Annotated in this window: 97 protein-coding genes, 1 tRNA gene and 1 riboswitch (2 of these 99 cut by a window edge); of the genes, 44 read left to right on the top strand and 54 right to left on the bottom strand. The window is 61.1% G+C overall.

The annotated features are described in order from the left end of the window. Nucleotides 1–576, bottom strand: the start of a protein-coding gene (locus DWB85_RS06620) for a TonB-dependent receptor (protein ID WP_162846036.1). The gene continues 1,563 nt to the left of window position 1, outside the view; 576 of the gene's 2,139 nt are visible here — the first part of the coding sequence; the start codon lies at nucleotides 574–576; the stop codon falls past the left edge of the window. A 63-nt stretch (nucleotides 577–639) separates the two neighbouring features. Next, nucleotides 640–742: riboswitch (TPP riboswitch) on the bottom strand. A gap of 65 nt (nucleotides 743–807) precedes the next feature. Continuing rightward, entirely contained in the window at nucleotides 808–1,314 is a 507-nt protein-coding gene (locus DWB85_RS19850) for a DUF4124 domain-containing protein (RefSeq protein ID WP_133300575.1), read from the bottom strand. Nucleotides 1,315–1,542: 228 nt separating this feature from the next. Between DWB85_RS19850 and DWB85_RS06610 the strand changes: the two genes are divergently transcribed. Further along, nucleotides 1,543–2,397, top strand: a complete 855-nt coding sequence (locus tag DWB85_RS06610; protein WP_117953420.1) for a phytanoyl-CoA dioxygenase family protein — start codon at nucleotides 1,543–1,545, stop codon at nucleotides 2,395–2,397. Between the two features lie 8 nt (nucleotides 2,398–2,405). After that, nucleotides 2,406–3,950 carry an acyl-CoA carboxylase subunit beta gene (locus DWB85_RS06605; protein WP_117953419.1) on the top strand — a complete coding sequence of 515 codons (1,545 nt, stop codon included), beginning with the start codon at nucleotides 2,406–2,408 and terminating at the stop codon, nucleotides 3,948–3,950. Nucleotides 3,951–3,993: 43 nt separating this feature from the next. Here the strand turns inward: DWB85_RS06605 and DWB85_RS06600 are convergent, their stop codons facing one another. Further along, a complete protein-coding gene (locus tag DWB85_RS06600) occupies nucleotides 3,994–5,082 on the bottom strand; it encodes a DUF2855 family protein (RefSeq protein ID WP_117953418.1) in 1,089 nt (362 codons plus the stop codon). A 54-nt stretch (nucleotides 5,083–5,136) separates the two neighbouring features. Then, complete coding sequence (locus DWB85_RS06595) at nucleotides 5,137–6,555, bottom strand: DUF3336 domain-containing protein (RefSeq protein WP_117953417.1); 1,419 nt, start codon at nucleotides 6,553–6,555, stop codon at nucleotides 5,137–5,139. A 218-nt stretch (nucleotides 6,556–6,773) separates the two neighbouring features. Between DWB85_RS06595 and DWB85_RS06590 the strand changes: the two genes are divergently transcribed. The 7 genes from DWB85_RS06590 (at nucleotide 6,774) to DWB85_RS06560 (ending at nucleotide 18,917) form a co-directional block, all read left to right on the top strand. Further along, the gene (locus DWB85_RS06590) at nucleotides 6,774–8,477 is read left to right on the top strand and encodes a class I adenylate-forming enzyme family protein (RefSeq protein ID WP_117953416.1); all 1,704 of its coding nucleotides are present in this window, start codon (nucleotides 6,774–6,776) and stop codon (nucleotides 8,475–8,477) included. Between the two features lie 28 nt (nucleotides 8,478–8,505). Further along, the gene (locus DWB85_RS06585; protein ID WP_117953415.1) at nucleotides 8,506–10,617 is read left to right on the top strand and encodes a molybdopterin-dependent oxidoreductase; all 2,112 of its coding nucleotides are present in this window, start codon (nucleotides 8,506–8,508) and stop codon (nucleotides 10,615–10,617) included. Between the two features lie 61 nt (nucleotides 10,618–10,678). Then, on the top strand, nucleotides 10,679–11,698 hold the full coding sequence (locus DWB85_RS06580; RefSeq protein WP_117953414.1) for an SDR family NAD(P)-dependent oxidoreductase: 1,020 nt from the start codon (nucleotides 10,679–10,681) through the stop codon (nucleotides 11,696–11,698). Between the two features lie 193 nt (nucleotides 11,699–11,891). Further along, a complete protein-coding gene (locus DWB85_RS06575; protein WP_117953413.1) occupies nucleotides 11,892–13,493 on the top strand; it encodes a MopE-related protein in 1,602 nt (533 codons plus the stop codon). A gap of 148 nt (nucleotides 13,494–13,641) precedes the next feature. Then, nucleotides 13,642–16,380, top strand: coding sequence for a M1 family metallopeptidase (locus tag DWB85_RS06570; RefSeq protein ID WP_117953412.1), 2,739 nt, complete (start codon nucleotides 13,642–13,644; stop codon nucleotides 16,378–16,380). Further along, a complete protein-coding gene (locus tag DWB85_RS06565; RefSeq protein ID WP_117953411.1) occupies nucleotides 16,361–18,052 on the top strand; it encodes an HAD family hydrolase in 1,692 nt (563 codons plus the stop codon). Before DWB85_RS06570 ends, DWB85_RS06565 begins: the two co-directional genes overlap by 20 nt. Then, on the top strand, nucleotides 18,045–18,917 hold the full coding sequence (locus tag DWB85_RS06560; protein WP_162846035.1) for an NAD(P)H-binding protein: 873 nt from the start codon (nucleotides 18,045–18,047) through the stop codon (nucleotides 18,915–18,917). Before DWB85_RS06565 ends, DWB85_RS06560 begins: the two co-directional genes overlap by 8 nt. A gap of 10 nt (nucleotides 18,918–18,927) precedes the next feature. Here the strand turns inward: DWB85_RS06560 and DWB85_RS06555 are convergent, their stop codons facing one another. Next, complete coding sequence (locus DWB85_RS06555) at nucleotides 18,928–19,692, bottom strand: SDR family oxidoreductase (RefSeq protein WP_117953409.1); 765 nt, start codon at nucleotides 19,690–19,692, stop codon at nucleotides 18,928–18,930. Nucleotides 19,693–19,852: 160 nt separating this feature from the next. Here DWB85_RS06555 and DWB85_RS06550 point away from each other — a divergent pair, with 160 nt between their 5' ends. Then, on the top strand, nucleotides 19,853–21,520 hold the full coding sequence (locus DWB85_RS06550; RefSeq protein ID WP_117953408.1) for a WS/DGAT/MGAT family O-acyltransferase: 1,668 nt from the start codon (nucleotides 19,853–19,855) through the stop codon (nucleotides 21,518–21,520). 39 nt (nucleotides 21,521–21,559) lie between these two features. Here the strand turns inward: DWB85_RS06550 and DWB85_RS06545 are convergent, their stop codons facing one another. Further along, on the bottom strand, nucleotides 21,560–22,942 hold the full coding sequence (locus tag DWB85_RS06545) for a DsbA family protein (protein WP_117953407.1): 1,383 nt from the start codon (nucleotides 22,940–22,942) through the stop codon (nucleotides 21,560–21,562). 42 nt (nucleotides 22,943–22,984) lie between these two features. Further along, a complete protein-coding gene (locus DWB85_RS06540) occupies nucleotides 22,985–23,629 on the bottom strand; it encodes a glutathione S-transferase family protein (protein ID WP_117953406.1) in 645 nt (214 codons plus the stop codon). A gap of 193 nt (nucleotides 23,630–23,822) precedes the next feature. On the opposite strand from DWB85_RS06540, the gene DWB85_RS06535 reads away from it, so the two are divergent. After that, nucleotides 23,823–24,371 carry a DUF2058 domain-containing protein gene (locus tag DWB85_RS06535; RefSeq protein ID WP_117953405.1) on the top strand — a complete coding sequence of 183 codons (549 nt, stop codon included), beginning with the start codon at nucleotides 23,823–23,825 and terminating at the stop codon, nucleotides 24,369–24,371. A gap of 102 nt (nucleotides 24,372–24,473) precedes the next feature. Beyond that, nucleotides 24,474–25,253 carry an SDR family NAD(P)-dependent oxidoreductase gene (locus DWB85_RS06530; RefSeq protein WP_117953404.1) on the top strand — a complete coding sequence of 260 codons (780 nt, stop codon included), beginning with the start codon at nucleotides 24,474–24,476 and terminating at the stop codon, nucleotides 25,251–25,253. 26 nt (nucleotides 25,254–25,279) lie between these two features. Here DWB85_RS06530 and DWB85_RS06525 read toward each other — a convergent pair whose 3' ends face one another. Beyond that, nucleotides 25,280–26,446, bottom strand: a complete 1,167-nt coding sequence (locus DWB85_RS06525) for a MalY/PatB family protein (RefSeq protein ID WP_133300574.1) — start codon at nucleotides 26,444–26,446, stop codon at nucleotides 25,280–25,282. A 242-nt stretch (nucleotides 26,447–26,688) separates the two neighbouring features. Here DWB85_RS06525 and DWB85_RS06520 point away from each other — a divergent pair, with 242 nt between their 5' ends. Further along, nucleotides 26,689–28,185, top strand: coding sequence for a S10 family serine carboxypeptidase-like protein (locus tag DWB85_RS06520; protein ID WP_162846034.1), 1,497 nt, complete (start codon nucleotides 26,689–26,691; stop codon nucleotides 28,183–28,185). A 177-nt stretch (nucleotides 28,186–28,362) separates the two neighbouring features. Here DWB85_RS06520 and DWB85_RS06515 read toward each other — a convergent pair whose 3' ends face one another. Together DWB85_RS06515 and DWB85_RS06510 are read right to left on the bottom strand one after the other, a co-directional pair. Next, nucleotides 28,363–28,758, bottom strand: coding sequence for a hypothetical protein (locus tag DWB85_RS06515; protein ID WP_117953401.1), 396 nt, complete (start codon nucleotides 28,756–28,758; stop codon nucleotides 28,363–28,365). A gap of 173 nt (nucleotides 28,759–28,931) precedes the next feature. After that, nucleotides 28,932–30,767, bottom strand: coding sequence for an ABC transporter ATP-binding protein (locus DWB85_RS06510; protein ID WP_117953400.1), 1,836 nt, complete (start codon nucleotides 30,765–30,767; stop codon nucleotides 28,932–28,934). Between the two features lie 156 nt (nucleotides 30,768–30,923). On the opposite strand from DWB85_RS06510, the gene egtB reads away from it, so the two are divergent. Both egtB and egtD read left to right on the top strand, forming a co-directional pair. Further along, nucleotides 30,924–32,165 (top strand): ergothioneine biosynthesis protein EgtB, encoded by a 1,242-nt coding sequence (gene egtB, locus DWB85_RS06505; RefSeq protein WP_117953399.1) that lies wholly within the window; start codon nucleotides 30,924–30,926, stop codon nucleotides 32,163–32,165. A 14-nt stretch (nucleotides 32,166–32,179) separates the two neighbouring features. Further along, complete coding sequence (egtD, locus tag DWB85_RS06500; protein WP_117953398.1) at nucleotides 32,180–33,175, top strand: L-histidine N(alpha)-methyltransferase; 996 nt, start codon at nucleotides 32,180–32,182, stop codon at nucleotides 33,173–33,175. A gap of 49 nt (nucleotides 33,176–33,224) precedes the next feature. Here the strand turns inward: egtD and DWB85_RS06495 are convergent, their stop codons facing one another. Further along, entirely contained in the window at nucleotides 33,225–34,304 is a 1,080-nt protein-coding gene (locus tag DWB85_RS06495) for an SMP-30/gluconolactonase/LRE family protein (protein ID WP_117953397.1), read from the bottom strand. A gap of 275 nt (nucleotides 34,305–34,579) precedes the next feature. Between DWB85_RS06495 and DWB85_RS06490 the strand changes: the two genes are divergently transcribed. Further along, nucleotides 34,580–35,785: a protein kinase domain-containing protein gene (locus DWB85_RS06490; RefSeq protein ID WP_117953396.1), complete on the top strand. Its 1,206-nt coding sequence runs from the start codon at nucleotides 34,580–34,582 to the stop codon at nucleotides 35,783–35,785. A gap of 8 nt (nucleotides 35,786–35,793) precedes the next feature. On the opposite strand, the gene mmuM is transcribed toward DWB85_RS06490, so the two are convergent. From mmuM to DWB85_RS06465, 5 genes are all read right to left on the bottom strand, one after another. Then, nucleotides 35,794–36,708: a homocysteine S-methyltransferase gene (mmuM, locus tag DWB85_RS06485; protein WP_117953395.1), complete on the bottom strand. Its 915-nt coding sequence runs from the start codon at nucleotides 36,706–36,708 to the stop codon at nucleotides 35,794–35,796. Between the two features lie 42 nt (nucleotides 36,709–36,750). Then, entirely contained in the window at nucleotides 36,751–38,487 is a 1,737-nt protein-coding gene (locus tag DWB85_RS06480) for a DUF885 domain-containing protein (protein ID WP_117953394.1), read from the bottom strand. 61 nt (nucleotides 38,488–38,548) lie between these two features. Continuing rightward, nucleotides 38,549–39,499 carry a crotonase/enoyl-CoA hydratase family protein gene (locus DWB85_RS06475; protein ID WP_275399903.1) on the bottom strand — a complete coding sequence of 317 codons (951 nt, stop codon included), beginning with the start codon at nucleotides 39,497–39,499 and terminating at the stop codon, nucleotides 38,549–38,551. 38 nt (nucleotides 39,500–39,537) lie between these two features. Beyond that, on the bottom strand, nucleotides 39,538–40,608 hold the full coding sequence (locus DWB85_RS06470; protein ID WP_117953392.1) for an MBL fold metallo-hydrolase: 1,071 nt from the start codon (nucleotides 40,606–40,608) through the stop codon (nucleotides 39,538–39,540). 36 nt (nucleotides 40,609–40,644) lie between these two features. After that, nucleotides 40,645–41,670, bottom strand: coding sequence for a TIGR03617 family F420-dependent LLM class oxidoreductase (locus DWB85_RS06465; RefSeq protein WP_117953391.1), 1,026 nt, complete (start codon nucleotides 41,668–41,670; stop codon nucleotides 40,645–40,647). Between the two features lie 344 nt (nucleotides 41,671–42,014). Here DWB85_RS06465 and DWB85_RS06460 point away from each other — a divergent pair, with 344 nt between their 5' ends. The 7 genes from DWB85_RS06460 to DWB85_RS06430 all read left to right on the top strand — a co-directional run bounded on the left by DWB85_RS06460 (nucleotide 42,015) and on the right by DWB85_RS06430 (nucleotide 50,820). Next, entirely contained in the window at nucleotides 42,015–43,637 is a 1,623-nt protein-coding gene (locus DWB85_RS06460; RefSeq protein WP_117953390.1) for a mechanosensitive ion channel family protein, read from the top strand. A 13-nt stretch (nucleotides 43,638–43,650) separates the two neighbouring features. After that, complete coding sequence (locus DWB85_RS06455) at nucleotides 43,651–44,763, top strand: peptidase M42 (protein WP_205422675.1); 1,113 nt, start codon at nucleotides 43,651–43,653, stop codon at nucleotides 44,761–44,763. Then, a complete protein-coding gene (locus tag DWB85_RS06450) occupies nucleotides 44,763–46,214 on the top strand; it encodes a RimK family protein (RefSeq protein ID WP_117953389.1) in 1,452 nt (483 codons plus the stop codon). Before DWB85_RS06455 ends, DWB85_RS06450 begins: the two co-directional genes overlap by 1 nt. Further along, on the top strand, nucleotides 46,211–47,338 hold the full coding sequence (locus DWB85_RS06445; RefSeq protein WP_117953388.1) for a peptidase C39 family protein: 1,128 nt from the start codon (nucleotides 46,211–46,213) through the stop codon (nucleotides 47,336–47,338). The genes DWB85_RS06450 and DWB85_RS06445 overlap by 4 nt, the downstream gene beginning before the upstream one ends. 107 nt (nucleotides 47,339–47,445) lie before the next feature. Beyond that, nucleotides 47,446–49,287, top strand: a complete 1,842-nt coding sequence (locus tag DWB85_RS06440) for a DUF3604 domain-containing protein (RefSeq protein ID WP_239017238.1) — start codon at nucleotides 47,446–47,448, stop codon at nucleotides 49,285–49,287. Further along, nucleotides 49,284–49,499, top strand: a complete 216-nt coding sequence (locus tag DWB85_RS06435) for a hypothetical protein (protein WP_117953387.1) — start codon at nucleotides 49,284–49,286, stop codon at nucleotides 49,497–49,499. Before DWB85_RS06440 ends, DWB85_RS06435 begins: the two co-directional genes overlap by 4 nt. Nucleotides 49,500–49,704: 205 nt before the next feature. Continuing rightward, nucleotides 49,705–50,820 (top strand): Fic family protein, encoded by a 1,116-nt coding sequence (locus DWB85_RS06430; RefSeq protein WP_117953386.1) that lies wholly within the window; start codon nucleotides 49,705–49,707, stop codon nucleotides 50,818–50,820. 366 nt (nucleotides 50,821–51,186) lie between these two features. Here DWB85_RS06430 and DWB85_RS06425 read toward each other — a convergent pair whose 3' ends face one another. The 3 genes from DWB85_RS06425 to DWB85_RS06415 are packed head-to-tail and all read right to left on the bottom strand — an operon-like array spanning nucleotide 51,187 to nucleotide 53,438. Further along, on the bottom strand, nucleotides 51,187–51,582 hold the full coding sequence (locus DWB85_RS06425) for an SMEK domain-containing protein (protein ID WP_117953385.1): 396 nt from the start codon (nucleotides 51,580–51,582) through the stop codon (nucleotides 51,187–51,189). A gap of 52 nt (nucleotides 51,583–51,634) precedes the next feature. Next, nucleotides 51,635–52,858: a type II toxin-antitoxin system HipA family toxin gene (locus DWB85_RS06420; RefSeq protein WP_239017237.1), complete on the bottom strand. Its 1,224-nt coding sequence runs from the start codon at nucleotides 52,856–52,858 to the stop codon at nucleotides 51,635–51,637. After that, nucleotides 52,851–53,438 carry a helix-turn-helix domain-containing protein gene (locus DWB85_RS06415; protein WP_117953503.1) on the bottom strand — a complete coding sequence of 196 codons (588 nt, stop codon included), beginning with the start codon at nucleotides 53,436–53,438 and terminating at the stop codon, nucleotides 52,851–52,853. Before DWB85_RS06415 ends, DWB85_RS06420 begins: the two co-directional genes overlap by 8 nt. A 211-nt stretch (nucleotides 53,439–53,649) precedes the next feature. Between DWB85_RS06415 and DWB85_RS19940 the strand changes: the two genes are divergently transcribed. Further along, nucleotides 53,650–53,946, top strand: a complete 297-nt coding sequence (locus tag DWB85_RS19940; protein WP_205422677.1) for a Fic family protein — start codon at nucleotides 53,650–53,652, stop codon at nucleotides 53,944–53,946. Here DWB85_RS19940 and DWB85_RS06405 read toward each other — a convergent pair. Genes DWB85_RS06405 through tnpA form a run of 4 tightly spaced genes read right to left on the bottom strand, consistent with a single transcriptional unit; the run spans nucleotide 53,933 to nucleotide 56,420 of the window. Continuing rightward, nucleotides 53,933–54,244: a hypothetical protein gene (locus tag DWB85_RS06405; protein WP_117953383.1), complete on the bottom strand. Its 312-nt coding sequence runs from the start codon at nucleotides 54,242–54,244 to the stop codon at nucleotides 53,933–53,935. The two genes, DWB85_RS19940 and DWB85_RS06405, sit on opposite strands and share 14 nt — an antisense overlap. Then, nucleotides 54,234–55,841, bottom strand: coding sequence for an IS66 family transposase (tnpC, locus tag DWB85_RS06400; protein ID WP_476707471.1), 1,608 nt, complete (start codon nucleotides 55,839–55,841; stop codon nucleotides 54,234–54,236). Before tnpC ends, DWB85_RS06405 begins: the two co-directional genes overlap by 11 nt. Then, complete coding sequence (gene tnpB / locus DWB85_RS06395) at nucleotides 55,825–56,172, bottom strand: IS66 family insertion sequence element accessory protein TnpB (protein ID WP_117953381.1); 348 nt, start codon at nucleotides 56,170–56,172, stop codon at nucleotides 55,825–55,827. The genes tnpC and tnpB overlap by 17 nt, the downstream gene beginning before the upstream one ends. After that, nucleotides 56,172–56,420 carry an IS66 family insertion sequence element accessory protein TnpA gene (tnpA, locus tag DWB85_RS06390; RefSeq protein ID WP_420820256.1) on the bottom strand — a complete coding sequence of 83 codons (249 nt, stop codon included), beginning with the start codon at nucleotides 56,418–56,420 and terminating at the stop codon, nucleotides 56,172–56,174. The genes tnpB and tnpA overlap by 1 nt, the downstream gene beginning before the upstream one ends. Between tnpA and DWB85_RS06385 the strand changes: the two genes are divergently transcribed. The 4 genes from DWB85_RS06385 to DWB85_RS06370 all read left to right on the top strand — a co-directional run bounded on the left by DWB85_RS06385 (nucleotide 56,420) and on the right by DWB85_RS06370 (nucleotide 58,971). Beyond that, on the top strand, nucleotides 56,420–56,761 hold the full coding sequence (locus tag DWB85_RS06385) for an ATP-binding protein (RefSeq protein WP_117953379.1): 342 nt from the start codon (nucleotides 56,420–56,422) through the stop codon (nucleotides 56,759–56,761). The genes tnpA and DWB85_RS06385 overlap by 1 nt on opposite strands. A 2-nt stretch (nucleotides 56,762–56,763) precedes the next feature. Next, entirely contained in the window at nucleotides 56,764–57,081 is a 318-nt protein-coding gene (locus tag DWB85_RS06380; protein ID WP_117953378.1) for a hypothetical protein, read from the top strand. Between the two features lie 296 nt (nucleotides 57,082–57,377). Continuing rightward, nucleotides 57,378–57,716 carry a helix-turn-helix transcriptional regulator gene (locus tag DWB85_RS06375; RefSeq protein WP_117953377.1) on the top strand — a complete coding sequence of 113 codons (339 nt, stop codon included), beginning with the start codon at nucleotides 57,378–57,380 and terminating at the stop codon, nucleotides 57,714–57,716. Next, complete coding sequence (locus DWB85_RS06370) at nucleotides 57,706–58,971, top strand: type II toxin-antitoxin system HipA family toxin (RefSeq protein ID WP_117953376.1); 1,266 nt, start codon at nucleotides 57,706–57,708, stop codon at nucleotides 58,969–58,971. Before DWB85_RS06375 ends, DWB85_RS06370 begins: the two co-directional genes overlap by 11 nt. 1 nt (nucleotide 58,972) lies before the next feature. On the opposite strand, the gene DWB85_RS06365 is transcribed toward DWB85_RS06370, so the two are convergent. Genes DWB85_RS06365 through DWB85_RS06355 form a run of 3 tightly spaced genes read right to left on the bottom strand, consistent with a single transcriptional unit; the run spans nucleotide 58,973 to nucleotide 63,322 of the window. After that, complete coding sequence (locus DWB85_RS06365; protein WP_117953375.1) at nucleotides 58,973–59,365, bottom strand: M48 metallopeptidase family protein; 393 nt, start codon at nucleotides 59,363–59,365, stop codon at nucleotides 58,973–58,975. Continuing rightward, nucleotides 59,325–62,243 (bottom strand): type I restriction endonuclease subunit R, encoded by a 2,919-nt coding sequence (locus tag DWB85_RS06360; RefSeq protein ID WP_117953374.1) that lies wholly within the window; start codon nucleotides 62,241–62,243, stop codon nucleotides 59,325–59,327. Before DWB85_RS06360 ends, DWB85_RS06365 begins: the two co-directional genes overlap by 41 nt. Then, nucleotides 62,240–63,322 carry a Fic family protein gene (locus DWB85_RS06355; protein WP_117953373.1) on the bottom strand — a complete coding sequence of 361 codons (1,083 nt, stop codon included), beginning with the start codon at nucleotides 63,320–63,322 and terminating at the stop codon, nucleotides 62,240–62,242. Before DWB85_RS06355 ends, DWB85_RS06360 begins: the two co-directional genes overlap by 4 nt. Nucleotides 63,323–63,566: 244 nt before the next feature. On the opposite strand from DWB85_RS06355, the gene DWB85_RS06350 reads away from it, so the two are divergent. Further along, nucleotides 63,567–64,919, top strand: a complete 1,353-nt coding sequence (locus tag DWB85_RS06350) for an HNH endonuclease signature motif containing protein (protein WP_117953372.1) — start codon at nucleotides 63,567–63,569, stop codon at nucleotides 64,917–64,919. 145 nt (nucleotides 64,920–65,064) lie between these two features. On the opposite strand, the gene DWB85_RS06345 is transcribed toward DWB85_RS06350, so the two are convergent. The 4 genes from DWB85_RS06345 to DWB85_RS06330 are packed head-to-tail and all read right to left on the bottom strand — an operon-like array spanning nucleotide 65,065 to nucleotide 71,547. Next, nucleotides 65,065–66,813 (bottom strand): UvrD-helicase domain-containing protein, encoded by a 1,749-nt coding sequence (locus DWB85_RS06345; RefSeq protein ID WP_117953371.1) that lies wholly within the window; start codon nucleotides 66,811–66,813, stop codon nucleotides 65,065–65,067. A 14-nt stretch (nucleotides 66,814–66,827) separates the two neighbouring features. Beyond that, nucleotides 66,828–68,693: an ATP-dependent nuclease gene (locus DWB85_RS06340; RefSeq protein ID WP_117953370.1), complete on the bottom strand. Its 1,866-nt coding sequence runs from the start codon at nucleotides 68,691–68,693 to the stop codon at nucleotides 66,828–66,830. After that, entirely contained in the window at nucleotides 68,690–69,964 is a 1,275-nt protein-coding gene (locus DWB85_RS06335; RefSeq protein WP_117953369.1) for a restriction endonuclease subunit S, read from the bottom strand. Before DWB85_RS06335 ends, DWB85_RS06340 begins: the two co-directional genes overlap by 4 nt. After that, a complete protein-coding gene (locus tag DWB85_RS06330; RefSeq protein ID WP_117953368.1) occupies nucleotides 69,961–71,547 on the bottom strand; it encodes a type I restriction-modification system subunit M in 1,587 nt (528 codons plus the stop codon). Before DWB85_RS06330 ends, DWB85_RS06335 begins: the two co-directional genes overlap by 4 nt. A 268-nt stretch (nucleotides 71,548–71,815) precedes the next feature. Between DWB85_RS06330 and DWB85_RS06325 the strand changes: the two genes are divergently transcribed. Together DWB85_RS06325 and DWB85_RS06320 are read left to right on the top strand one after the other, a co-directional pair. Further along, nucleotides 71,816–72,598 carry a type IV toxin-antitoxin system AbiEi family antitoxin gene (locus DWB85_RS06325; protein WP_117953367.1) on the top strand — a complete coding sequence of 261 codons (783 nt, stop codon included), beginning with the start codon at nucleotides 71,816–71,818 and terminating at the stop codon, nucleotides 72,596–72,598. Beyond that, nucleotides 72,595–73,380 carry a nucleotidyl transferase AbiEii/AbiGii toxin family protein gene (locus DWB85_RS06320; protein ID WP_205422671.1) on the top strand — a complete coding sequence of 262 codons (786 nt, stop codon included), beginning with the start codon at nucleotides 72,595–72,597 and terminating at the stop codon, nucleotides 73,378–73,380. The genes DWB85_RS06325 and DWB85_RS06320 overlap by 4 nt, the downstream gene beginning before the upstream one ends. 120 nt (nucleotides 73,381–73,500) lie before the next feature. On the opposite strand, the gene DWB85_RS06315 is transcribed toward DWB85_RS06320, so the two are convergent. From DWB85_RS06315 to DWB85_RS06280, 8 genes are all read right to left on the bottom strand, one after another. Continuing rightward, nucleotides 73,501–73,577, bottom strand: a tRNA-Arg gene (locus DWB85_RS06315). Nucleotides 73,578–73,645: 68 nt separating this feature from the next. Continuing rightward, nucleotides 73,646–74,929, bottom strand: coding sequence for an acetyl-CoA hydrolase/transferase family protein (locus DWB85_RS06310; RefSeq protein ID WP_117953366.1), 1,284 nt, complete (start codon nucleotides 74,927–74,929; stop codon nucleotides 73,646–73,648). A 4-nt stretch (nucleotides 74,930–74,933) separates the two neighbouring features. Then, nucleotides 74,934–75,335, bottom strand: a complete 402-nt coding sequence (locus tag DWB85_RS06305; protein WP_133300573.1) for a hypothetical protein — start codon at nucleotides 75,333–75,335, stop codon at nucleotides 74,934–74,936. A 60-nt stretch (nucleotides 75,336–75,395) separates the two neighbouring features. Further along, the gene (locus DWB85_RS06300; RefSeq protein ID WP_117953364.1) at nucleotides 75,396–75,767 is read right to left on the bottom strand and encodes a hypothetical protein; all 372 of its coding nucleotides are present in this window, start codon (nucleotides 75,765–75,767) and stop codon (nucleotides 75,396–75,398) included. 61 nt (nucleotides 75,768–75,828) lie between these two features. After that, nucleotides 75,829–76,257, bottom strand: a complete 429-nt coding sequence (locus tag DWB85_RS06295; RefSeq protein ID WP_133300572.1) for a hypothetical protein — start codon at nucleotides 76,255–76,257, stop codon at nucleotides 75,829–75,831. Beyond that, a complete protein-coding gene (locus DWB85_RS06290; protein ID WP_117953362.1) occupies nucleotides 76,257–77,207 on the bottom strand; it encodes an alpha-L-glutamate ligase-like protein in 951 nt (316 codons plus the stop codon). The genes DWB85_RS06295 and DWB85_RS06290 overlap by 1 nt, the downstream gene beginning before the upstream one ends. Beyond that, a complete protein-coding gene (locus tag DWB85_RS06285; protein WP_239017235.1) occupies nucleotides 77,207–78,724 on the bottom strand; it encodes an inactive transglutaminase family protein in 1,518 nt (505 codons plus the stop codon). The genes DWB85_RS06290 and DWB85_RS06285 overlap by 1 nt, the downstream gene beginning before the upstream one ends. Then, nucleotides 78,724–79,353, bottom strand: a complete 630-nt coding sequence (locus DWB85_RS06280; protein WP_117953361.1) for an ATP-dependent zinc protease family protein — start codon at nucleotides 79,351–79,353, stop codon at nucleotides 78,724–78,726. The genes DWB85_RS06285 and DWB85_RS06280 overlap by 1 nt, the downstream gene beginning before the upstream one ends. Nucleotides 79,354–79,519: 166 nt before the next feature. Between DWB85_RS06280 and DWB85_RS06275 the strand changes: the two genes are divergently transcribed. The 4 genes from DWB85_RS06275 (at nucleotide 79,520) to DWB85_RS06260 (ending at nucleotide 83,130) form a co-directional block, all read left to right on the top strand. After that, nucleotides 79,520–79,831, top strand: coding sequence for a DUF4124 domain-containing protein (locus tag DWB85_RS06275; RefSeq protein WP_117953360.1), 312 nt, complete (start codon nucleotides 79,520–79,522; stop codon nucleotides 79,829–79,831). 93 nt (nucleotides 79,832–79,924) lie between these two features. After that, a complete protein-coding gene (gene tdh, locus DWB85_RS06270; protein WP_117953359.1) occupies nucleotides 79,925–80,950 on the top strand; it encodes an L-threonine 3-dehydrogenase in 1,026 nt (341 codons plus the stop codon). Between the two features lie 13 nt (nucleotides 80,951–80,963). Next, nucleotides 80,964–82,154: a glycine C-acetyltransferase gene (locus tag DWB85_RS06265; protein ID WP_117953358.1), complete on the top strand. Its 1,191-nt coding sequence runs from the start codon at nucleotides 80,964–80,966 to the stop codon at nucleotides 82,152–82,154. 10 nt (nucleotides 82,155–82,164) lie between these two features. Then, the gene (locus DWB85_RS06260; RefSeq protein ID WP_239017234.1) at nucleotides 82,165–83,130 is read left to right on the top strand and encodes a YheT family hydrolase; all 966 of its coding nucleotides are present in this window, start codon (nucleotides 82,165–82,167) and stop codon (nucleotides 83,128–83,130) included. Nucleotides 83,131–83,179: 49 nt separating this feature from the next. Here DWB85_RS06260 and DWB85_RS06255 read toward each other — a convergent pair whose 3' ends face one another. Next, nucleotides 83,180–83,443 carry a DUF4242 domain-containing protein gene (locus DWB85_RS06255; protein WP_117953356.1) on the bottom strand — a complete coding sequence of 88 codons (264 nt, stop codon included), beginning with the start codon at nucleotides 83,441–83,443 and terminating at the stop codon, nucleotides 83,180–83,182. Nucleotides 83,444–83,503: 60 nt separating this feature from the next. Continuing rightward, entirely contained in the window at nucleotides 83,504–86,458 is a 2,955-nt protein-coding gene (locus tag DWB85_RS06250) for an ATP-binding protein (protein ID WP_117953355.1), read from the bottom strand. 184 nt (nucleotides 86,459–86,642) lie between these two features. Here DWB85_RS06250 and DWB85_RS06245 point away from each other — a divergent pair, with 184 nt between their 5' ends. Next, nucleotides 86,643–87,791, top strand: coding sequence for a hypothetical protein (locus DWB85_RS06245; RefSeq protein ID WP_117953354.1), 1,149 nt, complete (start codon nucleotides 86,643–86,645; stop codon nucleotides 87,789–87,791). Between the two features lie 8 nt (nucleotides 87,792–87,799). Here DWB85_RS06245 and DWB85_RS06240 read toward each other — a convergent pair whose 3' ends face one another. The 3 genes from DWB85_RS06240 to DWB85_RS06230 form a co-directional block, all read right to left on the bottom strand. Next, a complete protein-coding gene (locus DWB85_RS06240; protein ID WP_117953353.1) occupies nucleotides 87,800–88,207 on the bottom strand; it encodes a hypothetical protein in 408 nt (135 codons plus the stop codon). Nucleotides 88,208–88,385: 178 nt separating this feature from the next. Beyond that, complete coding sequence (locus DWB85_RS06235) at nucleotides 88,386–89,813, bottom strand: DUF3482 domain-containing protein (protein WP_117953352.1); 1,428 nt, start codon at nucleotides 89,811–89,813, stop codon at nucleotides 88,386–88,388. Further along, nucleotides 89,810–91,168, bottom strand: a complete 1,359-nt coding sequence (locus DWB85_RS06230) for a DUF2868 domain-containing protein (RefSeq protein ID WP_117953351.1) — start codon at nucleotides 91,166–91,168, stop codon at nucleotides 89,810–89,812. Before DWB85_RS06230 ends, DWB85_RS06235 begins: the two co-directional genes overlap by 4 nt. Nucleotides 91,169–91,239: 71 nt before the next feature. Between DWB85_RS06230 and DWB85_RS06225 the strand changes: the two genes are divergently transcribed. The 3 genes from DWB85_RS06225 to DWB85_RS06215 all read left to right on the top strand — a co-directional run bounded on the left by DWB85_RS06225 (nucleotide 91,240) and on the right by DWB85_RS06215 (nucleotide 93,371). Then, a complete protein-coding gene (locus DWB85_RS06225) occupies nucleotides 91,240–91,683 on the top strand; it encodes a DUF4440 domain-containing protein (RefSeq protein ID WP_117953350.1) in 444 nt (147 codons plus the stop codon). Between the two features lie 109 nt (nucleotides 91,684–91,792). After that, nucleotides 91,793–92,404 carry a hypothetical protein gene (locus DWB85_RS06220; protein ID WP_117953349.1) on the top strand — a complete coding sequence of 204 codons (612 nt, stop codon included), beginning with the start codon at nucleotides 91,793–91,795 and terminating at the stop codon, nucleotides 92,402–92,404. A 52-nt stretch (nucleotides 92,405–92,456) separates the two neighbouring features. Further along, on the top strand, nucleotides 92,457–93,371 hold the full coding sequence (locus DWB85_RS06215; RefSeq protein WP_162846033.1) for a prenyltransferase: 915 nt from the start codon (nucleotides 92,457–92,459) through the stop codon (nucleotides 93,369–93,371). A gap of 23 nt (nucleotides 93,372–93,394) precedes the next feature. Here the strand turns inward: DWB85_RS06215 and DWB85_RS06210 are convergent, their stop codons facing one another. Further along, nucleotides 93,395–94,129: a trypsin-like peptidase domain-containing protein gene (locus tag DWB85_RS06210; RefSeq protein ID WP_117953500.1), complete on the bottom strand. Its 735-nt coding sequence runs from the start codon at nucleotides 94,127–94,129 to the stop codon at nucleotides 93,395–93,397. Nucleotides 94,130–94,280: 151 nt separating this feature from the next. Beyond that, nucleotides 94,281–95,468, bottom strand: a complete 1,188-nt coding sequence (locus DWB85_RS06205) for an acyl-CoA dehydrogenase family protein (protein ID WP_117953347.1) — start codon at nucleotides 95,466–95,468, stop codon at nucleotides 94,281–94,283. Between the two features lie 401 nt (nucleotides 95,469–95,869). Between DWB85_RS06205 and DWB85_RS06200 the strand changes: the two genes are divergently transcribed. Further along, nucleotides 95,870–96,343 (top strand): ester cyclase, encoded by a 474-nt coding sequence (locus DWB85_RS06200; RefSeq protein WP_205422670.1) that lies wholly within the window; start codon nucleotides 95,870–95,872, stop codon nucleotides 96,341–96,343. Nucleotides 96,344–96,409: 66 nt separating this feature from the next. Here DWB85_RS06200 and DWB85_RS06195 read toward each other — a convergent pair whose 3' ends face one another. The 5 genes from DWB85_RS06195 to DWB85_RS06175 form a co-directional block, all read right to left on the bottom strand. Continuing rightward, nucleotides 96,410–98,335: a protein kinase domain-containing protein gene (locus tag DWB85_RS06195; RefSeq protein WP_117953345.1), complete on the bottom strand. Its 1,926-nt coding sequence runs from the start codon at nucleotides 98,333–98,335 to the stop codon at nucleotides 96,410–96,412. Nucleotides 98,336–98,354: 19 nt separating this feature from the next. Further along, nucleotides 98,355–99,596, bottom strand: a complete 1,242-nt coding sequence (locus tag DWB85_RS06190) for a 2-oxo acid dehydrogenase subunit E2 (protein ID WP_117953344.1) — start codon at nucleotides 99,594–99,596, stop codon at nucleotides 98,355–98,357. A 25-nt stretch (nucleotides 99,597–99,621) separates the two neighbouring features. Then, a complete protein-coding gene (locus DWB85_RS06185; protein WP_117953343.1) occupies nucleotides 99,622–100,599 on the bottom strand; it encodes an alpha-ketoacid dehydrogenase subunit beta in 978 nt (325 codons plus the stop codon). 3 nt (nucleotides 100,600–100,602) lie between these two features. Continuing rightward, nucleotides 100,603–101,781 (bottom strand): thiamine pyrophosphate-dependent dehydrogenase E1 component subunit alpha, encoded by a 1,179-nt coding sequence (locus DWB85_RS06180; protein WP_117953342.1) that lies wholly within the window; start codon nucleotides 101,779–101,781, stop codon nucleotides 100,603–100,605. Between the two features lie 107 nt (nucleotides 101,782–101,888). Then, nucleotides 101,889–102,878, bottom strand: coding sequence for an LLM class flavin-dependent oxidoreductase (locus DWB85_RS06175; protein ID WP_117953341.1), 990 nt, complete (start codon nucleotides 102,876–102,878; stop codon nucleotides 101,889–101,891). Between the two features lie 205 nt (nucleotides 102,879–103,083). Here DWB85_RS06175 and DWB85_RS06170 point away from each other — a divergent pair, with 205 nt between their 5' ends. From DWB85_RS06170 to DWB85_RS06160, 3 genes are all read left to right on the top strand, one after another. Then, nucleotides 103,084–103,629 carry a DUF3833 domain-containing protein gene (locus DWB85_RS06170; RefSeq protein ID WP_117953499.1) on the top strand — a complete coding sequence of 182 codons (546 nt, stop codon included), beginning with the start codon at nucleotides 103,084–103,086 and terminating at the stop codon, nucleotides 103,627–103,629. Between the two features lie 94 nt (nucleotides 103,630–103,723). Next, nucleotides 103,724–105,253, top strand: coding sequence for an AbgT family transporter (locus tag DWB85_RS06165; protein ID WP_117953340.1), 1,530 nt, complete (start codon nucleotides 103,724–103,726; stop codon nucleotides 105,251–105,253). A 30-nt stretch (nucleotides 105,254–105,283) separates the two neighbouring features. Further along, nucleotides 105,284–108,535 (top strand): amidohydrolase family protein, encoded by a 3,252-nt coding sequence (locus DWB85_RS06160; RefSeq protein WP_117953339.1) that lies wholly within the window; start codon nucleotides 105,284–105,286, stop codon nucleotides 108,533–108,535. A 27-nt stretch (nucleotides 108,536–108,562) separates the two neighbouring features. Here the strand turns inward: DWB85_RS06160 and DWB85_RS06155 are convergent, their stop codons facing one another. From DWB85_RS06155 to DWB85_RS06140, 4 genes are all read right to left on the bottom strand, one after another. Next, complete coding sequence (locus DWB85_RS06155) at nucleotides 108,563–112,135, bottom strand: S8 family serine peptidase (protein WP_117953338.1); 3,573 nt, start codon at nucleotides 112,133–112,135, stop codon at nucleotides 108,563–108,565. A gap of 155 nt (nucleotides 112,136–112,290) precedes the next feature. Beyond that, nucleotides 112,291–113,004 carry a YebC/PmpR family DNA-binding transcriptional regulator gene (locus DWB85_RS06150; RefSeq protein WP_117953337.1) on the bottom strand — a complete coding sequence of 238 codons (714 nt, stop codon included), beginning with the start codon at nucleotides 113,002–113,004 and terminating at the stop codon, nucleotides 112,291–112,293. A gap of 70 nt (nucleotides 113,005–113,074) precedes the next feature. Further along, a complete protein-coding gene (locus tag DWB85_RS06145; RefSeq protein WP_117953336.1) occupies nucleotides 113,075–114,436 on the bottom strand; it encodes a wax ester/triacylglycerol synthase family O-acyltransferase in 1,362 nt (453 codons plus the stop codon). A 207-nt stretch (nucleotides 114,437–114,643) separates the two neighbouring features. Then, a complete protein-coding gene (locus DWB85_RS06140; protein ID WP_239017233.1) occupies nucleotides 114,644–114,988 on the bottom strand; it encodes a nitroreductase/quinone reductase family protein in 345 nt (114 codons plus the stop codon). A gap of 143 nt (nucleotides 114,989–115,131) precedes the next feature. Between DWB85_RS06140 and DWB85_RS06135 the strand changes: the two genes are divergently transcribed. Continuing rightward, nucleotides 115,132–115,343, top strand: the start of a protein-coding gene (locus DWB85_RS06135) for a flavin reductase family protein (RefSeq protein WP_162846032.1). 457 nt of this gene lie beyond the right edge of the window; 212 of the gene's 669 nt are visible here — the first part of the coding sequence; its start codon is at nucleotides 115,132–115,134; its stop codon lies off the right edge, out of view.

Raw genomic sequence — 115,343 nt, 5'->3', positions numbered from 1 at the left:
CGCTATGCGGCCGCTGAGCGTATCGCCCAGGGGCCCGCTGATCACCGCGCCGTAGTTATAGGCACCGTAGTTGCCGACACCTCCGCTCAGCAGCGCTTCAAACTCATCGGTTGGGGCGTTGCTGTTGATTTTGATCATGCCGGCGTGAGCGCTGGCGCCGAAACGGGTACCCTGGGGACCGCGCAGCACTTCCACCTGGGAGACATCGAACAGCATGCCGGCGTTGGCCGCGCTACCCAGTTCCAGGTCATCGACCATTACGCCCACGGAGGGATAGTATTTGGGCTCGGCGTACTGCTCCAGGTCACCCACGCCGCGGATCTGGACAAAGCGGCTGCGAGAGGCGCCTGTGGACCAACTGACGTTGGGGGCGGCACTGAGAATGTCCTCCAGGTGCCGCGCACCGCGTTCTTCGATCTGCAATTCACCCAGGACACTGACGCTGGCAGCACTGCTCATCAGTTCACTGGCGCGGAAATCTGCGGTGACAATCACCTCTTCCAGTTCGCCGGCGGCCTGGACGCCACTGGCGGCCAACACGAGGGCAAGGACGGGGGTTCGGCTGAATGAGTTCATCGTGGTCTCCATGGAAAATCAGAGACCCGGATAGCGGTGGAGAGCTAACGGCCGGAGTCGGTGCCCCGGGCAGATACCTATTCCTACGCCGGTGTTATCCGGATCAGGTTCAAAGGGTCTGTTGCAGGCAACATCTCAGGCTCGCTGGCCACCCCTTAGGAAGGCTGGGATTCTAGACCATCTGCCCGGCTGCGGCAATGCGCAGCCAAGCCGGCGCTTTCGGTATCGACGCTAACGGGGCAGGATGGGCCGCATCAACTGGGAGTTACCCTCCAGCGGATGACCTGGCGCTGGCGGCACCTGCACCGGGGGACGGTGCATGGGCGGCTCCGGCCTGGGCCGGTAGCCCGGGCGCCAGGGCGGGCGCCCGGGCGGATAGTAATAACCGCCGGTGCCGCTCCAGCTGCTACTGTAATGATCGACCAGGTCGGGCTGCGCCGCCGGCCGGCTGGCCGCCTCCCGGGCGGCTATTTCGCGCATTTCCACCCGGTGTTTTTCCCGGGCCCGACGGTCCTCGGCCATGCGATCCGTGGTTTGCCGCATGTCCTCCAGGCGCTGGGTGTAGGCCTCCGGATCCTGGGCCGGCGGCACCTCTAGCGACAGCTCCTCTACTTCCTGTTCACCGGCGGGCGGGGTGTCGGAGAAGCTCACCGCACCCGACTCGTCTACCGTGCGATATACCGTCTGCGCCTGGGCTGTCGCTACCGCGAACAAGAGCATGGGAATCAGTCTTTTCATACAGCGCAATACCTCCGTTACCTCGCAGGAAATTATAGACCAGGCAAACAGCAACCGGGAGGCATCGCCTCCGGGCGGCCTGCTTGTCCAGGGTCTGTTAACACCAGCCGAGCTGGCCCTGGGATCCGATCCAGCGCCTGCCTTTTTTTGTCGCGAGACCTGCCGGTGCGGGTATAATCCTGCCCCACCCGAACCGCTGCGGTTATAAGGTCCACACAGGCTCGACTTTTGACAACGTACTCCGATTTCCACCGTTCCCACCTGAATGAGAGCGATGACATCCTGCGCAGGCGCTATTCCGAAGACGGCTACCTGCTGCTAAAGCGTGCGGTCCCTGCGCGACACTGCAAGGCACTGCTCTCCGACTTGCTGGCGGTGCTGGACCCGCACGTGGTATTCGATCTCGCCCTGGGCAAACCGGTATTGCATGGCGAGCCGTTTTACGAAACCGATGCAATATGGGACGAAGTCTACCCGCGGGTCCAGCAGCTGGAATCCTTTCACCGCTTCTTCCACCAGGACTGGATGCTGGACATCATGGCCCGCATCCAGGGCTGCGAGCCCTGGGTGTACCCGATAAAAATGGCCAGGATCGCCACCCCGCGCATGCTGGGTTATGAAACGCCGCCACACCAGGATGCCTACTCACACCACGCCGGCCCCACCATGGCCGGGGTGTGGGTGGCCCTGCACGATGTGGACGCCAGCATGGGCCGGGTGACGGTGCTCCCCGGGTCCCACAAGGACGGCGTGCGCGAGGTGTTCCAGGCCCAGGGAGTTGGCGGCGTCCAATGCCGCATCCATGATCACGAAACCCACTGGCACGTATCGGATTTCGAGCAGGGCGATATGCTCGTATTCAACTCGGCCACGGTGCACAGGGCCGAAGCCAATACCGCACAGGACAAGGTCCGGCTAAGCGTGGACACCCGTTTCTGCAACTACGGTGCGCCGGTATTTTCCACCAACCTCGAGCCCCATCACGGCTGGCGGATTCCCTCTCTGAACTGGGAATCCATCTACCGGGACTGGCAAAGCACCCAAGACCAGTACTACTGGCGTAACTATCCTCACTGTTTTTAGGGCCAGCGATGACAAACACTAGCGACAAACCATTCAACCCCGGCCAGGGCGACCTCAGCAAGCTGGAAGAACTGCGTTCCCAGCTGGACATGACCCTGGACGCCGCACGACCGGAGGCGGTCGGCAAACGCCACGCCAAGGGCTACCGCAGCGCGCGCGAAAATCTCGCCGACCTGGTGGATGAGGGCTCGTTCATCGAGTATGGCCAACTGGCAGTGGCCGCCCAGCGCGCCCGGCGCAGCCTCGAGGACCTGCGCAGCAATACCCCCGCCGATGGCGTCATCACCGGGCTGGCGACAATCAACGCCGCCCAGTTTGGCGAGGACAAAGCGGCCGCCGCTGTTATCGTCAATGACTACAGCGTTCTCGCCGGCACCCAGGGTTTTTTCCACCATCGCAAGCTGGACCGCATTGTTCAGGTGGCGCTGGAACGACAACTGCCAGTGGTAATGTATACCGAGGGTGGCGGCGGGCGTCCCGGTGATACCGACATCCAGATCGGTGGCGGCACCCTGGACGTGAGCTCCTTCGTGGAATGGGCGCGCCTGTGCAACAGCCTGCCGACTATCGCGGTCAACAACGGTTATTGCTTCGCGGGTAACGCCGCCCTGTTCGGCTGTGCCGACATCCGCATCGCCACCCGTGACTCCTGGATCGGCATGGCCGGCCCGGCAATGATCGAGGGTGGCGGCCTGGGCCAGTTTTCCCCCCAGGAAATCGGCCCCATGGAGGTGCAGGGCAGGAACGCCGTGGTCGACCTGGTCGCCGATGACGAGGCCGCCGCCACCGCGCTGGCAAAACAACTGCTCGCCTATACCCAGGGCGATGTCGCCGACTGGGCCTGCGCCGACCAGGATGCCCTGCGTACCGTCATGCCAGCGGATCGCCGCTATGCCTATGATGTGCGCGGTATTATCGCAACCGTCGCCGACGCGGGCAGTTTTATCGAGCTGACCCGGGCCTACGGCGGCGCTGTGATCACCGCTTTCATTCGCATCGAGGGCAGGGCCATGGGGCTGCTGGCAAATGACTGCCGCGTTCTCGGCGGCGCGGTCGATTGCGATGCGGCGAAGAAGGCCGGCCGGTTTATCGCGCTTTGCGACAAGCTGGGCCTGCCGCTGCTGTCACTGTGCGATACCCCGGGATTCATGGTCGGCCCGAACAGCGAGGCCCAGGGCGCCGCCCTGCACATGGCCAGCCTGTTCAGGGCCGGCGCTGCGCTGCAGATTCCCATCGTTACTGTCATCCTGCGCAAAGCCTATGGCCTGGGTGCCATGGCGATGGCCGGAGGCAGCCTCAAGGTGCCGGTGCTTACCGCCGCCTGGCCCACCGGCGAAACCGGCCCCATGGGCCTGGAGGGCGCCGTAACCCTGGGCTTCCGCAAGGAACTGGAGGCGGTAGCAGATGCAACTGAGCGCGAGGCCCTGTTCAACCAGCTGGTGGACGACATGTACCAGCGCGGCAAGGCCACCGAGTCAGCGGCCGCCACCGAAATCGATGCCGTTATCGATCCGGCGGAAACCCGCAAGGTGGTATTGCGCGCCCTCGCCTGAGTCTGGGGCCTGTTCACACCAACTCAGTTAGTGTGAACAGGCCCTAGTCCAGAGAGATGATCTGGCCGCTGGCGGGATCGGCCTTACCCGCCAGCACTTTCTGGTAGGCCGATTGCACCGCTTCGCGGCCGCGGCTGTGCTCGATGTTCAGCCAGCCGTCACAGAACTGGCGGAACCCCGCGTAAGCGCTGCCCAGGCGCATCATGAATTCCCCGGCTCCGAGTTCTTTGCTGCGCGTTTGCAGGTGTTCCGGTGCAAAAAAGAATTCCGGTCTTGCACCGGGCAGCTCCTCCAGCGGGCCAAAACCTTCCAGGTGGGTGGCGCCAATGCGACAGGAGTGCTTCATATTGTCGCCGTAATGGTGGTGCAGTTCGGAAAGAATCCGGGCGCTACCGGCCATATCCACCATCACCACCGGCGAGTTCGCATCAAGCGTGGCGAGCCGTTCATAGGTGACCACCCGGTCATAGCAGCCCAGACTCGAGCAGAATGCGGCATTGCCGGTGGAGGTGACCGCCACGCTTGCCATTGCCCCGCGCTGCTTGACGCAGTGACCCAGGGCGATACTGGTCTTGCTCGAGGCGCTGGTAATCAGGCAGCTGTGAGCGGCGAAAAAGTCATTCACCTCGAGAAAATCCTCCACCAGCCAGGAGGTCATAAACAGGCCGCGCAGCAGCGAGTCCTGATCCTCCCGGGCCGGTTCGTAGATGGGATAAGCCGAGGCGCGATCAAAATTGGCGTATACCGGTGCCAGGCCCTGGCGGTGGGGTGACACATCGGCGAAGCCCTGGGGGCTTAACTTGCCGGCGAGGATTTTCAGATGTGTAGCCATCGGGAAAAAGCCCCAGACGCGCTCGCCGACCGCAATTTCCGGGTTGGCGGAGGCGATAACCTCAGCCCAGCCCATGGCCGGTATCCGCCCCCAGCCTTCCTCGGCGGGGAAAAAACGCCAGTACCCCAGGCTGTCACCCGCCGAGGCGTAGGAAATATTGTTGGCGGTGAGCGCCAGGCGATCGACAGCCAGCAGCACTTCATCGGTGGCCAGCTCATCCGGCACTGCCTCGCTGACAAACCGGGTATCCGACCAGTCGTCCTTGCGTACTTCCAGTATCGTTGCCTTTGCTGCTGTCATGTTTGTCTCTCCATCGCTGATTCAGTGGATACCCTGGTGCCGGGATTGCACTGTTTAAACCACCGGCACCTCTTCGTAGCGCTGCAGTATGTCACGCAACTTGCGACTGATGCGGGTCTGCTGCCGGATCATCTCCAGCTTGGGCCAGGTACAGCGCTCACCGGAAGCGATCAGCCTGTTGATCTGTTTCTCACTGGGGAAATTGAGAATGGTCAGCGGATTGATGAGCTTGTAGTCGGGCAGGATGTTGATATCACCGATATAGTCCTGGTTGATCACCGAGCGCATCAGGCTGGTCACCTGGGTCACCGTCCCGTTTTTCCGGTCGGCGCGATCGAGAATCAGCGTCATGGCGTTAAACCATTCCCGGGCCGAGCGCCTCGCGGCATTCTCGATCAGCCCCCGGGGAGTGTTCTGGCGATGGCCATCGGTGACGAAGGGCAGCACATGGGGGTTGGTCTGGCTGACGATGTAATGATTTACGCCATAGAGCCTGGCCAGGCGCTTGGCCGGCATGTCGTCACTGACCGAACCGTCCACCCACTTGCGCGAAGGCAGGTAGCTCTTGCGTTCGCCGTGGCTGTCCAGCGCCTGCAGGGTTACCGCCGGAAAAATGCCCGGCACCGCCGCCGAAGCCATGACGGCACTGCGAATCAACACGCTCGGTGAGGTGGTAGCATTGAGCAGGCGCGAGGTCTGGTGGGTTTCCGCCGGCGCAATGGATACGTTCATGGCCCTGCCGGTCAGGGCGAAGGATTGCTCAAAAGTGATGTCCGGTATGAAAGACGCAATCGTCTCTTCCAGTTCGGCCACATCGGCAACCCCGGTCCTGCCGGAGGACTCCGGCGCCCGGTCGAGGAAGTACTCCGAGTTGAGCAGGCCGGCAAGCTCGTCATCGCGATGACTGCAGACCATGCTGCCGACAATGGAACCACCGCTGGAGCCCGACATCACGCTGGGCAGCAGTTCGGCTTCCGCCAGGGCCTTGACCACCCCCACATGAAAAAACAACAGCGAGCCCGAGCCACTCATCATGAAGGCCGAGTGGCCAAAGCAATGGCTTGCCCGGCGGAAGAAGTCCTGTTTCTCTTCGCGGCTGATGGCGCCGCTGTCTTCATCGGCCAGGTGTTCCAGGGTATGCACGATCTCGTCGATGTAGTCCTCGATCAGGTGCTTGGTCCCGCACTTGGCCCGGCTATACAGGCCGGCCCCGCCCATCCCGCCCATGTTGCCGTGAATACCCTCGTTCAGGGTAAACAGCATGCCGCGGGTATCGTGCCTGGCCTTGAGGCTGCGCAGGCGATCGAGGCGGACACGAATGGACACGTAATCGTACTGGCTGCTGTAGTCCTGCCTGCGCCAACGGTCCTGGCGGGTATAGCGATCATAGGCCTGTGCGGCATCCAGCCACTCCTGGTAACTGCCGGCGCTGCGCAGTGAGCGTCTTAGCTGTAATTTCGTCACTACTGCCATACAGGCTATCTCCTTGAAACCGGTCCTTGGCCCGGGAGCGGCGGTACCCGCCACCCGGGCTTTCGTCCGCTGGCGGGCCTGGCGCCACGAGGGAGTACTATTCGGATCCATTTTGACACTAATCGGACCAGTTTGCACAGTTCGAGGGGTTCGCTATCTGCTCCGAGTTCGCCTATTCTCTTGCCCAGAACCATAACCACTGCAGAGTGAACCACAGCATGTACGAGCAACTTGCCCAGGTCATCAGCAAGATGACCGCCCCTGGAGAAATGTTCGAGATCCGCGAAACCGAGGTCGCCGGCCAGACCATGAAAACCTGGGCCCTGGCACCGCCTTCGCTGCGGGATCTATGGCTTGGTACTGCCGGACATCAGGACAAGACCTATCTGGTGTACCAGGACGAACGCTGGACCTATGCCGAGGCGCACGAGCAGGTGGCGCGCATCGCCGGCTGGCTGAGCGCCAACGGGATCGGCCAGCATGACCGGGTGGCCATTGCCATGCGCAACTACCCGGAATGGCTGCTCACCTACTGGGCCCTGGCCAGCATCGGCGCGGTGAGCGTCGGCGTTAACGCCTGGTGGGTGGCCGATGAACTGCAATACGGACTGCAGGATTCGGCGGTCAGCATGATCATCTGCGACCAGGAGCGGCTGGACCGTTTTGCCCGGATTCGCGGCAGCTTGCCAGGGGTACAGGCAGTTGCGGTGCGCACCGATACCACCCCGGAGTGGGCGACGCCCTGGTCTGCTGTCCTGCAGGCGGAACCATCGATTGCCGAGGTCAGCATCGACCCCGAGGACGACGCCTGCATTTTCTACACCTCCGGCACCACCGGCAAACCCAAGGGCGCCCAGTTGACCCACCGGGGCTGCGCCAACAACGTGTTCAGCGCCCTGTTTGCGACCCTTAGCCAAACCACCGCCCATGCCATGATCGAGGGTCAGGAACCGGTCAGCCCCGGCGACCCGTCGCAGCCCCAGCCGGCGGCGATTATCGCCACCCCGCTGTTTCACGTCACCGCCAATAATGTGGTCGCCCATGCCCTGACCGTCGCCGGCGGAAAACTGGTCTCCATGTACAAGTGGGACGCGGCCGAGGCATTGCGGATTATCGAAGAGGAAAAAATCACCAATTTTTCCGGGGTGCCGGTAATGAGCCGGGAAATCATCCACCACCCGGACTTCAGCCGGCGCGACACTTCTTCCCTGCGCCTGCTCGGCGGTGGTGGCGCCCCGGTTCAGCCCGACCTGACGGAGAAAGTCATGCAACGGGGCGGCAACGCCATGCCGTCACAGGGTTACGGCCTCACCGAAACCTCGGGCCTGGCCGCCAGCAGCTGGGGGGTCTTTCTCAACGACAAGCCCAATTCAGCCGGCCGGATACTGCCGGTCTTCGACGTCAAAGCGGTAGATGCGGAGGGCAATACGCTGCCCACCGGTGAAATTGGCGAAATCTGTTTTCGCGGTCCGCAAATCATCAAGGGCTACCTCAATCGTCCGGAGGACACCGCGGAAACCATTATCGACGGCTGGCTACACACCGGCGACATTGGCTACGTCGATGCGGACAACTTCGTCTTCCTGGTCGACCGGGCCAAGGACATGGTGCTCAGGGGCGGTGAAAACGTGTACTGCAGCGAAGTGGAAGCTGCCATCTTCAAGCATGACGCGGTGGCGGAAGCGGTGGTGTTTTCGGTGCCGGATGAGCGACTGGGCGAGGAAGTGGGTGCCGCGATAGTGCCTGTTGAGGGGCAATCACTGAGCGCCGCCGAGATCCGCACGTTCTGTGCCGACAAACTGGCAGCCTTCAAGATTCCACGCCATATCTGGATTCTCGATGCCCCCCTGCCCCGCAACGCCAGTGGCAAATTCGTCAAGCGCACACTGCAGGATATGCTGGACCTCGCCGACGCGGGCTGAAGCCAGCCAACCACTACCGGGAGCGACCATGTCGACAACAACCCACTACCGCGCCTGCCACCTCTGTGAGGCGATCTGCGGGCTGGTCATTGAAACCGATGGCGAGGAAATCCTCTCCATCAAGGGCGATAAAAACGACCCGCTGAGTCGCGGTCATATCTGCCCCAAGGCGGTGGCCCTGCGCGACATTCACCAGGACCCCGACCGCCTGCGTAAACCGGTCAGGAAAGTGACTGGCGCTGACGGCAGCGCGCGCTGGCAGGAGATCAGCTGGGACGAGGCTCTGGACGCCACCGCGGAGGCGCTGGCCAGGTCCATTACTGCCCACGGAGTGCATTCAGTTGGGGTTTACCTGGGCAACCCCAGCGTGCACAACTACGGCATGATGACCCACCAGGGCAATCTGTTCCGCCACATTCGCACCAACAACCGTTTTTCCGCCACCAGTGTCGACCAGCTGCCCCATCACCTGGTGGGTCTGTGGTTATATGGTCACAAGCTGCTGCTGCCGATTCCCGACGTCGATAACACCGACTATTTCCTGATGCTGGGTGCCAACCCGCTGGCGTCCAACGGCAGTATCTGGACCGTGCCCGACGTCAGGAAACGGCTGCAGGCCCTGCAGGCGCGTGGCGGTAAACTGGTCGTCGTGGATCCGCGGCGCAGCGAGACCGCGCAGCTGGCGGACGAGCATCACTTTATCCGGCCGGGCACCGACGCCCTGTTCCTGGCAGCTATTCTCAACACCCTGTTCAGCGAGAACCTGGCCAACCCCGGCCACCTGGCGCCCTTTACCCGGGGCCTGGACGAGGTCGCCAGCAGCCTGGCCGGGTTCACGCCCGAGTATGCCGAACCCCATACCGGCATCAGTGCCGACAGCATTCGCGGCATCGCCCGCGAGCTGGCAGCGGCCGAGCGCGCCATCTGCTACGGGCGCATGGGCATCTCCACCCAGGCCTACGGCGCCTTGTGCCAGTGGCTGAGCCAGCTGATCAATATCGCCACCGGCAATCTCGACAAGCCCGGGGGCAGTCTGTTCACCACCCCTGCCATCGATACGGTGGCCAGCAATGGCCCGGGAGGCTTCGGCAGGCACCGCAGCCGGGTGCGCTCGCTGCCGGAATTTGACCGCGAGTTACCCGCCAGCGCCCTGGCCGAGGAGATCGCCACGCCCGGCGAAGGGCAGATCCGGACCCTGTTCACCGGGGCCGGTAATCCGGTGCTGTCCACTCCCAACGGCAAGCAGTTGGATGAGGCCCTGCCATCCCTCGACTTCATGGTGTCGCTGGACCCCTATATCAACGAGACCACGCGGCACGCGGACATTATCCTGCCGCCCACCTCGCCGCTGGAGCATGACCACTACGACCTGACCTTTCATGTGCTGGCCATGCGCAACACCACCCGCTACAACCCGCCGGTATTCGACAAGCCTGATGGCAGCCTGCATGACTGGGAGATTTTTACCGCGCTGGGCAGGCGCCTGGAACAGCTGCTGGACCTGCCGCAACAGCCCTCCGCAAGCCCGGCGGAGATCGTCGACATGGGCCTCAGGCACGGCCCCTGGGCCGAACGCGGCCTGTCGCTGGCAAAGCTGAGGCAGCACCCCTCGGGCCTGGACCTGGGGCCCCTGCAATCACAGTTGCCGAAGCGCCTGGCCAGCGCCGATAAAATTATTCACTGCAATACCCCGGAACCCATGGCCGACCTGCAGCGCCTGCGCCGGGAGTTCGACCAGCAGGGAGAATATTCCCTGCGCCTGATCGGCCGTCGCCACGTGCGGTCAAACAACTCCTGGATGCACAACTATCACCGACTGGTCAAAGGCCGCGATCGCTGCACCCTGCTGATGAACCCTGCCGATATGGCAGAGCTGGAGATCAGCGAGGGCGCACCGGTGACGCTGAGTTCGCGGGCCGGCAGCGTGCAGGTGATGGCCGAAGCCTCAACTGACATGATGCCGGGAGTGGTCAGCCTGCCCCACGGCTATGGTCACCAGCGGCCCGGGATACGCCTGACCGAGGCCAGCCGGCGGCCAGGCGTCAGCTGCAATGATGTCACCGACGAACAGTACCTGGACGCGCTGTCGGGTAACGCGGCGGTCAACGGCGTGGCCGTCACGGTAACGCCCCTGCCATGACAATGCTGATGGCGATATTCTGCCCCGCGCAGCCAGCCCCGCGAGCACTGAGGATCAGCCCATGCCATTGACCCGCCGTCAGCTGCTGGTTGCCACCGCCGCGCTCGGCAGCGCCGGTGCCCTGTCCGCCTGTGGCGGCAACAGGCACGAGGTGACTATCGACCGCAGCCTGCCCGTCAGCGACTTCGGCGCGGAATCTACCGGGGAAGAAGTCACTGCCGGCCTGGACCTCAGCGGCAAGGTGGCGCTGGTCACCGGCTGTAACTCCGGACTGGGTTTCGAAACCATGCGCGTGCTGGCCCTGCGCGGCGCCCACGTGCTCGGTACCGGACGGACCCTGGCGAAGGCGGAAACCGCCTGCGCCAGCGTTGCCGGCAAGACCACGCCGCTGGCACTGGAGCTCGCCGACTTCCAGTCCGCGGTGGACTGCGCTGCCGCCGTGGCCGACCTTGGCCTGATCCCGGATATCGTGGTGCTCAACGCCGGCATTAACACCTTCGGCGAACTGGAACTGGTCAACGGCATCGAGAAAATATTTACCGTTAATTTTCTCGGCCATTTCGTACTGGCCAATCACCTGCTGCCGCCAATGGTGCAGCGCGGCCAGGGTCGCATCGTTCATGTCAGCAGCCGCTCCGCCTATCGCCAGGCGCCGCCGGCAGGTATCGACTTCGACAACCTGCGCGGCGAGAAAGCCTTTGACGCAGGCGCGGCTTACGGCCGCTCCAAGCTGGCCAACGCGCTGTTTTCGCTGGAACTGGCCAGGCGGCTGCAGGGGACGGGGCTCAGCAGCAACGCCATTCATCCCGGGCTGGTGAAAACCAATATCGCCCGCACCGCGCCCCTGATTGTGCGCCGCGCCTTCGACCTGCTGGGCGGCATCATCGCCAAGACCCCGGCCCAGGGCGCCGCCACCCAGCTCTACGTGGCGACCAGTCCCGCCCTCGACGGGGTATCCGGTGCCTACTTCGAGGACTGTAACCCGGTCACCGTCAGCGGGCCAAATCACCTGACCGATGCCGCCATGGCCAGGAAACTGTGGCAGACCGCCGAGGCAATGACCGCCGGCTACCTCGCCTGAACGGCCACAAGGCCGACCACCCGTAAACCTGGCCGTGCCCCGCCCGGGGCGGCAACATTTTGTTCATTTTTCCACCCAGTTCACATTTTCGGGCACCAATCTGGAGAAAAGAAACAAAAATAATGGCCTGCCACGCTGCTCTGCCCTTCAATAACAGCAACCGTAAACCAGCGCCCCCGGGAACTTCAGCCAGATGAGCAGCAGCGACCATTACCGACAACTGCGCGGCGTGTGCCGGCTGGCAGGCCTGAGCCTGGGCCTGTGCCTGCTGGCCAGCTGTCGCCTGGTCATCACCACCGACAGCACCGGCTCCATTGTCTCCGGCTCCGGCACCCTGGATTGCGACCAGCCCGAATGCGCCTTCGAGATCAAGCAGTCGGTCACCGATGCCTTCAACGCGGTCCCCGCTGCTGGCTATCGCTTCGTGCGCTGGACCGGGCTCTGCACACCCTCGCCAACCGCGGTGTGCCAGGCCACCGTGGCGCCACTGGCCGAGCAGTACCAGCAGTTCGATGGCGATATTCCGATCGCGGCGGAGTTCGAGCCGGCAACCACCCGCAGGAGCTGGTTTGAGGACGCGGATGGCGACCACTACGGCAACCGGGCAACAGCCGTGACCGCAAGCAGCCAGCCCGACGGCTATGTGATCAATGACAGCGACTGCGATGACAGCAACGCCGAGGTGCATCCCTACACTCGCGAGCTTGAGGACGGGGTGGACAACAACTGCAACGGCCGCGTGGACGAGGGCTTCGTCGACGAGACCTACTACCGGGACCGCGACGGTGACGGCTTTGGCGACCCCGAGGTTTCGTGGATAGCGCGACGCAAACCCGCGGGGTTCGTCAGGAATGACCTGGACTGCAACGACAATAATGCCGGCCAGAACCCGGACGCCGAGGAAATCGCCGACAACCGCGACAACAACTGCGATGGCGCCATCGACGAGCAGATGATCACCTATTTCCGCGATGTGGACGGCGATGGCTACGGGGTCGCATCCAATAGCGTGAGTTCCATGGAACCGATGCCCGGGTACAGCACCGAGGCCGGGGATTGCGACGATAACAACGGCGACATCTTCCCCGGGGCCAGCGAACTGTTCGATGCGGTCGACAACGACTGCGATGGCCTCACCGATGAAGGCTTCAGCACCACCACCTACTACCGCGATGCCGATGCTGATGGCTACGGCGACGCCGCCGACTCGATTGCCGATATCACCCGACCGGATGGTTATGTGAGCAACGGAGACGACAACTGCCCCGACACCTACAACCCCAGCCAGGCCGACGTCGATGACGACGGCATTGGCGACAGCTGCGACCCGGTTGACAACACGCCGGTGGATCAAGGCGGTAGCTGCACGGTATCCGCGGAAGCGCAATCCATGCTCGACGCGGTCAACGCGTTCCGCGCCGGTACCCGCGACTGCGGCTCCCGCGGCCTGTTCTCGCCGGCCCCGGCGCTGACCTGGAACTGCAAGCTGGAAGCGGCAGCCAATGGCCACTCCGCCGACATGGCCAACAACAACTTTTTCAGTCACACCGGCTCCAACGGATCAAGCCTTGGCGAGCGGGCCACGGCCGCCGGTTACGCCTGGAACGCCCTCGGTGAGAACATCGCTGCCGGGTACAGCACGGTTGGCTCGGTGATGCAGGGCTGGATCGACAGTGATGGTCACTGCGCCAACCTGATGAACGCCAGTTTCGATGAACTGGGTGCCGCCCGCCAGTACAATGCCAACAGCGACTACGGTACCTACTGGACCCAGGTATTCGGCCGCGAACCCTAGGGCCCGCTCACACTACCAGTGGCGGCCCTCCGTGTTGCGGCAGCCATTTTCCCCACGGCTGGCCTATACTTAAGCCGCCAGCGCGGGCCAGCCATGACTTGCCTGCGCCGCATTAACAACAGCAACAAAAAAATGCCAGGGAAACCCCATGCACATCAAGACAATGGCGAGCACATTCGGTATAGCGCTCATCTTTATCTTCAATCTCGCCGCCTGCAGCAAGGATGATGCAGGGTCCGGCCCGGCTCAGCCCGATCCGCAGGCGTTGCCTGCTAACACCAGCGCGGGCACAGAGGACAGCATTCCCGACGGCCTGCTGCCCGATAATGCCGCCCCCCTGCATTACAGCCTGCACCTGCGGGTAGACCCCCGGGAGGACAGCTTCAGCGGTGAGGCGCGAATCAGGACCTCGCTCCAGCGGGCGAGCGATGAGCTGTACCTGCACGGGCGCTCTCTGCAAATCAGCGACGCCGGGGCCGTGCTCGATAGCGGCGAGTCCATCGCCCTCGACTGGCAGCAATTGACCGAGAGTGGTGTCGTCCACCTCACTGCCGGCCAGGAGTTGCCGGCGGGTGAGCTGACCCTGACCTTCTCCTACCGGGCGCCCTTCAATACCAGCCTGGAGGGCCTGTACCGGGTGGACAAGGGCGAGTTGGCCTATGCCTTCACCCAGTTCGAAGCGACGTCGGCAAGGCTGGCCTTCCCGGCGTTTGACCAGCCCGGCTTCAAGGTGCCCTTTGATCTGAAACTGACCGTGCCCCGGGAACAGGTCGGAATCGCCAATACGCCGCAGATAGCCGAAGCCGCCGCCGGCGGGGGCTGGAAGACCCTGACCTTCGCCACCACCAAAGCCCTGCCCTCCTACCTGGTGGCATTCGCCGTGGGTCCCTTCGATGTGGTCGAATGGGAGCCGATCCCGGCAAGCAGGGTGAGGGAGCGCGAGGTGCCGCTGCGCGGCATCACCACCCGCGGCCGGGGCGCAGAGATTCACTACGCGCTGAAATACACCGCTGAAATCCTGGTGGCGATGGAACAGTACTTCGGCACCGCCTACCCCTACACCAAGCTGGACATCATCGCGGTTCCCGATTTTGCCAGCGGCGCGATGGAAAACGCCGGTGCCATCACCTACCGGGAACAGTTGATCCTGCTCGATGAATCCTCAGCGCAATTCGACAAATACAATTACTTCAATACCCACGCCCACGAGCTGTCGCACCAGTGGTTTGGCAATCTGGTAACACCGGCCTGGTGGGATGACCTGTGGTTAAAGGAGTCCTTTGCCACCTGGCATGCACACATCACCCTGGACGAACTCTATCCCGATGGCCACTACCTGGACGCACTGTTCAACGGCTCAGCCTGGGCGATGAACGAGGACAGCCTGGCCAGTGCCCGGCGCATTCGCGAGCCCATTGTCCATCATGAGGACATTGGTGCCGCCTACGATGGCATCACCTACGCCAAGGGCGGCGGCGTACTGGCCATGTTCGAGGAGTTTCTCGGCCGGGAAAACCTGCGCCGGGGGATTCGCCTGTACATGCAGAAATTTGCCTGGAAGAACACCACCGCGGATGATTTCATGGCGGCAATCACCGAGGCCAATCCACAGGCAGACGGCGAGGTGCTGCAGGAGGCCTTTCGCAGTTTTATCGAGCAGGCGGGGGTACCCGTCCTGGCGATGGCGCTGGACTGCGACGGCGATCGCCCGCGACTGGCGCTGTCTCAGCAACGCTATCTGCCGCTGGGTTCCCGCGGCTCTGCCGACCAGAGCTGGACCATACCCGCCTGTATCACCCTGTTCACCGAATCCGGTCCCCGCCAGCAGTGCTTTATCGCCGCGGGCGCCAGCCAGTCAGTGGACCTGGACAGCGAGCGCTGTCCGCAGGCGCTGCTGCCCAACAGCAACGGCTCCAGCTACTATCGCTTCAACCTGCCGGGTGACCAGTGGCAGGCACTGTTGCAGCGCTTCGACCAGCTCAGCACCCACGAGCAGATTTCCGTGGCCGGCAGCGTGATCTCAGCACTGAATGCCGGCGCGATGGCAATGGAGGACTTTCTCGCCGCGGCGCCGGTGATTGCCGGCTCCGATTCATGGCGGGTGTCGATCCGGCCCCGGGACAGCATCTACAGGCTGCTGGACCACGGTTCAACCCCGGCACAAAAACAGCAGCTGCAAACCCTGCTGGCCAGCTGGTACCGGCCACAGCTGGAGCAGCTGGACGCGCTTGAGTCCCTGACCCCGGACCAGAACCAGTACCGTGTGTTCATGCAGTCGACACTGGCCCTGCGGGCAGGGGACGAGGCCCTGTTGCAGGCGCTTACGGAGATGGCGAAACGCTACACCGGCTACGCTGACGATGGGCAAATTCACCCCGGGCGCATCGACAGCAATTATGCCTACATCGCGCTGTTGGCCGGGGTGAAAACGCTCGGCAAACCCTTCACCGAACTTCTGTGGCAGCAGTTCCTGGCAGAGGAAAACGTGACTCTGCGCGAACGCCACCTGCAGGCACTGGCGCGCAGCGAGGACCCGGGAGTGGCGGCGCAGCTGCGAGCCGCCATACTGTCGCCGGAAGTCGCGGTCAATGAGTTCGGTTATATCATTTCCGGGCAGATGGATGTGCCAGAACACCAGCAAGCCATGTGGCAATGGATGCAGGAAAATTTTGACGCCGTCATCGCCAGGATTCCCACCTGGCAGAAAGGGCAGACGCCTCACTACTTTGACAGTTTCTGTAGCGAGGAGGACGCAGCCTCGGTGGAGGCGGTTTTCTCGCCGCTAATCGCCGACTACGAATCCGGGCCGCGCTACCTGGCCAAGTCCCTGGAAAAAATCAGGCTGTGCGCAGCCTACGTCGAGCACTATGGCAACGTCGGCAGCTAGCGGGCCGCTGCCGCCTCCCCGCGCCATTCTCTTCGACTGGCACGGCACACTGGTCAATACCCTCGATGCCATGTACCAGGCTATCGAGGACATGCTCCCCCAACTGGAGGAGCTGGGGCTGATCGACCGGCTGGTACCGGAGGCGCAAGCCGGCAGTCGCGAGGATGAAAAGCTGATTCGCTACATCCGTATTTTCCGCAAGCTCCATCCCCGGGTGCTGGCCGAGCGGCGCGTCTCGCGCACGGAAATCTTCGACGCCCTGTTCGCCGATGACGAGGGTGCGCGATCCATCGCCCACCGCGCCTACAACAAGAGCTATCGCAAGTTCTACGGCGAGGTTTATCCCTACCAGAAGGGTATCGCCGACTACCTGCGCTACCTCAAATCACTGGATATTCCGCTGGGCGTGGCCACCAATCGCAGCCGCGAATTTTTTGACAATGAACTCTACCGGCTGGACAACGGTGCATGGCGACCGCTGTTCAGTACCACTTGCTGCGGCGACGAGGCGGGTCGCCACAAACCGGCACCGGACATGCTGCTCCACGCCTGCGAACAACTGGGCGTAGAGGCCGGGCCGGAGGTCTGGTACGTTGGCGACAGCATTACCGACATGATCACCGCGAAAGCGGCGGGTATTACCCCGGTCTTCTACAACGCCGGCCTGCTGCCGCCACCGGAGCTGGAGCGGCTGTTCAGCGGCAGTGACAATCGCGGTGGACGGCCGCGGGCCGTGGTCGATGACTTTGAGCAATTGCTCGACCTCCTGGCCCAGGCCGCGCCGGAACGCTGCGACCGACAAACGCGGCCGCCGCGGCTGCCGCCCCGTGAACCACTGCCACCCCATGTAGAACCCGACTGGCACCCGGCGGTCGCCACCCTGGCGCCACCGCAGCTCATTCTATTCGATTGGCACGCGACCCTGGTGGACACCCTGGATGCCATGTACCACGCGGTGGACGATCTGCTGCCGGAACTGGCCCAGCTGGGCCTGGCAGGCCGACTGGTCAGGCCGGAGTCATCCAAGTCGCCGGACGACCAGCGGCTGGTGGACTACGTGCGCGAGCGGCAACAGCTGCATCCCAGGGTCAAGGCCGACCGCAAGATCTCCCGCACGGACATTTTTGAAGTGCTGTTCGGTGAGGACAACGAGGCCAAGCGCATCGCTCACGCCGCCTTTAACCGGCACTATCGCAAATACTTCGGTAAGGCCCTGCCCTTCGAGCCCAGGGTCAGGAGAGTGCTGGAGGCGCTGGCAGCGCTGGATCTGCCCCTGGGCATTATCACCAACCGGGACCGGGAATTCTTCCTGCAGGAACTGGCCAATGTCGACGGTGAAGACTGGTCAGGCTTTTTTGACACCGCCGTCTGTGGCGACGATACTTCGCGCAGAAAGCCCCACCCGGACCAGTTACAACAGGCAGTAAAGGATCTTGGATTCACCATGAATGACAGCGTCTGGTACGTCGGCGACTCCACCACCGATACCATTGCCGCCAGGACCGCCGGCGCCACCAGCGTATTTTTCAATGGCGCCCAGTGGGACCTGCCCTGGCTCAACAAGATTTTTCCCGGCAGCGCGCGCTACCCCTACAAACCCGACGTGGTAGTCAATGATTTCGCCGAGTTCTGGGCGCTGGTACTGGCCTGTATGGATTCCCACCGTGCCTGAACCGCGCCTGCTGATTGTCGGTAGCGGCGATATCGGCCGGCGCCTGGCGCCGCTGCTGCTGGCAGCCGGCTGGAATATCCATGCCCTGCGCCGCCAGCCGGAGACAGCGGACGATGGCATATGCTGGCACCGGGCCGACTACACCGAACCCGGCAGCCTGCGCTTTGTCGAGGCACTGGCGCCCGATTACCTGCTCACCACCCTCACCCCGGCTTCACGTGAGGTCGAGGGCTATCTGCAGGGCTTTGCCACGGCGACGAAAAACCTGCTGGCAGGCCTGGGGGCCTCTCGTCCCCGGCGCATCATCATGGTGTCCAGTACCCGGGTGTACGCCGAAAGCAATGGTGGCTGGATCGACGAATCCGCCCCCCTGTCCACCACAGACCCGCGGGCCGTCGCCATCATCGACGCGGAGCAGCATCTATTTCAGGCCAGTTTTCCGGCCACGGTAGTTCGCTTTGGCGGCATTTACGGCGCCCCTGGTGGACGCTTGCTGAAAAAAGTCCAACAGGGGCGCATCAGCCCCGCCACGCCGGTGCGCTATACCAATCGTATTCATCGCGATGACTGCGCCGGGTTCCTGGCGCATCTCCTGTTACGGGACCGGGCGGACCAGACAGTGCTCGACAGTTATAACGGCGTGGACGATTGCCCCTGCCCCGCCCACGAGGTCGAGGCCTGGCTGGCCCGGCAGCTGGGGATTACGCCGCTCACGCAGGATACTGCAACAGCGGCCACGGTCAGCCACAAGCGCTGTAAAAACACCGCACTGAAGTCGTCCGGTTACAGCCTGCGCTATCCCGACTATAAAGCCGGTTACGCCAGCCTGCTGCAGGCCAGCGTCGGCCACGGAGCGGCCGACTGAAACAAAGGCCTTAAATCGTCAGGCCGCCGTCGACCACAATGCATTCACCATTGGTATAACTGCTGGCGTCAGACACCAGGTACAACACGGTACCGGCCATTTCTGCGGGTTCGGCATGCCGCCCCATGGGAATGCCCTGGATGGCTGTCTGGTAAATGTCATCGTTGGTAAACAAAGCGCCGGCGAATTTGGTTTTGGTCAAACCCGGCAACAAGGCATTGACCCGGATACCCAGCGGCCCGCATTCCTTGGCAAAGCTGCGGGTCATACTGACCACGGCCGCCTTGGAAATGGAGTAAATGCCCTGCATCGGCCCCGGCTGCAGCGCGTTCACCGAGGCCGTATTGACAATGACACCGCTGCCCTGTTCACGCATCAGCTTGCCCGCTTCGATGGACATGAAAAAGTAACCGCGAATATTCACCTCAACGGTCTTGTTGTAGGCACCGAGGTCGGTGTCCAGGATATGGCCGAAGTAGGGATTGGTGGCGGCGTTGTTGACCAGTATGTCGAGTTTGCCGTGACTGGCCTTGATGTGGGCGAAAATGGCGCTGATATCATCCATATTGCCCACATGGCAGGCGAATGCCTCGGCACTGTTGCCAGCGGCGGTAATGGCATCGGCTACCGCCTGGCAACCGTCGATCTTGCGGCTGGAAACGATCACGTGGGCGCCCTGCTCCGCCAGCAACCCGGCGATTTCTTCACCAATGCCGCGGCTGGCGCCGGTTACCAGTGCAATCTTGCCGCTGAGGTCGAAAAGGTTGGTGGGCATATTACGCTCCTGTTTATGCTGTTAGGGCCTGCTGGCTGGCGGGCAACGATAGCATTGCCAACACAGGGGGCTCAACGAAGATTTTCGCCAGATAAGGCTGGAACCGGCGCGCGCAGCCGCGATTTTCAGGCTAGACTGGACGGCAGAGAAGGAGAAAGTAATGAAGAAACTCAGCTTTGTCGACAAGGGCTTCCTGCTCAGCGAAACCCGGGAAATGCCCATGCACGTGGGCGGCGTCAGCCTGTACACCCTGCCGCCCGGGGCCGATGAAAAGGAATTCCTGCACGGTCTCGCCGACAACATGCGCAACGCCAAGACCATGCTGCCCCCCTTCGGCGACCGGCTCAAGACCGGCCGCCTGGGCCTGGCCGGGAATACCTACTGGGAACCGGATCCCGCCCTGGACCTGGACTACCACATACGCCACTCCGCCCTGCCGGCGCCGGGCCGCTACCGGGAACTGTTCACCCTGGTCTCCCGCCTGCACGGCACCCTGCTGGAACGCAGCAGGCCACTGTGGGAAATGCACCTGATCGAGGGCCTGCCCAAACGCCAGTTCGCCGTGTATACCAAGACCCACCACGCCGCGGTGGACGGGGCCCGCTCCATCCACGTCTCCCGGGTCATGCTGTCGGCGGACCCCGGGCACGTACTGGAGGAGTCCCCCCTGTCCCTGCACCTGTGGGAACAGTACAAGGCCGGGCTGAAAATGGGCAAACGCCCTGAACACACCACCTCGGAACTGCGCTCCGTGGCGGATATGTTCAAGCTGAGTATCGACAGCGGCGCACACGTGTTCAATGCGGTGAAAACATTCGCCGAATCCCTGACCGGCAACGGCCGCGGAATGGCCCTGCCCCACTTGCAAGTGCCGCGCAGCGCACTCAACACACAGATCGACGGGGCCAGGCGATTTGTTGCCCAGTCATGGCCCTTTGCCCGCATCAGCGCGGTTGCCAAGTCCTTTGGCGGCACCTTCAACGATGCCGTACTGGCCATGTGCTCAGGCGCGCTGCGAACCTATCTGCAGGTGCACGCGGAACTGCCGGAAGCGCCTCTGAAAGCCATGGTGCCGGTTTCCCTGCGCCAGCCGGGTGACGTCGATTCGGGCAATGCCGTGGCGGCTATCAGTGCCGACCTGGCCACCAACATCGACGACCCCAGTGAACGTTTCGCCAAAATCAAGACCTCGATGCAGGCCAGCAAGGACTTTTACGCCGAGATGACACCCAGGGAAATTGAGCTGTTTTTCCTTATAGTGCAAAGCCCCGCCGCCATCCTCGCGCCCCTGGGGATGATGTCCAAACTTCCTCCCTATAACGTGGCGATCTCCAACGTGCCCGGGATCCGCGAGACCATGTACTGGAACGGCGCGCGCATGGATGGCTCCTACCCGCTGTCCATAGTCACCGACGGCCTGGCCATGAATATCACCCTGGTCACTTACGCGGAGAATGTGGATTTCGGCATCATTGCCTGCCGCCGCTCGTTACCCCATGTCCAGCGCATGATCGATTACATGGAGGAGTCGCTGCAGGAACTGGAAGATGCGGCAGGCATAAAGGTCAAGCCCGCGAAAAAACGTGCCGCCGGTGGCGCCCGCAAGCCAGCGTCCCGAGCAAAGGCAACTGCCAGCGCCAAACCGGCCGCTGCCGCCAGTGGGACGGCCAAAACCCGAACCAAAGCGAAAGCGAAAGCGAAAGCGAAAGCGAAAGCGAAAGCGAAAGCGAAAGCGGCAGCAAAACCCAAAGCCAAGGCCAAGGCCAAGGCCAAGGCAAAAACCAGGGCGAAAGCCAAAACCAAAGTCAAATCCGGGAGCAGCAGCTAGCCAGCGCTGTTGGCCGCGGTGCGGCAACGACCGGCCGTTCTACCGGTTGGCACCGCGGGCGGCCAGCTGGCGCTGGATTTCACGCGCCACCAGCCACAGTCGGTCCTGGCCCCACAGGCTCAGTAGCCCCTCGCCATTGGCGTCCAGCAGGCGGAAACTCGGCACCCCCCACAGGCCCGCCGCGTACATGGCGAGACGGTTTTCCTCCAGCATCTCTTCCCAGCCGGTGCTGCCGATGCGCGGTTCAGCCTGCCGCCAGTCCAGTCCGGCGGCTTCCACTACCCTGCGCAGGCCGCGCCGGGTATTGGTATTCACGCCATCAACAAAAGCCGCGCGCAGGAAGCAGGACAGCAGGGCGTTGCCCCTGCCCTGCGCCACCGCCCAGGGGTACAGCGAGTAACAGCGCCTGACGGGTTCGCCGATGGGGTCATAAAATCTACCCCAGGACCATCCCGCTTCCCGGGCCTCCCTGGCCACATCGGCAAATATATAGAACCCTTTTTCCCGGGTTGCGGGCACCCCGCGCATGACCATGGGCAACACCGGGCGCACAACAAGATTAACGCCAGTATCCGCGGCCAGTTGCAGGCTGCGATCAAACACGATCGCCGTGTACGGACTGCGCAGGGAGGGGTAGATTTCCAGGGTAAGACTGCCGTTGTCCCGCGGGGCCGCTGTCTCAATCTCCGGCCGCGGCACCAGCATGGGCTGGTCCGGCCGGGTATCGGCTCCCAGCGCCCGCAATCGCTTCTCCAGGTGGTAGAGGCGATCGACGCCCCAGTACCACTCACCGGCACAGTAGAGCATGCCGCCCGAGTAGTGCCCGAGTTCGGCGCGGCGCGCGGTCCCGGCATCCAGGGCAGACTGCAGCTCTGCGGGGCTCGCCGTGCCCAGCTCCGTCGCGATTTGCTGCAGCGCAGCGCTATCACCGGCCCAGAGTGCCGCCCCTACCGCGGCCGCCGAAGCAACAAAGCGCTCGCTGTCCAGACTGGCGAGCACGGCGGCCGCCAGATTGACGGACTCCTCCGCCAGGGCATAGCTGCTGCAGGGAAAGTCGAGGCCGTACTCCGGCGCCACATGGAAAGCGTCGTAGCAGGACAGCTTGAGCAACAGCGCCGGTTCAGCGACATTTTTGCCCTCGGGCCCGCGCACCAGGTGACAAACGAGTTCGACATCGTAGCGCTGGCAAAACGCCGCCAGTACCTGTGCCAGAAGCTGGCTGTAGGCATCTTCAACCTGGTGAAAATATTCCACCCGGTGGCGTTTGCCCGCCCGCAGGCGCTGCTTTTCCAGCCTGCGCCGGCGCCTGGTGAGCCGGCTGTCACTGGCAATGTGTGTCAGCAGCCGGGAGGTGACCCAGCGCCGCAGGGGACTGGGGTCCGCCGTTGCCGCACCGCCCTGTTCAGTGAATTGCTGGGCCATGGCCTGCGCCGTGAGCTGGGTATTGTAGAAAAGACAGGCTTCTCAGGGCGCAAGCCCGAGCGCCTTCGCATCGGCCTCCAGCAATGGCGCCATCACCGCGTGGCTCACCACGCGCCGGTAGAAGGCGGAAAACCCGGGCCAGCGCTCACTATCCACCGTGTATCCGGCATAGCTGGCATTGACGAAAGGACTCACCAGGGCAATGTCGGCCACACCCAGTTCACCGAAGATAAAGCCCTCGGCGGGTACCTGAGATTCCAGGTAATCGAGCATCGGTGGCAGTTTATTGTTGATCAGGTTCTCCACCAGGGCCTCGTCGGCTTCCTGCTTGAGCATCACCGGGCGCATAAAGCGCTGGAAGAATATTCCCGCCGCCAGTTCGGCAATCCGCGTCCCGCCCAGCTCCTCGTACCAGCGCGCCCTGGTCTTTTGACCGATATCCGTCGGGTAGACCGGGGGCTCAGGATAGGCGTCCTCCAGGTACTGGCAAATCACCTTGGAGTCGTTGACCACCAGGTCACCGTCCTCCAGGGCGGGCACTTTGCCCAGGGGGCTGATCTTGCGGAACTCCGGGTCATCGGTGAACGGCATTTGCGGCAGGTGCTCGAAGGGCAGCTCCTTGATGGCCATCACCGCCAGGACTTTGCGCACAAAAGGCGACGCGGAAACACCGTGGACTTTAATCATTACCGTTATTCTCTCAAGGCTGTGAACAGAAGCGACAATCGGCACCATACCCCTGTTGCCGGGCGGAATCCACCGCGGTCGGCGGTATCGCAGGAGACCGGCAGTCCTGGTAATTGACAGCCGGGCCCTGACGTATATAAATGCGAGTTTTTAACGGCGCCGGGCAAACGCCGGCGCGACAAGGGAGAAACACATGGCCGGTTCATTGAAAGACCAGCTACTGCAGGCCGGTCTCAGCGACGAAAAGAAAGCCCGCCAGCTGGCGAAGGAGAAGCGCAAGCAGGCCAAGGTCGCCCGCAGCTCAGGGATCGAGCTGGTAGACGAGGCCAAGGAAGCCGCGCGCAAGGCCCGGGCGGAGCAGGCCGAGCGCGACCGGGCCCTCAACCAGGCCCGGGACAGCAAGGCCGAGCGCAAGGCGATCAATGCCCAGATCAAGCAGCTGATCGAAAGCAACAAGCTGGCCACCGGCAAGGGCGACATTGCCTTTAACTTTACCGACGGCAAAAAAGTGAAGCGCATACATATCTCCGCCATGGAACAGAAGCAACTGTCGGCGGGCCGCCTGGCCATCGTCAAACAGGGCGACCGGTACGAGGTAGTACCCTGGCCAGTGGCAGAAAAAATAGCCGAGCGGGACAGCAGCCGCGTGATCGACTGCACCGACTCCTGCGAACCGGAACTGAATAAAGAGGAGAAGGACTGGTACAAGGACTACGAAATCCCCGACGACCTGATGTGGTAAAGCATTGGTAACAACGGTTGAACCGGCGCCACCTTGACACCCTGCCGGCCCTGGCCGACCATGATTTACCGCCTCTCTGGCCAACCAATAAGGAAAACAGCAATGCCACGCATGAACCTGGAAAACAGCTCAGCCATCGTCACCGGCGGTGCCTCGGGCATCGGCGAAGCCACCGCCCGGCAACTGGCCGCCGCTGGCTCCAAAGTCGTTATCGCCGACCTCAATGAAGAAAAAGGCCAGCAGGTAGCCGGGGAGATCGGCGGCGTATTTGTGCGCTGTGACGTTACCAAAACCGACGATGCCGACGCGGCAGTGGCTGCCGCGGTGGCCCTCGCCCCCCTGCGCGCCTGCGTCAACTCCGCCGGCCTGGGTGCTCCCGGGCGGACCATTGACCGCAACAACGTCCCCCTGGACCTGGAGAAGTTCAGCTTCGTTATCAAGGTCAACCTGATCGGCACCTTCAACGTGCTCAGCCGCGCTGCTGCCGCCATGGCCAAGCAGGAGCCACTGGACGAAGACGGCTGCCGCGGCGCGATCGTCAACATGGCGTCCTGTGCCGCTTTCGATGGCCAGATCGGCCAGGCCTCATACTCCGCCTCCAAAGGCGGCGTGGTGGGCATGACCCTGCCCATCGCCCGCGACCTGAGCGCCGTGGGCGTGCGGGTGAACACGATCGCCCCCGGCCTCATCGACACCCCGATTTACGGCGAGGGTGAGCACGCCGAAGCGTTCAAGGCCCACCTGGGACAGTCGGTATTGTTTCCCAAGCGCCTGGGCTCCGGCGAGGAACTCGCATTCGCCGTGATGGAATGCATTACCAACCCCTACCTCAATGCCGAGGTAATCCGCCTGGACGGCGGTATCCGGATGCCGCCGAAGTAAACCCCTGCTGTGGGCTCTCGGCGCCCCTAGCGAGCGCCCAGGGCCACCTCCATACGCTGGATAATCTGCTCCAGCCTGGCGCGACTGGTGCCAAAGTTCAGCCGCAGGAAATTGCCGTCACCCATGGGCCTGCCGTCTGACAAGGCGACCCCGTGGGCGAGGAAGTGTTCAAACGGGTTCTCGATTGCAAGCGCCGACACATCCAGCCAGGCCAGGTAGGTCGCCTCCACATGGGTCATGGTGACCCCAGTCATGGCAGCGACCCGCTGCTGCAGCAGGTCGCGGTTATCCCGCAGGTACGGCAGCAACTCGGCCAGCCAGTCATCGCAATCCCGCCAGGCCGCCAGGGCCGCGGCAAAGGACAGGGCCCCGGGATGGGCGGCCAGGCCATAGATGCGGCGCGCAAAGGTGGCGCGAAGGTCTGCGTCGGGTATCACCGCCAGGGCAAAAGCGCCAATACCCGGAAGATTGAAGGCCTTGCTGGGCGACACCAGGGTAATGCTTTGCGTCGCCACCTCGGGTGACAGGCTCGCCAGGGGGACGTGCTGTTTGTCCCCGTCGAGCACAAGCTCGGCGTGGATTTCGTCGGCGCAGATAAGCAGATCGTGTTGCAAGCAAAACTCGGCCACCTGCGACAGTTCCTGCTCGCTTAACACCCGCCCCAGCGGATTGTGGGGATTACAGAGCAGGAAGCTGCGGGCGCCCTGACCCGCCAGGTGCGGCAACTGGTCGAGATCCATTTCCCAGCGACCACCGCGCAGTTGGTGCCCCAGAGGCAGCAGGCGCTGGTCGGAATACCCGGCGGCGCCGAAAAAGTGGTGGTAGTTCGGTGTCTGGGTAATCACCGCGTCACCGGCCTTACCCGCGGTGCGCACGGCGCCAAACAGTCCTGGCACCACCCCGGGCAGAACCACCAACCACTCCTGCTTCACTTGCCAGCCGTAAAGCTTCTGCATACGTGCGCGGAATACCTCCAGCAGCTCCTGCGGGGCCTCGGCGTAACCCAGCGGCGCAACTTCCAGGCGTTGCTGCACCGCCTCGCGCACTGGCGCAGGGGCCAGGAAGTCCATGTCCGCCACCCAGGCCGGCACTACATCGGGCCCGCTGCCGGCGTAGCGGTTCCATTTCATACTGTCATTATGGGGTTGAAACGGCTGGTCAAAGTCGACCCCGTAGTTCGCTGAATTAGACAACAGTAACGCTCCCGAAATCTGCAGGTGTGTGTAGGCTCCTGCCTGACATGATACCTCACCGATCACGTAGTGAAACCGGGTCTTCCACAACCGCCGCCTGCGTAAATCTCGAGATCTTTATTGAGTCACAGGGCAATGACAGTGGTTTGCCGCCATCATCACCGGGACAATCTATAATCGCATGCGAACCGCAGTGGAATCCTCGGGCATCGCAACAGCATCTGATAAGGAACTATTCGACCATGAGCGAAAGCAACGACAAGCAGAACGAAGCAAAGAACAGCAACAAGGGCGGCCGGAAAACCATGACCTTCCGCTCTGCCGATATCGAACTGACGACCGAGGTCATCGCCGACTGGATGCCCCTGCATATTGATGACAAACCTGCTGCCGACATGTTCTATACCGCGTACCTGGTAAAGAATGAAGACCCCCAGCGTGCCATCACCTTCTGCATCAATGGCGGCCCCGGGGGCTGCTCCGCCTTCCTGCAATTCGCCTGCTGCGGCCCGCGGATACTCGCCTTTGGCGATGACGGCCATGAAGTCCCGGGGACCAAAACCCTGGTCGACAACCCCGCACACTGGCTGGGCTTTACTGACCTGGTATTTATCGATGCCATTGGCACCGGCTACAGCCGCCTGCGGCCGGAAGACAAATCCGGCGGCGAGAAAAATGAGGCCGCCAAGGCCGACAAGAGCAAGGACAATCCCTACTGGGCCATCAAGAAGGACCTGGCGAGCATTGCCGAGTTCATGCGCAAGTTCCTCACCGGGCACAAGCGCTGGCAGAGCCCGCTGTATTTTGCCGGGGAAAGTTATGGCGGTTACCGGGCGACCCGCCTGGCCAAGCTGTTTTCCAGGGAGTTCCAGCTGGCGGTAGATGGCCTTATTGTCATCTCTCCCATCTGGCAGTTCCGCGATGCCTCCGATTCCGACTACAGCACAAGCCAGTGGATCAACCAGCTGCCGGTTTATGTCGGCATTGCCCATAAACACGGCCTGTGCCGTCACGTCGACGCCGGGGCAGCCATGACCGAGGTGGTGGCTGGCGCCGAAGCTTTCGCCATCTCCGATTACGCCCGCGCGCTGGTGGCGGGAACGCTGATGGATGACAGCGAGCGGCAGCAGATTTTCGCGCAAGTGGCCGCCATGATGGGCCTGGACGAACAGTTCGTGATCGAGTCAGAGGGCCGCGTCACCTTCGTTGATTTTGCCCGGCAACTGAAGAAACAGGATCACCAGATCACGGATCTCTACGACGGCAGCCTGGTTTCCAGCGACGCCTTTCCCAATCGCACCAATAATGACGCCGCCATCAGCGAGGCATTGTTCACTACCATGAACCTTTATGCCGCGGCGATATACCAGTTCCAGAGAGAGGAACTAGGCGTTTCCACGGAACTGGAATACATCGTCCTGAACGAGGAAGCCAACAAGGCCTGGAAGAACGACGAAAAAGACTTCGACCTGTTTCAACTGGCCGAATCAATGGATGACTTCCGGGCCGGCATGAACAGCAACAACGCCCTGCGAGCCATGATCGTGCATGGCCAGTTTGACACCGTCACGCCCTATTTTGCCAGCAAGCGGCTCGTCCACCAGAGCAGGCTGAAACCTGAGGTGAAGGCCCGCATCGTTGAGAAACTCTACGCGGGCGGACATATGTTTTATTCCTGGCACCGGGAGAGACAGCAGTTTTGCGAGGATGTGGCTGCATTCATTCGCTCATGCGAATAATTGACACACGACCAAGCAGATAGCCAGCGACGGCCCCCAACCCTTTAGCACCTGGAGGCGCACATTCAAGACTGCGCCCGGATGGGGCAGCAGAGTTTCTCGCGCTCCCCGGGCTGGCGGACTCCAATCCAGTGAGTCCGGGCGACTGCCTGGCTCCCTGGTACAGGAGGCAGGCTGTTACTCTTTGCTGGCTGGGTCTTCGTCTGGAGTGACAGCGTCTTTGGTGGCGTCCCAGGCCTTTTCACTGGTTTCCTTGGTCGCATCCCAGGCTTTCTGGCTGCCTTCCTTGGTGGCATCCCAGGCCTTTTCACTGCCCTCTTTGGTGGCTTCCCAGGCTTTTTTGCTGCCCTCCTTGGTGGCGTCCCAGGCTTCGCCGCTGGTTTCCTTGGTAGCATCCCAGGCCTTTTCACTTCCCTCCTTGGTCGCCTCCCAGGCTTCGCCGGAGGCTTCCTTGGTGCTCTCCCACGCTTCCCCGCTTGCTTCCTTTGCTTTCTCCATGTGGCTTTCATCCTCGGCAAGTGCCGGCAGAGCCAGGAAGAGTGAAGCCAATAATACTGCGCCAGTCTTTTTCATAGTTCCCTCACAATTCAATGGTTAACGGCCTCCGATAGCCACCGGGAAGTATAGACCCCGCTCGCAACCAGGCAAAATCGGTATTACCCAACAATCGCAGTACGACTACCTGGGATGTTCAACAACGATGCTACGCCACAACGAATACAGCGCTTGCGCTACACCCGGGCGCTTCAATACTCAGGGGCCAGAAACCCGCCAGACTGGTAGTCCCACAGCCGCTTGTAAATACCGCCCTGCGCCAGCAGTTCGGTGTGGGTGCCAGACTCCACGATCCGGCCCTCGTCCAGCACCACCAGCCGGTCCAGGGCGGCAATGGTCGACAAGCGGTGAGCGATAGCAATCACCGTCTTGCCCTCCATCAGCTGGTAGAGGCTGTCCTGGATCGCCAGCTCGACTTCGGAATCCAGCGCCGAAGTCGCTTCATCCAGCACCAGGATAGGGGCGTCCTTGAGGATAACCCGGGCAATGGCAATGCGCTGGCGCTGGCCGCCGCTGAGCTTGACGCCCCGCTCCCCTACTTGCGCGTCCAACCCTCGCTGTCCCGCCTGGTCCTCCAGTTCGTCGATAAAGCTGCGGGCCCTGGCCTTGTCGATGGCCGCCATCAGCTGTTCTTCGGTTGCATCCTGGCGGCCATAGAGAATATTGTCCCGCACGGAGCGGTGCAGCAGCGAGGTATCCTGGGTAACCATGCCGATGTTGGCGCGCAGGCTCTCCTGGGTGACCCCGCGGATATCCTGCCCGTCAACCTTGATGCTGCCGCTGTCCACGTCGTAAAAGCGTAACAGCAGGTTGACCAGGGTGGATTTACCGGCCCCCGAGCGACCGATGACCCCGAGCTTTTCCCCGGGCCTGATTTCCAGGTCCAGTTTGTCGAATACCGGCTTGCCGGCACTGTAGCCAAACCCAAGCTGCTGGAAGCTGATTCCCCCTTCCCGCGCATCCAGCTCTGCCGCGTCCTCGGCGTCCTCTACGGCGATGTGCCGGGAGATGGCGCCGGCGCCGTCCTTGACCGTACCGACATTTTCAAACAGGTCAGACACCTCCCACATGATCCACTCGCTGATGCCGTTGAGCCGCAGGCACAGGGCAAACGCCGCGGCAATTTCCCCCGGGCTGATACCGGACTGGAACCACAGGTAAAGCGCGCTGAAACCAACCGCCACCAGCATCACGGTGTTGTTGACCGCCACCCCGGTTTCCATCCAGGTGACCAGCCGCATCTGTGGGTGCACCGTGCCGAGAAACTCCTCCATGCCCTCCCGGGCATAGGCCGACTCCCGCCGGGCATGGGAAAACAGCTTGACCGTGGAAATGTTGGTGTAGCTGTCGGCGATGCGGCCGGTCATCATCGCCCGCGCATCGGCCTGGCGCTCGGAGATACTCTGCAGGCGGGGCAGCAACACATACAGCAGCCCGATGTAACAGCCCAGCCACAGGAGCATGGGCAACATCAGGCGCAGGTCTATGCTGGCCAACAACACCAGCACCGACAGGAAATACACCGAGACGTACACCATGAGGTCCAGCAGCTTGATGACCGTGGAGCGCACAGCCAGGGAGGTCTGCATTACCCGGGTGGCGATGCGTCCGGCAAACTCATCCTGGAAAAAGCTCAGGCTCTGGCGCAACAGGTAACGATGGCTCATCCAGCGGACAATCATCGGGAAGTTGCCCATCAGCGTCTGGTGCAGCAACAGCGAGGAGATGCCCACCAGGATGGGGTAGGCGATGATAACTCCCAGGGCCAGCCACAACAGCTCGCCTGCGGGGCCGGCAAGGAATCCCTCGGGACTACTCGCGGCGAGCAGGTCTACCAGCCGTCCCAGCAGATCGAACAGGTAGACCTCGACAATGGCGATGGCCGTGCTGAGCAGCGCCATCGCCAGCAGAAAGGGCTCCAGTCCCCTGGCGTGGTGCCGACAAAAGCGGTACACAGACCGTGGCGAGCGCTCCGGCGCCGGCGGCGGAAACGGGTCGACCAGTTGCTCAAAAAATCGAAATGCCATAAAACGGGATTCTGGCCTGCGAGTACACGATGCGGGCATACTATCACTGTCGCGGGAGCAGCCATAACGGCAGTACCGGACGATCACTGGTGCCAACCAGCATAAACATTACGGCAAAAGCTGCTACCCTTACCGCATGCACCCGGGGAACACAGCGTGACCGACAAGCTACTCGAGTTGTATCAGCAGACTCGCCGCCAGTCAGAGGTATTCTGCGAGCCCCTGTGTGCGGAAGACTTCGGCCTGCAGGCGGAGCCCTTCACCAGCCCCCCCAAGTGGCACCTGGCCCACACCACGTGGTTTTTTGAAACCTTTCTGCTGAAGCCCTATCTCGGCGGCTACCAGAGCCCCGAGCCGCGCTACGAGGTGCTGTTCAATTCCTACTACAACGGCATTGGGGCCCAGCACCCCCGGCACCAGCGCGGCCTGCTGTCCCGGCCGACGGTGGCGCAGGTCATGGAATATAGACAAAGCGTCGACAACGCCATCCTCGAGCTGCTGCGCAAATCACAGCCGGCAGAGGAGGAGATCAGCCGGCGCCTCCGTCTCGGTATTGAGCACGAACGCCAGCACCAGGAGCTGTTTTTTACCGACCTGAAGTACTCGCTGGCGGTGAACCCGCTGGCGCCGGCCTACCTGGAAGATGGCGGGCGGCCAGCGGCTAGCGTGCCGCCCCTGGGCTGGCACGACTTCACCGGCGGCCTGTCCGAAACCGGCTTTGCAGGCGAGGGATTCTGCTTCGACAACGAATTGCCGCGTCACAAGACTTATCTGCAAGCCTTCAGTTTCGCCAGCCGGCTGGTAACCAACGGCGAATACCAGGCCTTCATTGACGATGGTGGCTATCGGCGTCCGGAGTTCTGGCTGGCGGATGGCTGGACGACCGTATGCGAACGCGGCTGGCAGGCTCCCCACTACTGGTCGGACCGGGAGGGCGAATGCCTGGAGTTCAGCCTCTATGGCCTGCGCTCCCGTCTGGACGAGGAACCGGTCTGCCACGTGAGCGGTTACGAGGCGGATGCCTACGCCCGCTGGGCCGGCGCCAGGCTGCCCACCGAACAGGAGTGGGAACTGGTGGCCTGTACTGAACCGGGGCCCAGCGGAGGCCTGGAGAATGGCTATCTCCACCCCTCCCCTGCCGATCAACGCGGCGGTATCCAGCAGTTGTACGGCAATTGCTGGCAATGGACCCAGAGCGCCTACAGCCCCTATCCCGGGTTCAGCCCCAGTGCCGATGCCATCGGTGAATACAACGGCAAGTTCATGAGCAACCAGTGGGTATTGCGCGGTGGCTCCTGCGTTTCCACAGCCGATCATGTCCGGCCCAGCTATCGCAATTTTTTCTACCCGCCGGATCGCTGGCAGTTCAGCGGCATCCGTCTGGCAAAGTCACTGTAAGCGGAAACCAAGCCATGACCACGCGACCCAAGAGCGATTCCAGTGGGACGGAGAAACCGGACAACGTCAGTTTCCATAATGTCCACCCCAGCACTGGGGACGGCGCAGAGGAGTTGCTGGCGGGATTGCAGCGAACCCGGAAGCACATCAGCCCGAAATGGTTTTACGATGAACGCGGCTCGCAGCTGTTCGAGGCCATCACCCGTCTACCCGAGTACTACCCGACCCGGACCGAAATGGCCATTCTGGAGCAAAACCGCGAGGAGATAAGCGCCCGTTGCGGCCCCAACTGTGTCCTCATAGAGCCCGGTAGCGGCAGTTGCGAGAAGGTCCGGCTGTTGTTGTCATCGCTGCGGCCGGCAGCCTACGTGCCCCTGGACATCTCCGCCGACTTCCTCCGGCAAACCGCACGCCAACTGGGCCGCGAGTATCCCTGGCTGCCGGTGACCGCGATCTGTGCCGACTTCAACCGCGACTGGTCATTCCTGCAACGGCTGCCCGGCGGCAAACGGGTGGTATTTTACCCGGGATCGACTATTGGCAACCTGGCGCCTGAGGAGGCGCGGAACTTCCTGCAGCGGGTGCGCAAGGTCATCGGTGACGACGGCGGCATACTGATTGGCGTGGACCTGCACAAGTCGAGCGGGCGCCTCAACGCGGCATACAACGATGCCAGCGGCGTCACTGCGGAATTCAACCTGAACCTGCTACGGCGGCTGAACCGGGAGCTGGACGCCGACTTCGACCCCCGCGCCTTCAACCATAGAGCCTTTTACAACGAAGAGGACCAGCGCATTGAAATGCACCTGGTGAGCAACAAGGCCCAGCGGGTACGCTGCAACGGCAGCTATATCGATCTCGGGGAGGGCGAATCGATACACACCGAAAATTCCTACAAATACACCATCGAGAGCTTTGCCTCACTGGCAGGTTTAGCGGGACTTGCCCTGCGCCAGAGCTGGCTGGACCCCGAGCGGCTATTCAGCGTCCATTACCTCTCGGCCGCCTGAATTGCGCCAACAGCGATCCGCTGGACCGGCATGGGGATAATATCGAAGGCTATCCGGGCGCCCCGAAATCAGCCACCGATATCAGCCGGTCACCGACGAAAGAGCCCATGTAGACCCGGCCGTTCTGCGGCACCGCAACAGTGGCCGCCCCCATAGGCGCGCCACGGTGCTCGAATACCGTTTCCCAGGCCATGGTATCCGGGTCCAGCGCGACGACGGCAAAGCCGGCGCCGCAGGGCTGCGCCTGATGATCGAAGCAGGACAGCAGGTTGGGCAGGCTGTCGGTGTGGGTGACCACCCACAGCCTGCCATCCGAACCCCAGGCGCTGTTATCGCCACTGGCCACCGGCGCTGTCGCCACGACCTCTGCGGTGTCTATGTCCACTTTCCATACCTCGCCTGTCATGTACATATTGGCGAACACGTATTGTTCATCCGCGGATATCTCGATGCCATTGGGCTGGTTGGCCTCGGTACCGGGAATGACCCGCAGGCCGCGCTCCCGGCTCCAGCGCCACAAGTCGCCGGTGTTACGCCCCAGCAGGCTTAGCAACAGCTCCAGGCGGCCGCCGCCATGGTGGTACATCCGGGTAAAGACCAGTTCGCCGCTGGCCAGGCCGACAACATCGTTCATGAAGGTATCCGGCCCCGCCGGCACACAGCCGCGCCAGGCCAGCCGGCTCTGTTCTCCCCGGCCGAGGAGTTCAAACATTTCAATGGCCTCGCGGCCGCCGTGATTCACCACCAGGTAGCGCCAGCGGCCATCCGCCAGCTGGTGCAGGTGGGTACCGTGGGGGCTGAATTCCGCCAGCGGGGGCGGTTCACAGCCAGCCTCGCCCCACAGGGGGTCGCCGCTATCGATCCTGCCGTCCGCCGGTGGGAACAGCGGCGTCAGCCCTTGACTCTCGGTGTCGAACAGCGACAGGCTGCCGGTGCCGTCGTGCATGCCGCCAAAATTGGCCAGCAACAGATGCCGTCCATCCGGCAGCGCGGCGATGTCTTCCGGCGTCTGCATGCCGCAAACGGGAACAATATCTCCCAGTGGCGCGCAGCCGGTGATGTGCATTGCGTCGTCGACACAGGCGCTGAGCAGGGCCAACAGCGCGAGGGGAAAAATGGCTTTCAGCATAAGGATTCCACCGGTGTTTCACTGCAACCACATAACGCGCCGGTGGGGAGCTGGTGTTGCCTCGATGCGGCGGCGAACAGGACCCCGGCCAAAGAAGTCGATTTCACACTCACTGTCATTCTCCACTTGTTATGACTTGCGGGCAGGCGGGCCTCCAGCGAAGGACCGCGTCCATGATGGCAAATCACCGGCGCAATTTCATCCCCTCCGGACCCGTCCTAACGCTGGCGGCCGCGCTCGCGATATACTGCGGGGAAACGCCAGGGTAAGCCAGCATGAACGATGGACCGTTTAATCACACCGAAACAATGAGCGCGACCGAGCCCAGTCCGGCATCCGCAGCGCCAACAGCTGGCGATTTCCCTGCCGGGGAATCGCTGCCGCAGCAGCCGGGTGAAGTCATTCTCGGCCGCTTCGAGGTCAAGCGCTACCTGGGCCAGGGCGCGTTCGGTTACGTTTTCCTGGCTTACGACCTGGAGCTGGACCGCCTGGTGGCGATGAAAAAACCCCGCCAGCAACTGCTCTCCCACTATGACAGCCTGGAGAGCTTTATCGCCGAGGCCCGTACCGTGGCGCAACTGGACCACCAGCATATCGTGCCGGTGTACGACTGCATCCGCACCCCGGAGGACGCCTGCTACATCGTCTCCAAATTCATCCGCGGCCAGGACCTCGGCCAGCTGCTGCAACAGGGCCGGATCAGCCTGCCGGAAACCGTGCGCATCATCCGCGATGCCGCCCTTGCCCTGCACCACGCCCATCTCGCCGGCATTGTGCACTGTGATATCAAACCGGCGAACGTTATCGTCGGCGCCGACGGCAGCACCCATGTGACCGACTTCGGCATCGCCTACAACCCGCAGCAGCAGTCAGGGCTGGCCGGGGATGCGGCTACACCGGCCTACATGAGTCCGGAACAGGCAGACGCCAACACCCGCGCGCTGGATGGCCGCACCGATATCTATGCTCTGGGCGTGCTGCTCTACCAGCTCATGTGCGGGCAACTGCCGTTCCAGGGTGACACCCGGGAGCAACTGGCCGTCGCGATCAGCAGCGGCGAGGTGCGTCCTCCGCGGCAGATCGATGACAGTATCCCGCGGGAGCTGGAGCGCATCTGCCTGCAGGCCATCGCCCGCGACCCGGGCCAGCGTTACACCACCGCCCTGGACCTGGCCCGTGACCTGGATGACTATTTTGGTTACGAGCCCAGCCCCATCGACGTCAGTTCGGTGGCGGTGGACGAATCACTGAATCCACTGATCGAAAAACTGGCGCAACATACCCACGACATCTGGGCACTGCAGCGCTACCAGGACGGCTGGAAGCTGGGGGATGTGCGCGACGACAGCCGCAAGACCCATCCCTGCCTGGTGGCCTATAACCAGCTGCCCGAAGCAGAAAAGGAGTACGACCGGGCGACCGTCATCGGCACGATCAAGGCGATGCTGGCGCTGGGCTACAGCATCAAGCCGGGGGACTAGGTCCCCGCTCAGGCCAGGGCCCGCCGCAGCGCGGCGACATGCGCCGGCCCGGTGCGACAGCAGCCGCCGATAATGTCGGCGCCATGCTGCCACCAGGTGCTGGCCGCGGCGGCGAATTCCAACGGGCTGCGCGTGCCCTGCCAACGACCCGTCGCGGCGCAGTACTGCTCACCGGAATTGGGGTAGACCACAATGCGCCTGCTCCAGGCGCTGCGCAGCCGGTCAATCAAAGCGGTGATATGGCCGGGCGCGGTGCAATTGACGCCCAGGGCGAAGAGCCAGGCATTGCCCGCCAAGGCCCTCGCCGCCTGTTCAATGGATTCACCGCTACTCAGGTGAGCGTCGTCCCGACAGGAAAAACTGATCCAGGCCGGTGACGCAGTTTCCGCAATCAGCCGGTTGAGGGCCAGCGCCTCGTCAATACAGGGAATGGTTTCACAGGCCAGGAAATCGGCACCGCCGGCGGCGAGGCGCAGGAAACGCTGGCGATGAAAACGGTACAGGCCGGCCTGGTCCAGGTGGTAGTGGCCCCGGTACTCGGAGCCGTCCGCCAGGCAGGCGCCATAGGGGCCGACACTGGCCGCCAGCAGCGGGCGCACTGCGGGCCGGCATTCCTCGCTGTAGCGGGTGATCGCATCCCGCCCCAGCTGCAGCGACAAATCCAGCAGCGCAAGGGCTTCTGCCTCGCTGAGCCCGAGGGCCATGAAGCCATCCACGCTCGCCTGGTAGCTGGCGCTGATGATGCAGCCGGCCCCGGCCCGCAGATAGGCCAGGTGGACGTCGCTTAGCGCCCCGGGATCTTCCAGCAGCAGCCGCGCCGACCAGAGTTTGTGCTTCAGGTCGAAACCCCTGGCCTCCAGCTCCGTGGCGAGACCGCCATCGAGAATCAGCGGCCTCGGCAGCAGCGGTAAATCAACCGTCATAAGTGCAGGCGGGGTGAGCGCCCGGGCGCGGCAGGCACCCTCTCAGGCTCCATTCTGCTGCGCCACAATCCATTCCCGTACCACCTCCTCGAGAATGGCAATCGCCACCGACCCGTTGCCCACCACCACATCGTGGAAGGCGCGCAGGTCGAAGTCCGGCCCCAGGGCCTGCTCGGCCTCGGCACGCAGCGCCTTTATCCGCAGTTCTCCTATTTTGTAGGCGGTGGCCTGCCCCGGCCAGGTGATATAGCGGTCGACCTCACTCGCCACTTCCGCCTCGGTCAGCGCCGAGTTGGCCAGCAGGTAATCGATAGCCTGCTGCCGTGACCAGCCAAAGGCATGCAGGCCGGTGTCCACCACCAGCCGGTTGGCGCGCCACATTTCATAGGTCAGCCGGCCGAAGTCGCTGTAGGGGTCGGTGTAAAAGCCGGCCTCCTTGCCCAGGCTCTCGGCGTAGAGCCCCCAACCCTCGCCAAAGGCCGCGTGATAAACCGTCTTGCGGAATTCCGGCAGGTCCAGTTCCAGGGCCAGCGCGGTCTGGTGGTGATGGCCCGGTACCGCCTCGTGCAGGGTCAGCGCCTCCAGGTTGTACAGGGGCTGGGACCGCGGGTTGCTGACATTGATAAAATAGACGCCGGCTGTACTGCCGTCTTCCGCGCCGGTCACGTAGTAGGCGCCGCGCCCTTCACTGCCGCGTATTTCATAGGTGTTGCGCGCCAACCGGCCAAAATAGCGCGGCATCAGGCCGTCCATTTTCTTGGCGATAAACGCGGTTTTTTCCAGCAGGTCCCGGGCGTCCGCAGCGTAAAAGCGCGGGTCGCTGCGGAGGAACCCAAGGAACTCGCTGAAACTGCCGGCAAAGCCCACCTGCTCGATAATAGCCGCCATTTCAGCGCGAATACGCCGGGTTTCCGCCAGTCCCAGTTCATGGATCTGCCGCGGGCTCATGTCGGTGGTGGTGAAGAAACGCAGCAGGTAAGCGTAATAGGCGTCGCCACCGGGGAGGCTGCCAATACCCACCGCCTGGCGACAGTTTGGCAGGTATACATCGGTAAAGAACGCGTACAGCTCCCGGTAAGCGGGGATCACCGCATCATCGACCAGTTGCACACCCCTTTGCCGCAGTTGCTGGCGTTGCTCTTCCGGCACCGTGGCGGGGATACGGGTAAAAGGCTGGTACAGGCTGCTCTGGCGCGGATCACTGACAATAAGCTCGGCAATGCTCTGCTCGTAACCGGTGATGGCAGCGCAATAGTGGGTATAGCCCTTGTCCACTGCCTGCTGCAGCAAGGCAATATGTTCGCGGTTGTAGCGGGGAAAGTCCTCCAGACTGACCAGGTAACGCTGGTAATCCACCAGCTCAGCGAAGGCCATATTGGCCGGCGCGGCGGCGAAATAGCTGTGATAGCCAAACAGGCTGGTGATCGGAAACAGGTGATCCCGGTACTCGTAACTCTCGCGCTCGGTCTGCCGTTCATAGCGGAACAGCTGGTAGCTTATCCGGTCCTGGCCGCCCAGCGCGTCGAGGTCGATTTCCGCCAGCCGCCGGAGCATCTGCTCGTTAAACGCCCGGCGCCGCTCACGGGCAGCGGCGTCGACCTGCGCCAGCTTGCCATCGGGCCGGTAGGCATCGGGGTCGGTGCGGAAGAACACCTGCTCCTGCTGGGCGCGCGCCCAGTGCTCGTCCAGCAGGCGGTGCAGGTCAGCGCTGTCGCTGGCCCTGGCCAGGGCGCTTGTCAACAGTGCTGCAGTCAGCAGCAGGCGTACATGCATGATCATCATATTTCCTGGGTTTCCCGCTAATTCATAACCATGGCCCCGGCCGGGCCGGGACGGACAATCACTGGCCGGCGAGCCTGTCATCCATCTCCCGTATACTTGCCCGCGCCTCGTCACCCTCGGGGATATTGCGCCCGCTGTCGCGCCAGTCAACCGCGGCCTTGAAACCCTCGGTCTGGGCGTAGCGCCGGAACCAGAGCCCCTCCGGGTTGTGGCGGGTAATGCCGTCGAACACGGTGGCCATGGTCTGGGACTGCTCCAGGCCCATGGTCAGCATAACCTGGTTGACTACCAGTTTGTGCATGGCCAGGTGACCCCGGGGAACCCCGGCGATACGTTGCGCCAGTTCCATGGTCTTGTGCTCCAGTTGCTCCTCCGGCACCACGTAATTGGCCAGGCCCCACTCGCCGGCGGTTTTGCCGTCGATCAGGTCGCCGGTGAACATCAACTGCTTGGCGCGGGTCGGCCCCAGTCGGTAGGTCCACATGGCCGTGGTGGGACAGCCCCAGACCCGGGTCGGCATGTAGCCGATACGGGCGTTGTCGGCCATCACCATCAGGTCGCAGCAGAGCGCGATGTCGCTGCCTCCGGCCGCCGCGGCGCCGTGGATCTTGGCGATGGTGGGTTTGCTGGAGCGCCACAAACTCATGAACCCTTCGGTGTTGTCCTTCATACAGGCGTAATCGACCATCGGGTCCCAGGGGTAGGATTCCTGCTGGCAGGGATGCTCCATCTGCTGTTCGGCGGAAGAGGCCAGGTCGTAACCGCCGCAGAACCCCTTGCCGGCACCCTCAACCACAATCACGTGCACCTCGTCGTTTTTCTCCGCCCAGCGCACGGCCTGGCGGACATCATCGGCGGTTTCATCGATAATCGCATTCAGTCTCTCGGGCCGGTTCAGCAGCAGCCGCGCGACCCGCGGGTTGTCTGCGTCCCGGGATATCCGCACGGTGGTCAGTTCGAGCATGTTGTTCTCCTTGAGGTGACAGTTTTCGGTAGCTTGGCAGTCGATCAGTGCTGACCGTGACAGTGACGCAGTAAGCTGCGCCGCTACAGGCCACCACGGGTCTTGATGATGTCCCCGGAGTTGGCCGGCAGGGAAAACTCGACGCCGTCTTCGCCGATGGTGTAGTCGGGAAAGATGTCCCCGGCGCCATCCAGGAACAGGGCCTTCTGCCCGGGTATGACCAGTGGCGGGACGATGTGGTAATAGAGCAGGTGTCCCACGCCGGCGTCGCGTGCGGTTTCTGCCGCCGCCACCGGGCTGGCGTGATAGTCGAGAATGTCGTGGGTGATTTTCTCGATGATCGGGTTGCCCTGTCTGCTGGCCACCGCGCTCATCATGTTCACCAGATTGGGCGCCAGCGCCTCGTGCACCAGCAGGTCAACGCCCCGGGCAAACTGTTCGATATTGGCCAGCTTGACCGTATCGCCGGTAATCAACAGGGAGCGGCCCCGGTAACTGAAGCGATAGCCCACCGCGGGATCCACCGGCGAGTGGTCTACCGCCAGCGCTTCCACCGTCAGGCCGCCGTCGTCGATGACCGTTGCCAACTCGCCCATGGCGGGCTTGCTGAAGGGTCTCGCCTGGAGCCCGGCGCCGCTGCGGGGCGCGACGCTGTCGCCGTGGTGCTGGTGGCGGTAACGGAAATCCTGGGCGTAGGCGCTATTAAAGCCATCCACAACCTGCCCGACGCCCTCGGGGCCGTAAACGGGCAGCGGCCGGGTGTTATCGCCACCCGCCCAGCGCAGGGTGGCCAGTTCACCCAGACCGTCGATGTGATCCGAGTGGAAATGGGTGAGGAAAACGGCCTCGATATTACCCACCTGATAGCGCATGCGGCCGAGGTTGCGGGGACTGTCCGTGCCCACATCGACGACAAACAGGCGCTTACCCGCGACCACCGCTACACAGGGTCCCGAGGCCTTCGGCGCAGGCAGCGGTCCGCCGGCCCCGCACAGCGCCAGGTGCAGCCCGTCTTCCAGTTCGTTCACCCGATCGGCGAACAGCCGCTGTTCAATCCCCCGCTCCATAATCCGGGCAGCGATGTTGGCTCGCTGGCTGTAAACAAGCAGGCCGATGACGGCCATGACCACCAGTACCGCGAGTGATTTCTTCATCACTTACTCCTTGAGCAGCTTCGCTGAACGCAATAATCACCCGGCAGCGTGCTTGATTGCCGCGGCAATCTCCTGGCTGAACTCACCGGCACTGTAGCCCTCGCCGGAGTACACCGTGGTCTGGCAGGCATCGAAAACATCCCCGTAGCGCTGCACCAGCTTGCTGCCTATTTGCTGCGGTTCGCCAACAACGGCGATCTTCTCCAGCAGGGTATCGTCGACACACTGGCCCATTTCCGGCCACCTGCCCTGCTTGGACAGCGCATTCAACTCCCCCTGCAACTCGCCGTAGCCCACCGATTCGAGCACACCGCGGTAGGCGGGCGTCGAGCCATAAAAGGCGATCTGGTTCAGCGCCGCCAGTTTCACTCTGGCAAACTCCTCCTCGGTCTTGCCGGTAACCAGGAACGGGGCGCCGACAATCTTCAGTTCTGAGCGATCGCGTCCGCCTTTTGCCAGACCGGCTTCGATGGCCGGCAGGGTCACGGTGCGAACGTACTCTTCGGTGGTAAAGGCATGCAGCAGCACACCGTCGGCCACCTCGGCGGCGTTTTCCGACATCAGCGGCCCCACCGCCGCCACCAGTACCGGCGGTGCGCCGTGCTCGCCATCCAGCGGTGTGAACATGGGCGTCATCAGCGTGTGATGGTAAAACTCGCCCCGAAAATCCAGCGGCGCGCCCTCGTACCAGGCGGCCCAGATCGCTTTCAGGGCCATGACATACTCCCGCATCCTGGCAGCCGGTTTTGACCACGGCATGCTGTAGCGCTTCTCGATATGGGGCTTGATCTGCGAGCCTATACCCAGCATCAGCCGTCCGCCGGACAGGGAATTGACATCGTGGGCCGCCAGCGCCAGGGTCATCGGTGACCGGGCGAAGGCCACCGCGATACCGGTCATCAACCGGGCCCGCTGGGTACCGGTCGCGGCGAGCAGCAACTGATTAAGGGGATCGTGCCCCAGTTCTGCCGCCCCGATCACATCGGCGCCATTGCTCTCCAGTTGCCCCGCCTCGGCGGCAATTTGCGGCAGTGGCGCAGTAATCCCTGCAATTATTTCCATATCTATATCTCTTGCCCGTTATTGAATGCCATGAACAATGCTGCAGCCGGTCCCGGCGTGAGTGTTAAGAATGACGCCCATGGTTGCGTGGGCTCGAGTAAAACGCAAGACCCGCGCCGAGACAAAGCTACAAGCAGATAGAGTACCGCTCAATTAAGCCAGGATGGAGACGGCTGCCCGGCGCTCGGTGAATGGGCCAGTACCCGGCGACGTTGCTGGCCGTAAACGCGGCCGCCACGGGTCGATTTTCCCGGCCGGCCGCCTGTGTCTAAAATCACAATATTGACGCTGGACTGCCTGGCGGTGTGGGCCTGAAATAGTGGCCGGTTATTAAGGAGCTGGATATGGCGAGATTACCCTTGCGGGCGACTACCCTGGTCCTGTTGCTGCTGGCACTGGCTGCCGGCCTGGCCACTGCGTCTGACGACCGGGTACATTCAGCACCGGTCGTGGTAGACGGCCACGTGTTGCTGCAGGTACGCGGCATCGCCGCAGTGCCCGCCGACTCGCGTGCCGACAGCATAAGCGATGCGCTGATCGAGGCCGCCGACAATCCCGAAATCGATCCCGACGATGCTTCTCTGGTGACTCGGGATGACGGCGGCGTCGAACTGCGCTTTGGCGGACAGCGTGTCGCCACCCTGTTTGCAGTGGATGCGGCGCTGGAAGACGTGCCACTGGATATTCTCGCCGGCGCCACCGTGCAGCGCATGCAGCGGGTCATCGTGGAATATCGCGAGGCACGCACACCAGAGCGCCTGCTGCGCAGTACCGGTCTGCTGGTCGCATTCACCGCAGCGGCAGCGCTATTGCTGTGGCTGGTACTGGCGCTGCTGGGGGCGGTGATCCGCCTGGTTGAGCGGCGCATCAAGGGCCAGATAGAACGCCTGGAGCAGGCCTCCCACTGGATGATCCACCGGCGCCAGATGTGGGCCATCTTTGGCGGCATAACCCGTGCATTGCGCCTGGTGGCCGTGGTCGCCATCGTCCTGACCTGGGCCAGTACCGTGCTGGGCCTGTATCCCTGGACACGTCACCTGGCAATGAGCATCTTTGCCCTGGTGCTCGATCCGCTGCACCAACTCGGCAGCGGTTTGCTCAACAGTATCCCCGACATCGCCTTCCTGGCTGTCCTGGTGTTCGTGGTGCGCCTGCTGCTGCGCGGCCTGCACACATTCTTCAAGCGTGTCGAGTCCGGCTGGATAAGACTGGAGAATTTCGAGGCTGACTGGGCCATGCCCACCTACCGGATCGTGCGGGTCGCGGTCATCGTGCTCGCCCTCGTCGTCGCCTATCCCTACATTCCCGGCTCGGAATCCCAGGCATTCAAGGGCATCGGTATTTTCATGGGCGTGATTCTGTCCATCGGCTCGACTTCCTTCATCTCCAATCTGCTCGCCGGTTACAGCCTGACCTACCGCGCTGCCTATCGCGAGGGTGACCGGGTGCGCATCGGTGACCAGAGTGGCGAAGTAGTGGACATACGGGCGATGAACACGCGACTGCGGACCCTGAAGAATGAGGAAATCAACATTCCCAACTCCATCGTCCTTAACAGTGCGATAGTGAATTACTCTGCCTACGCCCGCCAGGATGGCCTGGTACTGTACACCGAGGTCGGTATCGGTTACGACACTCCCTGGCGGCAGGTGGAGGCCATGTTGAAAATGGCCGCCGAGCGAACGCCGGGGATAATGCGCGAGCCGCCAGCCTATGTCTTGCAGAAACGCCTGGGGGATTTCACGGTGATCTACGAGCTGAACGCCCATTGCGATAACGTGGCGCAGATGAACCAGCACTACTCGGACCTGCACGCCAATATCCAGGATGTTTTCAATGAGTATGGTGTACAGATCATGTCACCCAATTATGAACACGATCCCGAGCAGCCCAAGCTGGTGCGGCCGGAAGACTTTTACACCGCCCCGGCGAAGCCGCCGGCGGCGGACCCCTCCCCGCTTGCATGACAGGTTGGCCGCAATGACGACACAAACTATTGAAGCCGGTAGAAACAGGCGCGCGCCGGCAGCGAAGCTGGCCCAGCGCTACCTGAACCTGCTGGCCCACCTCGCCCGCTATCCCTCGGTGGTGGGGGCCGAGCACGCATTTTTCCGCGTACTGCAGCGCGAGCTCGAGGAGCGCGGTGCCCGGGTCACCTGGTACGAGGGCCTGCTGGTGGCCCAGGGCAAGGCGCCGGACAGCCTGTACCTGTCGGCCCATATCGACCGTCACGGACTGATATGCACGGGGCCCAACGAGTTCCAGTATGCGGCCTTCGTCGCCGGGGCTCGCTCGGACCTGCTGGGCAACTCGGTGAGCGAGCAGTTGATGCGCAAAATCGTCGGCCGCTTCAGCGACGAACCGGTATACGCCTACGAACCCTGGTCCGGCATCTACCGCGGCCGCGGCGGCATCGAGCGCAGCTACATCTGCGAATTCCGCAACAACCTGATTTTTGAGCTGACCGGTCTGGAGCACCTGGTTGCCGGCACCCCGGTGGCCTTCCAGGATGACGTCCGCGTGGACGAGACCTCCATCGTCGGCCAGCTCGACAACGTGCTCACGGCGGCGGTACTGGTTTACCTGTTTGAGCTTGGCTTCCAGGGCACGGCGTTTTTCACCGCCCAGGAAGAAGCCGGCAAAAGCTGGCGCTACCTGCTGGAATGGTTCCGCCGTTTTGGCGGCTCCACCAACCAGCTCATTGTGGTGGACACCAGCCCCTTCCCGGACTTTGAGGCCGCCAGCCAGCAACAGCTGGTGTTGCGCAACCGCGACGCCAATGCCGACTTCAATCCGCTGCTGACCGACCGCATGGCGGCCATGGCCGAGCAGTTGGGCATCAGCTTCTGTCACAAGGACCTGCTGGTGGAAGCCGACAACCGCAAGCTGGTGGCCCGCGGCGAGGAGCCCCGCTCCCTAGGCTCCACCGAGCTGGGGCGGATCATCTCCGGCTCCAGTGGCCTGGTGGATGGCACCACGGTGCAGGTTCCCACCTCCAACTATCACACCCTGCAGGAGGAGGCGCCGCTGGGCTCGGTTGCGGCCATGATTCGCCTGCTGGCCGCCTATGCCGGCCTGGGACGTGCGCACTGATGGAAAAGACCCTCATCGTGGTTGACGACCCGGCACCGTTCCGGGCGCGCAATATCGAGGTCATCGATTTCGACACTTACCTGCACGACTATCCCCGCCAGGGCGAGGGACCAACCCGGGTGATCAACCTGTGCAGCACCGAGCACTACCTCAGCCGCGGCTACTACTGTTCCCTGCTCGCCGAAGCCAGGGAGCACCGGGTGCTGCCCAGCGTAAAGACCATCAACGCCCTGCGCCTGATGCAGCAGGACGCCGGGGGCCTGATCCAGGTCGCCCGGGATCACCGTGACCTGGCATCCGGCGACCTGGCCGGGACCCACCTGCTACTGTTCGGCAATTGCCCCGAGCCGCGGCTGGCGGACCTGGCCCGGCAGGTGTTCCTGCAGTACCCGGCGCCGATCCTCGAATTGACGCTAACAGAGGCCGGCGACCGTATGGACCTGGTCCTGCGCCGGCTTTCGGTGGAGGACCTCGATGATGCCGGCCAGCAGTCCATGCTCGACGAGCTGGAATCCTTCGCCCGCGTGGCCTGGCGCCGTCATCCCAGGCGCAAGGTCAATCGCTGGGACATGGCGATACTGGTAAACCCCGACGAGAAAGTACCGCCCAGCAACCGCGAGGCGATCAAGCGCTTCATCAAGTCGGCGGCGCGCCACAACATCCATGCCGAAGCGGTGCAGGCCGGGGACCTGGGCAATATCTCCCAGTACGACGCCCTGTTCATCCGCGAGGGCACGGCCATCAATCACCACAGCTACGAACTGGCCTGCCGGGCCGAGGACGCGGGGCTGGTGGTGATAGATGACCCAACGTCCATACTGCGTTGCTGCAACAAGGTTTTCCTCCACGATGCCTTCGACTACCGCGGAGTCCCCAGCCTGCGCACGGAAGTGGTAGCAGACGCTAGCCCTGCCACGGTCGAGCACCTGGAACAGACCTTCGGCTACCCCATGGTGCTCAAGCTGCCCGAGGGTTCCTTCTCCAGCGGTGTGTTCAAGGCAACGGATCGCGCCGAGTTGGAGCAGCGACTCAGTGAATTGCTCGATAGCACTGCCCTGGTACTGGCACAGGAGTATCTGTATACCGAGTACGACTGGCGCATCGGCGTGTTGAATGGCCGTGCCCTGTTCGCTTGCCGTTACATGATGGCCAGGAACCACTGGCAGATTTACAACCACGATGCGCGCCGCGATTTTTCCGGTGACTTCGAGACCCTGGCAACCTTCGAGGTGCCGCGCCCGGTGCTGGACAGCGCGCTCAAGGCCTGCGCCATTATCGGCAACGGACTCTACGGGGTAGACATCAAGTATCACCAGGGCAAGGCCTACGTGATAGAGGTCAACGACAATCCCAGCATTGATCACCGGGTGGAAGACGCCTACCTGGGCCGGGAACTGTACATGCAGGTGATGGGTGAATTCCAGCGCCGGCTGGAGGCGCGCGGACGATGAGCAGCGCTGCCGCGTCAGTTGCCGGGCTGGCCTTTCGACCGGCAGCGCTGGCCGATCTCGACGCCCTGCTGCAACTGGAAGCGGCGTGCTTCGCCACTGACCGCCTCAGCCGGCGCAGCTTCCGGCGCTGGCTGCAGGCGCCCCACGGCAGCCTGCTGGTGGCCGAGCGCGACAGCACCCTGCTCGGTTATGGCCTGATCTGGTGTCACCGCGGCACGCGGCTGGCCCGGCTGTACTCGCTGGCGGTGGATCCCGCTGCCCGCGGCCAGGGTGTGGCATCGGGGCTGCTGCAGGCGCTGGAAGCCGCCGCCGCCCGGCGCGGACGCCTGTTCATGCGGCTGGAGGTAGCGGCAAGCAACAGCGCGGCCATAAGGCTGTACGAGAACAGCGGCTACCGCGCCTTTGGCGCCTACCCGCACTATTATGAGGACGAGGGCGATGCGCTGCGGATGCAGAAGACCATCCAGCGGGTGGCCGCGGCACCGGGCGCCCGCAGCATGCCCTGGTACCCACAGAGCACCGAGTTCACCTGCGGCCCGGCGGCGCTGATGATGGCAATGGCCGGCCTGGGCGCGGACCTCGCCCTGGAACAGGCCCTGGAACTGGACCTGTGGCGCGAGGCGACCACCATCTACATGACCTCGGGCCACGGTGGCTGCCACCCGCTGGGTCTGGCGTTGGCCGCGGCACGGCGGGGTTTTCACGCCGAGGTGTATATCAACAGCAGCGAGCCGCTGTTTCTCGACGGCGTGCGCTCGGACAACAAGAAGCAGGTGATGACAACCGTTCACAACCACTTTGTCGAGCAGGCCGTCGACCTCAATGTCGGGATAGTCCATGCCGAAATCGACATGACGCAGATTGGACAGTGGCTGGAGCAGGGATGCGCAGTGCTGGTACTAATCAGCACCTACCGCCTCGATGGCCGCAAAAGCCCGCATTGGGTAACGGTCACCGCCATCGACGAGCACTGCCTGTACGTGCACGACCCCGATGTCAGTCGCGAGGACCAGTTCGCCCTGGACTGCCAGCACCTGCCCATCGCCCGCGACGACTTTGCCCGCATGGCGAGCTTCGGGGCGGCGCGCTTGAGGACGGCGCTGGCGATCAGGGTGGAGGGATGAATAGCTACCACGCCAACTGAGCGACTGGGCATGAGGCGTATTTGGGCAAACTGGCGAACGACTGCTACTCTGTTAGCAGGGATTACCCCCAATATAGGAGCCTAACCGTGTCCGGAACCCCTCATTCTCTCGCGGCCGCCCTGCTTTATTCAGGCCTGTTAGCCGCCTCTGCAGCCATTGCCAGCGATGACTATCCACGCCAGGCCCTGTTCGGCGATACCCACGTCCACACCGGCTGGTCGGCGGATGCCGGCATGGACGGCGCGGTGCTGGACCCTTTCCAGGCCTACCAGTTCGGCCTCGGCCAGGAGGTCACCTCCAACACCGGCATAAAAGCCCGACTGGAGCGCCCCTTCGACTGGTTCATGGTTACCGACCACTCCGACGGGATGGGAACCATCAACGAAATTGTTGCCGGCAACCCGGAAATGATGGCGAGCCCTGTCCTCAGGCGCTGGAGCGAGGCCCTCAAGGAAGGGGGTGCGGCGGCGGCTTCAGCCAAAAGCGAGTTGGTGCGCATGCAGTCCAACGGTCAACTACCCAGCCAGGTGACTGACCCCAAGTGGATGGATTCCGCCTGGAGCAAGACCATTGAAGCCGCTGAGCAGTATTACAAGCCGGGCGAATTTACCACCTTTATCGCCTATGAGTGGACGGTCAACGCCGATGGCGGTGACAACCTGCACCGCAACGTGATTTTTCGTGATGGGGCCGGCCGGGCCTCGCAGGTCCGCCCCCTCACCACCTTTGAAACCCAGGAGCCGAAAAAGCTCTGGGCGTGGATGCAGGCCTACGAGGATAAAACCGGGGGCCAGGTACTGGCCATTCCCCACAACGGCAACATGTCCAACGGCCGCATGTTTGAAGAACAGCAATTCGATGGTTCGCCGATGACCAGGGAGTGGGCCGCAACCCGCGCTCGCTACGAGCCGCTCTACGAACTGACCCAGATAAAGGGCCAGAGCGAGTCCCACCCCCTGCTCTCACCAGAGGACGAGTTTGCCAGCTGGGACCTGTGGGACCGGGGCAACCTGGTCCTGGTACCCAAGCCCGATGGCTCTTTCCCGAGGGAATACTGGCGCGAGGCACTGAAGGTGGGCATGCGCATTGAAGGTGAGCTGGGGGTTAACCCCTTCCGCTATGGCGCCAACGCCGGCACCGATACCCACACCGGACTGTCTACCACCGAAGAGGACAACTTTTACGGCAAGTTCAAGACGCTGGAACCGCGCGGGGAGCGCTGGGATTTCCCCCTGCTGGAAGGCGAAACGGATAACTACATGGGCTGGGAAATGGCCGCCTCCGGCGCCATGGGCGTATGGGCAACCGAGAACACCCGGGAAGCCATCTGGGACGCCATGAAGCGCCGGGAGACCTTTGCCACCACCGGCCCACGCATGACGCTGCGTTTCTTTGGCGGCTTCGATTTCAGTGAGTCCGACCTCAAATCCGACCTGGCCAGGGCGGGCTATGCGCGGGGCGTGCCAATGGGCGCAGACCTCAAGGCGGACGGCAAGGGCAGCACACCCACTTTCATCGTGGCCGCCCAACGCGATCCCCAGGGAGCTACCCTGGACCGGGTACAGGTGGTTAAGGGCTGGGTAGACAGTAAAGGGAATCTACAGGAACAGATTTACGATGTGGCCTGGTCGGGCGATCGCCAGCCCGATGCCGATGGCAAACTGCCGCCGGTGGGCAATACCGTGAACATGGAGAAAGCCAGCTACGACAACAGCATCGGGGAAGACGCTTTCGTCACCGTGTGGACAGACCCGGACTTCCGGGCCGGGCAACGGGCCTTTTACTACCTGCGGGTCCTGGAAATCCCGACACCGCGCTGGACGCTCTACGACAAGGTCCGCTTTGGCGCAAAGATGGACGACTCGGTACCGCTGGTTCACCAGGAGCGGGCTTTCAGTTCCCCTATCTGGTATGTGCCGCCGGGTTGATCAATCGGGAAGTTTCGGATGAATGCCCGTTCCCCGATTGGAGCGTAGAGCCCCGAATCCATATCCAGCGCGAGAAGGACCTCGCGGAAATCCCCCTGCTGCGCATCACCAATGCCAGCACCACCGAAGAAAAGCTGGCTGCCATCGTCGAGCGCTTCACTAATCTGGGCTACGCGAGGCCCCGCAAGGTCGTCTGCGCCTTTACAGAATAAAATAAAACCAGATAAATCAGATAGATACGATATTAACAGGCACAATAATCTAATTACAGCACAACACAATAAACTAATCCTAGGACACGCAAGAGAGCCACCAAGCGGAGATTAACCACCCTATTCTCCGCATCATCAGCGGAGATTATTATTGACTATGCAGAGAATACAGGTCATATTATCCGCATAGTGTGCGGAGTTTATAATGTATATCTGGGGACGACAGGACTGGCCGAACCTCACCTGGGATAACGATATTCTGGCCCGTCCGCTCGCAAAGGTTTCCAGGGAACAGGGCCGCCTGCTCGGCAAGATGGAAGGGCTCGGCTTCGAACTCCGCGATGAAGCGCATCTCCATACCCTGACCGAGGACGTCGTCAAGACCAGCGAGATCGAAGGCGAGACCCTGGAGCGCGATCAGGTCCGCTCCTCCATCGCCTGCCGTCTTGGCATGGATATCGGCATCGGCGGCCTCGTCCCCGCTGACCGTGACGTCGAGGGCGTCGTCGAAATGATGCTCGATGCCACCGGTAACTACGACCAGCCCCTCACCGAGGACCGCCTGTTCGGCTGGCATGCCGCCCTCTTCCCCACAGGAAGAAGCGGCATGCATAAAATCCTTACCGGCCAGTGGCGTGATGATAGCAGCGGGGCGATGCAGGTCGTCTCCGGCCCCCTCGGTAAACAAAAAGTCCACTACGAAGCCCCGCCCGCAGACAGACTGCCGGAAGAAACTGCAAAATTTCTGGAATGGTTCGAAAACCCCGGCGACCTCGATCCGCTATTGATCGCCGGGCTCGCGCATCTATGGTTTGTGACGCTGCACCCTTTTGATGACGGCAATGGCCGCATCGCCCGCGCCCTCGCCGATATGGCCCTCGCGCGTGGCGAAGGCTCGGCGCAGCGCTTTTACAGCATGTCGGCTCAAATCCGCCTGGAACGCAATGATTACTACGATACGCTGGAGAGCAGCCAGAAAGCCGGGCTCGATATCACGCCATGGCAGATGTGGTTCCTGGGCTGCCTCGGCAGGGCCGTTGACGGCGCGCAGGAGACACTGACAGCCGTCATGGACAAGGCCCGCTTCTGGGAGCAGTTCGCAAAAGAACCGCTGAACGAGCGCCAGATCAAAGTGCTCAACAGGCTCATGGATGGCTTCGAGGGCAAGCTCACCACCTCGAAATGGGCCAGGCTGGCGAAATGCTCACAGGACACGGCTTACCGCGACATCCTCGATCTGATCGAGCGCGGCGCGCTGCAAAAGGACCCTGGCGGCGGACGCAGCACCAGCTATTCCATCCGCACAAAAAAATCAGAATAACGCCACCGGTTTATGCACTATAGAAGCCCGTACCAGCAGCGGCCTTAGTGGATCGCAGATCGTCAACGCCATGACGGCCTATGCCGTCGAATATGACGTAGAAATCCCCTACCCTACACAGCCGTTTCCGGGGGCACCGAATAAACGCACTGTCCTTCGAAAGAACATCATGGCGTTTTCCCCGCGCCAGCAATTCAGGATCATCAAGGAGCTCTGCGATCACAAAGGCCTGCCGCTTAATTCAAGTGCGGAGATCAAGGATCTGAAAATCAAGCTGGTCACCAAGTACGGCCACCTCGCCAGCAGCGATCAGGCCTCGGAAATCAACCAGACCCTGATCGAAGAAACCCGGCACTGGCTGGACGGCTACCCCGATATCCTCACGGACGCAGGCTTCACAAAAATCGGTGACTGGGTCATCGATGGTGACTCCAGGGCGTCGCCGAGATCGTGGCCAAGATCGAGCAGAATGATGATCTGGGTGGCGGCGGTTTCATCGAGATCATCGAGCTCTTCGTACCACCGGGGGACATTGCCCTGGTGGATATGGACGGCGTCTGCCAGACCCACAAGGCAATTCTGCGCACCGGAATTCAGCTTGCGTAAATTGGCGAGCCCGTAGAGTTCCTTGAATATGCCGCAAAAGACATCCTCGCATATCTTGTTGATATCGAGGTAGCCCATCGCCACCGCACTCTCGACTTCCCGCGAGAGTGAAGATAGCTCCTCACGGAACTGGTTGATAGCTTCTACATGCTTCAAGCGAAACGCCCGTCCCTGCCCATTACAGCTTGTCCCTGATCATTATGCCCGCTCACGCCAGCGGCACCGTCCCCAGATGCTTATCAATTGTCGATACCACATCGGGATAGAGAGGTAGATTGTTTTTCTCCTCTGCCCAGTACCGGTGAAACAGCTCTACCGTCTCCCTGGCGGTATCGAGCACCAGCGCTTTGGCGAGCTCGACCCTACCGGCAAGATGAACGAGTTCCTCTTCATCAAAGCTGTCAAAGCGCTTGGTGCGGCTGACGCTCAGTGCAGAACCGCTATCGGCGATGTAGGGAATCGTCGAGAGAAAATCATAGGCAGGCGCGAGCCGTGCTATCCGCTTATCCGGATAGTAAACAGACCAATTCTTGATATGCATGTCGGCATTGCCGATCAGGGTATTGAAGACGAGCCGCCGGATGAACTCGCGGATATCGGCATCATCACTCTCTGCCGCCACCACATTCGCGATATTGACCATGCTCGCCTTTTTGTGCTTGTCCTTCGGGTAGATCCCGAATATCTGCGCGAAGTCTTCAATATGTACGCTGCTGCCATCCGTGAGGCGATCAAAGCGCTCGATGGCGAGCGCCTGCCCGCGCATCGCCCCGACATCTTCGGGCAACCCGCCGATATCGGCGACATCGACGAGCTCCAGCGCGGGCACGTTCATGCCGATCTTGCGCGCCAGCGTCATCATCGAGAATTCATTCTCGGGGACGCCGTCATATTTCTCCGAAGGAAGCTTGACGATCCAGGAACCGCCGACCCCTTTGGCGGGAATGGTCAGGCCACCGTCGGCGCCTTCAAGCGCGGAGAATTTGAGCTGCACACCGGCAAGCGAAAAGCGCAGCGCCTTCTCCTTGCGTTCGCGCACCGCTTCTTCATCGAGCGACTGCCCTGCTTCGGACGGCCATTCTTCTGCATCGGCGGGCCGGACAGTAACGGCACCTGGCAGATCATTCCCCAGGACCCAGAGCAGGAAGAACTCGCGCTCGGGATTCACTCCCGCCCGCTCGGCCAGATACTCCCGCAGCCGCTCCTCGGGCAAGAGATTGGAAAAGAACGGCATGATCCGGGTCTGGTAAGGCCTGAACTCGGTGAGCAACTCGCCGAACTTGTCCTTGAATCCCAGCCCTAATACGGGCCGGTTCTGATCGGCGATGTACTCTTCATTAAAGGCGAACAGACTGCGATCACCCTCGACCCGCGTCAGCGTACCGATGGGCTCGCCGTATAGAAGCACTTCAAGGACAGAGACCTTAGCCATCATCGTCCTCCAGACTGTAGGCAGAGCGGCTCACCTGCCGAAGTTGCCCGGTAGGAGAATGTACCAGTTCATTGCGCAGTTTTTGGACCTGATCAAGTACACTGATCAATCGCTTTAGATCAGGATGCTTGTACACCTTGTCGAGCTCTTTTTGCAGTTTCCTCACGCTACCCATATAAGAATCCGGTATAGGCAATCGCATCAAGTCGTGAACACGGCTTTGAAGCTGAGAGGCCTCCTTCGGTGAGCCATATTGGTCGGCGATTTTATCGGCGAGTTTTTCGAGCTTGGCCAGATCGTCATTCAGAGCGAGGCTGGTCAGGCTGGGAATATCAGACGTGGCGCTTCGAACGATGGACTTTACCGCCGGAACGGTCTTGCGCGGCACCAGCGCCAGCTCAAGGTCCAGGGCACGGGCGATCTCGGTCAGGCTGGACACACGCAGGTCCACCCCGGCATTCTCGATCTTGGAGATATGGCTCTGCGGCACCCCTGCCAGCTTGGCGAGCACGCGCTGGCTCAGCCCCTTGCCTTCACGGGCTGCCTTGAGCGTCCTGGAAATCTCGATTAACGTATCCATATCACAGCTACCGATCAATTTTAATAGATCACTAAACACCATATATCTATATTTATAGATCACGCTCACTGGTAAATCAATAATTGATACATGTTATTAGATCAAAAGATACGCTTGATCTATATAGATATATCGGTTTTTTCAGCTAGGCTTAAAACCAGGATTGCGCCCCTGAACGGGTAGCCGAGACAGGCATCGGCCAGTCTTTGAACTGAGCCTGATTGACTGCATCATTCTCCTCGGTGAAGCACAGACGATATTTTCAGCTGCGGCGGCACACCACAGGCTGCTCTGGATCCACCCGTTTCTCGACGGCAATGGCCGCGCCCAACTCGACCAGCCACACCGGACGCACAAAAAAAGCTGGGGGTCAGCGCATCAGCTCTGCCCCCAATTTTTTGTGCATATGGCGCCATTGCACTTATGCCACCGACACTGGGCTTTGCGTAAGCGGTCATTCTGGGCCGTAGTTGACGGCCAGTTGGCGCAGGCTATTACTTCTTTTTGAGGTCGATAACGTTCGCTGTGCTGCCGGCCTCTTCAATGACTGGCGACAGGAACTGCGGCGACACCTTCCAGCGGCGACCGTCTTCCGTCAGCACACTCACCGTCTTCTGGTTGAACTTGATCAGGGTACCCACCTGCATCCCGTGCTTACCGGAGTCGAAGCACACCTTGCTGCCCAGCGTCAGCTTCATCATGGCATCGATGGTGTCCGCCGCATCCAGGTGTTTCAGGCGGGCGATGATGCGGTCGTTCAGCTCCAGCAGTTCGTCGTAGGACAGGCCGTCGATATCAATGCTCATGGGTAAGGTCCGAACGTAGAGGGTTGTCGGCAAACAGATCCTTCCAGACCCGGGGTGTCAGTTCCTCGACCTTGCTTGCCGGATGGATGGCAACACGCTGGAGCACATCCACCAGGTAGGTGGCCGGGTCAATGCCCTGCAGTTTGCACGTCACGATCAGGCTCTGGATGATCCCCACGTGCTCCGCACCCGGTTCCGTCCAGCAGAACATCCAGTTTTTCCGGCCCATGGGTACCACCCGCAGGGCGCGCTCCGTGTGGTTGTTGTCCATTGGCACTGCAGGGTCCTCCAGGAACACCCGCAGGGCATGCTCCCGGTTCTGCATGTAGGCAATGGCCTTGGAGAAGGGACTGCTGGGCAGCAACTCCGGCCGCTGCCGCTGCTGATCGAACCAGGCAAACAGCTGATCAACCACCGGCTTGCTGTGTGCCAGGCGGAAGCTGCGCTTTTTCTCGCCTGCCAGTTTGGTGTCCCTGATCTGCGTTTCTACCTGATACAGGTGGCCGATGCTGTCGAGCACTTGTTTCACCAGCTCAGGCTCATCATCCTCGGCTTCGACAAACTTGCGCCGGCCGTGTACCCAGCAATTGGCGTGGGTAATCTGCTCGTTTTTCGCCGCGTAGCTGCTGTATGCCGCATAGCCATCGCTCACCAGGGTGCCGGTGAACAGGTTTGCCAGCACACCCTCAATATGGGCTCTGCCCCGGCCCGAGGAATAGGTAAAGGCGATCTCATCCTGATCCCCCATCAGGGGCCAGAACCAGCCCTGTTTCATCACCCCTTTGTCCTGCTTGTTCCTGGTAGGCCCGGCCTTGATCGGGGTTTCATCCATGGATAACACCCGGCTCTTAAGGATGTGGCCCAGTTGCGCCTCGGCGATGGGCCGTAGTAATTCGATACTGCGCTTGCACAGATTAGTCAGTGTGCCCCGGCTCAGGTCAATGCCGCTTTGGGTTAAACGCTGGTGCTGACGGTACAGCGGCAGGTGGTACAGGAACTTATCCACCAGCATGCCCACCAGGAAGCTGACATCGGCGATGCTGCTGTCCAGCACATTGAAGGCCGCCGGGGTGGTGCTGACCGCGCCGGAGTCCTTGCGCTTCAGCACCGGCCGCTGGAAGCGCAGGACCTCATAGGCGCTGTGATGCTGGGCCAGCCGGTGGCTGGTCTTGTAGCCAATGACCTCGTATTGATTGGCGTCGGGGCCATTGAGCTCCGGGGTGTCCAGGGTGATGGTCTTGACGGGCACTTCGGGACCGAAGCGCAGACCGCTATCGGTGACACAGTCGTCATCGCGCTTCTTTTTGGCCTTGCCGCGCTCATAGGTGATCTTTTGTTTCTCACCTGACGGCAGGGGCTTTACCGGCTCGCCCATCAAACCGGTGAGCAGGGGCTGCTCCGGGTTGTCGATCACCCGCTTCTCGGATTTGCTGCCAAACAGCTGCTCCCTGAACCAGGCCAGCTGGCGTTTCAGCTGTACAATTTCCTCATTCAGTTCCTGTACCAGCGCCGCGGAATCGGTAGCATTGGTATCTGTGAAAGCAGCGGTAGACATGCGTTGTATTTTACCAGAGCGCAGCTTATCCGGGGTGAGAATATCGCTTGTACTGGCGGGATTTTTTGATTTCGATGCCGTCGAGCAGGAGCTTCAGTTGGGTCCAGTTCAGTGCCTTCTTGCCGCCGGGAGCATTGCGCACAACAAACTGGCCCTGCTCCAGACGCTTCGACCAGATGCAGTAGCCGGAGCGGTCGAAGTACAGAATCTTCATCTGGTTCTGGCGCCGGTTGACGAACACGAACAACTCCCCGCTGAGGGGGTTGTCCTTCAGTTGGTTCTTCACCAGGGCGCTCAGGCCGTTGTAGGACTTGCGCATATCGGTGGGCTGCGTATACAGCCAGATACGAACCTGGGATTCGGGGAAGAACATCAGGCCGTGCGTATTCTCAGCACGATACCGTTCCCCAGTGCCAGTTCTACCTGCCAGGCATTGTCGGGATCACAGCCAGAAGCCGGCGCAGCCGGGGCACGGGAAAGCGGCGCGGTGACATCAACGAAATCGCCGCCCTCAGGCTTTTCAAGCACCCGCTGCCAGCGGTTCAGGCTGCTGGTGGCCACGCCGTGCTGTTGGCAGAAGGCCACCTTGGTGAGCCCACTGCGATGGAAATCATCGAGCAGTGCGCTACACGCATCCGGAGCTCCTGGTGATCGATGAAATCGGGTATTTATCCTACGGTAACCGGCACGTGGATCTGCTGTTCGAGATCGTCAGTCGTCGGTATGAGCAAAAATCCACGGTGGTGACGACCAACCGCCCGTTCACCGAATGGGGCGAGGTGTTCCCGAATGCATCCTGCGTTGTCTCGCTGATTGACCGGCTGGTGCACAACGCCGAGATCATCAATATCGAGTGTGACTCGTACCGGCTCAAGGAAGCCAGGGAGCGCTCGCAGCAGCGCCAGCAACAGCGGGCACAGAGAAAGTCCAGGGCAAAACCCGTCACGAAAAAGGAGGAGTGACCATGCAATCTATAATCCTGCCGGACCCCTGGACAGCCGCGGGCGACCAGGCCCGCTACGTCCAAATTGGTGGCAATGGTCCGAACGCGCTGGATTTCCACATCGCGTTCTATGCCGGGCAGATCGTCGAGCGCTTCACTAATCTGGGCCATGCCAGGCCCCGCAAGGTTGCCACCCTCAAAAACACCATCATCACTTTGTTCCTGAACAAGCTCGACGATGCGGAACTGACGGGCCTTGTCGAGCACATGCGCCAAAAGGACCTGATTGTCATCGACAAAGAAAAAATCTCCTACAAGCCGCCGATTAGTCAGCCATAACCCGTCCGGCTGTTGAAGCACTGATCGAAGAATGCGGAAGAAACCGGAATATTCGCGAAGATCTGCGCCAAAGCGGGATAGAAAGCCGAAATCGCGGGCATGAGCCGGAAATCTAGCGCCCTTTAATCCACAGCATTACGATCCACATATAGATCACAAAAACACGTTACGGTCTATATATGAACCATTTTTTACTTGTTGGATCAGCCAAGCACTGATACCATGATTCATGTATAGATCATATGAATGCTATATGATTCACAAACAGACCAAAAGAGAGAAACCAAAGGTAAGCCATGTCTAAAGTATCGGCACGCACCTATTCCCGTTACAGCCTTGAAGCCATTAGCCTGCTTGGCAACCTGATCCGTGCGGCAAGAAAAGAGCGCAAGATGACTGCGCAAGAGGTTGCTGACCGCGCCGGAATTTCTCGCGGCCTATTGCAGCGCATCGAAAAAGGCGACCCCAAATGCGCGCTGGGTGCGACCTTTGAAGTTGCCACCATCGTGGGCGTTAAGCTTTTTGACGCCGAAGCAACCACACTTACCAAGCATATTCGCCAAACAGAAGACAAACTCGCACTGCTACCCAAGTCGGTGCGCAAGAAAGTAAAGGTTGCTGACGATGACTTCTAAGACCACTGACAAAGATGCTTTTGTCTGGATATGGCTGCCCGATACCACTGAACCTGTTGTTGCCGGGAAGCTGGAATCTGACGATCAGGGCAACGTGCAGTTCAACTACGGTAAAAGCTATCTTGATCGCATTAACGCTAATCCTCCAGCCATTTCCATTTATGAGCCGGAATTGCCGCTTAAAAAAGGCGTGTTACCCCTGCCTGATGGACTAACTATGCCCGGCTGCATCCGGGATTCCGCACCGGATGCCTGGGGTCGGCGCGTTATCATCAATAAACAACTCGGGCGCAAAGGCAAAGATACGGATACCGATGCACTAGGCGAGTTAAGCTATTTGCTGGAGTCTGGCTCTGACCGTATCGGCGCACTGGATTTCCAACGCTCGCCTAGTGAATATGTTCCACGCTCAGCAAACAATGCTCCACTGGAAGCACTGCTGCAATCGGCTGCGCGGGTTGAGCAAGGCGTACCGCTCACACCTGAGCTGGATCAGGCGCTCTTTCATGGTAGCTCTATTGGTGGTGCACGTCCCAAGGCCCTGATCGAAGATCAGGGCACGAAATACGTGGCGAAGTTTTCTTCCAGCACTGACCTTTACAGCGTGGTAAAAGCTGAATATATCGCCATGCGATTGGCAGCGCTTGCCGGCATTAATGTCGCGCCAGTAAAACTGGTGCAAGCTGCACAAAAAGATATTCTGTTGATCGAGCGATTTGATCGCGAAAAAACGGCAAGGCGCTGGACGCGCAAAGCCATGGTCTCCGCGCTAACGCTCTTTGGCCTGGATGACATGATGGCGGGGTATGCCAGCTATGAAACCTTCGCCGAAATTATCCGCCATTGTTTCGATGATCCCAAACAAACACTCGAAGAACTGTTCTCTCGGATTGTCTTCAATATCCTGTGCGGCAATACCGATGATCACGCCAGGAACCATGCGGCATTTTGGAATGGTAAAACACTGCAATTAACGCCAGCATATGATATTTGCCCGCAAGACAGAACGGGCAGTGAAGCTACTCAAGCTATGCTGATTTCCGGTGACAACAGGCTAAGCAAACTTAAATCTTGCCTGGATGCCGCGCCCCACTTTCAGCTCTCGGAAAGTGAGGCTAAAGCAATCTTCGAAAAGCAGCGGGAAGCGATTGAGACCAATTGGGATAAGGTTTGCGATGAAGCCAGCTTGAGCGTAGTTGATCGCAAGCTGTTTTGGAAACGACAGTTCTTGAATCCATTTGCGTTTGAAGAATAATTTATCTGGCATTTTCCTTGTCGAGCACTCCAGTGGGCGGCAAACTCAGGCTTTTCAGCTTCCTTTCGCTGACTTCGTAATCCCCAAGGTGTGCTCTCATCAGACTCTTCCAGAGTCTACCGTGATTGGGCACGAAGAAGTGCAGGAGTTCATGGACGATCACGTAGTCCCAGAGGTCCCGGTCGAGGCCTAGCAATTCGGCGTTGAAATTGAGGTGGCCATTGGTCGAACAGGACGCCCATTTGTTGTGCATGGGCCGCACGCCCAACCAGACGACTTCCACATCCAGCTTTACAGCCCACTCCTGGACGCGGTGCTTGAAGGCCTGCTTTTGTTTGGCCGTTTTCGTAACCTTAGAGTCGATTGGCCTTCTCCAGCAGAGAAAACAGTTCATCCACCAGGGCGCTGACCGCATTGAGGTCTTCGGTCTCAGCGAAAATGGCGAAAGTTACCTTCTTGCGTAGCTCGCGCATGGCATTCTCGCTCTTCTGCCAATTCGGGAAGTCGGTGAAGGCGTTACGAATTGTCCGGCTGACATCCTCTGCGTTGGTTATCTGGGCGTCGAGCAGTGTGCGGTAAACGAAATAGGTCAAACCATCGAAAGATTTCTCGGCCTGTACTTTCTTCCTGGCCTCGTTAGACGCCACTTCCCGCAACAATTCCTCCAGTGCTTCGGCGGTACTGGTCTGGCGATTCTCAAAGCTCTCCTGGACCGTCCTGGCTCGCTCAGCCATAGCGATCAGGTTGGGATCATCACTGCTTTCATCAGCCAGCCTTGCGATACTTTTCACCAGGTTGATGACCTTGGTGGCCTCACCTCGGTTCTTTTTATTGATCAGCTCAATCGTATCCGCGTTGATCTCGACGATCTCATCCAGGTGGCCAACGCCGTAACTACCCACCTTGTCCTGCACCAGCTGATTGGTTTTCGCCTGGAAATCTCGATCCACCATCACCGTCCGGGTGTACGCCTTGCGCACCACCTGGTAGATGGCTGAGAGGGTTGCGTAGTCGTCGATGAAGGACCGGAGGAAGGCATCGGGCGAGATGATCTCGTAGAGCATCTGTATTTCTTTGTATTCCTTAAAGAACTCTTTCCGCCGCTCGGGATCACGGAAATGCTCGGTGAGGGATTCCACGTCCTTGTCGTCGAAGTTGCGCTCGATAAGGCCCAGGTAGGCCGGCGCTTTCGAGGCCATCTTGTTCTGGAACAAGACCTTCAGCAACTTCAGGTCCTTGACGATGGCGTTGATTTCCTCACTATCGAAGGCCAGGGCTTTTTCCAGCTTGTCGAAGATACCGACAAAATCCAGCACGAAGCCGTGAGGCTTCACCATTTCCTGGGCCTCATTCTCATAGGGACGATTCACCCGGGCGATGGCCTGCAGCAGCGTGTGATCGCGCATCGGCTTGTCGAGGTACATGGCATAGAGCACGGGTGCATCGAAGCCCGTGAGCAGTTTTTCGGTGACAATCAGAATTTTCGGCAGTTGGTCAAGCTTGCCAAAGCTCTTGCGAATCTGCCGCTCTCGCTTCGAGTCGAGCTGAAATTCTTTCAACAGGGCAGAATCGTTATTACTCCCGGTGTACACGACCTCGGAATACTCGGCGGGCAGGAATTGATCCAGGGCGTGCTTGTAATGAGCGCAGGCCTCCCGGTCCACGCCGACCAGGAAAGCCTTGTATCCCAGTGGCTCGACATTTTCCTGATAATGAGTGGCGACAAACTTCGCGACCTGCTGTATGCGCTCTTTGCCCTTGAGGAAGTTCTTCAGGTTGACTGCCCGCTCAAGGATTTTGTTCAGCTCCTCAATATCGGCCACACCCTCGGCGTGGGCAAGGGAAAGGAATTCCTTGTCCAGCGTCTCATGAGGGACGAGCATCTCGTTGGGGGCCAGCTGGTAGTAGAGCGGCAGCGTGGTGCCGTCCTCGATGCTGTCGGCGATGGAATATTTGTGCAGGTAACCCGCATCGTCCTCACAGCCGAAGGTCTTGAAGGTGCCCTTGCCGTAAACAGTCTTGTCCACCGGAGTGCCGGTGAAGCCGAGGTAGGTCGCGTTGGGCAGCCCTGCCATCAGGAAATTGCCGAGGTCGCCGCCGGTGGTGCGGTGTGCCTCATCAATCAGCACATAGATATTCGAGCGCGTGTTGAGATCCGCTGGCATATCGCGGAACTTGTGGATCATGGTCACGATGATGCCGCGGTAGTCGTCCTTCAGCAGCTGGTTGAGCCGGGCGATACTGCTGGCGTGCTCCAGGTTGCCCAGGCCCAGCGCGGCGAGGTTCTTGAGCATCTGGTCTTCGAGCTCGTTGCGGTCGATCATTAGCAGGACAGTGGGCTTATCCGCTTCGGGGGCACGGAACAACCGTTCCGCCGCCTTGATCATAGTAAAGGTCTTGCCGCTCCCCTGGGTGTGCCAGACAAGGCCACGGGTGCGGGCCGGGTCGAGGCCGCGCTCAACGGCGGCGTCCACCGCGCCCGTCTGGTGCTGGCGCAGAATGTACTTGTTCAGTTCCTCGTCTTTTTCGGCAAAGACGATGTAGTCCTTGAGGAAGGCGAGCACCTGCCCGATGGCGCAGAAGCTCTTCACCTTGGCCTCCAGCTTGCCGACCTCCTCATTCTTCCAGGTGAAAATATTGCGCCGCACCGTGTTCCAGCTCACCCCATAGGAAAAGCCGATGGCGTCGGTGGCGGTGAACAGCTGCTGCGGGACAAAGAGCTCCGGCGTCTCGCGGTGATACCGGCGGATCTGGTCCACCCCCAGGGCAATCGCCTCATCCTTGTTGGCGTTCTTGCATTCGATCACCAGCACCGGGATGCCGTTGATGAGAAAGACAACATCCTCCCGCGTGCCGTAGTGGCCGTTGTGAAAGGCCCACTCTTCGGTAGCTTCGTAAATGTTGCGCGTCGGATTCTCGTAATCGATCAGGATCAGGTCGCGCTCGCGGTTCTCATCAACGTCGAAGAACTTGCCCCGGTTGCGCAAGTGGTCGACAAATTCGCGATTGCCGTAGATGTCGGCGTGGAGATGGCGGAACTGCCCGAGCAAGGCGCCCTCGGCATCAAAGTAGCGCGGGTTGAATTCCCGCACTTTGGTGTAAAGCAGGTCGTCGAAAAAAAGCGAGCGGTTTTTGGCGCGGTCGGCGGGCGGAACGGTCGGATCACACCCGCGCCGCTCTTCCGCTTCCTCGCGGGACACAATCGTCCAACCGATGGCCTCGGCATATTGGAGGATTCGGGCTTGGACGGTTTTATGTTCGCCGGGTTTCACGCATCCCACCTATTGAGTTCCGGTAGATTGAACAGCAGCGCTACCAGTTCGTGATTGATGTAGTAGTTTTCGCGCCCCAGACGCTGTTTGTTGAGAATGCCGTCCTTCGCCAGCGTGTCCAGATAGCGGGTGGCGGTCGCACGCGAAACGCCCAGGTCCTGTTCCAGAAACGCCACTTTGGTGTAGGGGTGCCGAAAGATATTGTTGATCAGGTCCTGACTGTAAAAGCGGTAATCCCTGCGGATCCGCTGCTTGTGCTGTTGCAGCAGCACAGCGATGCTCTGCACCAATCCGCTGGTATGGCGCGCCGTTGCTGCTACAGCGCGCAGCATGTACACCAGCCAGTTCTCCCAGCTGTTTGTATCGCGCACCTGCTGCAGGCCAGCGTAGTACTCTGCCTTGGTCTGGCTGATATAGCGACTCAGGTACAGGATTGGCGTATCCAGCAGTTGCTCCTTCACCAGATACAGAATATTGACGATCCGTCCGGTGCGGCCGTTGCCGTCATAGAACGGGTGAATCGTTTCAAACTGATGATGGATCAAGGCCATTTTCACCAGTGGGTCCAGCGGGCTTGCAGCGTGTATAAACCGCTCCAGCTCCGCCATCAGTTCCCCGACTTGCAACGGCGAGGGCGGTTCGTAGACCACCGCCCCGCTTTGCTCATTCTTCAACACGGTGCCGGTTGTTTTGCGCAAGCCCGCCGTATTGCCTTCCAGCTCCGCCTGCACCTCGAGAATGGTATTGAGAGTGAGCAGGCCGCTTTCCCGCACCTGTCGAAAACCAATGTCGAGTCCCTGCGCGTAGTGCGCTACCTCCTTGCTGATGGGGTCGGCATGCTGCGGCTGAATCTGGTATTTATAGAGGGTGTCTTGCGTGGTGATGATATTCTCGATCTCCGAACTGCTCTGCGCCTCCTGCAGCGACAGCGTGGACACCAGCAAACCCTCATTGGGAATCGAGCGCGCCAGGCCCTTGAGCTCCGCCAGGTAACGGTGTGCCGGCACCAGTGCCCGCAGCACAGCGGCTGTTTCGAGCTCTTGGGTCGGGGGGAAGTCGACCGGCCTGTAGTTGCTCATCATTCTCCTTATACAAAACCTTCATCTGCTCAAATATAGCCCTTTTTGAGCAGATTGCCTATTTGCTTCTCATTTTTGGCGCTTTATGGATTCATTAAACACGAGCTGTCTTCGCGGGTAATTCCGGTCTGCCGCTGCCCAGCTCCAAACCATCTAAAATCGCCTAACTCCATGTTTTTATTGACATATTCACCATATACTGTACATTTAATCAGTATTCTTGCAGCGGCACAGGACCCTCCCCATGGACCATCTCACTGCTTCAGCCACACCATCAGAAGTTCGCAATCTCGCCACACTGGAAGACGAAATCACCGAACTCGCCGCCCATCTCAACGCGGCGACCTACCGCTTGCTGACACTCATCCGCGAATTCGACGAACGCCACGGCTGGAGCGGCGCGGGCATGAAATCCTGCGCGCACTGGCTCAACTGGAAATGCGGCATCGCCCTGGGCGCAGCGCGCGAGAAAGTACGCGTCGCCCACGCGCTCGACAGCCTGCCACAAATCAGCTCCGCGCTGCGCGGCGGGAAAGTCAGTTTCTCCAAGGTGCGCGCAATGACCCGCGTCGCCACGCCACAGAACGAGGATTACCTGCTGATGATCGCCAACCACGGCACCGCCTCCCACGTCGAGCGCCTGGTTCGCAACTACCGCAGGGTAAAACGCAGTGAAGCACTGAAACGCGACCAACAGCACGACGCCCTGCGGGAACTCAACTGGTACATCGACAGCGATGGCAGCTACGTGCTCAAGGCGCGCATGAGCCCGGAACAGGGTGCGCGCTTCGCGCAGGCACTGGATGCGGCAACAGGCGCAATCCAGGAAGAACAGCGCAACGTCCCAGAAGACGTTTCCGCGGAAACGTCGAACCGCAGCGAAACCCCCATCGCCGCGCGCCGCGCTGATGCACTGGAACGCATCGCCGACAGTTACCTCAGCAAAGAAGAGAATATCATCACCGGCGGCGACCGCTGCACGCTACACCTGCACACCGATATCAATACTCTGCGGATAGACGGTGACGGCGCGGAAGCCGAACTGGAAGCGGGCACAAGCATGTCTGCGAACGTATGTGCGGAAACGTCCCGCCGCCTTGCCTGCGACTGCGGCGTGGTGCACTGGCTGGAAGATGGCGGCGATCATATTCACGCAAGCGCATTGGACATTGGCCGCCGCACCCGCAGTATTCCACCGGCCATCCGCCGCGCCCTGCAGCGCCGCGACGGCGGTTGCCGTTTCCCCGGCTGCACCGCGCAACACCATGTAGATGCGCATCATATCCGCCACTGGGCCGACGGCGGCGAGACCCGGCTCGATAATATGCTGTTACTGTGCCGCCGTCATCATCGCCTGGTGCATGAGGGGGGCTATGGCCTTGTGCTGGATGCAGCGGGGGAACCCGTATTCAAAACGCCGAATGGCAGGCAGATTGCCAGCGGGCCGGATACGCGTTTCCGCGGAAACGTGTTTGCGCTGACCACGGCTAATGGGCGGGCGCGGGTTGAGATTGGGCCGCGCACGGGGGTGCCGTATTGGTGTGGGGAGAGGATGGATGATGGGATGGCGGTTGATGGGTTGGTGAGGCGGGAGTGAGGGTGAGTTCGGTTCTTGATTGTGAGCTGGCCGTGCCATGGCATGCCTGGTCTTCCCCTCGGGACACAACTGAACGACCGACCGTTTCGGTGTATTCGAGGATCCGGGGTTGGACGGTTTTGTGTTTTTCGGAGGTGAGCATAATCTAAATTAGCGGGCAAGGCTGGTTCGCCGGGCTTAGTATCGAAGTGAATCTCTCGGCTCTGGTCACGCCAACGCGAAGGATGAGCTTTCCTCTCGCAACATCCTGCTCAGTGCCATTTGGCCTGACGATCTTGTCCCTGTATTTTGCGGGGCCTTCGTAGACAATTACCTCGGTGAACTGCTTCCCTTTAGACTTGTGCAGGGTCATCACATGAATCCCCTGAAATGTCTGCGAAGCCGCTGCAAAATGTTCCCTCGTCAAAGCGACATCGACTGCCGAACCGGCTCCCGTATAGGTTCCGGTCGTTCGCCAGATCTCCGCTAGGCGGGAACGCAGTTGCGTTCCTCGGTTTAGGAACTTCAAGAATCGCGCATCGTTGGCTACGTTCTGAAGGTCGGGAGCCGAGGCATTTGAGAAAAGGCTTCGAACCTGCAGCCAATCTTTTCCAGGGTCACCTGACATAACTAACTGAAGGCGCTGCTCCGAAATCGCCAGACACTCTTCCGCAATCGCCTTCCTCTTCGGGCCCCGAAGGTTTCCCGTGTCTACGAAAGCCTCGAGTCCGCCAGCGAGGCTCAGTTGTTGCTGTGAAGGTTTGGCGCCTCCCTTTCTACCTCGTATGTGCCTGCAAAGATCTGTGATCAGCCGTTGCGAAATATCAACGGCAGTTCCCTCAGCACTCAAGAGTCCGGCAATGGTAACTGCAGCCAAGGCTGGACCCTCTGCGTCGAGCATTGCCTCGTTGTCAATTTCTGGAGCAACCTTTCCATTGTTGAACTCTTGTTTGGTTGCGAGATACTCCGACACCTCCAACATCAGCTTTTTGGTTGGGACCAAGATCGCCAGTGACCAGGAGTCGGGATTGGATTCCAAAATCGCTTTTCGCCGTTTGAGGACAGTAATTTTCAAGTCGAGATGATCGCCTGGCGGCCGACGGAACGGATACTTGATTATTTCAACGTGTTCATAGGTCTTCGCCTTGTTCACACCAGTCAGGAGGTCATTTCCGAACAGACAGATATCAGTGCCCGCGCTCCTGTGGTTCGTATTCGTGAAGTCAATCTCTGTGGGAGAGAACGCCTCGATAAACTCAGGAATCCGGGTTGGACTGGCACCACGAAACTCATAAATGCGCTGCTCAGGATCTGCTAGCGCGATCAACCGGCTGTCGATGCCGAGGGCCTTTATCAATTCCCACTCGTTTGCATCGGTGTCCTGAAACTCGTCGAGAATAATGATTGGGTAGGTTTCCGAAACCAATCGCCGGAGACTGGTGCTTCTGCTGAGGAGTTCTGCTGTTAGTCCCGCGAACAGATCAAAATCAAGTCGTCCATCCTCGATGAATAGACGCTTCTTTTCGGCAAGCTTGTCGTCGTCGCTGACAATTTCTGATAATGCTGCAGCCGACTCGGCCGGTGGCAGCAGCGTGATCGGGGTTGCAGAAGTCAGGAGGTATCCGTGGCTGCGGAGAATTGACCACGTGAAGCCGTGATAGGTACTAATCTCGAGATATTTCCTTGTCTCCGACTTTAAGAATGTCTCTGCATGTTCTTCCACGCGGGCAATTGTCGCTCGAGCGAAACTCAGGAACAGAACTCGCTGTCCTGATCTTAGAACAGCCTTTGCAATCTCGTCATTGGCTTTTAAAAGTGAGATCGTGGTCTTACCACTTCCCGGCCCGCCAAGACAAAGCACATGTCCTGTACTGGTCATGAGCGCCTTGTTCTCGTCTGTCCATTCAATCTCCATTCTTGCTGGCTTACCTACGATTTCGGCTCGGTTCCACCATCTCCTTCCGCCTCAGCTTCTACGTCTGGAGGCGACTCGTCGTCTCCGCCATCCCCATTCCCACCTTCTTCAACCGCCGGCTCAGGTTCCGGATCCGGCGGGATACAATGAGTTCTAATAGCTTCGATCGTCGTGACCAGAAACGGCGGGAGTTCAGCCTCGCTGCACATTCCGACGAGCAACGCTGCCTCACTGGCACCTTTGTTGTTCTTCAGGAATTTGGCCAATGCAGATTTCAATGCGCCTAAGTCCATCCCGTCCATCGGAGTCTCGCCAGCCAAATGAGTGGGCCATCTCCCATCATCGACAGCATCCTTGCCGAACCTCCGTAGAGCGGCCTCAGCAGTGTGGTTGAGGACCAGCTTCTCGAAACTTGCTTCGGGAGATTCAAACGCCGCGTCCACAGCGGCGGCAATTGCTGCGGCTGCCGCCGCGTTTTGTTGATCTGAGATTGCGAAAACTGTCTTCCCTAAATCCTTGAAGTAAGTGCCGAGGGGAGCGATTTGTGAATCAGTCTCGGCATTGATAACGGCCAGCCCGAGGCTCTCTAAAGTCTTGAATCTCTCCGAGTCGAGTTCATGAAGGCGGCGTGCTGCGGTAGGAATTGCATCATACTCAGTTCGTCCCTCGACAATCAGGATTCTTCGAGCCAGCAAGCACTCGCAGAAACGAGTGCGAAGTTGTTCTCGATAGGCCTTGGACTTGACCGCAGGTGGGAGGGTTGCGGGAGTGGCATGCAAAACTCCAGACTCTCGCTTTAGAATCGCGAGGCTCTCAGGCTGAAACTCATCCAAAACGTAAGGAGAATGAGACGTAAAAATAGACTGTGCAGCCATGTCGCGGACTCTATCGACGATCTGGCGTTGAGTGTGAGGAGGAATCGCAATCTCTGGCTCTTCCATTGCAAAGATCACGTTCTGCTTGAGCTCGGCGATCATCGCCAAAAGCGCCAATACGAGGGTGTTTATCGTTCCCGCCCCCTGGTGGCTAAACGGTGCTGCATATTCAGTTCCAGCGGACGTTTTCTCACCGGTTCCCATGAAAACCGTCAGTGTTTTTCGAAGGTGCTCTCGCGTAAGATCGGAAACACGAATATGGGGGTTCTCGGCCCATTCAGAAGGAACAAACTTCCGAACAGAATTCTGAACCTCTTCGAGGAACGCGGTTACTCCAAGTTCCTCATTCTCGGCGACTGCAAGCCCGCGAAGTTCTCCCAGGACATCCTCCCACATCTTTGGTCGGAGTTCCTGAAGGCGAAGTATGATATCGAGCAGAGACCCCCTTTCCAAACTGAGGGCACGAGATCCGGTGCGGAGCGTGCGGAGAAAGAGAAAGCCGCAAAGACGTTTGTCTCGAGTTCGGAAAGGATCTTTAGCGCCTTCTTCACCTTCAGGCGACATGAAGAAAGTTTCGCATGCGAAATTGTCCTCCTCCCAATCGTATTTGCCCTCAAACCCCAATCGAAGTGCATGTATAACCTCCGGCCTGTCGGTCTCCTCCGGTGGCGGCTCGCTCAACAGGGTGTTCGTCTCCGTATTCCACCATTCGATGTGGTTTCCGAAGTGGATAATCTGATCAACGGTTAGGCCGACGATTACAACTTCAACCTCGATGGAAATCGGCTCTTCCTCGGTTCCGATGTATTCCCCGGCATAGAAATCATGCTCATCAATTGGACTTGGTCTATGGAGGCGTTCGGGACCGAGAACGAGATCCATGGCTTCTAAAACACTAGATTTCCCAGTGTTGTTGTCGCCGACGAAAACAACTTGGTCAGGGAGTAGAAGTTCAGCACTCTTAATACCCCGAAAGTTGCTGATCTTGATTCGTGCGATCTTCATGATTCTCCTGGTGATAGTTCGATGCCGTTAACACGGGTCTTCGCGGTCATCAGTTCGTGAAGGAGAGTGCGGAAGAGGTCTTGGAGGCTAGCCCTACGCGCCGTGTGTTGGCGCAGTTTGTTGTCCAAGGTCCGAAAGATGTTCTCCAACCCGGCTTGCTCTTCAGGAGAAGGCACCGGGATAAGCGTCTTCTCGACGGTGCCTTGATCGATCTTGGGAAAGTTACCCGCGGTCGATCTCGCGTTCTTCTTGTAGTATCGACGACACGGCTCCGCTAGCAGCCACTCGACCAGAACTTTCGGGCGGATTCTACGGTTGTCGATGCGAACGCGGATTAGAAGGTCAGGGAAGATGGCGAAATCCTCAGGCCCCTCGTAAAGGGCGGCCAAACCAACGTAGTCCGCTGTGTTTGCCCGTTCAATGAAGATGTCGCCAGACCTCAGCCACATGCCTCGCACTCGGTGAGGGTCGGCGCAGGTGATCTTAGTGTTCTTCCTCGAAAAATCTCGCTGAGTTACTGCGGTAAGAGTGAGCGTGCGAATCCCGTCTTCGTCAGTCGTCGTCTTCGCCGAATGTCCGTTCCGGAGCGGCTCGCGCAGCAGACTTACCAACTCCACCACATCCCAGCTTTCGGGCACAGGGCCGATCTCGGTTTGTTTTTGGGGTTCGTTGCGGAGGCCTTCGGTGAAGAGCTTGTGCATGAGGGCCTTTTTCAGCTCGGTGGTGGTCTGGAGGATTCGTTCCTGCGCCTCGATCGCACGCTGCACCGTTGTAAGAATGTGCGCGATCTTCTTCTGCTCGGGGAGTGGGGGGAGTGGGATCTGTGTTGCCTCAAGGTCGCCCTTCCGCACGTGGACCAATGCAGCCAAGCCGTATGCCTTCTCCTCAATCTTTGCTGTAAGGAACTTGAGTGCGAAAAAGAGAAAGTCCTGATCCAGCTCGGAATCGGGATTTAGGATCACCTTAAAGATGTGCTGATTAAGGACCCCAAGATCACCATGCCAAATGTGCGGCCCAAACGAGGTGCCTTTGCTTCCTGACCAGGAGAAAACTAGGTCGCCCTTTCGGATTGGGACTTGGGTTTCGGGGTCTCCCTGGAAGTAGTTGAACGATGCCTTTGGATCTTTGAGGTTCTGGATTCGAATGATTGGATAGCCCTCGGTCTTCCAGCTCTTGGCATTGTATGCCTTTCCGTTCTTCAGCGTGACCTCCGCTTTTAGCGGCGTGGATTTCCATCCGTCGATCACGGATTCTGTCACTGCTCCGCTCATACCCCGATCTTCTCCAGAATCTCCCGCAAGGCCTTGTCGGTTTCCCTGGCTTCGGCCTCGATGGCATCGAGCTCGGCGACGATTTCCCCGATGGGCCTATAGGTCTCGGCATCACTGGTGTGGATATAGCGGCTGGGAGAAATGTTGTAGTCGTTCTTTTTCAATTCCCGGTGATCGACGATGCGGCTGAGTTTTTCCTCTTCCTTCCACCCGATCAGTGTTTCGGCGATGCGCTGGATGCCTGCGTCGGGGATGAAGTTCTTGGGGTCGCCTTTTTCGAAGACCTGGCTGGCATTGACGAGGAAGACTTTGCCCTCGCGTTCCTGTGCTTTGGCTTTGTTCAGGAACAGTACGATGCCGGGGGCGGTGGTGTTGTAGAAGAGGTTTTCGGGCAGGTAGAGCACGCTCTCGATGAGGTCGTTGTCGACAAACCACTGGCGTACGGTTTTTTCTTTGTTGGTGCCGGCATTGCCCGAGCCTCTTGAGGCGGCGCCGGTGTCGAGGACGACGGCGGCTCTTCCTGTGTTGTTGAGGCTGGCGTGCATGTGCTGTACCCAGCCCCAGTCCGCAGAGGATTTGCCGGGAAACCCGGCTCCGGCGGGAAAACGGTCAAGTTCGTCGTTGTCGTAGTCGGCCTCGGTGAACCAGTCCTGGTTCCACATGGGATTGGCGATGACGCGATCGAAGGTGCGGAGTTTGCCTTTGCTGCGGAATTTGGGGTTCTTGAAGGTGTCGCCGATCTCGATCTGGCCTTCCATGTCGTGGATGATCATGTTCATGTTGGCCATGGCCCAGGTCTCGGGGGTGAATTCCTGGCCGAACAGTTGCAGCGGTTCGACGGCGCGCTTTTTGGCCCCTTTTTGTGAAGAGACGGATTCCTCCATGGCGATCTCGCATTTCACCAGGAGGCCGCCGGAGCCGCAGGTGGGGTCGTAGATTTCCATGCCGGGCTCCGGCTGAAGCACCTTGGACATGATGCTGCCAACCTCGGGCGGCGTGTAGAACTCACCGGCGCTCTGGCCACCGCCCTCGGCGAACTTGCGGATGAGGTATTCGTAGCTCTTGCCGATGATGTCGGCCTCCACGTCCTCCAGGCCGAGGCGCTTGGTGCTAACAGCCTCGATCAAATTGGAAAGGCGGTCGTCATCCAGGTCGCGCTGGCCGTGGGTGGTGGCGTTGAAGTCAACGCGGTCGATGATGCCCTGCAGGAGTGGGTTCTCCCTGGCGATAGCCCGCATGTGGGTGGTGACGCCCTCGCCGATCTGGTCAGCGAGTTTACGGATAACAGACCACACGGGCTGCTCTAGATCGTCCGGCACTAGGGGCAGGTAGAAGCGCACCAATTTGTGGTCGGCCTTGACCAGTGCAAAGGCTTTTTCCCGTGAGCCGACTCCCCTGGCGATGCGGTCCAGCTCGTCATCGAATACATCGCACAGGCGCTTGGTGAAGATGAGCGGAAGGATGTAATCCTTGTATTTCGGCGCGTCCTTGGCGCCGCGAATGGAGCAGGCAGCGTCCCAGATCCAGGATTCGAGGGATTTGGTTTTTTCAGGCTTTGCTTTTTCGGGCTTTACTCTTGCCATGCAGTTTTCAGACTCAGAATCATAAAATGTGACAGTCGATTATAGATATAAAAGCTTAGCCGCGTTATGCCTGTTGAGTATTAACGCAGTTCGATGCCCGTGGTTCAGTACCCTCGCAGAGGGAGCCTGGGCCTTTGGCCGTTCGTATGCAACTCGGGCTTGCTGAATTGCTTATGGTGCAAGATTTACCTCTTCCAAAAATACGAACTTACTTGCGTAAAGTATCATTTATAGATACTTTGTGAGAGTGGAATCTAACAAAGATCACATGGCAGCGAAAGACCTGATCGAGACATTAGCCTCGAAGGGACGCTATAGCTTTACCTCAGCCGAGGCACGAGAGGCGTTGAGAGTCTCGCCGGATGCCAGCAAGCTCGCTCTGAACCGGCTCACCAGGCAGGGACTGATTGCCACACCAGCCCGTGGATTCTACGTCATCATCCCACCGGAATACCGGTCACTAGGCTGTCTGCCTGCCGAGCAATTCATCCCCGACCTTATGAACGTCAAAGGCCTGAACTACTACGCAGGGCTTCTCTCAGCCGCGCAATATTATGGCGCGGCCCATCAGCGCCCACAGGAGTTCCAGGTTTTCGTGCAAAAGAACCGCAGACCGCTCCACTGCGGCAAAGTCAGGGTCCAGTTCATCGCAAGGAAGAAGATCAACGATGTGCCTACACAAATGTTCAACACCTCACGCGGCGTGTTAAAGGTTTCCACACCGGAGGCCACGGCTATCGACCTGGCCGGGTATCCGGAGCATGTGGGCGGGCTGGATCAGGTCGCGACTATCCTCTCAGAACTCGCCGAACAAATTGATGGATCAGCGCTGGCAGCAGCAGCCGCTACGGCCCCAATCACCTGGCTCCAGCGCCTGGGCTACATTCTGGAACTGGTGGACGCGGAGAAAGCCGCGGCAGATATTTGCGAATATGTCCGTGAACACGCGCGCGAGTACACAATGCTCATCCCCGGCAATGATAACGAAGCGGGCATCCGTAACCCCAAGTGGAAACTCGTGGTAAACGCTGAATTGCAGCCCGATATATGATCCCGCGCGATTATATTACGGAGTGGCGGGACCAAGCCCCATGGGTTGATGATGCCCAGGTCGAACAGGATCTGGTCATTAGCCGCGCACTCATTGAAATCTTTTCCCACGAGACACTGCGTCAAGCACTTGCGTTCCGTGGCGGCACTGCCCTGTTTAAGCTACATCTGCCTGCCGCAAGATACTCAGAAGACATCGACCTGGTTCAGGTGAACGCAGAACCAGCTGGTCCAATAATGGATGCCTTACGAGAGGTATTGGACCCGTGGCTTGGAGAACCCAAACGGAAGCAGAATAACGCGCTAGTGACCCTGGCATACAGGTTCCAATCAGAGGATGGGCAACCTCTTCGCTTGAAAGTCGAAATTAACACGCGTGAACATTTCGCAGTAGAAGGATTCCAAGCAACTCCGTTTGAGGTGAACTCCCGTTGGTACAAAGGATCGTGTTCAATACTCAGTTACGATCTGAACGAGCTTCTGGGTACAAAACTCCGCGCGCTTTATCAGCGTAAAAAAGGGCGTGACCTCTTTGACCTGGCAATTGCACTCGACGATGAGGCCGCCGACCCGGAGAAAATCGTGGCGGCATTTTACGCATACATGGCGCACGGCGGGTACAAAGTAACCAGAAAGCAGTTCCAGGAAAATGTTGCGGCAAAGCTGAAGGATAAGAATTTCGCCAGCGATATCGGCCCGCTGCTGGCTTCGGGCTATGAATGGGACCTTATCGCTATGTCGGAGAAAGTGAACGACTCTTTGATGTCGCGTTTGTCCGAGTGACAGCCGCCGCTCTTAGCGGCGGCAAACAAGGTCTGCGAGGAAAAGTCCGGCACTGGTTATGCTGAAACAAAAAACGGCTGGCGCATGATGGGCCAACCGTTTGATATTTTTGAAGAAATATGGCGCGCCTGGCACGATTCGAACGTGCGACCGCCTGGTTCGTAGCCAGGTACTCTATCCAGCTGAGCTACAGGCGCGTTGAGGGGGCGTACTATAGGGACGAAGGTGTTATTCGTCAAGGGCTTAGGCGTGGAATTTTTGGCCGCTAGATGGACATGCCCAGGTTGTCCCTGGCCTCCCTTGAGAGCTCTTCCCGGAAGTCGGGGTGGGCGATGTTGATCAGGTCGCGGGCGCGCTCGGCGATGGAGCGGCCGCGCAGTGCGGCGATGCCGTATTCGGTGACCACGTAGTCCACCAGGGCCCGGGTCGTCACCACTCCCGCTCCGCGCTCCAGGGCGGGTACCAGGCGGCTCAGGGTGCCTTTCCTGGCGGTGCTGGGCAGGGCGATAATCGACTTGCCGTTCTCCGAGAAGCTGGCACCCAGGACAAAATCCACCTGCCCGCCCACGCCGGAGTAGATTTTGTGGCCCATGGAGTCGGAGCAGACCTGGCCGGTGAGGTCGATCTGGATGGCGCTGTTGATGGAGGTGACCTGCGGGTTCTTGGCGATCACCACCGGATTGTTGACGAATTCGATGTCGAGGAAGGTTACTTCCGGGTTGTCGTTGACGAAGCGGTACAGGCGTTCGCTGCCCATGGTAAAGCCGGTGACCGTGCGCCCGCGGGCGATTTTCTTGTTACTGTTGGTGATCACCCCGGCCTCGATCAGGTCCAGCACCCCGTCGGAGAACATCTCGGTGTGCACCCCCAGGTCGCGGCGGTCCTTCATGAACGACAGCGCGGCATCGGGAATGGCCCCTATGCCCATCTGCAGGCAGTCGCCGTCCTGGATCCGGCTGGCGACGATTTCGCCAATACGCTGCTCGGTCTCGGATATCGGCTTGTTTTCGACGGTAATCAGCGGCGCCTCTTCCACATAGGCGTAGTCGATGTCGCGGATGTTGATAAAGCTGTCGCCGTGGGTGCGCGGCATGTTGGGATTGACGTGGGCGATAATGCGCCTGGCCACGTCGCAGGCGGCGGCGGTGGCCTCCACCGAGATGCCCAGGGAGCAATTGCCGTGCTGGTCGGGTGTGGACACCTGCACCAGCGCCGTATCCACCTGCTGTTCCCGATGGCGGAACAGCTTGGGAATCTCGGAGAGAAACATCGGCACGTAATCCGCCCGCCCCTCATTGATCAGGTTGCGGGTGGTTTTACCGGCGAAAAAACAGCGATTGCGCAGGTGGCCGTCAAGCTCCGGACTGGCTATCGCCTCGGCATGCTCCAGGTGCAATTGCATCATGGTGACATCGGACAGGGAGGTCGCGTGCCGGGCCAGCGCCGCGAGCAACACGGTGGGGGTGGCGGCCATGGAATGGCACCAGATTTTCTCACCCGATCCGATAATGGAAACGGCTTGCAGGGCCGTTTCGGTAAACTGGGCCATGGGCTTATTCCGGGTGCAGGTATCCAGATCTTGAATTCATGTACAGGCGAATCGGCCAGTTGCCCTCGCCCAGCTGCAGTATCAGTCCGTAGTTGTCGTCATCGTAGTCGTAGACCCACTCGTACTTGATATCCAGCGGCTCGGATTTCTCCGGTGCCTGCCCCACGACCACCACTTCCTCGATCTCGTCGGGATGGCCCATGGACACCTTGGGCACCGCGATATAGACCTTGCGCGAACCGGGGGTGTCCCCGGGCTGCACGTCGTGCACCTCCACGCCCATGGTCTTGCCCTTGCTGCCCTTGACCAGGTCGATCCAGTCCGATTGCAGCGAGGTGCCCTCCTGCGCCGAGGCCAGCGGCGACAGCAGGGGCAGGCAAAGCAACAGGGGGGTCATCAAGCGCATGGGCATTTCTCGGGTTTCTCGCTGGTTACTGTATGCAGAATAGCTGAATCTCGGGGCCTGTCAGGGCTCGTGGTCAATAATCACACTTTCCCGGTGGTCCAGCTCCTTGCTGGCGTGGGCGGACAGCCACAGTGCCCGCAGCATGTTGACCGCGGCCATACTCAGGTGCTGCTCGGCAGCCTGCAGGGCCAGCCCTGCCGCCTGGGCTTTCTGTTCCGGACTGAGGTGTGCGGCCTTGGCGCTCATCTCCGCATCGACCCCGGCGATCACTGACTGGATCTCCCGGGCAGCCTCCTCCGATGCCTGCCGCAACTCGTCGCTGAATTGCTGGAACTGGGCGGGGGTCATGGTCAATGCCCGGGCACTGCGCCAGGTCAGCCGGGCGGGCATGGTGGCGAGGTCGAACCCCATGGACATCATCTTGCCAATCATTGCTTACATCTCTTGTTGGTCACGCTCGCCATTATAAAGCCTTAACCGGGGCAGTGGCAGCTCAATCGGCCGCTTCCGAGAGTGGCAGGGGGGCCTCAAAGGGCGGCAGGGACTGCTTGTGGCGCAGCCAGTTCAGGCTCCTGAGCACGCTCTGCCTGGCAACCAGGGCCCGTTCCAGCCGGTATTTTCCGGGAAAATTCATGATCAACAGGCCCACCAGGGTGACCAGTATCCCCTGCCCCGGGGTAAACAGGAGGATAAAGCCAAGCATCACCAGCAGGGCGCCGAGCAGGTTTTTCAGCAGGCTCAGTACCCAGCCGACAATACTGTTACGGGTCTGCAGCCGGTGCCGGTGGCGCGAGGAAAAATAGTCCACCGGCAGGCGCGACACCACCCAGGGCACGGTGACCACCAGGGCAAGCAGGCTGAGCACCGAGATCACCGAGCCCCACAGCAGGATGTCGGGCATCCATCGCTGCAGCCACGCCATCAGCCACCACCACCCAGCCGGGCCCTGGCGGCCTTGATCTTTTCGTCGTGATCGTCGGTTGCCGCGGCTATCTCGGCGGCGATGGCCAGCCGGTGGCGCAGGCCCGCCTGGTTGGCGACCTGTATCGCCAGCCCGGGCCTGGCATTGAGCTCCAGCAACATGGGTCCACGCTGGCGGTCGAGCACGATATCCGCCCCCAGGTATTGCAGGCCGGTCATCTCCACGCAGCTGGCGGCCAGGTCCAGGATTCTTTCCCAGTGGGGGATTCTCAGCGAATCGAAGCTGGCGCCGGTATCGGGGTGCGCGGTTACCAGCTGGCCGTGCTGAACGGCCCGCAGGGCGCCGCCAGTGGCAATATCGAGTCCCACGCCCACTGCCCCCTGGTGCAGATTGGCCTTGCCGTCGGAGGCGTGGGTCGCACAGCGCATCATCGCCATCACTGGCACTCCCCGAAAGGCGATGACCCGGATATCGGGTACGCCCTCGCAGCTGTACTGGGCCAGGGAGGGATCAAAGTCGATCAGGGCCTCGATCATGGCGATATCGGCGCGCCCGCCCAGGCTGTGCAAGCCGGCGAGAATATTGGAAATATGGCGACCCACATCGTCGGACGTGATCTCCACGCCGCTGGACTTGATGTAGTTCTCGCCGCGGCGGTCCTGCACCACCAGAATGCCCCGGCCGCCGCTGCCCTGGGCGGGCTTGATCACGAAACCCTGGTGCGGCGCCAGCAGTTCCTTGGCCTTCTTCACCTGGTGCTGGTATTCCACCACGCCAAACAGCTCGGGCACGGGGATGGCGCGGGACTGGGCCTGGGTCTTGGTGAGCAGCTTGTTGTCGACCAGGGGGTAGTTACGGCGCGGATTGTAGCGACCGATGTAACCGACGTTGCGCTCGTTCATGCCGAGCACACCCATGCGCCGCAGGGCCGCGGGCGAGCGCAACAGCATCAGTCGCGCCCCAGGTTGCGGAAGCGGTAAAGCTCACTCAGGCGGTAGCCGGTGTACTTGCCCAGCAGGAGGATAATCCCCAGCAGGCTCAGGGTGAGCTCGGGAAAATTGAAAGTCAGGTGTGACACCAGCCGGTTCGACATGGCCAGATAGGCCAGCACCGCCACCAGCAGGCTGCCGCCGCCCTGCACCAGCACCTCGTGGGGGCCCTCCTCCTCCCACAGGATAGACATGCGCTCGATCGTCCAGGCCAGGATCACCACCGGGAAGAAAGACACGCTGAGCACCTGGTCAAGACCCAGCTTGTAACTGACCAGGGCGAGGGTTGCCATCAGGAATATCACCACAATGACCACGGCAGAAATGCGGGATACCAGTAACAGGTTCATGTGACTGAGCCATGAACGAATCCACAGGCCCGCGGCCACCAGGGTGAGGAATATACCCAGGCCCACCAGCAGGGTGGTCTGGATAAAGGCAATGGCAATCAGAATGGGCATGAAGGTGCCCGAGGTGCTGATGCCCACCAACAGCCGCATTATCACCACCACCAGGGCGGCCACCGGTATCAGCAGCAGGCCCTTGAACACTCCCTGTTGTTCTACCGGCAGGGCATAGATGGAAAAGTCCAGCAGGGTATAGCGCCCCAGGCGTTCTTCCATCGCCACCACCGCCCGCGCGGGCAGGCTGTTGCTGACCAGGGCGAATTCCAGCCGCGAACTGCTGCCACCGATCACATCCAGCAGCGCCGCGGAGCCGCGCTGCCAGACGAAGAAATTGGGCGGTAATCCGCGGCTGGCGGTTTCCGGGTCGAATACCAGCCATTCCTCGCCGTCGTACACTTCCAGCAGGGCGCTGGGCGTCTGCCGGCGGCGGCCGTCTTCCAGGCGAATACCCCGCAGCTGGCCCGCGGGGATGCCGGCGTGGGCGAGCACCCCCAGCAGGATGTCGCCCGATTCCACTTCCCAGGTACTGCGCAGGAAACTCGCGTCCGGGTCGCTGCCCTCCGGCCCCATCTCCACCAGCAGCAGCGAGGTAAAGCTGCCTACATCCACGGACTTGGACTGCAACACGTTCAGCAGGCGATCCATGGCCACCTGCTGGTCGGCTCCCAGTATGGGCGGAGTCATGGTTTCCGGGGGGCGATCCGGCAGGGCATCAATGGTCGGCCGGTAAGCCTGCAATTTGTAGTACAGCGTGGTTTCCCGCGGCAGCTCCTGCCGGGTCCAGTTGGCCCGGCGCGGCTGCTCGCCGCTGATGGCAAAGCCAAAGCCGGAGGAGGCAAAGTGCTCGTCCAGCATCTCCCAGCCCGCCAGCGGCTCCGGCAGGGTCAGCTTCACATCCACCGCGCCCGGCCCCGGCTTGAAGCTGACCTTGGTTTCTATGGTCCACACCTCGCGGTATTCGCCGGGCAGCAGCGGAAAGCCCAGGGTGAATACCTTGTATACCGTCAGCCCCACCCCGAACAGGATCAGGGTTCCGGCTATCAGTTCTATCTTGAGGCGGGACGACAACACTACCGGGTGTGACTGCGGCTGACGTCGACGATCGCCGCATCCAGAAGAAAGTTACGCCCCACCAGCAGCGGAAACTCGAACACATCGCGATCCGACAGGTTCACGTCCACCCGGTGGCGCATGTCGCCCAGGGTCAACCACATGCGCACCACGTAGCGACGTTCGGGTTCACCCTCGTGCTGCTTGATCAACACTTGGCGGCGCAGGGGTAACTCCTGCGGCAGGCGCGCCTTGCTTTCCGGGTCCTCGAGATCAAAGCGCACGTAGCGACGCCCTTCTTTTTCCACCAGCTGGATATTCTCGGCGTGGATGGAGGTCGTATCGGCGCCCGTATCAATACGCGCTTCCAGCCGCAGTCCCGCCGGCTCCACCCCCACCCACTCAATTTCACCGATAATCGGCAGGTGCATGGCACCGGCGGTGGTCGCCACGGGCGGTGGCTCGGCGGGCACCTCGACAATCTTGATTTTCTCCACCACTTCCGGCGCCGGGCACTCGGGCACAGGACAGGCCGCGCAGCTGACCGGCTCCGGGCAACTCGGGGGCGATTCTGCCGGCGTCTCGGTTTCGGGCGTCAGGGCGCAGCCCGCAAGCAGCAACAAGGTGGCGCATACGCTAAAAAATTTCATCCGCGCAGAGTACTGAATACCCTCCCCGAAGTACAGATGCAGGCCGCCAGCGCAGTACTGGCGCGGGACTGGCGATTTCTGGAGATTTCGCCACTTTTTCCTCGACCAAACCAGCCCGGACGGCCAAGGTAGAGTGGTAAACACCAGAGTCCCCCGAGGGCGAAGTATGAACAAAATAATGTCCCGCGGCCTGCTACTGGCCGCATTGCTGGCGGCGCCGCAACTGTCCGTCGCGGAAGTATTCATGTGCACGGATCCGGTCAGCGGCAAGAAGACCTTTACCGACAAGGCCTGCCCCACCAGCGGTGAACGCAAGAAGGTCAAGGTGCAACCGACCAATTTTGGCCAGGGCAGCAAGACCAGCGCCAGCAGGGGCACCTGGAGCAGTGATCGCGATACCAGCAAGGCTGGCCGCGAAAACCTGCAGGGCCACAGCCGCCGGGTGGAATCCGCACGCTACCTGTCCAATAACGACTGATCCTCCGCCATTTGGCCCTGAATTCCCGGTCAACATCGCCCCGGCGCCCGTTTGCGTCTAGAATTCAGGGTCTGAATTCAAAGGACACAAACTATGAAAGCACTGGTCAAGAAAGAAGCCCGGGAGGGCATCTGGCTGGAGGACGTGCCGGAGCCCCGACTCGGCATTAACGACGTCCTGATCAAGGTCAAGCGCACCGCGATCTGCGGCACCGACATGCACATCTACAACTGGGACGCCTGGGCGCAAAAAACCATCCCCGTCCCCATGGTGGTAGGCCATGAATTTGTCGGCGAGATTGTCGAGGCCGGCTCCAACGTCAACGACTTCCACCCCGGGCAGATTGTCTCCGGTGAGGGCCATGTGGTGTGCGGCCGCTGCCGCAATTGCATGGCGGGCCGCCGGCACCTGTGTAACCAGACCTCCGGCATCGGCGTCGACCGTCCCGGCTCGTTTGCCGAGTACGTGGCCTTACCCATGTCCAACGTGTGGGAACACAGCCCGGGAATCGACCTGGACGTCGCTGCCCTGTTCGACCCCTTCGGCAACGCCACCCACACCGCCCTGCAGTTCGACCTGCTGGGCGAGGATGTATTGATTACCGGCGCCGGCCCCATCGGCGCCATGGCGGCGGCGGTGTGCAAACACGCCGGCGCCCGCCACGTTGTGATTACCGACGTGATCGATTCACGGCTGGAACTGGCCAGAACCCTGGGCGCCACCCGCACGGTGAATGTCACCCGCGAACGCATCGCCGACGTGCAGAACGAACTGGGCATGCATGAGGGTTTTGACGTCGGGCTGGAGATGTCGGGCAATCCCCAGGCATTCAATGAACTGATCGACAACATGTGCCACGGCGGCAAAATCTCCATTCTCGGCATTCCCGCGGAGGATACCGCCATCGACTGGAACAAGGTGATCTTCAACATGCTGACCCTGAAGGGTATCTACGGCCGGGAAATGTACGAGACCTGGTACAAGATGTCGGTAATGATCGACTCCGGCCTGGATATCTCGCCAGTGATCACCCATCGCCTGCCCTACACTGACTTCCAGCGCGGCTTTGACGTGATGAAGAGCGGGGAAGCGAGTAAGGTCATCCTCAACTGGGACTAGTAAGGAACTGCAGATGTACGATCGTTTTGGCGAACACCTGGCGCAGGAGCTCAAGGGTATTGAAGAGGCCGGCCTGTTCAAGCATGAACGGCTCATCACCTCGCCCCAGGGCGCCCATGTGGGCGTGAAGGAAGGTGAGGTGCTCAACCTGTGCGCCAACAACTACCTGGGCCTGGCCCAGCACCCGGAGGTCAATGCCGCCGCGGCAAGGGGCCTGGAGGAATGGGGCTATGGCATGGCGTCGGTGCGTTTTATCTGCGGCACCCAGACCCTGCACAAGCAGCTGGAAAACACCCTCAGCGAGTTTCTCGGCACCGAGGACACCATACTCTACCCGTCCTGCTTCGACGCCAACGGCGGCCTGTTCGAGACCCTGCTCGGCGCCGAGGACGCGGTGATTTCCGACGAACTCAATCACGCCAGCATTATCGACGGGGTACGCCTGAGCAAGGCCCAGCGCTATCGCTACAAAAACAACGACATGGCCGACCTGGAGGCACAGCTCAAGGCGGCCGACGCCGCCGGCGCCCGCTTCAAGCTGATTACCACCGATGGGGTGTTCTCCATGGACGGCTATATCGCCCGGCTGGACGAGGTCTGTGACCTGGCGGAAAAATACGGCGCGCTGGTGCATTTCGACGACTGTCACGCCACCGGTTTTGTCGGCGCCGGCGGCCGCGGCACCCACGAGCACCGCGGCTGCATGGACCGGGTGGATATTATTACCGGGACCCTGGGCAAGGCCCTGGGCGGGGCCAGCGGCGGTTACACCGCGGCCAAAAAGGAGGTCGTCGCCCTGCTGCGCCAGCGCTCGCGTCCCTACCTGTTCTCCAACACGGTGGCGCCGCCGGTGGTGGCCGGGGCGATCAAGGCCATCGAGCTGGTCAGCGAATCGGCAGACCTGCGCCAGCGACTGGCCAGCAACACCGCGGTGTTCCGCGAAGGGCTGGAAAAACTGGGTTTTGAGCTGTTGCCCGGGGAACACCCGATCGTGCCGGTCATGCTCCACGATGCGGCAAAGGCGGCGAAGTTTGCCGAGCTCATGCTCGCCCAGGGTGTTTATGTGGTGGCGTTTTCCTTCCCGGTGGTACCCCGGGGCAAGGCGCGCATCCGCACCCAGATGTCGGCAGCGCTGACAGACGATGACGTGCAAATGGCCATTGCGGCCTTCGGCCGGGCCAAGGCCATCATCGAACAGGCCTGACGCCCGGCCCGTGACCGGCTTCAACCCACCGCCGCTGCTGCGCAACGCCCATGTGCAGACGCTGATTTCCAGCACCCCCTTGCGCAGTTGGCCACTGCGACGCCGGACCCGTGACCTGCAGGCAGCCGCTGAAGACGTGATCCTGCAGTGCAGCGACGGCATTCGCCTGCACGGCCTGTACAACCCGCACCCTGTTGCCAACCGCGGCCTGGCCATCCTCTTGCACGGCTGGGAGGGTGACGCCGAATCCAGCTACCAGCTCTCCAATGCCTGGTCGCTACACCGGGCGGGCTTTGCGGTGTTTCGCCTGCACCTGCGCGATCACGGCCCCAGCCACGCACTCAATCCGGAGCTCTACAACTCGGTGCGACTGCAGGAAATCATCGACGCGGTGAGCCAGATCAGGCGCCTGTACCCGCAGCCAAAGACCTTTCTCGCCGGGCACTCGCTGGGCGGCAACTTCGCCCTGCGACTGGCGGCAAAGGCGCCGGCACAGGGCTTGCGGCTGGACCGGGTAGTGGCAGTGTGCCCGGTGCTGGACCCCTGGCGCACCATGCGCGAGCTGGAACAGGGCAGCCAGATTTACCACAGGTACTTTGTCCACCGCTGGAAGCGTTCCCTGAAAATAAAGCTGGAGCACTTTCCCGAGCTGGGCTACGGCGACAGCCTGCTGGAAATGGAGACCCTGGCGGACATGAACGCCTACTTTGTGCCCCGCTACACCGGCTTCGACGACCCCCGCAGCTATTACGATGCCTATGCCCTTACCGGCGATACCCTGGCCGGACTGGAAATCCCCTGCCATCTGATACTCAGCCAGGACGACCCGATGATTCCCTGTGACGACCTGGATCGGGTGGCCAGGAGCGATGCCCTGCACATCGAGACCCCGCGCTATGGCGGGCACTGCGGCTTCCTGATGAACTGGCGCCTGGATGGCTGGATAGACCAGCGCCTGCTGGAGTTATTCCGCTGACGGTGTGTGGTGGCAACGCCAGTCGCGGCCCAGGCTCAACAGACAGAAGCTAGCGGTTAAACCCCTCGCCGGGCCACATCCGGCTTACCTCCACGATTTCGTTGATCGGGAGACCAACCACCTGCGCTTGCTTCATCAACTGATCGGTATCAGTTGCCTCGTAAATACAATAGGATTTTTTCTTATCTGCGCTCAAAAACGTGTACAGCCAGTCAGCCCCAAGCTCGCTGGTAACCTGCTTGATTTGCTCCAGCTCCTCGGCACTCATGTTCACCTCTTGGGAAAAATCCCGTTCAACCAGATATAACGCCATTTCAGTACTCCATTTCGTCACATGTTTTCTTGTATCCGTGGCGCCGCTGCGTCCGGACCTTCAATGTTGCCTCTGTACCACCTCTCCTCCACCTTGCAACTCACCCGTGCGCCGTCCAAAGGCAACGGCCTCAGTACGATTGGTTGATCCTGTTTTACGCAAGATATTGCGAACATGAGTGGCAACGGTACTGTGAGTGATAAAGAGGGAATCTGCGATCCGGTCATTAGAGTATCCAGCCGCGATTAGCCCCAGCACTTCACGCTCCCGGCGACTGAGCTGCTGTCCGCCATCAGTTGTTACGAGCCCATGAATCCGGCGTGCCAGCGTTTTCAGGGCAAACTTTTCGCTGGCCGTGTACGCCTCTTCAATCAAGGACTGCGCCAGAAGTTGATCGCTATCCGCACCCTGCTCAAGAAGAAACGCGGCATAATCAACCTGGGTGTGAGCAAGCAATGGCCCAGCCCGCATGGATTCGTTAAATTCCAGGGCTTCCTCAAACAATTGCCTGGCGAGCTGATTACGCTGCAATGCAGCCGCAAGTAAAGCAAGATAACCTGCACCCGAGCCGAGCATAAGCGCACCTGCCACCGTCACGTTTCGCTCCCTCCAGGCCGACAGCATGTCGTAAAGGACTGCACAACGCTCCGTATCCTGAAGACGCGCGCAGGCTTCAGCGAGGAATACCAGTGCCGCCGGGAAAAGATCGTCTCTAGGGATTCTGTTAAGATCACCCAGTTCGCCCAGCGCTTGTCGCGCACTACCGCACTGACCCATTTCACAAAGAAGCAGGACCTGACCCGGCAACCAGAGGTGGGCACAGTCAGGGTCGGAGAACAGCGTCTCCAGCTCGGAGGCATGATCCTGCAACAGTCCCAGCGTACGCTGTACTGAAAACATCTGTAACGCGCAGCGTCCCTCGAGACCATCAACCGGCTGTGTGGGCACGTCTCGCCAGCACTTGCTCATCTCGCGCAGCGCCTGCAGCCATCTGCCACGCAGTATCGCGATGGCCGTCTCCAAACCTGCAATGAGATTCAGAAAATGCACCTGGCGTTTTTGATTCACCAGAGCTGCAAGTGATTCCAGCTGGGTTTCAACCTCATCGATTTCACCCAGGTCGCAGAGCTGAAAGAGCATGTCCACGAAAGCATCGATGTACGTGCTTTCTGCTCCACACTCAAGCGCCAGACTCATTGTTTCGCGGGAAATATCAAGGCCCTGTCGAGCCCCATCCGGCGATCGATTGACGATCCAGGCGCCTTTTTGCATGCACGCCAGAAGCAGCCCGGGATCGTTCTGACTGCGGGCCAGTTCAAGGCTACCGCGGAATGCTTCAAGCGCGTGCTCATGATCTCCAATCAGTCGGTAAGCACGGGCGAGAGAGCACAATAGTCGTGCTCGAAGCGATTCGTCGCCATCAGTCTTTGCCAGAACAGCCAGGTGCAAGGGCACGGCTGCAATGTGGCTCCGCCCCGATTGCTGACAAATGAGCTGAAAGCGGAACAGCGCTTCTGCCAGGTCCGGCCACTGTTGCTGCGTGTAAGCCTGGAGTGCAGCCTTGAGTAGCGACTCGGTGGCTGCCCGCAACTGGCACGCAAGATACTGGGCCTCTCCCAGTTCGAGTAGCAGGTGAAAACGAATTTGCGGCTTCTGGCTGGGATCGAGTGCCGCAGCCTGCAGTGCGGATTCAAAAAATGACACCGCTTCGACGTAGGCAAGCCGCGCTACTGCATTCTTGCCAGCGAGCCGGCAGTATCTGACTGCCTTGCCTTCCGGACCAGTCTGAGCTGATTCGAATGTGTGGTGGGCGAGCTGCGCCAGGTGCATATCCACATCGAGTCCATAGCGCCTTGCCAGCTGCTCTATATAATCAACCACTCGCTGATGCAGCATTACCCGGCTGAGAGTCGAGTGCTGCTCATACAGCACTTCGCGAAACAATGCATGGGTAAAGCGGTACCCCTCTGGACCACGCGGAAGGACGATACGAGCTTCCTCGGCGACCTCCAGCAAACCGAGGACCCTATCGATCCTGGTCTTCTCGAGTGCGGCCAGACAGCTCAAATCAAAGTCGCGTCCCACAACCGCTGCCGTGCGCAACAGGTCCGTCGTTCGTTTCGGCAGGGTGTCCAGGCGGCTGCTAATGACTGCCCGCAGACTGGCGGGCACCCTGAACCGGGTGGCAGTCGCGGGCATGTGATCCATTGTGGCACTTCTCGCCAACAGGGTGCCTATCTCAATAATGAACAGTGGATTGCCATCGGACCGATGCCAAATGGAACTCACGAGCGTGGTTGGTGGTATTGCACCCAGAAAAGCATAGAGCAGCTGGGCGGTCTGGTTTTCCGACAGGCCTGTCATGGCGAGTTCCGAATAGGCATTGCGCCGGGACAGTTCAAGCAGCGTGCCGCGCAGCGGGGAATTGGGTGCCAGTGTGTCATCGCGAAAGGCACAGACAACCAGAATCGGATGGGTTCCAATTTGGCTGCAAAAGTAGGTGAGCAGATCAAGCGAGGAGTGGTCGGCAAGATGCAGATTATCCAACAGCAGTAGCAGGGGTTGCTGATTGGCGGAATGCAGCAGGGCTCGCGTGACGGAGTCGTGCAGCTGGAGACGGCCCGCAGCGCTCATACCTGTGTTAGCGGCCGAGTGTAAAGGCTTGCTCTCACCTAATTCGGGCAGAATATGGCCGAGGTCTGCCCTCGCCTCACCCAGGTGAGCAAGCACTGCGTCCGCATCAGGCTGGGCGAAAATCGCCCGTAAAACCAGCATCCAGGGAAAATAAGGCGGCGCGCCTGGCTGTTCCGGCTGTTGGCTCCATATGACTCGAACAGCTTTTTCCGCGGCGCGTTCAGCCACTTCGTCCATCAAGCGCGTCTTACCGCTACCCGCCCCTCCGGGGAGCCCCACCACCCGGGCATTTGCATTACGGAGCTGGTCCAAAGCGCGCTCCAGGTGCTCCAGCTCGTCGCGCCTGCCTATAAACGGCCCTCGATGGTCGAACGGTGTCATGCTGTCGCCGCCTTTCCGCCCTCTTCAATGACCAAGCCTAGCAGCTGGCGGCTACAGCGCACGCTCATACTGTAATCGGTCGTGAAAATCATCATTTTTGATGATGGGCGGTTTCCGCGAGCCCAACTATGCTCCGCCACGAGTTGTATCGAATCTGGAAGATTTCCAGAATGGAGAGACCACTATGAACAGCAAACATAGCTATGCCGGCATCCTGTTGCTGGCCACTACAATCCTGGCAGGAAGCGTTCATGTACACGCTGGGCAAGCCTCGGCAACGGGAATCGTCCACTCGGTAGAGCGAGCCTGGGTGACGGTCGATGGAGATGTTAGCGGTGAACACGCGCTATGGAAGATTGTCCTGGACGGGCCCATCGAAGCCCATGAGCCAGGCCGAGGCCTGCTACAGGGGCATCAGATTCGCGTGATCTTCCCACCGGCTTTTGACCTCGCCGCCATCGACCCGGCCTATCCGGTAGCGGATATCCCCACGCCATTCCCGCCAGTGCCGCCGCTACCCGACCAGCCCTGTGTCCCCACCAATTTCCAATGCACCAGTGGCGTTATCCTCCAGGGCTGGCCAGAGCATCCCTTTTTTCCGCCGGTTGTCTTCCACCTGGTGAGTGTGGACCAGACGGATAATGCCTTCGTATTCACTGCCGTGCAGGACATATTGCCAGATCCGCCGCTTAATCCGGGCATCAAGGAGTTGTTCATCCTCCTCAATGGGGTCAGGAACCCCGCGCCAGGTCAGTACCGGCTGCGGGTAGAAGCCCAGACAGGGCCGGGCGGAAGCTGGGAAACAGGGTCTGCGCTAATGCATGTGCTGCCATCAGCTCGCCCGAGTATCAATGCCACCGCTGTATTCGTAAAGGCACAGGCGGGATTACTCACTGGCACACCCGCGTGTGGCCCAGGCACCCTGCCGCCCAACCCCGACAATCCCGTGTGGCAGGTGACCGGGCCGGGCGAACTGGCACCCTACGTGTGGACCTTCCTGGTATGGGGTGCGGACGAAGAGCCGATCACCGATCTCGATATCTACTGGCACAGCGATACTCACGCACGTCTCGTCCGTGGACACAAGACGGTGGGCCAATTGAACATCGACGCACCGGTTGGTGCAGAAGGTTTCGAGATAGCGGTGAATCCGCTGGCCTGCGACACCTACCTGCCGGCGGCACCGGTTATCGGCGGCACACCCGGCATTGGTCCACAGCCAGCAGGCCGTCTCGACCTGCACTTTCGCGCCGGCGACATGGCTGGCCGCTACACGACTACCTTGAGAATGAACAACGGCAACAGCGTACAAATGGTGGTCGTGGCCGAATAGCCTGGAAGCTAGCGGGACTTATCGCCGCGATCCTTGCAATAGCAATAAATCAGGTACGCGCAAACGCTCAGGTAAGTACCGGGGAAGGTTAGGTAATACAACAATGGATTACTGTATTTTACGGCTACGATATTCCGAGCGTTGTTGGAATTGACAGCACCAGACTGGATTAGCGCTTCGAGATCGGTGGCCAGGGCCCATACGGTCTCGATATTTACCCGTGACATTTGTGCCATATACAAGGTGTAGGAGGTGTAGAGACCGAGACTGATAAGAACCAGAAAAAGGTTCAGTCGCTTACTGGCCAAATGCGCCATCACAAGCACACCGATAGAAATGCTCGCCCACCACTGCTGCAGGGTCCAGATTCTATTCAGGTACTCAGATATCTGAAAGGAAATTTCTGCTTCAGTCATGCCATGTTTTCCTTGCTGTAACCGCTTGGACAAGGATAGACCAGGGTCTGAATTGATGCGAAAGCAGGCAATCACAGCTTCGATGAGCGAGGTACATGAACTCGGGAGCAAGCTGTCATCATTTGCTAGAGCCTACCCACCTCAGCTCCCCGCAAAGCTGATCTGGCCATGCCGGGTTTCAGCAAGTACCGGCGTCCACCTGCTGACACCACTGCTGCAGCAGTTCACTCAGGCGGGCGCGACTTTCCGTCTGCTTTTTAGCGCTGCGGATATTTTCAAACAGGCGTGCCAGCTCCCGGCGGTCCCTCTCGCTGAGCCAGTCCAGGACAGGCTCGGTCAGTTTCAGGGACTCTCGCACCGCATGGGTGCGCTGGCTGATCAGGCGATGGTGCAGCATGGCGCGGCCCAGCAACACAAACGGAAAGTTGACATTGCGCGAGGGCCCGTAGGAAAGACGGTTACCGCCGGTGGGCATGCCCTTTACCGACCAGCGGGCAATATCATCCGAGTACTTGATGGCGCTGCGGGTGGAGGCTATGGCGCCGCCGATACCGCCGGCCACGGTGGCCAGGCCGCCCAGCAGCCCGCCGGTCATGCCGTCTACCACCACCCCGGCACCGCCGCCGGCCACTCCCCCGGCCGCACCGGCGGCGAGTAACAGCTGGCGCCGGTTCAATCCCCACAGGTACCAGTTTTCCTGGTGAAACAGGTCATCCTCGGCAAAGTCGATCACCTGCTCGGACTTGCTCAGGTCGTGGTAGTAGAACAGTTCCTCCACCCGCTTGCGGCAATCCCGTTCGCACTTGATCAGGTGTCGCTGGTAGCGATGGAACAACAGCTTGCGCACCGGTGCCTCGGGAGCGCCTTCCGGTACGGCCTGTTCGACGCTGTAGCTCAGGCCCTCGTAGATCAGCTCGGCAATCAACTCGCCGGACTCCTGGTGCTGGCGCAGACGATCGGCCTCCAGCACCTCCACCGCCCGCTGCAATGGCTGGCGCCATTCAGGGTCCAGGTGACCAAACAGGGTCAACAGGTCCAGCTGCTTGCTGTACTCGGCGCGGTGGGCGTCGAAGCTGCGCACGGTCTGGAAATACTGGCCCAGGCCGGTTATCCACTGCTCCACGTAATCGGTATTCTCAATAGGATTGACCAGCGCCAGGCTGGGGCGGCCGGTCCAGCGCAGAATTTCCATCTCCGCCTCGTAATCGGCGCCGAAGGGCACTGAGCCATCCACCACGTAGATAATGCCCGCTCCCTCGACAATGGGCTCCAGCGCCCGGCATTCATCGGCAAACTGCTCGCTATCCCGATGCTCGTCCAGGAAGCGCCTGACCGCCGCCGGCCGGGAGGCGGCATCGCTGCAGTGTTCCTGCAGCCAGGCCAGCAACTGCCGCGAGCGCTGCATGCCGGGGGTATCGATCAGCTCGTAAAGCACCTCGCCATCTACCTGCATGGGGAAGCGCCGGGTGGTGCGAGTGGAACCGGCACGGGCGGCAATGCGCACCGAGTCATCGCGGGCAAGGGTGGCGACAATGGAAGACTTGCCCTTGTTGGGCCTGCCCACCACGGCGAAGTTGGGCAGACTGTCACGGCGTGCGTCACTCATTGCCCGGCGCCCCCGAGGGCGACCACATCCGTCACCCTGAACGGCAGGCGGGCGGCAAAAGCCTGCCAATCGCGGAAGGCTGACTCGCCCAGTTCCCGACCCGCCAGCGGAACCAGTTGCAGGGTGCAGTAGTCCACCTCGCGGATCTCGGCCAGCACATCGGCGAGGTCCGCCATGGGCGGCTCCCAGCCCTTGACCGCCACCAGCAGGTGGGGCGGATGCAGCTGGTTGATGGTGTCTATGCTGTCGACGTCGTCGCCGGGCGAGCCCAGACCCGCGGCCAGTTCCCGGGCCACCTCCCATTGCACGGCCGTACCGCTCAGCGCACCGGCCCACTCCAGCAGCACCGCGCCCTCTTCCCTGATGACCGGGCTGCTGAGGCTGTCTTCATGGTCTGCCTCCAGTGCCCGGGTTTTTACCACCGGGGCACGCATGCGCGCCAGCACACTGGCCGCACCGGGCAGGGACAGAAAGGCGCCTATGAGCCCACGTCGGTAACTGCGCCTGGCCAGGAACCACAGCAGCAGCCGCGGCAGCAGGGTGTAGGTCGCCAGGCAGAGCAGCAGGAACGGCCACCAGCCCCGCCGACTGGCGGCAGCGACCGGGCCCAGATCCAGCTGCGCCGCGTGATAACGGGTTTCGCTGATGATCTCCGGGGTGACGGTTGCAGCGGGCAGCAGCGATGACCAGGGCGCGGCCAGGACCGCGGTAACATTGGCGATCACAGCGTCGCTGAAGCCAAAGGTCGAGCCCCAGACAAAACTGAAGTCGTTGAAGGTGAGCAACAGTAAAAAGGCCACCATAACGCCAAGGGAGAACAACAGCGCGAAGTCCTGGGCGTATTTGACAATGAGCAGACGGGACAGGCCACTGGCAGACTTCAGGTACCCCGGTTCCGGCAGTGCCCAGCGGGCGACAAAGCGCGCCGGGTTGAGCGCCGACACCGCCGGAGGCGAGCCCCTGGCCGACAACAACATGACCCAGGCCGAAACCAGGGCCAGCACCAGCGGCAACAGCACAAAGAAGGCCAGCAGCAGGAAGACATTGACCAGCGCCCGCTCGCTCGCCAGCAAAAAACCGCCCATGGCCGTTGCCCCGGCAACCAGGGCAAACAGGCGCAACAACAGTGCGGCACTGGCTTCGTTCAGCCAATGTGTGGATTTGCGGGTGCTGGTTGCAAGCACCGATTGCAGCCAGTGCAACAGGCTGTCGGCGTCGCTGGCCCCCACGCATTCCCGGCCAATCGCATGGTCGCGCTCCTGCAATTGCTCCAGGGAGCGACTGCGATCATCCCGCAGTTGTTTGTCCAGCAGGTAAATATCAGCCAGCACCGGCGTGACGCCAGAATCAGGCATAAAGCGCCTCTCTCAATTACCAGTGCCCCATGATAGATTAAACCAAGGCCATTGGGGACGGATTAACTGCCATGAACGCTGCTGTTGCCACGAGTATCGCCCTGTTGCTGGTTCTGCTCAGCGCCTGCGGCCAGCGCCAGGGTTCTGAGGAGGCGGTGCGCGAAGGCATCTCCCGGCTGGGAACCGCGCTCGCCGAACGCAGCGCCGGCGATGTGCTGGGTACTCTCGCCGACTCCTTTCTCGGTGGCGGCCCCGGAGGCCTGGACCTTGACAAGGAAGGGGCCCAGAGGCTGCTGGCGGTTTATTTTCTGCGCTACCACCGGATACGCGTGGTAGTGACCCAGGTTGAGGTAGCAGTGGACCCCTATGAGCCCGCGCTGGCCAGGGCCACTGCCAATGTTGCCCTGGCCGGCGGTGAAAGGCTGCTACCCAGTTCGGCGGGGCTTTACTTTGTGGAATCCCGCTGGCGGGAAATAGACGGCGAGTGGCAAATCACTCGACTGGAGTGGCGTTAGGGCCAGCCGCGGTTGCCCCCATAACCTGTCTCGGCAGTAAACCTGGCAGGCTGCCAAAATCGAAACAGGGTCTATGCTGTATTTAAATTCAGCTACTCCAGGAATAACAATGAAAAAGCTGGATATCTCCAGAATAGAGGACCGGTTTCCAACAATTTACATCACGCTGATCAGCGTCCTGCTGGCGGTTGGCCTGGAAGACGTGATTTCCCAGGTTCGTACCGTGGAGTCCAACGAACTTTTTAACTGGATAATTGCCATCTACGTAGGCGGCACGACCCTCGCCGCCTGGACCGGCTATAGCTTTATCGCAATCACCCAGGTCCGTCGTCCACGCCTGTTTGACAGCGTGAACGTATTCGCCCTTGCGATTGGAATATTTATAATCAACTCTACCGTCGGTGAATCCCATCACTGGTTTTTCTTTGCCACAGCCCTCTATATGTTTCTGGCTGCCTATGCCGTTTTTTACAACATCAACATGCTCTCTGAGGTGATGCCATTCGACATGCAGTTCCGGGACTGGGCACCCTGCCTGTGGGGCACCCTTCTCTACTCCCCGCCTGCGGCACTGGCGGGATGGCTTTCCTATAAAGATATTCTTGGCGAAACCGCCGAAATACTGCTCGCCCTGGTAGTGATGACCCAGCCGCCACTCTGGACAATGAGCTTCTATAAAATGTGGAAGGCAGCGATGAACCGGGCTCAAAATGCTCGCTGAATGCAAGGCATATCTTATATGCGGCTGTATCCTCCCATGCCATAATCCAACCATGAGCGAGAGTAAATTTCTTTCAGGAATCTGGCGCCTGGCGGACCCCAAGGTCTCGCTGGCGTCTTTTGCCGGCATGGCGATGGCAGCCCTGTTCGCCGCGGCGGACAATAGCCTGGCGCCCGGCTGGCTGGCCATTACCGTGCTGGGCATCTTCTTTATCGAGGTCGGCAAAAATGCCTCCGGCGAGGTAGTGGATTTTGACAGCGGTACCGACCAGGCCGTGACCGAGGCGGACCGCAGCCCGTTTTCCGGGGGCAAGCGGGTCATGGTGGACGGCCTGCTGTCCAGGGAGCAGTGCTGGTCCATCGCCGGCGCTTGCTTTGCCCTGGGCATTGCCTGCGGGCTGTTGATCGTCGCGCTGCGCGAACCGCGAGTACTCTCCTTCGGGCTGATGGGTGTTGCCCTGGCCTGGTACTACCACGGCGGTTCTCTTCGCCTGTCCTATCGCGGGCTGGGGGAACTCGCTGTTGCGCTGGCATACGGGCCCCTGGTGGTCTGCGGTACCTACCTGGTCCAGACCGGCGGCCTGAGTGCGCCGATGCTGCTTGCTTCGGTCAGCCTGGGGCTGCTGGTGGCCGCTTTCCTGGTCATCAATGAATTTCCCGATTACCGGGCAGACAAGGCCAGCGGCAAAGCCAACCTGGTCGTTCGCCTCGGCCGGGACCGCGCTGTCACTCTTTACATTTCCATGGTGGCCACGGCCTACCTGCTGTTAGTGGTGACCGGCCTTTCCCTGCCGCGGGCGCCGGGCATGATGTGGGGCCTGCTGGGCCTGGTGCCGGCTGTATTCGCCATCTTTCGCCTGGCAAGCAGCAGCGGCGACACCAGCCAGATCATTCCCGCCCAGGCGGCCACCCTGGCCAGTTTCCTGTGCATGGCGGTGGCCACCGGCGCGGGGTACTACTTTGCGTAAATCCGGCCTCAAGGGCGGGTCTGCTACTCGGTCAATGCCAGCAACACGTCCGGGTACCAGGCGGTATTGAGACCCAGGGCTTCATCCTGTGCCAGGTCCCGGGAGCCAACGTCCAGGCGGGAGGAGTGAATGCCCAGCAGGCGCCAGTGAAACTCCGGCCGGGAACGAATGCCCTCCGCTACCCGCAACACCACCGGTCCGCCGCTGATACCCCGGTGGGTGCGGGCGTCGGTAAGGAAGAAGCCGGTCCCCTCAAAGCGCAGCCCGAACTGGGACGCCAGACCCGCCTGACGCACTACCGGCAAATGGTGCAGGGTGTCGGAGAATCCCAGGGGAAAGCCCAGTACCATCAGCGATGTTCCAACCTCCACCACGGTCTCCGGGCTAACCAGGCTCTCAGGAGAAAACGCTTCATAGACCATACTTTTGGGTAAAGCCTCCTGCTGTAGCTCAATGGCCACCACATCAATGGTTCCGCCAGCATCCTGAGCCTGCAGCCACTGTGCCTGCCCGTCCCGGTACAGGGGAATCGAGAATTCGGTGGTGGCCGCCAGGTTTTCCTCATCGGTAAACATCCGAATCAGGATCCGGTCTGGCTGGTGACCGGAGGCTTCATCGAGCAAAACGTGACGATTGGTGATGAGAAAAAGACGCTTGCCGCGCTGGAAGAAGAAGCCCGAGGCGCTGGTTAATACCGTATCCGCTTTCAGGGTGGAGATATAGGCACAGGTCAGCAGAACTGGCTCAACCGGGGGCATGTCACGCGGCTCCATTCGGAAATGTAAACGTCGGCTTGAGTTGCATGCTGACAGGGTATGCCAGCCAAACCCTTGTGGCCAGCGCTGTGGATTCCAGTACCGCCCCGGGAGCAGCCCGCTGCCCCGGGGCGGGACATGCAGCCGCTACTGCTCAAACAAAGAAATCGCTGTTGTCAGCACCCAGTGACACTGCCCCCAGATTACGGGCGAAGGAAGTAGGATTGTTGGCCACGTGGGCCCTGGCGGTGTGGATGTCCAGAAAGCGCTGCTGTATCTCGCTGCCCTCAAACACGGAGGAGCCGCCCGCCGAGGAAAACAGCTTGTCCACCACGCTGATCGATTTATCGATGACCAGGGACGCCTGGTAGCGATAGAGAATGCGGTCCGCAACAGCCACACTCTCGCCCTCACGCACTTGTGTCATCATGCGGTCGAAATTACGGAACAGCACCGCCGACATTTCATCTATCTCGTTTGTGGCTTCGGCTATCCGGGTCTGGGTGCCGGTGTCCCCAGCCAGTTTGGTGACATCGCCGCTGGCCTTGCGCGTCACCAGTTCCCGGTACAGCGCCAGGGCATCACGGGCGGCGCCAATAGCGGGAGTAGACACCACGCGAATGAACAACTGCGCCCAGGGCAGGTGGTACAGTGCAGGGGACTGCTCGCTGACACCTGGATTGGTGCCGGCAAAACCGTCACTCTGCTTGTGGGTCCGGTACTCGGGAACGAACACATCCTCGACCAGAATATCGTTGGAACCCGTGCCGTGCAGGCCCATGGGATGCCAGGTATCGATAATCCGGTAATCGCTGCGAGGCACCAGGAACGTCCGGTAGCTGCCGTCAGGTAACAGTCCGCCAAGCAGCGCCCAGGTACAGTGATCACAGCCTGAGCTCCAGCCCCAGCGGCCACTGAAGCGGAAGCCGCCCTCTACCTCCTCCACCTTGCCCATCGGGGCATAGGCAGAGGAGACACGGGTGTGGATGTCTTCGCCCCAGACCTCCTGCTGGGCGCGGCAGTCCATCAGCGCAACCTGGAAGGCATGCACCGCAACAATGCCCCCGGCCCAGGCGGTGGACATGCACGCTTGCGCGATCGCGATCTGCATGCGGAAAAAACCCTGGGGATCCAGCTCGTACCCGCCCCAGTTTGCGGGCTGCAGGGCCAGGAAGAAGCCGGCTTCCTGCAGGGCATCAATGTTCTCCTGCGGCACCTTGCGCTCCTCCCGGGCACGCGCTGCGTTCTCCCTGAACAGGGGCTGCAGGGCAATAATGCGTTGATACATCTCTTCCCCCGCACGGGCTTTGGCGATGGCTTCCTCATTCACGTGAGCAGTCATGGGCTTTTCCTCGTCTAACCAAGCAAGATTGCTGTCGATGTCCAATTTACGAGGGAAGTCAGTAGCCGGACCAACAGCGTCCACCGTGATCTGAAATCAGCAGCTGCCGTACCAACATGTTAAACGACCGGAGATCACCGTGACCTCATCCGCTTCACGCTTCCACCAATCGGCCAGGCCCGCTGCATCAACATCACTTCCCTGCAGAGGTTGTATGCCAGACTGCAGCAACCGGCAACACTGTCAGGGCAGACCCTGGAACATCGCCTGGACGAATCCCGGACAAACCGGCGGCAGGTGCCGATACTGAAGGGGGGGGCGGGGCGCAAAGCGACCCTCTTGACGGCAAGCTCTACCGCCTGAATACTCACTGGCCGTTCAGTGCGTACAGGAATCGAATCATGGACCCCGAACTCAAGTCACGTCGTCAGGCAGTTCTCAAGGAACACTTTGATTCCGAGGTCGACCACGACTGGGAGGCCTGTCTCGCCACCTTCAAGGATGTGCCACGCTACGAGATCGTGGCGACCGGGCAGATTCACGAGGGCCGCGACGAAGTGCTGGCATACCACCAGGCACAGCGGGCGGCATTTCCAGACCAACGTCACGAGAACGTGCGCATGCACTTCGCCGATGACGACACCGTTATCTGCGAGTTCGACCTGCTGGGCACCAATACGGGCGAGTTTCTCGGCGCCGCCCCCACGGGGCGGGCTTTCCGCCTGGCGGTCATCGCGGTATTCACTTTCGACGGCGACCGGATTACCAACGAGCGGGTGTATCTCGACGGCGCGTCGATGCTCCGGCAGATCGGCCACGAGGAGCTGCTTCCACTGGCCGGCGTCGAGGAATTTGCCGCAGCCCAGCTGCAATGATCCGGCCCTGCCCATGCACCGGCGACGACCCGGCGTTTCCCGGGTGGCGCTGATCGGTATTTCCCCTTAAACGCCCCCGGGAGAACCGGATCGCCCTCCCGCGGCAAAGCGATCCGGCTGCCGGGCCAGGAAGGGAAAGAACTTGGTGTCGGTATCCAGCAGTTTCATGAAACCGGACACGCCCAGGTCGGAGATCAGGTGCAGTTGCTCGAGGATGGCATCCAGGCAGGCGCGGAAACGCGGTTCTGCCTCCGGGTCCAGCAGTTGCAGGTAATTATGTATTTTGAGGTCGAATTCGAGACTTTCAAAAATAATACAACCGGTGTGGCTGATGCTGTTCATGATGGCCAGCTGATCCAGGATGGGGCGCGGCAGCTCCAGCATTTCGTCCGGATCGTCGCCATCCTCGAAATACGAATGCAGCTTGCTGCCGGTGCCTTCCGGGGGCGCATCACTGATCTCGTAGGGAATGTGCATGCCCGCGGTAACCCTGAACGCGTCATCGCGGGCGGCACGCTCAATATGAAGGGTGTTGCGGGCGTCGAACATGCAGCTCTTGAACACCCCGGTTTTGGTAATCGCGCGCCCCAGGTGTACGACGTTGTTTACGGCCGAGGTGAAGGCCGGGTACAGCGCCTCGTCGTAAAGGTTGAGATTGGAGTCGATGTTCATGCCCCGCTCATTCCAGTGAATGGCCAGCCCCCCTACCACCGGGTAGTAGCCCAGGTGGCTGACAGCGATGACAAAGGCCTTTTCCGTGTCGCCCATCCCCTCGAGGTAGTTTTTGTAGTAGCGGTCGAGCTCGGTGGGGTCCACGTCAGCGACCAGTTTCTCGGGCATTTCCTGGCGCAGGAAGGATTTGCGCGAACTGTAGACCACACTGTCGATGTCGCGCGCCTCGGGAGCCAGCCAGACCGGTACCAGGGGGGGCTCGGCGCCACTGTCCCCGCCCGACGGTACGCCGCCCGACGGTACGCCGCCCGACGGTGCGCCGCGCGAAGCAATCACGATTCGTTTCATGAAGCGCATGTTTTCCAGGAAGTAGTCCCCCGCGCGGTCACGCAGGGCCGGATCGGGAGACAGCAGGTTTGCCAGGGTGCGCGCGAACTCCACCGGCAGCCCGAGGCTGGCGGGAGTAATCACGCTGCTGCCGAAGCGGCTGGACTGCCCCGAGGCCAGCGCGTAGAGGGTACCGGCAACGCCCTGCTCGTCAAAACGCGGGGATGACAGTCCCCCGCGCAGCTGCTCCTCGCCGATAAAGTAGATGTCCCCCAGCTTGGCATTGGTTTGCTGCAGGTCCGATGACAGGGCCGCCAGGTCGACCCCGCCGGTAAACTGGCGATTGGCATCCTGCTGGGCGAATACCGCGGCGCCCCAGTCGATCAGTGAGACCTGCTCGCTGGCCTCGTCGAAAACCACGTTGGAGGGCTTGATATCGCCATGGATAATCGGCGGGCGGTCGCGCTGCCGTGCCTGCTCGCGCAGTGAGCAGAGAATTTCCCCCAGCTGGGCGGCAATCTTCACCACCAGCCGCGGCTCCACCCGTCCGCGTTTGAGGACCAGTTCCTGCAGATTGATGCCGCGGGCCCGTTCCATGACCAGGATCGACTGCCCGCGCACCCGCTGGAACTCGAGACAGGCCGGGATGTGTGGCAGCGCCACCTGGGAGAGCATGTAGGCCTCCTCCTCGAGGCGGTCCTGTACGTGTCGGGGCAGCGTGATTCGCGCGAACTTGAATACCAGCTGCCGCTCGCCCGCCAGATCGTCACGCTCGCGGCCGGCGAATACGAAACCGTAGGCACCCTTGCCAATGATCTCGATGGCGTCGTAGCCCAGCAGGCGCAGCTGCTCCTCACACAGCCCCAGCCACTGCTTGAGCTTGCGGGCATCCCGCTGGCTGAGCAGGTAGATCGATTGCTCTTCGTTGATATAGAAGTGTTGCAGGCCGCGCCTGCCGCCGCTCCCCTGCGTTTCCTGCGAAACCCTGTCCATCGCGGCTGTCCCGGCGAAGTCAGCGCATCGCCGCCAGCATCGATGAGGGCTCTTCCAGGAAGCCCTTCCAGGTATTGCTGAAGCGCGCCATGGTCGCGCCGTCGATAATCCGGTGATCGCCCGACCAGCTGGCGGTCATCAACTGTCTGGCCTCCACTTCGCCCCGGCTATTGAACCGGGGCAGGCTTTGCAATTTGCCCAGCGCGACGATGGCCACCTCCGGTTTGTTGATGATGGGGGTGGCAACTGTGCCGCCGACGGCGCCCACATTGGAAATGGTGATGGTGCCATCGCGCAGGTCAGCGGGGGCCACCCGCCCTTCGCGGGCGACCTCGGTGAGCCGGTTCAGCTCCCCGGCCAGCTCCAGCAGGGTCAGTTCCTGCACGTTTTTGACGTTGGGCACCAACAGCCCCACCCGGGAGTCCACCGCCATGCCGATATTGTGGCTGGCGCTGTAGCGCAGTTCCGTGCAGTCCTCGTTCGGGCTGCTGTTGAGTATCGGATATTCATGCAGCGCCAGCGACAGGGCCTTCATGAACAGCGGCATCATGGTCAGCCGCACACCCTGTTCGGCGAAGCGCTCCTTGAGCTGTGAACGCAACTGGATCAGTGCTGTCAGGTCAATTTCGTCGACGTAGGTGAAGTGCGGGATGGTGGCCACCGCTTCGGCCATCGCTCGCGCCATCACCGCCCGCGGGCCGCGAATCGGCTCCACCCGATCGCCGCTGGCGGCTCGCCGGGGGGCAGGCGCATTTGTGCCTGTCTCCCGTCCGGAGATATAGGCCAGCACATCCTCCTTCAGCACACGATCATTTTTACCGGTCGCCGGGACCTGACTCAGGTCGAGGTCGTGTTCGCGGGCCATGCGCCGCACTGCGGGTGTGGTCAACACCTTGCCCGCAGGCCTGTCTGGTGATGGTTCGGACGGCGCCTCGCGCGGCGGGGTCCTGGCGGGTGCAGGTGTCTGGTCCGCGGTGGTATCTGCGGGCTGCTGCGGTGCCGGGCCGTCGCCGGCGGAATCGTCTTCCCGCTCGAGGGCGAACAGGGGTTGGTGCACCTTCGCGATATCGCCCGCGGCGTAATAGAGTTTCAGCACCTTGCCGCTGTAAACGGCCGGGATTTCCACAATCGCCTTATCGGTGCTCACCTCGGCTACGGGCTGGTCCTCCTCGATCTGGTCGCCCTCCGCGACCAGCCACTGGACGATCTCGCATTCCACAATGCCCTCGCCGATATCGGGGAGAATAAAATCGGTTTTCATGCCGGTGCTCCAAATGCGCTTGTTGTCAGTAGTTCAGGGTCGCCCTGATAGCGTCGATGATCTTCCACGGGTTGGTCATGTACTCCTTCTCGTTGGCCAGGGGAAAGGGCGTGTCCAGCCCGGTCACGCGGGCGATCGGCGCTTCCAGGTAGAGGAAGCAGACCTCCTGGATGCTGGCGCTGATCTCGCCGGCGAAGCCGCCGGTCCGGGGCGCTTCGTGGGCGATGAGCAGGCGCCCTGTCTTGCGCACCGATTCGGCGACCCGCTCCCGGTCCCAGGGCAGCAGCGTACGCAGGTCGATCACCTCGCAGGCAATACCGTCTTCCGCTGCCAGCTCCGCCGCCTTGAGCAGGTGCTCCATTTGCGCACCCCAGCCAAGCAGGGTGATATCGCCCCCCTCGCGGAGCACTTCAGCCTCGCCCAGGGGCAGGGTGAATTCACCCTCCGGCACCTCGCCCACCGCCGCCCGGTAGAGCCGCTTGGGCTCGAAAAACAGCACCGGGTTGGGGTCGCGGATCGCGGCGGTGAGCAGGCCCTTGGCCTCCCTGGGGCCACTCGCCACCACGACCTTGAGCCCCGGGGTGTGGCAGAAGTAGGCTTCTGGCGACTGTGAGTGATACAGGCCGCCGGCAATGCCGCCACCATAGGGCGCTCGAATGGTGAGTCCGGCCACGTCAAACTGGTTGCCCGCCCGGTAGCGAAATTTGGCCGCCTCGTTCACGATCTGGTCGAAGGCGGGGAAGATGTAGTCGGCAAACTGGATTTCGGCAACCGGCACCTTACCCTGGGCGGCGAGGCCGATGGCGAAGCCCACGATACCCTGCTCCGTCAGCGGCGTATTGAAGCAGCGCTCCCTGCCGTACTTCTCCTGCAGGTGGCTGGTGGCCCGGAACACGCCGCCGAAACTGCCCACGTCCTCCCCCAGGCAGATCACTTTGGCGTCCGCGGCCATGGCGCCGTCCAGCGCCTGGTTGACTGCCTGCAACAGGTTTAGCTCTGCCACGATTCAAGCTCCTTTTACGTGCGGGTAGTGGTCCGGGTACTGCCGAACGTGCTCGGCCAGTGCCTCCATCTGCTCGCGCAGGTGCCAGGGCGGCGTGTCGTAGACGTCCTCCGCCATTTCGGACAGCGGCGGCCCGGGCTCCTTTTCCTCGGCCTTGAGCTCCCGCAGCACCTCGCTGCGGTAGGACTCCAGAGCCTCCTTTTCCTCGCTCTCACTCCACCAGTCCCGGGCCTGCAACCACAGGCGCATCCGCTCGATAGGGTCCATTTCCCGCCACCGGTCCTCCTCTTCGCGGCTGCGATAGCCGCTGGGGTCGTCGGAGGTGGAATGGGCGCCGAGGCGGTAGGACATGGCCTCGATCAACACCGGCTCACAGCTCTCCACGGCGATACGCCGGGCCGCCACGGAGGCGGCATAGACCGCCAGCAGGTCGTTGCCGTCCACGCGGATGGTCTGCATGCCGTATCCGACCCCGCGGGAGGCGATGCCGTCGCCGGCGTACTGCTCCGCGGTGGGTGTGGAAATGGCGTAACCATTATTGCGACAGAAAAAGACCACGGGGCATTTCAGCACCGCCGCCATGTTCATGCCGGCGTGGAAATCGCCCTCGGAGGCGGCGCCATCGCCGTAATAACACAGGGTGCAGTGACGCAGCGCCTCGCCCTGGGCGTCCAGCCGCTGGCCATAGGCGTAGCCCGCCGCCTGGGGAATCTGGGTGGCCAGGGGCGAGCTGATGGTCATGAAGTTCAGCTCCCGGCTACCGTAGTGCACCGGCATTTGCCGCCCCTTGCCGAGATCATTGCGGGTACTGAGCAACTGGGTCATGAACTGCCGCGCGGTGAAACCGCGAAAGCGCAGGGCCGCCTGTTCGCGGTACTGCCCCATGATCATGTCGCCCTCGTCGAAGGCGGCGACGCTGCCGGCGACCGCCGCTTCCTCGCCGGCGCAGGTCAGGTAGAAGCTGAGCCGGCCCTGGCGCTGGGCGGAGATCATGCGCTCATCGAGAATGCGGGTGAAGATCATGGTGCGGTAAATACGAATTGCCAGGTCCCGGGAAAGATCGGGAGCCTCCGCGCCCTCGTAGAGAGTGCCATCGGCGCGCAGTATTTCCAGAGTCGGGATCGGCAAGTCACTGCCGGAAATGAATTCCGGTTGGTGCACGCTCCGTTTGCTATGCTTCATTCGACAACCTCGTTTATCGTTATGCGCTTGCGGGCTCGCTTACCCTCAATATAGTCGCTTCTGGGAGAACTGCAGGCGGTGCGCCGGGTACTCGCACTGGCAGTATCTTACTGGTCTTGCAGTTCCTTTACCTCCGGCCAGACCGCCTGCTCGAACAATTCCAGGCTCTGCCAGGCAAGCTGCGGATGCAGTCCCCCCAGTAGCGGCGTCAGGATGAAGGTCCTGTCCCGCCCCAGTCCATGAATCATGTCGACGGTGTCCCCGGGCGTGAGCACCTGGTAGGCGCCGCTGGCCCGCAAATCATTGACATTCACCCCCCGAGCAAAGGGTCCTGCCGCCTTGCCGTAGGCTTCCACAGTCCAGCGCGCGTAGGATTCCACCACATGCTTCACATGCGGCGCGATGCGCGCCCAGTCCTCGTCCGGTGTGTGGCTCACGTGGGTAAAGACCGGGCCCAGGGCCTTGAAGGTCGCTCCCGGGTCGGGCTTGCCGAGCTTCAGGCACTCCTCGCGGTACAGCTGCCAGTTCTCGCCGGCGGGTGGATAATAACCGTCGGCGATACGGGCCGCCCGCCGGGCCACCGCCGGGTGGGTGCCGCCCAGCAACAGGCGCGGCCGGGGATCGGGGACGGGGCTTACTGTCACCCGGCGCCCCTGGTACTCAAACTCGTCGCCGCGCCAGGCCCGGTCCAGCACCTCGAAGGCCTCCATGTACAGAGCCTTGCGGTCCTCGCGACGCTTGCCGAACATCTGGAACTCATAGGGCACGTAGCCGGCGCCAATCACCACTTCCAGCCGCCCCGTGCACAGGTACTGGGCGACCGAGAGGTCCTCGGCGAGCTTTACCGGGTCGTACAGGGGCGCCAGCAATACGTTGGGGCGAATGGTGATGTTGGCGGTCACCGCACCGATGGCGCTGGCCATGGGTATGGGTGAGGGCAGGTAGCCATCCTCGGCGGCGTGGTGCTCCCCCAGACCCACCGCGTCGAAGCCCAGTCGATCGGCCCAGCTGCACATCGCCAGGGCAGCGTCGAAAATGGCCTGCCTGGGTGCGCCGAATGCCGGGGCGCGCATATCGAAACTGATAACGAATTCCATGGCGCTTTACCTCAGGCCTCGCCAACGCCGGTCAGGGCTCGCCCGCCCGCCGGGCTGCCACTCCAGCCGGCTGCTATCCATCACCACCCGCCGGGAGAAATCCATGTTCAGCATAATCACCTCCAGTGCCTGGCTCTGCGCTCCGCAGGATCCCATTGATCGGATTCTGTCCACAATCCGTAGCCATTGTAAACGGGAGATCGCCATGATTCGTACACTGCTCACTGCCACCGGCCTGCTCGTCCTTGCCGCCTGCTCCCAGGTGCAGGTCAGCGACTATGCCGGGATGCAACCCGAACTCAGGGTGGAGGAGTTCTTCACCGGCCCCTTGAGCGCTCACGGTGTGGTCAAAAACCGCGCCGGCAAGGTGATTCGCACCTTCAATGCGACCATTGATGCCCGCTGGGAAGACGGTATCGGCACCCTGGACGAGGATTTTGTGTTCAACGACGGGGAACAGCAGAAGCGCATCTGGACGCTCAGGCCGCAAGCAGACGGCACTTATGCAGGCACCGCGGGCGATGTTACCGGCGAGGGTGTCCTGCGGCAGGCGGGCAACAGTATCTTCCTCGACTATGTGCTCCAGGTACCCTACCGGGACAGCGTAATTGAGGTCACCGTGGACGACCGCATGTACCTGCTGACTCCGGACATCCTGATCAACGAATCAAAACTGAAGAAATTCGGCTTCCAGGTCGGCGAACTGCTGCTGGTAATCAAGCACGGGAAAGCAAGTTCGGCGCTGAATTAGCCGCGCATACATTGTTCCCTCTCCAGCAGCGCATTACACTGCCTCTTTGGATAAAGCGCCAGCCGGCGCTCCAGCGACTCGACAGGGGTAGGATATGTCACAACAACAGGCCGGCTTTGGTCAGCGCGCCCTCGCCACCGTAGAGCGGGTGGGCAACAAGCTGCCCGATCCGACGCTGCTGTTTATCGCCCTGCTGTTTATCGTCTGGATCCTCTCCTGGCTGCTGTCCTACGGCGACTGGGGGCTGACCGACCCGCGCAACGGCGAACCGCTGGCCGTGGTCAACCAGCTCTCCGGCGACTCCATGGTGCTGTTCTTCTCTTCCATGGTCACAACCTTCGCCCACTTTCACCCCATCGGCGTGGTACTGGTGGCCATGCTGGGCATTGGCGTTGCCGAACATACCGGCTTTATCAACTCTGGACTGCGCGCCATGCTCGGGGTCACAGCGCGCTGGTTGCTCACCCCCATGCTGATCCTGGTGGGCATCGTCAGCCACACCGCCGCAGATGCGGGCTACGTGCTGGTGATCCCGCTGGGCGGGGTAATTTTCTACGCCGCCGGGCGCCATCCGCTGGCGGGCATTGCCGCCGCCTTCGCCGGCGTTTCCGGCGGTTTCTCCGCCAATTTCATTCCCTCGGCCATCGACCCGATGCTGCAGGGCATCTCCCAGTCCGGGGCGCAGATCATGGACCCGGACATTACCCTGAACCCGCTCAACAACTACTTTTTCACCGCCTCCTCGTCGCTACTGATTGTCCTGCTGGGCTGGTTTATCACCGACAAGGTGGTTGAGCCACGGCTGCAGTCCACCCGGCTCGACGACAACCTCGAAGACCTGCCCAGCATGGAGGACCTGGCCGATAACGAAAGGCGCGGGCTGCGGGCAGCACTTGTCGCCATGTTGATCGCTATCGCGCTACTGGTGGCAAGTGCCTGGCCGGAGACGTCCCCGTGGCGTGGCCAGGGCGGCTCGCTCACCGAACTGGGGGCGCCATTGATGGGCTCCATCGTGCCGCTGATCTTCGTGCTGTTCCTGCTGCCCGGGGTGGTATACGGCTATGTGGCAGGCACGGTACACAGCGCAAAGGACATCATCGACGGTATGAGCAAATCCATGCAGACCATGGCTTACTACCTGGTGATCATGTTCTTCATAGCCCAGTTTATCTTTGCCTTTTCCCAGTCCAACCTGGGGGTGCTGCTGGCGCTCAAGGGCGCGGCGGCATTGAAGGCGGCAGGACTGCCCAGCGCCCTGACCATCGTTGGCATTATCCTGCTGACCGGCCTGCTCAACCTGTTTGTCGGCTCCGCCTCCGCCAAGTGGGCCCTGCTGGCACCCATTTTTGTGCCCATGCTGATGGAACTGGGCATCTCGCCGGACCTGACCCAGGCTGCCTACCGGGTGGGCGATTCCACCACCAACATCATTACCCCGCTGATGCCCTACTTCCCGCTGGTGGTGGTGTACTGCCAGCGCTATATCAGGCATACCGGCATCGGCACGGTAACGGCGATGATGCTGCCCTACTCGCTCAGCTTCCTCGCCCTGTGGACCCTGTTCCTGCTTGGCTACTGGGCGCTGGGCATACCCCTCGGGCTGCAGGCCAACTACAGCTACTGACCCGCCATACCCTGGATACCGGAGTACTTCATGAAGGATAAGCTCGTCATTTCGCTTTGCACTGCCGCCCTGGTGGCAGCCGCGCCCCTGGCTGTCGCCGCTGGCAGCGGGGACAAGGGCTGGGACGTGAACAGGCCGGACTTCAGCGCCCAGCCCGGCAGCGTTCGCGTCGACGTCACCGAGGGCACCTGGATGAGCCTGGATGTGTCACCGGACGGCAGCACCATTGCCTTTGACCTGCTGGGTGACATTTACACCCTGCCCATTACCGGCGGCGAGGCCAGCCCGGTAACCAGCGGACTGGCCTGGGACATCCAGCCCCGCTTCAGTCCCGACGGCAGTGAGCTCGCCTTTATCTCCGACCGCGCCGGCGGCGACAATGTGTGGCTGCTGGACCTGGCCAGCGGCGAACCCCGCCAGCTCACCTTCGAGCGTTTCCGCCTGCTCAACAATCCCAGCTGGAGCCCGGACGGCCAGTTTATTGCCGCCCGCAAGCATTACACCACCTCCCGTTCGCTGGGTACCGGCGAAATCTGGCTCTACCATGTGGACGGCGGTGAGCAGCAGACCGGCCAGCGCGTGGTGGAACGTCCCAGCGAGACCTTCCAGAAGGAACAGGGGGAGCCCATGTTCACTGCCGATGGCAGCGGCATTTATTTCACCCGCAACGTGACCCCCGGCGACACCTTCATCTACCACCAGGACAGCAATACGGAACTGTTCCAGATCCGCCGGGTGAACCTGGCGGACGGCAGTATTGATACCGTGGCCGGCGGTCCCGGCGGCGCCGTGCGACCCACCCCCTCCCCGGATGGCAAGCAGCTGGCCTACGTCAAGCGGGTGCGCGCCCGCTCGCGACTGTTCGTGATGGACCTCGCCAGCGGCGAGGAGCGGATGCTGTTCGACGCCCTGGACCTGGATATGCAGGAGACCTGGGCAGTGCACGGCCTGTACCCGAACATGGACTGGACCCCCGACAGCCGGCACCTGGTGTTCTGGGCCCAGGGCAAAATCTGGAAGATTGCAGCCGCCGGGGGAGAGCCTGAGGAAATCCCCTTCCGGGTGCAGGATAGCCGCGAGCTCTATCCGCCGATCCAGTTCCCGGTGGAGGTGGCACCGGACGAGTTCAACACGCGCATGGTGCGCTTTGCCCGGCGCTCACCGGATGGCGCGGCGGTGGTGTTCGAATCCCTGGGTGAGCTGTATATCAAACGCGGCGACCGCGCCCCGCAGCCCCTGGACAGCGACAGCGGAGACGGTTTCGACTATTCACCGGTCTGGAGCCCGGACGGCAAGCACGTTTACTTCCTGCGCTGGCAGGACCGCAACCTGACCAGCGTCCGGCGGGTCAGCGCCAGAGGGGGCAGGTCAAAGGGCCTGCCGGTGCCTGCGGGGCAGTATAGCGAGCTGGCGATTGCCGCCAGTGGCGAGGAACTGCTGCTGCGCAAGCTCGCCGCCAATGCCCTGCTCGGCCGCAAACACGCCATCCAGCCGGGCATTTACCTGCACCATATCGGCCGGGAAAGCACCCGTTTCGTCAGCCAGCGCGGGCAACAGCCGCACTTCGGCCCGGATGGTCGCATCTACGCCCACGAACGGGCGGAGTCTGCCACCGGTCGCGGCAGCCAGACCGCAAAAACCCTGCTGATTTCCATGACCCGCGAGGGCAATGACGTCCGCGAGGTGGCGCAATCAGAGCTGGCCACCAGTATCCAGCTGTCACCTGACGGTAAGCACATCGCCTTTACCGATAGCCACCAGGTTTATCTGCTGCCGGTCATCAGCACCGGCTCGCCGCTGATCCTCGACGGTGAAAGTGCGGGCTTTAAAACGGCGTTCCCGAAAAAACGCCTGTCCGACATCGGCGGCACCTTTATGCACTGGTCGGCCGACGGCAACAGCGTCAGCTGGTCCACCGGCCCGGTGCTGAAAACCGTAAGCGTGGCAGCGGCAATGCAGGCCGGTGACGCCCCGGAGCGGCTGGTAAGCGATCTGTCCATGCCGGTAGAGGCAGACATTCCCGAATCCAGCATTGCCCTGACCAACGCCCGTATCATTACCATGAACGCCGCACGCGAGGTTATCGACAAGGGCACGATCCTTGTCCGCGGCAACCGCATCGAGCAGTTGGGCAATGCCGCCGATATCGTCATTCCGGACAACTACCGGGTGGTGGACCTGAGCGGCAAGACCATCACCCCGGGATTTGTCGATATCCACGCCCACGGTCCCTACGGCCAGGGCGAGATCATCCCCCAGCAGAACTGGGACCTGCTGGCGCACCTGGCACTGGGCGTGACCACCGTACACAATCCTGCCAGCAAGGCGACCCAGGCCTTCGCCGCCGCCGAATACCTGCGGGCCGGCAAGATCCTCGGGCCGCGGATCTTTTCCACCGGGGAAACCATCTACGGCGCCAGGAGCACCGGCCTGTCACCGGTCGACAGCCTGGACGATGCGCTGGGCCATGTCCGCCGGCTGAAGGCGCAGGGGGCGATTACCGTGAAGAATTACAACCAGCCGCGGCGGGAGCAGCGCCAGCAGATCAATGAGGCCGCCCGCCGCGAGGGCATGATGGCGGTTGCCGAGGGCGGCGCACTTTATCACCAGGACATGAACCTTCTGGCGGACGGTATCACCGGTATTGAGCACAATGTGCCCACGCTGAACATGTACGATGACGTGCACCAGTACTGGCAGCAATCCGGCGCCGGCTACACCCCTACCCTGGTAGTGACCTTCGGCGGCCTAACCTCCGAGGATTACTTCTACCAGCATACCGAGGTATGGAAGCATCCCATCCTGTCGCGCTTCGTACCGCCGACTGTATTGCAGTCACGCGCTGTGCGTCGCCCCATGGCGCCGGAGTCCGACTACCGGGACAACGAGGCGGCCGCGGCGGCGAAAGAATTGCTGGACCTGGGTATTAACGTCAACATTGGCGCCCATGGCCAGCGCGAGGGGCTGGCGGCCCACTGGGAAATGTGGAGCTTCGCCCGCGGCGGGTTCAGCCCGATGGAGGCCCTGGCCACGGCCACCATCAATCCCGCCCGCTACCTGAGCATGGACGCCGACATCGGCTCGCTGGAAGCGCACAAGCTCGCGGACCTGGTCATCCTCGACCGCAATCCGCTGGAAGACATCCGCAACTCGGACCAGATCAGCCACATCATGGCCAATGGCCGCCTGTATGAAGCAGCAACGCTACGCCAGGTGCATACCGGTGACAGCGAACTCGCGCCCTTTTACTGGCAGGGTACGCCGCGGAGCGGGATTTTCTAACGCTTAACCCTGGCTAACAGCGCCTGTTCAGGGCTGGAACAGTTCGATGCTGGTCTCGCCGCCAGTGTCGAAGTCCAGGCCGTCTGCACTGATTGCGGTCACCGTGAACACCACGCTGGCAGCATCCTGTTTGCTGCCTTTACTGACATCGCACTGCCCCGCGGCGTTGGTAACACAGCTGCCACCGCCCCTGGCACCGGCACTCCAGTCGCCGCTGACGCTGGCACCTGCAACCGCATTGGCCAGATCGTCCCGCACGGTGATTCTGGCGATAGCTGTCCAGCGACGGTCTCCGCCTGTGCTGATGTCTTCCAGCTGATCCACACGCACGGTGCTGGCAGCCGGTGGATTACCCACGGTAATCGTGACGCTCTGGCTTGCGCTCTCGCCGCCGCTGTCGCTCACCGCAGCGGTAACGGTGTGCACACCCTCCTCGAACTGCTGTGATGCCAGCGGCCCGGTGGCGATGACCTGACCGGCAGAGGTCCAGCTGATTGCGGCGTCAAGGTTGCCATCTTCGGCATCAGTTGCGCTCGCCTGCAGAGGCACCTCGGCCCCCAGGGCAAACTGCTGTCCCTCCGCGGGTAGCAAAATGCTGAGCGCCGGCGGCGTATTCGCAGCTGGGGGTGGCGCGTCTTTTGGCACCAGGATCGCAGTGCCATCGCTGTCGCCGTCGGCATCGGTGTTAGCCGCCGAATCGTAAGCAAGGCTGGCATGGGTAATACTGGCTACCGTAAAGGTGACGCTGGCCACGCCCGACTTGAGGTTACTCTTGCTGAAGGCCGCCCAGCCTGAATTGTCGGTATTCCCGGTGTCGCTGCCGTTGGCGCCATTACTCCACTGCCCGGTGACGGCAGCTGAGGCTACCGGATTACCTTCATCGTCCACCACCTGCACCTGCACATTGGCCCGCCAGCGATTACGCGCCATGGCTTCCGCATTCATTTCCAGGTCCGCCACATGCATGGGGGTCGGCCCTGGGGGCGGTGGTGTACTGCCCGATTCGGTAGTGAAGTTCCACACTACACCGGTGGTGGTACCCGACTCGTTCACTTCATCCACACGCCAGAAATAGGTCGTGGCATTGGCAAGCGTGCCGGGGCTGAACTGGGTACCAGTCTGGTTGCCCTGGAAATCGGGGTTCTGCAACTCGAGACTGGTGCCGAAGTACACGTTATGGCTGTCGGCGTTGGGTGCGGATATCCAGCTGAGTACCGGTGTTGTGCCAATGCCCACTGCACCGCTGGCAGGCATCGGCATATCGGCCTGACCCGGCAGTTCCAGGGGTGGAGGCGGATCGCCGCCAATGGAACCGCCGCCGAAGACCTCGACCTCGACATCGTCGACCTGCCAGTTCCAGCCAGTGTTGTTGTTCCAGTTACTGGTGAAGTGGAAACGTATTCGCGCATCTGCCTCGCCGGCGATCTTGTTACTGAGGTCGAGCACGTAACTGGAAGGGAAATGGTTGGAGGTACTGAAGCTCTGGGCATGGCTCCAGTTAATGCCGCCATCTGAACTGGTATATACGCTGATCGACTCCAGTCCATCAGTGTAAGAGTAGTGGCTGTTAAAGCGGAAGGTCACCGACTCGCTCTCGCTCAGGTCCAGCGCAGGTAACACCAGTGAACTGATACTGTTATTGGTGCCGTTGTTGCGCAGCATGGCAAACCCGCCGCTGCCCCCGGTCTTGTTATCGAAATCGCCACTGCCATCCAGATGGAAAGTCCAGGGGACCCCCATCTGGGTATCCAGGGTCCACCCCGCAGGTTGCGTACCGGCGTCAAAGTGTTCGTCGACGATTAAACCTGAAGACACCGGAGCAGGTGGCAGTACCGACACGATCAGCGAGTAATCCTGGCTGCCGCCCTGCAGGCTGAACTTGTGGCTGACCTGAGCGGTGTAATTGCCGGCGCCGGCAACAAATTCGACCATCTCCACGTTGTCGCGGGTATTGTCACCGCGGGTCGCAGCCGCTGCCGGCGCCAGCGGGTTTAACACCCAGGGCTGATGGGTGTTGCCATTGCCCAGCACTCTCAGGTCCAGGTCATTGACCAGCATGGCATCGGCGGGGTCCAGCGCCGGCGCAGCCGGTGTGCCGGCGGGGTCATTCCACACCAGGGTCACCCGCACCCGGGCGCCCTCCTCGCTTACCGTGAAATTGACGGTGTCGGCAGGCGCGGGATCGTTACGCGTTGCTTCCACCACCAGGTGGTCGCCGTTGCCATTGTCGCTGATGACCTCCGCCGCCTTACGGCTGTTCATCAACCCCCAGCCGTACTCGTAATCCGGGCCATCTGCCGCCCCAGCCTCGTCCGCCGAATGTATGGCCAGTGCCTTGAGCGTGGCCGCGCGCATAAACTGGTTGACCCCGTGCAGGTTTTCCCAGTGCTCCTGCAACAGTAGCAGGGAGCCGGAAACACTGGGCGCCGCCATCGACGTACCGGCTATCACCGCAAAGTAATTCGGCGCACCCCAGGTGGACAGCAATAACCAGCCGTTGGCCACGAGGTCCGGCTTGATTCGGCCATCATCGGTGGGACCAAAGCTGCTGAAGCCGGTCAGCTGCACCGAGGCCGGCCCCTGCAGTGGCAGGTAGCCACCGATCACATCATTGACCGCGCCGACGGTCAGAATATTCTTGGCCACCACCGAACCGGGCAGGCAATCGTAACCGGTTTGCCCGCAGTCAGCCGGCCGCTCCTGGGTGGAGGTACTCAGGGCGATGCCATTCTGGTCGACGATGGTGTAGGTCTCTCCCGGGTCGGGACCAATGTCCCAGCGGTCATTACCCGCGGCCTTGACAATCAGGTAGTGGGGCGCGGCATTGGCTATCTGGTCCAGTGCCTGGGCTTCGCTATCGTAATAACCGAAGTTGGGGTCCTCGTTGTTGGCTGCGCCCCCTATCCACCACCAGTTGTCCGGCTCGGCCTGGCCGTAGGGAATCCATCCGGCGGCGATGCCATAGGAGTGGTTGGAAACCAGCATGCCCGCCGCCGCGGCATCTGCCATCTCGGTGAGGTCATTGTTCCAGTCCCATGCCTGCAGGCTGGCCGCCGGGGCCATACCCCGGGCCTGTGGATACTGGCTGCCACCACTGCCGACCAGGGTACCCGCCACATGGGTCGCGTGATCACTGTGGATCGGGGGTGGGTCTTCGTTCTCGTCCATCTGCTGGGAACGCAGGTAGAGGTCCGGGTGCTCCAGCAACACCCGGCCACTGTCCCACGCTCCCACGGTGAGGCCCTGGCCATCGAGATTCAGGCCACTGCTGCCACCGGGCCACAGCTCGTCCGTGGAGATGGTATCCGCTGCATCAACGTTGTTGCTGATATAGAAAACAGGGCCGTTAGGCCCGAGGCGCTGCAATTCAAGTATTCGGCCGCTGGGGAGTTCCCGGCGCAGGGGAAGGGCGTGTTTGCCGGCCCAGATGCGAGCCTCGGCCTTTTCGGCGATGCTCCTGGCCTGCAATGATTCCCGGATTTGCTCCAGGCGATCCTGGCTGACGCTGGATGGGCCCTTGCTCTGGGCCCAAAGCAAGCCGGACGTGGCCAGGCCAATGGCCAGCACAACTGCGGTTCCCGTGACTGTGGCGCGCATCATTCCCCCTACCTGGTGGTGTCGGGCAAATGCATGGGCTTCACCATATTTGCTATGTTCCTGTTTTTATTGAAAAAACAAGGGCATAATTAGCGGGCGTTACCCAACCAGTATAGGCGGTTTTCAGGCGTTGTCAGGGAAAATCTGGCTTTTAATCCTCAACCGACGTTGTGGTAGACCTTCTGCACGTCCTCCACGTCCTGCAGCATATCCAGGAATTTCTCGAACATGGGCTCGTCCTCGGCGGGAATGGCTGTGGTTTCCCGGGGAATGAACTGGATTTCCTCGACCTCGAAATCGATCTCACCGAAGGCATCGTTAAGCGCCTGGCGGGCCTTGGCAAACTCGGTGTGCGGCGCGAACACGGTGATCTTGCCGTCCTCGCACTCGATGTCCTCGACATCCACATCCGCCAGCATCAGCGCTTCCAGCACGCCCTCCTCGTCGTCGCCGGCAAATACGAAGATCGCGCTGTGGTAGAAGGAATGGCTGACGCTGCCCGGGGTGCCGATCTTGGCCTTGGTCTTGGTGAAGCACTGGCGCACGTCGCCGATGGTACGGTTGGGGTTATCGGTCAGGCAGTCGACTATCACCATGCAGCCGCCGGGGCCAAAGCCCTCGTAGCGCGCCGGGGCGAAGTCCTCGCCGGCAGTGCCCTTGGCTTTATCAATGGCCTTGTCGATCACATGGGCCGGCACCTGGTCTTTCTTGGCGCGCTCGATCGCGGAGCGCAGGTCCAGGTTGCCGTCGGGGTCCACCCCGCCCTGCTTAGCGGTGACATAAATCACCCGCGCATGTTTGCTGTACACCCGGGCCTTCTGGTCCGAGGTCTTGGCCATGGATTCCTTGCGGTTCTGGTAGGCTCTGCCCATGGGTTACTCCTGCAAAAAAAACGCGATTATAGCCGAATTACCGCCATAATTGGCCATACCACGGCGAGCGCTACATGGCCGTCCTGAGCGCCTTGTAACTCTGTTTGAGCAACGGACCGAGGGATTCGACCTCCGGCTGGTCCCGTGGACAACTGGCAATCGCGATGCACAACTTGTTGGCGTGACTGAGTACGGTGATATTCAGGCCCATCGCATCGGTGACGATAGACAGGGGATATATCGACTCCAGTTCCGCGCCTTCCAGGTAGAGTTTCTTCCGGCTACCGGGCACGTTGGAGAAAATGGCGTTGATCGCCGGCCTTACCCGGGTGGCGTTGCCGGTGAGGGTCAGCAGGATGGTTGGCGCCATGATCAAGGCATAGTAGTCCTCCGCCGCGGTGGTGGAGATCCGTGACAGTTCTTCCTTGGCGCTCGAGGTGACCTTGACCACCCGCTGCAGTCGTTTCAGGTCGTCCGCCTCGTTGGTGAAGAAGGGGGCCATAATGTAGCTCAGTTTGTTACCGGCTCCGGCGGCTCCGGTTTTCAGCGATACCGGCATTCCGGCCACCAGTGAACTCCGGGGCAGACCCTTGTGTTCCAGCAGGTAGGCCCTCAGCGCTCCGCCGCAAATGGCCAGCAGCACATCGTTGACCGAACCGCCTGCCTGGTGGGCCATGGACTTGACCGGCCCCAGCGGCAGTTCGCAGAGCACAATGGCCCGGCGGGAATCGAGTTCATTGTTGAACAGGGTCCGCGGGGCGGTGAAGGGCAGGCGCATGGCATCCGCACGCCCGCCGATGGCATCGGCCCCCATGTGCGCCAACAGGCGGGACAGTTCGGGGATGGCCCGGTACTGCCGCAACAGCCCCTTGCGAATAGTACCCAGTTGTCGCAACAGCGAGGAATTCGGGGAGGTGGCGTGGTGGTCTTCCCTGGGGGAAAACTCGAGACGGGCCCGGGGCGAGGTACTGAACATGCCCTGCAGCATTTTCATTGCGCCGACACCATCCATCAGGGCATGGTGCACCTTGCAGTAAATCGCAAACCGGTCCCTGCCCAGCCCCTCCACCACATGTACCTCCCAGAGGGGACGCGAGCGGTCCATGGGGCGTTCATGGGCCCGGGTCGCCAGCGTTACCAGGTCCTGCATGCGGCCCGGCTGCGGCAGCGCATAGTGGAACACATGGCGCTCGGGGATATAGTCATCGTCCTCGACCCAGGCCGCCGCGGACAGGTCATCCGGGTCACGCAATTTGCGGTTGAACACCGGCCACAACTCGTTCAGCCGGCCGCACTTGGCCACCACCCCGCGGATATAATTGCGGGGGGCATTTTCCGGTTTCTTGAGGATCATCAGCCCCGCCACATGAAAAGGGCAGCGGGGCGTGTCCATTTTCAGAAAGCCCAGGTCTTGGGCGCCCAATTTTTCCATTATGCTTACAGCCGAGTTATTGATTTCATGGCTAACCCCGGCAACCGTAACGCTACCGGCACCAATTACATAGCGACTGGATCAATGTTCAGGTCGATTTTGCGCGCCACGTCAGGTTCAGCGCGGCTCCGCCAGAAATACCGGAATGACCCGTGAGGTTTTGGCCTGGTACTCATCGTAGGGCGGATAAGCCTCGACACCGGCGGCTCAGAGCCGGGCTTTTTCCTCCGGGTCAGTCACTTCCCGCGCCCGCATCTCGAACACCTCAGTCCGATCACGCACGGTAATATCGGGATGGGCGCGCAGGTTGTTGACCCAGGCCGGATTGTGCGGCTGGCCACCCATGGAACCGATCAGGACATAAGCGCCATCGACCGCCACCCGCATGACCGGGATCTTGCGTATCGCCCCGCTTTTTGCCCCCTTGTGGGTGACGATAATGCAGGGCATATCGGTCCCTTCCAGCAGGTAGCCTTCGGTGCCGCCGCTGCCCTCGTAAAGCTCCACCTGTTTGCGCACCCAGTCCAGGGTTGGGGGGATATATTCAGCCACTTTATTACCTCTGCTAACAATCTGTCGATGTCGGGACTTCACACTATAGCCGAGTATCCGCAGCACCGCTGCAGGCACCAGGATCTGCCTTATAAACCGCCTGCCAGAGCAATCCATCTCCGCGCCCGGTCCGTACAACCGGCATGGCAAACAACAATCCAGATCGCAAACCGGCAACACTGAAACTGAGCAGTGACAAGCTGCAAGCCATGGCGACCCGGGAGCGGGCCGCCCTGGTCAATTCCCTGTCGGGCTTCAAGTCGGCCAACCTGGTCGGCACCGCCAGCCAGGAGGGGCACTGTAACCTGGCGATAATGAGCTCGGCCGTTCACCTGGGCTCGGACCCGGCCCTGCT

Source organism: Seongchinamella sediminis, from assembly GCF_003457605.1.
Lineage (GTDB): Bacteria > Pseudomonadota > Gammaproteobacteria > Pseudomonadales > Halieaceae > Halioglobus > Halioglobus sediminis.
This window is presented reverse-complemented; position numbering and strand designations above follow the sequence as displayed.

Excerpts from the sequence above, each read along its gene's own strand:
- DWB85_RS06340 (WP_117953370.1), bottom strand. The coding sequence starts at position 68,693 with ATGAAGATCGCACGAATCAAGATCAGCAACTTTCGGGGTATTAAGAGT.
- DWB85_RS06200 (WP_205422670.1), top strand. The coding sequence starts at position 95,870 with ATGGACCCCGAACTCAAGTCACGTCGTCAGGCAGTTCTCAAGGAACAC.
- DWB85_RS06335 (WP_117953369.1), bottom strand. The coding sequence starts at position 69,964 with ATGAGCGGAGCAGTGACAGAATCCGTGATCGACGGATGGAAATCCACG.
- DWB85_RS06300 (WP_117953364.1), bottom strand. The coding sequence starts at position 75,767 with ATGATTGGCAAGATGATGTCCATGGGGTTCGACCTCGCCACCATGCCC.
- DWB85_RS06455 (WP_205422675.1), top strand. The coding sequence starts at position 43,651 with ATGACGACACAAACTATTGAAGCCGGTAGAAACAGGCGCGCGCCGGCA.
- DWB85_RS06330 (WP_117953368.1), bottom strand. The coding sequence starts at position 71,547 with ATGGCAAGAGTAAAGCCCGAAAAAGCAAAGCCTGAAAAAACCAAATCC.
- DWB85_RS06465 (WP_117953391.1), bottom strand. The coding sequence starts at position 41,670 with ATGGAAATAATTGCAGGGATTACTGCGCCACTGCCGCAAATTGCCGCC.
- DWB85_RS19850 (WP_133300575.1), bottom strand. The coding sequence starts at position 1,314 with ATGAAAAGACTGATTCCCATGCTCTTGTTCGCGGTAGCGACAGCCCAG.
- DWB85_RS06405 (WP_117953383.1), bottom strand. The coding sequence starts at position 54,244 with ATGAGCATTGATATCGACGGCCTGTCCTACGACGAACTGCTGGAGCTG.
- DWB85_RS06520 (WP_162846034.1), top strand. The coding sequence starts at position 26,689 with ATGAGCGAAAGCAACGACAAGCAGAACGAAGCAAAGAACAGCAACAAG.
- DWB85_RS06265 (WP_117953358.1), top strand. The coding sequence starts at position 80,964 with ATGTACGATCGTTTTGGCGAACACCTGGCGCAGGAGCTCAAGGGTATT.
- DWB85_RS06530 (WP_117953404.1), top strand. The coding sequence starts at position 24,474 with ATGCCACGCATGAACCTGGAAAACAGCTCAGCCATCGTCACCGGCGGT.
- DWB85_RS06460 (WP_117953390.1), top strand. The coding sequence starts at position 42,015 with ATGGCGAGATTACCCTTGCGGGCGACTACCCTGGTCCTGTTGCTGCTG.
- DWB85_RS06565 (WP_117953411.1), top strand. The coding sequence starts at position 16,361 with ATGGCAACGTCGGCAGCTAGCGGGCCGCTGCCGCCTCCCCGCGCCATT.
- DWB85_RS06160 (WP_117953339.1), top strand. The coding sequence starts at position 105,284 with ATGAAGGATAAGCTCGTCATTTCGCTTTGCACTGCCGCCCTGGTGGCA.
- DWB85_RS06375 (WP_117953377.1), top strand. The coding sequence starts at position 57,378 with ATGTCTAAAGTATCGGCACGCACCTATTCCCGTTACAGCCTTGAAGCC.
- DWB85_RS06510 (WP_117953400.1), bottom strand. The coding sequence starts at position 30,767 with ATGGCATTTCGATTTTTTGAGCAACTGGTCGACCCGTTTCCGCCGCCG.
- DWB85_RS06205 (WP_117953347.1), bottom strand. The coding sequence starts at position 95,468 with ATGACTGCTCACGTGAATGAGGAAGCCATCGCCAAAGCCCGTGCGGGG.
- DWB85_RS06590 (WP_117953416.1), top strand. The coding sequence starts at position 6,774 with ATGTACGAGCAACTTGCCCAGGTCATCAGCAAGATGACCGCCCCTGGA.
- DWB85_RS06495 (WP_117953397.1), bottom strand. The coding sequence starts at position 34,304 with ATGCTGAAAGCCATTTTTCCCCTCGCGCTGTTGGCCCTGCTCAGCGCC.
- DWB85_RS06355 (WP_117953373.1), bottom strand. The coding sequence starts at position 63,322 with ATGAGCAACTACAGGCCGGTCGACTTCCCCCCGACCCAAGAGCTCGAA.
- DWB85_RS06165 (WP_117953340.1), top strand. The coding sequence starts at position 103,724 with ATGTCACAACAACAGGCCGGCTTTGGTCAGCGCGCCCTCGCCACCGTA.
- DWB85_RS06295 (WP_133300572.1), bottom strand. The coding sequence starts at position 76,257 with ATGGCGTGGCTGCAGCGATGGATGCCCGACATCCTGCTGTGGGGCTCG.
- DWB85_RS06470 (WP_117953392.1), bottom strand. The coding sequence starts at position 40,608 with ATGAAGAAATCACTCGCGGTACTGGTGGTCATGGCCGTCATCGGCCTG.
- DWB85_RS06545 (WP_117953407.1), bottom strand. The coding sequence starts at position 22,942 with ATGGCCCAGCAATTCACTGAACAGGGCGGTGCGGCAACGGCGGACCCC.
- DWB85_RS06325 (WP_117953367.1), top strand. The coding sequence starts at position 71,816 with ATGGCAGCGAAAGACCTGATCGAGACATTAGCCTCGAAGGGACGCTAT.
- DWB85_RS06245 (WP_117953354.1), top strand. The coding sequence starts at position 86,643 with ATGAACAGCAAACATAGCTATGCCGGCATCCTGTTGCTGGCCACTACA.
- DWB85_RS06600 (WP_117953418.1), bottom strand. The coding sequence starts at position 5,082 with ATGACAGCAGCAAAGGCAACGATACTGGAAGTACGCAAGGACGACTGG.
- DWB85_RS06540 (WP_117953406.1), bottom strand. The coding sequence starts at position 23,629 with ATGATTAAAGTCCACGGTGTTTCCGCGTCGCCTTTTGTGCGCAAAGTC.
- DWB85_RS06580 (WP_117953414.1), top strand. The coding sequence starts at position 10,679 with ATGCCATTGACCCGCCGTCAGCTGCTGGTTGCCACCGCCGCGCTCGGC.
- DWB85_RS06195 (WP_117953345.1), bottom strand. The coding sequence starts at position 98,335 with ATGGACAGGGTTTCGCAGGAAACGCAGGGGAGCGGCGGCAGGCGCGGC.
- DWB85_RS06180 (WP_117953342.1), bottom strand. The coding sequence starts at position 101,781 with ATGAAGCATAGCAAACGGAGCGTGCACCAACCGGAATTCATTTCCGGC.
- DWB85_RS06445 (WP_117953388.1), top strand. The coding sequence starts at position 46,211 with ATGAGCAGCGCTGCCGCGTCAGTTGCCGGGCTGGCCTTTCGACCGGCA.
- DWB85_RS06280 (WP_117953361.1), bottom strand. The coding sequence starts at position 79,353 with ATGAAATTTTTTAGCGTATGCGCCACCTTGTTGCTGCTTGCGGGCTGC.
- DWB85_RS06570 (WP_117953412.1), top strand. The coding sequence starts at position 13,642 with ATGCACATCAAGACAATGGCGAGCACATTCGGTATAGCGCTCATCTTT.
- DWB85_RS06175 (WP_117953341.1), bottom strand. The coding sequence starts at position 102,878 with ATGGAATTCGTTATCAGTTTCGATATGCGCGCCCCGGCATTCGGCGCA.
- DWB85_RS06515 (WP_117953401.1), bottom strand. The coding sequence starts at position 28,758 with ATGAAAAAGACTGGCGCAGTATTATTGGCTTCACTCTTCCTGGCTCTG.
- tdh (WP_117953359.1), top strand. The coding sequence starts at position 79,925 with ATGAAAGCACTGGTCAAGAAAGAAGCCCGGGAGGGCATCTGGCTGGAG.
- DWB85_RS06290 (WP_117953362.1), bottom strand. The coding sequence starts at position 77,207 with ATGCTGTTGCGCTCGCCCGCGGCCCTGCGGCGCATGGGTGTGCTCGGC.
- DWB85_RS06235 (WP_117953352.1), bottom strand. The coding sequence starts at position 89,813 with ATGAGTGACGCACGCCGTGACAGTCTGCCCAACTTCGCCGTGGTGGGC.
- DWB85_RS06550 (WP_117953408.1), top strand. The coding sequence starts at position 19,853 with ATGAAGAAACTCAGCTTTGTCGACAAGGGCTTCCTGCTCAGCGAAACC.
- DWB85_RS06605 (WP_117953419.1), top strand. The coding sequence starts at position 2,406 with ATGACAAACACTAGCGACAAACCATTCAACCCCGGCCAGGGCGACCTC.
- mmuM (WP_117953395.1), bottom strand. The coding sequence starts at position 36,708 with ATGACGGTTGATTTACCGCTGCTGCCGAGGCCGCTGATTCTCGATGGC.
- DWB85_RS06230 (WP_117953351.1), bottom strand. The coding sequence starts at position 91,168 with ATGCCTGATTCTGGCGTCACGCCGGTGCTGGCTGATATTTACCTGCTG.
- DWB85_RS06155 (WP_117953338.1), bottom strand. The coding sequence starts at position 112,135 with ATGATGCGCGCCACAGTCACGGGAACCGCAGTTGTGCTGGCCATTGGC.
- DWB85_RS06255 (WP_117953356.1), bottom strand. The coding sequence starts at position 83,443 with ATGGCGTTATATCTGGTTGAACGGGATTTTTCCCAAGAGGTGAACATG.
- DWB85_RS06595 (WP_117953417.1), bottom strand. The coding sequence starts at position 6,555 with ATGGCAGTAGTGACGAAATTACAGCTAAGACGCTCACTGCGCAGCGCC.
- DWB85_RS06450 (WP_117953389.1), top strand. The coding sequence starts at position 44,763 with ATGGAAAAGACCCTCATCGTGGTTGACGACCCGGCACCGTTCCGGGCG.
- DWB85_RS06480 (WP_117953394.1), bottom strand. The coding sequence starts at position 38,487 with ATGATCATGCATGTACGCCTGCTGCTGACTGCAGCACTGTTGACAAGC.
- DWB85_RS06220 (WP_117953349.1), top strand. The coding sequence starts at position 91,793 with ATGAAAAAGCTGGATATCTCCAGAATAGAGGACCGGTTTCCAACAATT.
- DWB85_RS06310 (WP_117953366.1), bottom strand. The coding sequence starts at position 74,929 with ATGGCCCAGTTTACCGAAACGGCCCTGCAAGCCGTTTCCATTATCGGA.
- DWB85_RS06585 (WP_117953415.1), top strand. The coding sequence starts at position 8,506 with ATGTCGACAACAACCCACTACCGCGCCTGCCACCTCTGTGAGGCGATC.
- DWB85_RS06420 (WP_239017237.1), bottom strand. The coding sequence starts at position 52,858 with ATGGCTAAGGTCTCTGTCCTTGAAGTGCTTCTATACGGCGAGCCCATC.
- DWB85_RS06150 (WP_117953337.1), bottom strand. The coding sequence starts at position 113,004 with ATGGGCAGAGCCTACCAGAACCGCAAGGAATCCATGGCCAAGACCTCG.
- DWB85_RS06210 (WP_117953500.1), bottom strand. The coding sequence starts at position 94,129 with ATGCCCCCGGTTGAGCCAGTTCTGCTGACCTGTGCCTATATCTCCACC.
- DWB85_RS06145 (WP_117953336.1), bottom strand. The coding sequence starts at position 114,436 with ATGGAAAAATTGGGCGCCCAAGACCTGGGCTTTCTGAAAATGGACACG.
- DWB85_RS06575 (WP_117953413.1), top strand. The coding sequence starts at position 11,892 with ATGAGCAGCAGCGACCATTACCGACAACTGCGCGGCGTGTGCCGGCTG.
- DWB85_RS06190 (WP_117953344.1), bottom strand. The coding sequence starts at position 99,596 with ATGAAAACCGATTTTATTCTCCCCGATATCGGCGAGGGCATTGTGGAA.
- DWB85_RS06345 (WP_117953371.1), bottom strand. The coding sequence starts at position 66,813 with ATGGAGATTGAATGGACAGACGAGAACAAGGCGCTCATGACCAGTACA.
- DWB85_RS06305 (WP_133300573.1), bottom strand. The coding sequence starts at position 75,335 with ATGCGCTTGATGACCCCCCTGTTGCTTTGCCTGCCCCTGCTGTCGCCG.
- DWB85_RS06535 (WP_117953405.1), top strand. The coding sequence starts at position 23,823 with ATGGCCGGTTCATTGAAAGACCAGCTACTGCAGGCCGGTCTCAGCGAC.
- DWB85_RS06275 (WP_117953360.1), top strand. The coding sequence starts at position 79,520 with ATGAACAAAATAATGTCCCGCGGCCTGCTACTGGCCGCATTGCTGGCG.
- DWB85_RS06350 (WP_117953372.1), top strand. The coding sequence starts at position 63,567 with ATGGACCATCTCACTGCTTCAGCCACACCATCAGAAGTTCGCAATCTC.
- DWB85_RS06430 (WP_117953386.1), top strand. The coding sequence starts at position 49,705 with ATGTATATCTGGGGACGACAGGACTGGCCGAACCTCACCTGGGATAAC.
- DWB85_RS06250 (WP_117953355.1), bottom strand. The coding sequence starts at position 86,458 with ATGACACCGTTCGACCATCGAGGGCCGTTTATAGGCAGGCGCGACGAG.
- DWB85_RS06170 (WP_117953499.1), top strand. The coding sequence starts at position 103,084 with ATGATTCGTACACTGCTCACTGCCACCGGCCTGCTCGTCCTTGCCGCC.
- tnpB (WP_117953381.1), bottom strand. The coding sequence starts at position 56,172 with ATGTTCTTCCCCGAATCCCAGGTTCGTATCTGGCTGTATACGCAGCCC.
- DWB85_RS06225 (WP_117953350.1), top strand. The coding sequence starts at position 91,240 with ATGAACGCTGCTGTTGCCACGAGTATCGCCCTGTTGCTGGTTCTGCTC.
- DWB85_RS06320 (WP_205422671.1), top strand. The coding sequence starts at position 72,595 with ATGATCCCGCGCGATTATATTACGGAGTGGCGGGACCAAGCCCCATGG.
- DWB85_RS06490 (WP_117953396.1), top strand. The coding sequence starts at position 34,580 with ATGAACGATGGACCGTTTAATCACACCGAAACAATGAGCGCGACCGAG.
- DWB85_RS06215 (WP_162846033.1), top strand. The coding sequence starts at position 92,457 with ATGAGCGAGAGTAAATTTCTTTCAGGAATCTGGCGCCTGGCGGACCCC.
- DWB85_RS06240 (WP_117953353.1), bottom strand. The coding sequence starts at position 88,207 with ATGACTGAAGCAGAAATTTCCTTTCAGATATCTGAGTACCTGAATAGA.
- egtD (WP_117953398.1), top strand. The coding sequence starts at position 32,180 with ATGACCACGCGACCCAAGAGCGATTCCAGTGGGACGGAGAAACCGGAC.
- DWB85_RS06370 (WP_117953376.1), top strand. The coding sequence starts at position 57,706 with ATGACTTCTAAGACCACTGACAAAGATGCTTTTGTCTGGATATGGCTG.
- DWB85_RS06365 (WP_117953375.1), bottom strand. The coding sequence starts at position 59,365 with ATGAACTGTTTTCTCTGCTGGAGAAGGCCAATCGACTCTAAGGTTACG.
- DWB85_RS06555 (WP_117953409.1), bottom strand. The coding sequence starts at position 19,692 with ATGCCCACCAACCTTTTCGACCTCAGCGGCAAGATTGCACTGGTAACC.
- DWB85_RS06380 (WP_117953378.1), top strand. The coding sequence starts at position 56,764 with ATGCAATCTATAATCCTGCCGGACCCCTGGACAGCCGCGGGCGACCAG.
- DWB85_RS06415 (WP_117953503.1), bottom strand. The coding sequence starts at position 53,438 with ATGGATACGTTAATCGAGATTTCCAGGACGCTCAAGGCAGCCCGTGAA.